The organism is Roseibium alexandrii DFL-11 (assembly GCF_000158095.2).
In the GTDB taxonomy this organism is placed as follows: Bacteria; Pseudomonadota; Alphaproteobacteria; order Rhizobiales; family Stappiaceae; genus Roseibium; species Roseibium alexandrii.
In genome coordinates this window covers 1294691-1407501 of sequence record NZ_CM011002.1, presented here as the reverse complement: position 1 = coordinate 1407501, position 112811 = coordinate 1294691, and the positions used below count along the sequence as shown (strand labels likewise).

121 protein-coding genes and 1 tRNA gene (1 of these 122 cut by a window edge) are annotated in these 112811 nt (G+C 56.1%); 104 read left to right on the top strand and 18 right to left on the bottom strand.

The window, feature by feature from the left end; genetic code table 11:
• Positions 1-1467 carry the 3' portion of an aldehyde dehydrogenase family protein gene (locus SADFL11_RS06620; protein WP_008192541.1) on the top strand. 27 nt of this gene lie to the left of the window's left edge, so the window shows 1467 of its 1494 coding nt (coding positions 28-1494); its start codon lies beyond the left edge, outside the window; the stop codon is at positions 1465-1467.
• A 78-nt stretch (positions 1468-1545) separates the two neighbouring features.
• Here SADFL11_RS06620 and SADFL11_RS06615 read toward each other — a convergent pair whose 3' ends face one another.
• Together SADFL11_RS06615 and SADFL11_RS06610 are read right to left on the bottom strand one after the other, a co-directional pair.
• Entirely contained in the window at positions 1546-2286 is a 741-nt protein-coding gene (locus tag SADFL11_RS06615; RefSeq protein ID WP_008196285.1) for a PPC domain-containing DNA-binding protein, read from the bottom strand.
• Positions 2287-2408: 122 nt separating this feature from the next.
• Positions 2409-3989, bottom strand: coding sequence for an acyl-CoA synthetase (locus SADFL11_RS06610; protein WP_040451981.1), 1581 nt, complete (start codon positions 3987-3989; stop codon positions 2409-2411).
• A 158-nt stretch (positions 3990-4147) separates the two neighbouring features.
• Between SADFL11_RS06610 and SADFL11_RS06605 the strand changes: the two genes are divergently transcribed.
• A complete protein-coding gene (locus SADFL11_RS06605) occupies positions 4148-4954 on the top strand; it encodes an alpha/beta hydrolase (RefSeq protein ID WP_040453372.1) in 807 nt (268 codons plus the stop codon).
• A gap of 6 nt (positions 4955-4960) precedes the next feature.
• On the opposite strand, the gene SADFL11_RS06600 is transcribed toward SADFL11_RS06605, so the two are convergent.
• Complete coding sequence (locus tag SADFL11_RS06600; RefSeq protein WP_008191365.1) at positions 4961-5311, bottom strand: PilZ domain-containing protein; 351 nt, start codon at positions 5309-5311, stop codon at positions 4961-4963.
• A gap of 26 nt (positions 5312-5337) precedes the next feature.
• On the bottom strand, positions 5338-5910 hold the full coding sequence (locus SADFL11_RS06595) for a hypothetical protein (protein WP_008194968.1): 573 nt from the start codon (positions 5908-5910) through the stop codon (positions 5338-5340).
• 179 nt (positions 5911-6089) lie between these two features.
• Here SADFL11_RS06595 and flgB point away from each other — a divergent pair, with 179 nt between their 5' ends.
• From flgB to SADFL11_RS06445, 30 genes are all read left to right on the top strand, one after another.
• A complete protein-coding gene (flgB, locus tag SADFL11_RS06590; protein ID WP_040451983.1) occupies positions 6090-6470 on the top strand; it encodes a flagellar basal body rod protein FlgB in 381 nt (126 codons plus the stop codon).
• Between the two features lie 19 nt (positions 6471-6489).
• Positions 6490-6906, top strand: a complete 417-nt coding sequence (gene flgC / locus SADFL11_RS06585) for a flagellar basal body rod protein FlgC (RefSeq protein WP_008196759.1) — start codon at positions 6490-6492, stop codon at positions 6904-6906.
• 2 nt (positions 6907-6908) lie between these two features.
• Positions 6909-7247, top strand: a complete 339-nt coding sequence (locus SADFL11_RS06580; protein ID WP_008190823.1) for a flagellar hook-basal body complex protein FliE — start codon at positions 6909-6911, stop codon at positions 7245-7247.
• A gap of 67 nt (positions 7248-7314) precedes the next feature.
• Positions 7315-8103, top strand: a complete 789-nt coding sequence (gene flgG, locus SADFL11_RS06575; protein WP_008197053.1) for a flagellar basal-body rod protein FlgG — start codon at positions 7315-7317, stop codon at positions 8101-8103.
• A gap of 18 nt (positions 8104-8121) precedes the next feature.
• The gene (flgA, locus tag SADFL11_RS06570; protein WP_008189923.1) at positions 8122-8580 is read left to right on the top strand and encodes a flagellar basal body P-ring formation chaperone FlgA; all 459 of its coding nucleotides are present in this window, start codon (positions 8122-8124) and stop codon (positions 8578-8580) included.
• Positions 8581-8592: 12 nt separating this feature from the next.
• Positions 8593-9681 (top strand): flagellar basal body P-ring protein FlgI, encoded by a 1089-nt coding sequence (gene flgI, locus SADFL11_RS06565; protein ID WP_008192019.1) that lies wholly within the window; start codon positions 8593-8595, stop codon positions 9679-9681.
• A 146-nt stretch (positions 9682-9827) separates the two neighbouring features.
• Positions 9828-10379, top strand: a complete 552-nt coding sequence (locus tag SADFL11_RS06560; protein WP_209002751.1) for a MotE family protein — start codon at positions 9828-9830, stop codon at positions 10377-10379.
• 8 nt (positions 10380-10387) lie between these two features.
• Positions 10388-11083, top strand: coding sequence for a flagellar basal body L-ring protein FlgH (gene flgH / locus SADFL11_RS06555; RefSeq protein ID WP_008192303.1), 696 nt, complete (start codon positions 10388-10390; stop codon positions 11081-11083).
• Positions 11084-11100: 17 nt separating this feature from the next.
• On the top strand, positions 11101-11598 hold the full coding sequence (locus SADFL11_RS06550; RefSeq protein ID WP_040451989.1) for a flagellar basal body-associated FliL family protein: 498 nt from the start codon (positions 11101-11103) through the stop codon (positions 11596-11598).
• On the top strand, positions 11598-12338 hold the full coding sequence (fliP, locus tag SADFL11_RS06545; RefSeq protein ID WP_008193182.1) for a flagellar type III secretion system pore protein FliP: 741 nt from the start codon (positions 11598-11600) through the stop codon (positions 12336-12338). Before SADFL11_RS06550 ends, fliP begins: the two co-directional genes overlap by 1 nt.
• 390 nt (positions 12339-12728) lie before the next feature.
• Positions 12729-13721, top strand: a complete 993-nt coding sequence (locus SADFL11_RS06540; protein WP_040451991.1) for a flagellin N-terminal helical domain-containing protein — start codon at positions 12729-12731, stop codon at positions 13719-13721.
• Positions 13722-13876: 155 nt separating this feature from the next.
• Positions 13877-15523, top strand: a complete 1647-nt coding sequence (fliF, locus tag SADFL11_RS06535) for a flagellar basal-body MS-ring/collar protein FliF (protein ID WP_008196907.1) — start codon at positions 13877-13879, stop codon at positions 15521-15523.
• Positions 15523-16164, top strand: coding sequence for a hypothetical protein (locus tag SADFL11_RS06530; protein WP_008192605.1), 642 nt, complete (start codon positions 15523-15525; stop codon positions 16162-16164). The genes fliF and SADFL11_RS06530 overlap by 1 nt, the downstream gene beginning before the upstream one ends.
• Positions 16164-17588 carry a MotB family protein gene (locus SADFL11_RS06525; RefSeq protein WP_134852928.1) on the top strand — a complete coding sequence of 475 codons (1425 nt, stop codon included), beginning with the start codon at positions 16164-16166 and terminating at the stop codon, positions 17586-17588. The genes SADFL11_RS06530 and SADFL11_RS06525 overlap by 1 nt, the downstream gene beginning before the upstream one ends.
• A complete protein-coding gene (locus SADFL11_RS06520) occupies positions 17585-18820 on the top strand; it encodes a chemotaxis protein (protein ID WP_081450599.1) in 1236 nt (411 codons plus the stop codon). Before SADFL11_RS06525 ends, SADFL11_RS06520 begins: the two co-directional genes overlap by 4 nt.
• Entirely contained in the window at positions 18817-20121 is a 1305-nt protein-coding gene (gene fliK, locus SADFL11_RS06515) for a flagellar hook-length control protein FliK (RefSeq protein WP_167578961.1), read from the top strand. The genes SADFL11_RS06520 and fliK overlap by 4 nt, the downstream gene beginning before the upstream one ends.
• The gene (locus SADFL11_RS06510) at positions 20087-20653 is read left to right on the top strand and encodes a transglycosylase SLT domain-containing protein (protein ID WP_081450646.1); all 567 of its coding nucleotides are present in this window, start codon (positions 20087-20089) and stop codon (positions 20651-20653) included. The genes fliK and SADFL11_RS06510 overlap by 35 nt, the downstream gene beginning before the upstream one ends.
• 171 nt (positions 20654-20824) lie before the next feature.
• Positions 20825-22108: a flagellar hook protein FlgE gene (locus SADFL11_RS06505; RefSeq protein WP_040451993.1), complete on the top strand. Its 1284-nt coding sequence runs from the start codon at positions 20825-20827 to the stop codon at positions 22106-22108.
• Between the two features lie 35 nt (positions 22109-22143).
• Positions 22144-23592 (top strand): flagellar hook-associated protein FlgK, encoded by a 1449-nt coding sequence (gene flgK, locus SADFL11_RS06500; RefSeq protein ID WP_008197027.1) that lies wholly within the window; start codon positions 22144-22146, stop codon positions 23590-23592.
• Positions 23593-23597: 5 nt separating this feature from the next.
• Complete coding sequence (locus SADFL11_RS06495) at positions 23598-24644, top strand: flagellar hook-associated family protein (protein ID WP_040451996.1); 1047 nt, start codon at positions 23598-23600, stop codon at positions 24642-24644.
• A gap of 49 nt (positions 24645-24693) precedes the next feature.
• Entirely contained in the window at positions 24694-25044 is a 351-nt protein-coding gene (flaF, locus tag SADFL11_RS06490) for a flagellar biosynthesis regulator FlaF (RefSeq protein ID WP_008197124.1), read from the top strand.
• 4 nt (positions 25045-25048) lie between these two features.
• Positions 25049-25516, top strand: a complete 468-nt coding sequence (flbT, locus tag SADFL11_RS06485; RefSeq protein WP_008191739.1) for a flagellar biosynthesis repressor FlbT — start codon at positions 25049-25051, stop codon at positions 25514-25516.
• A gap of 11 nt (positions 25517-25527) precedes the next feature.
• Complete coding sequence (gene flgD, locus SADFL11_RS06480) at positions 25528-25932, top strand: flagellar hook assembly protein FlgD (RefSeq protein WP_008195381.1); 405 nt, start codon at positions 25528-25530, stop codon at positions 25930-25932.
• Positions 25933-25947: 15 nt separating this feature from the next.
• On the top strand, positions 25948-26214 hold the full coding sequence (gene fliQ / locus SADFL11_RS06475) for a flagellar biosynthesis protein FliQ (protein WP_008188784.1): 267 nt from the start codon (positions 25948-25950) through the stop codon (positions 26212-26214).
• A gap of 190 nt (positions 26215-26404) precedes the next feature.
• Complete coding sequence (gene flhA, locus SADFL11_RS06470) at positions 26405-28495, top strand: flagellar biosynthesis protein FlhA (protein WP_008192641.1); 2091 nt, start codon at positions 26405-26407, stop codon at positions 28493-28495.
• The gene (fliR, locus tag SADFL11_RS06465; RefSeq protein ID WP_008194671.1) at positions 28492-29268 is read left to right on the top strand and encodes a flagellar biosynthesis protein FliR; all 777 of its coding nucleotides are present in this window, start codon (positions 28492-28494) and stop codon (positions 29266-29268) included. The genes flhA and fliR overlap by 4 nt, the downstream gene beginning before the upstream one ends.
• 5 nt (positions 29269-29273) lie before the next feature.
• Positions 29274-29654 (top strand): hypothetical protein, encoded by a 381-nt coding sequence (locus SADFL11_RS06460; RefSeq protein WP_008196338.1) that lies wholly within the window; start codon positions 29274-29276, stop codon positions 29652-29654.
• Between the two features lie 102 nt (positions 29655-29756).
• Entirely contained in the window at positions 29757-30188 is a 432-nt protein-coding gene (locus tag SADFL11_RS06455; RefSeq protein ID WP_008197026.1) for a rod-binding protein, read from the top strand.
• A complete protein-coding gene (locus SADFL11_RS06450) occupies positions 30188-30586 on the top strand; it encodes a hypothetical protein (RefSeq protein WP_209002749.1) in 399 nt (132 codons plus the stop codon). The genes SADFL11_RS06455 and SADFL11_RS06450 overlap by 1 nt, the downstream gene beginning before the upstream one ends.
• Entirely contained in the window at positions 30583-31041 is a 459-nt protein-coding gene (locus tag SADFL11_RS06445) for a hypothetical protein (protein ID WP_008193564.1), read from the top strand. Before SADFL11_RS06450 ends, SADFL11_RS06445 begins: the two co-directional genes overlap by 4 nt.
• Positions 31042-31146: 105 nt before the next feature.
• Here the strand turns inward: SADFL11_RS06445 and SADFL11_RS06440 are convergent, their stop codons facing one another.
• Positions 31147-32019: an ATP-binding protein gene (locus SADFL11_RS06440; RefSeq protein WP_040451998.1), complete on the bottom strand. Its 873-nt coding sequence runs from the start codon at positions 32017-32019 to the stop codon at positions 31147-31149.
• A 241-nt stretch (positions 32020-32260) separates the two neighbouring features.
• Between SADFL11_RS06440 and yajC the strand changes: the two genes are divergently transcribed.
• The 6 genes from yajC to SADFL11_RS06415 all read left to right on the top strand — a co-directional run bounded on the left by yajC (position 32261) and on the right by SADFL11_RS06415 (position 37064).
• Positions 32261-32593: a preprotein translocase subunit YajC gene (gene yajC / locus SADFL11_RS06435; RefSeq protein WP_008194273.1), complete on the top strand. Its 333-nt coding sequence runs from the start codon at positions 32261-32263 to the stop codon at positions 32591-32593.
• 70 nt (positions 32594-32663) lie between these two features.
• Positions 32664-34274, top strand: a complete 1611-nt coding sequence (gene secD / locus SADFL11_RS25560; protein WP_008188918.1) for a protein translocase subunit SecD — start codon at positions 32664-32666, stop codon at positions 34272-34274.
• 18 nt (positions 34275-34292) lie between these two features.
• On the top strand, positions 34293-35243 hold the full coding sequence (secF, locus tag SADFL11_RS25555) for a protein translocase subunit SecF (protein ID WP_040452003.1): 951 nt from the start codon (positions 34293-34295) through the stop codon (positions 35241-35243).
• Positions 35243-35632: an Mth938-like domain-containing protein gene (locus SADFL11_RS06425; protein ID WP_040452005.1), complete on the top strand. Its 390-nt coding sequence runs from the start codon at positions 35243-35245 to the stop codon at positions 35630-35632. Before secF ends, SADFL11_RS06425 begins: the two co-directional genes overlap by 1 nt.
• Positions 35633-35660: 28 nt before the next feature.
• On the top strand, positions 35661-36512 hold the full coding sequence (locus SADFL11_RS06420; protein WP_008196222.1) for a phytoene/squalene synthase family protein: 852 nt from the start codon (positions 35661-35663) through the stop codon (positions 36510-36512).
• 30 nt (positions 36513-36542) lie between these two features.
• Complete coding sequence (locus SADFL11_RS06415) at positions 36543-37064, top strand: GrpB family protein (protein ID WP_008194423.1); 522 nt, start codon at positions 36543-36545, stop codon at positions 37062-37064.
• Between the two features lie 79 nt (positions 37065-37143).
• On the opposite strand, the gene SADFL11_RS06410 is transcribed toward SADFL11_RS06415, so the two are convergent.
• Complete coding sequence (locus SADFL11_RS06410; protein ID WP_008194403.1) at positions 37144-37710, bottom strand: class I SAM-dependent methyltransferase; 567 nt, start codon at positions 37708-37710, stop codon at positions 37144-37146.
• A gap of 18 nt (positions 37711-37728) precedes the next feature.
• Entirely contained in the window at positions 37729-39147 is a 1419-nt protein-coding gene (gene trmFO, locus SADFL11_RS06405) for a methylenetetrahydrofolate--tRNA-(uracil(54)-C(5))-methyltransferase (FADH(2)-oxidizing) TrmFO (RefSeq protein ID WP_008197288.1), read from the bottom strand.
• 381 nt (positions 39148-39528) lie between these two features.
• Here trmFO and SADFL11_RS06400 point away from each other — a divergent pair, with 381 nt between their 5' ends.
• Both SADFL11_RS06400 and SADFL11_RS06395 read left to right on the top strand, forming a co-directional pair.
• Positions 39529-40236 (top strand): S49 family peptidase domain-containing protein, encoded by a 708-nt coding sequence (locus SADFL11_RS06400; protein ID WP_134852927.1) that lies wholly within the window; start codon positions 39529-39531, stop codon positions 40234-40236.
• Between the two features lie 87 nt (positions 40237-40323).
• A complete protein-coding gene (locus tag SADFL11_RS06395; protein WP_008195531.1) occupies positions 40324-40965 on the top strand; it encodes a hypothetical protein in 642 nt (213 codons plus the stop codon).
• Between the two features lie 115 nt (positions 40966-41080).
• Here the strand turns inward: SADFL11_RS06395 and SADFL11_RS06390 are convergent, their stop codons facing one another.
• The 3 genes from SADFL11_RS06390 to uvrA all read right to left on the bottom strand — a co-directional run bounded on the left by SADFL11_RS06390 (position 41081) and on the right by uvrA (position 45136).
• Positions 41081-41230 (bottom strand): DUF1127 domain-containing protein, encoded by a 150-nt coding sequence (locus SADFL11_RS06390; protein WP_008194643.1) that lies wholly within the window; start codon positions 41228-41230, stop codon positions 41081-41083.
• 586 nt (positions 41231-41816) lie between these two features.
• Positions 41817-41969, bottom strand: a complete 153-nt coding sequence (locus SADFL11_RS06385; protein ID WP_008192717.1) for a DUF1127 domain-containing protein — start codon at positions 41967-41969, stop codon at positions 41817-41819.
• Between the two features lie 239 nt (positions 41970-42208).
• On the bottom strand, positions 42209-45136 hold the full coding sequence (gene uvrA, locus SADFL11_RS06380; protein WP_008195457.1) for an excinuclease ABC subunit UvrA: 2928 nt from the start codon (positions 45134-45136) through the stop codon (positions 42209-42211).
• Between the two features lie 502 nt (positions 45137-45638).
• On the opposite strand from uvrA, the gene SADFL11_RS06375 reads away from it, so the two are divergent.
• Positions 45639-46196 (top strand): single-stranded DNA-binding protein, encoded by a 558-nt coding sequence (locus SADFL11_RS06375; RefSeq protein WP_040453384.1) that lies wholly within the window; start codon positions 45639-45641, stop codon positions 46194-46196.
• A gap of 328 nt (positions 46197-46524) precedes the next feature.
• A complete protein-coding gene (locus SADFL11_RS06370) occupies positions 46525-48501 on the top strand; it encodes a L,D-transpeptidase family protein (RefSeq protein ID WP_008189876.1) in 1977 nt (658 codons plus the stop codon).
• Between the two features lie 219 nt (positions 48502-48720).
• Here the strand turns inward: SADFL11_RS06370 and SADFL11_RS06365 are convergent, their stop codons facing one another.
• Positions 48721-49893 carry a zinc ABC transporter substrate-binding protein gene (locus SADFL11_RS06365; protein WP_008190467.1) on the bottom strand — a complete coding sequence of 391 codons (1173 nt, stop codon included), beginning with the start codon at positions 49891-49893 and terminating at the stop codon, positions 48721-48723.
• A 97-nt stretch (positions 49894-49990) separates the two neighbouring features.
• Here SADFL11_RS06365 and SADFL11_RS06360 point away from each other — a divergent pair, with 97 nt between their 5' ends.
• Positions 49991-50926: a PaaX family transcriptional regulator C-terminal domain-containing protein gene (locus tag SADFL11_RS06360; protein ID WP_050776108.1), complete on the top strand. Its 936-nt coding sequence runs from the start codon at positions 49991-49993 to the stop codon at positions 50924-50926.
• Between the two features lie 29 nt (positions 50927-50955).
• On the opposite strand, the gene SADFL11_RS06355 is transcribed toward SADFL11_RS06360, so the two are convergent.
• Positions 50956-51861, bottom strand: coding sequence for a GGDEF domain-containing protein (locus tag SADFL11_RS06355; protein WP_008194061.1), 906 nt, complete (start codon positions 51859-51861; stop codon positions 50956-50958).
• A 266-nt stretch (positions 51862-52127) separates the two neighbouring features.
• On the opposite strand from SADFL11_RS06355, the gene SADFL11_RS06350 reads away from it, so the two are divergent.
• The 52 genes from SADFL11_RS06350 (at position 52128) to SADFL11_RS06100 (ending at position 96546) form a co-directional block, all read left to right on the top strand.
• Entirely contained in the window at positions 52128-54179 is a 2052-nt protein-coding gene (locus SADFL11_RS06350) for a trypsin-like peptidase domain-containing protein (protein ID WP_050776109.1), read from the top strand.
• Positions 54180-54450: 271 nt separating this feature from the next.
• On the top strand, positions 54451-55299 hold the full coding sequence (locus tag SADFL11_RS06345; RefSeq protein ID WP_040452008.1) for a hypothetical protein: 849 nt from the start codon (positions 54451-54453) through the stop codon (positions 55297-55299).
• A gap of 105 nt (positions 55300-55404) precedes the next feature.
• Positions 55405-57126, top strand: a complete 1722-nt coding sequence (locus SADFL11_RS06340; RefSeq protein ID WP_008195805.1) for a DNA-directed RNA polymerase — start codon at positions 55405-55407, stop codon at positions 57124-57126.
• Between the two features lie 81 nt (positions 57127-57207).
• On the top strand, positions 57208-57423 hold the full coding sequence (locus SADFL11_RS06335; RefSeq protein ID WP_008194614.1) for a hypothetical protein: 216 nt from the start codon (positions 57208-57210) through the stop codon (positions 57421-57423).
• On the top strand, positions 57423-57611 hold the full coding sequence (locus tag SADFL11_RS06330; protein ID WP_008190050.1) for a hypothetical protein: 189 nt from the start codon (positions 57423-57425) through the stop codon (positions 57609-57611). Before SADFL11_RS06335 ends, SADFL11_RS06330 begins: the two co-directional genes overlap by 1 nt.
• The gene (locus SADFL11_RS25550; RefSeq protein ID WP_008195319.1) at positions 57604-58230 is read left to right on the top strand and encodes an ssDNA-binding protein; all 627 of its coding nucleotides are present in this window, start codon (positions 57604-57606) and stop codon (positions 58228-58230) included. Before SADFL11_RS06330 ends, SADFL11_RS25550 begins: the two co-directional genes overlap by 8 nt.
• Entirely contained in the window at positions 58181-58678 is a 498-nt protein-coding gene (locus tag SADFL11_RS25835; RefSeq protein ID WP_407690689.1) for a RusA family crossover junction endodeoxyribonuclease, read from the top strand. The genes SADFL11_RS25550 and SADFL11_RS25835 overlap by 50 nt, the downstream gene beginning before the upstream one ends.
• The gene (locus SADFL11_RS06315; RefSeq protein ID WP_008197467.1) at positions 58675-58881 is read left to right on the top strand and encodes a hypothetical protein; all 207 of its coding nucleotides are present in this window, start codon (positions 58675-58677) and stop codon (positions 58879-58881) included. Before SADFL11_RS25835 ends, SADFL11_RS06315 begins: the two co-directional genes overlap by 4 nt.
• Positions 58882-58926: 45 nt before the next feature.
• Complete coding sequence (locus SADFL11_RS06310) at positions 58927-59163, top strand: helix-turn-helix domain-containing protein (RefSeq protein WP_008193269.1); 237 nt, start codon at positions 58927-58929, stop codon at positions 59161-59163.
• Positions 59164-59297: 134 nt separating this feature from the next.
• The gene (locus SADFL11_RS06305) at positions 59298-60782 is read left to right on the top strand and encodes a DnaB-like helicase C-terminal domain-containing protein (RefSeq protein WP_008190411.1); all 1485 of its coding nucleotides are present in this window, start codon (positions 59298-59300) and stop codon (positions 60780-60782) included.
• Positions 60736-61131, top strand: a complete 396-nt coding sequence (locus SADFL11_RS25830; protein ID WP_081450603.1) for a GIY-YIG nuclease family protein — start codon at positions 60736-60738, stop codon at positions 61129-61131. Before SADFL11_RS06305 ends, SADFL11_RS25830 begins: the two co-directional genes overlap by 47 nt.
• Positions 61052-62842: a DNA polymerase gene (locus SADFL11_RS06295; RefSeq protein WP_050776110.1), complete on the top strand. Its 1791-nt coding sequence runs from the start codon at positions 61052-61054 to the stop codon at positions 62840-62842. Before SADFL11_RS25830 ends, SADFL11_RS06295 begins: the two co-directional genes overlap by 80 nt.
• Entirely contained in the window at positions 62842-63417 is a 576-nt protein-coding gene (locus SADFL11_RS06290) for an N-acetylmuramoyl-L-alanine amidase (RefSeq protein ID WP_008195923.1), read from the top strand. The genes SADFL11_RS06295 and SADFL11_RS06290 overlap by 1 nt, the downstream gene beginning before the upstream one ends.
• Positions 63398-64216: a hypothetical protein gene (locus tag SADFL11_RS06285; protein WP_008190219.1), complete on the top strand. Its 819-nt coding sequence runs from the start codon at positions 63398-63400 to the stop codon at positions 64214-64216. The genes SADFL11_RS06290 and SADFL11_RS06285 overlap by 20 nt, the downstream gene beginning before the upstream one ends.
• Positions 64171-64794, top strand: a complete 624-nt coding sequence (locus SADFL11_RS06280; protein WP_134852926.1) for a deoxynucleotide monophosphate kinase family protein — start codon at positions 64171-64173, stop codon at positions 64792-64794. Before SADFL11_RS06285 ends, SADFL11_RS06280 begins: the two co-directional genes overlap by 46 nt.
• Complete coding sequence (locus tag SADFL11_RS06275; protein WP_008189297.1) at positions 64794-65243, top strand: pyrophosphohydrolase domain-containing protein; 450 nt, start codon at positions 64794-64796, stop codon at positions 65241-65243. Before SADFL11_RS06280 ends, SADFL11_RS06275 begins: the two co-directional genes overlap by 1 nt.
• Positions 65244-65265: 22 nt before the next feature.
• Positions 65266-67380 (top strand): ribonucleoside-triphosphate reductase, adenosylcobalamin-dependent, encoded by a 2115-nt coding sequence (gene nrdJ, locus SADFL11_RS06270; RefSeq protein ID WP_040453523.1) that lies wholly within the window; start codon positions 65266-65268, stop codon positions 67378-67380.
• Between the two features lie 81 nt (positions 67381-67461).
• Positions 67462-67650: a hypothetical protein gene (locus SADFL11_RS06265; RefSeq protein WP_008197470.1), complete on the top strand. Its 189-nt coding sequence runs from the start codon at positions 67462-67464 to the stop codon at positions 67648-67650.
• Positions 67651-67680: 30 nt separating this feature from the next.
• The gene (locus SADFL11_RS06260; RefSeq protein WP_040452013.1) at positions 67681-68319 is read left to right on the top strand and encodes a PhoH family protein; all 639 of its coding nucleotides are present in this window, start codon (positions 67681-67683) and stop codon (positions 68317-68319) included.
• 1 nt (position 68320) lies between these two features.
• Entirely contained in the window at positions 68321-68563 is a 243-nt protein-coding gene (locus SADFL11_RS06255; protein WP_008197463.1) for a hypothetical protein, read from the top strand.
• Positions 68553-69227: an FAD-dependent thymidylate synthase gene (gene thyX / locus SADFL11_RS06250; RefSeq protein ID WP_008197461.1), complete on the top strand. Its 675-nt coding sequence runs from the start codon at positions 68553-68555 to the stop codon at positions 69225-69227. Before SADFL11_RS06255 ends, thyX begins: the two co-directional genes overlap by 11 nt.
• Before the next feature lie 33 nt (positions 69228-69260).
• Positions 69261-69446, top strand: a complete 186-nt coding sequence (locus SADFL11_RS06245; protein ID WP_008189342.1) for a hypothetical protein — start codon at positions 69261-69263, stop codon at positions 69444-69446.
• Entirely contained in the window at positions 69427-69819 is a 393-nt protein-coding gene (locus SADFL11_RS06240) for a hypothetical protein (RefSeq protein WP_008197472.1), read from the top strand. Before SADFL11_RS06245 ends, SADFL11_RS06240 begins: the two co-directional genes overlap by 20 nt.
• A gap of 2 nt (positions 69820-69821) precedes the next feature.
• Entirely contained in the window at positions 69822-70271 is a 450-nt protein-coding gene (locus SADFL11_RS06235) for a hypothetical protein (protein ID WP_008197468.1), read from the top strand.
• A gap of 8 nt (positions 70272-70279) precedes the next feature.
• Positions 70280-70645 carry a hypothetical protein gene (locus tag SADFL11_RS06230; RefSeq protein WP_134852925.1) on the top strand — a complete coding sequence of 122 codons (366 nt, stop codon included), beginning with the start codon at positions 70280-70282 and terminating at the stop codon, positions 70643-70645.
• Complete coding sequence (locus SADFL11_RS06225) at positions 70646-72118, top strand: portal protein (protein ID WP_008197458.1); 1473 nt, start codon at positions 70646-70648, stop codon at positions 72116-72118.
• A 6-nt stretch (positions 72119-72124) separates the two neighbouring features.
• The gene (locus SADFL11_RS06220) at positions 72125-72907 is read left to right on the top strand and encodes a capsid assembly protein (protein ID WP_008193692.1); all 783 of its coding nucleotides are present in this window, start codon (positions 72125-72127) and stop codon (positions 72905-72907) included.
• Between the two features lie 349 nt (positions 72908-73256).
• Positions 73257-74282, top strand: a complete 1026-nt coding sequence (locus SADFL11_RS06215; RefSeq protein WP_008196376.1) for a phage capsid protein — start codon at positions 73257-73259, stop codon at positions 74280-74282.
• Between the two features lie 80 nt (positions 74283-74362).
• The gene (locus tag SADFL11_RS06210; protein ID WP_008189256.1) at positions 74363-74947 is read left to right on the top strand and encodes a hypothetical protein; all 585 of its coding nucleotides are present in this window, start codon (positions 74363-74365) and stop codon (positions 74945-74947) included.
• Positions 74947-76998: a phage nozzle protein gene (locus SADFL11_RS06205; protein WP_008197464.1), complete on the top strand. Its 2052-nt coding sequence runs from the start codon at positions 74947-74949 to the stop codon at positions 76996-76998. Before SADFL11_RS06210 ends, SADFL11_RS06205 begins: the two co-directional genes overlap by 1 nt.
• A 3-nt stretch (positions 76999-77001) precedes the next feature.
• Positions 77002-77967: a hypothetical protein gene (locus tag SADFL11_RS06200; RefSeq protein ID WP_008193888.1), complete on the top strand. Its 966-nt coding sequence runs from the start codon at positions 77002-77004 to the stop codon at positions 77965-77967.
• Between the two features lie 84 nt (positions 77968-78051).
• Positions 78052-81456: a hypothetical protein gene (locus SADFL11_RS06195; protein WP_008190055.1), complete on the top strand. Its 3405-nt coding sequence runs from the start codon at positions 78052-78054 to the stop codon at positions 81454-81456.
• Complete coding sequence (locus SADFL11_RS06190; RefSeq protein WP_008197447.1) at positions 81457-85746, top strand: hypothetical protein; 4290 nt, start codon at positions 81457-81459, stop codon at positions 85744-85746.
• Between the two features lie 44 nt (positions 85747-85790).
• The gene (locus SADFL11_RS06185) at positions 85791-87062 is read left to right on the top strand and encodes a phage tail fiber domain-containing protein (protein ID WP_008190787.1); all 1272 of its coding nucleotides are present in this window, start codon (positions 85791-85793) and stop codon (positions 87060-87062) included.
• 9 nt (positions 87063-87071) lie between these two features.
• On the top strand, positions 87072-87488 hold the full coding sequence (locus SADFL11_RS06180; protein ID WP_008197456.1) for a DUF4376 domain-containing protein: 417 nt from the start codon (positions 87072-87074) through the stop codon (positions 87486-87488).
• A 225-nt stretch (positions 87489-87713) separates the two neighbouring features.
• Positions 87714-87893 carry a hypothetical protein gene (locus tag SADFL11_RS06175; protein WP_008192086.1) on the top strand — a complete coding sequence of 60 codons (180 nt, stop codon included), beginning with the start codon at positions 87714-87716 and terminating at the stop codon, positions 87891-87893.
• A gap of 346 nt (positions 87894-88239) precedes the next feature.
• The gene (locus tag SADFL11_RS06170; RefSeq protein ID WP_008190149.1) at positions 88240-88482 is read left to right on the top strand and encodes a hypothetical protein; all 243 of its coding nucleotides are present in this window, start codon (positions 88240-88242) and stop codon (positions 88480-88482) included.
• Positions 88475-90358 (top strand): phage terminase large subunit, encoded by a 1884-nt coding sequence (gene terL, locus SADFL11_RS06165; RefSeq protein ID WP_008188692.1) that lies wholly within the window; start codon positions 88475-88477, stop codon positions 90356-90358. Before SADFL11_RS06170 ends, terL begins: the two co-directional genes overlap by 8 nt.
• 31 nt (positions 90359-90389) lie before the next feature.
• Positions 90390-90716, top strand: a complete 327-nt coding sequence (locus SADFL11_RS06160; RefSeq protein ID WP_008197474.1) for a hypothetical protein — start codon at positions 90390-90392, stop codon at positions 90714-90716.
• A 520-nt stretch (positions 90717-91236) separates the two neighbouring features.
• Positions 91237-91440: a hypothetical protein gene (locus tag SADFL11_RS06155; protein ID WP_008189875.1), complete on the top strand. Its 204-nt coding sequence runs from the start codon at positions 91237-91239 to the stop codon at positions 91438-91440.
• Positions 91441-91522: 82 nt separating this feature from the next.
• On the top strand, positions 91523-92230 hold the full coding sequence (locus tag SADFL11_RS06150; RefSeq protein WP_008194479.1) for a GP88 family protein: 708 nt from the start codon (positions 91523-91525) through the stop codon (positions 92228-92230).
• A 37-nt stretch (positions 92231-92267) separates the two neighbouring features.
• Positions 92268-92480 (top strand): hypothetical protein, encoded by a 213-nt coding sequence (locus SADFL11_RS06145; protein WP_008190288.1) that lies wholly within the window; start codon positions 92268-92270, stop codon positions 92478-92480.
• Positions 92480-92695: a hypothetical protein gene (locus tag SADFL11_RS06140; RefSeq protein WP_008197478.1), complete on the top strand. Its 216-nt coding sequence runs from the start codon at positions 92480-92482 to the stop codon at positions 92693-92695. Before SADFL11_RS06145 ends, SADFL11_RS06140 begins: the two co-directional genes overlap by 1 nt.
• 2 nt (positions 92696-92697) lie before the next feature.
• Positions 92698-92994 (top strand): hypothetical protein, encoded by a 297-nt coding sequence (locus SADFL11_RS06135; RefSeq protein WP_008194807.1) that lies wholly within the window; start codon positions 92698-92700, stop codon positions 92992-92994.
• A gap of 10 nt (positions 92995-93004) precedes the next feature.
• A complete protein-coding gene (locus tag SADFL11_RS06130; RefSeq protein WP_008191010.1) occupies positions 93005-93184 on the top strand; it encodes a hypothetical protein in 180 nt (59 codons plus the stop codon).
• A gap of 11 nt (positions 93185-93195) precedes the next feature.
• On the top strand, positions 93196-93465 hold the full coding sequence (locus tag SADFL11_RS06125; RefSeq protein WP_134852924.1) for a hypothetical protein: 270 nt from the start codon (positions 93196-93198) through the stop codon (positions 93463-93465).
• 2 nt (positions 93466-93467) lie between these two features.
• On the top strand, positions 93468-93650 hold the full coding sequence (locus SADFL11_RS06120) for a hypothetical protein (RefSeq protein WP_008191352.1): 183 nt from the start codon (positions 93468-93470) through the stop codon (positions 93648-93650).
• A complete protein-coding gene (locus SADFL11_RS25220; RefSeq protein WP_167578959.1) occupies positions 93643-93807 on the top strand; it encodes a hypothetical protein in 165 nt (54 codons plus the stop codon). The genes SADFL11_RS06120 and SADFL11_RS25220 overlap by 8 nt, the downstream gene beginning before the upstream one ends.
• Before the next feature lie 16 nt (positions 93808-93823).
• The gene (locus SADFL11_RS06115) at positions 93824-94168 is read left to right on the top strand and encodes a hypothetical protein (RefSeq protein ID WP_008197445.1); all 345 of its coding nucleotides are present in this window, start codon (positions 93824-93826) and stop codon (positions 94166-94168) included.
• Between the two features lie 622 nt (positions 94169-94790).
• Positions 94791-95138, top strand: a complete 348-nt coding sequence (locus SADFL11_RS06110) for a helix-turn-helix domain-containing protein (RefSeq protein ID WP_008197436.1) — start codon at positions 94791-94793, stop codon at positions 95136-95138.
• Positions 95113-95415 carry a hypothetical protein gene (locus SADFL11_RS06105; protein WP_040450425.1) on the top strand — a complete coding sequence of 101 codons (303 nt, stop codon included), beginning with the start codon at positions 95113-95115 and terminating at the stop codon, positions 95413-95415. Before SADFL11_RS06110 ends, SADFL11_RS06105 begins: the two co-directional genes overlap by 26 nt.
• 84 nt (positions 95416-95499) lie before the next feature.
• Entirely contained in the window at positions 95500-96546 is a 1047-nt protein-coding gene (locus SADFL11_RS06100) for a tyrosine-type recombinase/integrase (protein WP_167578958.1), read from the top strand.
• Positions 96547-96790: 244 nt separating this feature from the next.
• On the opposite strand, the gene SADFL11_RS06095 is transcribed toward SADFL11_RS06100, so the two are convergent.
• Positions 96791-96864, bottom strand: a tRNA-Gln gene (locus SADFL11_RS06095).
• Between the two features lie 660 nt (positions 96865-97524).
• Between SADFL11_RS06095 and SADFL11_RS06090 the strand changes: the two genes are divergently transcribed.
• The 4 genes from SADFL11_RS06090 (at position 97525) to SADFL11_RS06075 (ending at position 102648) form a co-directional block, all read left to right on the top strand.
• Positions 97525-98901, top strand: coding sequence for a Ppx/GppA phosphatase family protein (locus tag SADFL11_RS06090; protein ID WP_081450450.1), 1377 nt, complete (start codon positions 97525-97527; stop codon positions 98899-98901).
• Complete coding sequence (locus SADFL11_RS06085) at positions 98898-99608, top strand: RlmE family RNA methyltransferase (protein WP_008192470.1); 711 nt, start codon at positions 98898-98900, stop codon at positions 99606-99608. Before SADFL11_RS06090 ends, SADFL11_RS06085 begins: the two co-directional genes overlap by 4 nt.
• Positions 99609-99796: 188 nt before the next feature.
• Positions 99797-101299, top strand: a complete 1503-nt coding sequence (guaB, locus tag SADFL11_RS06080; RefSeq protein WP_040450428.1) for an IMP dehydrogenase — start codon at positions 99797-99799, stop codon at positions 101297-101299.
• Positions 101300-101355: 56 nt separating this feature from the next.
• Positions 101356-102648 carry an RsmB/NOP family class I SAM-dependent RNA methyltransferase gene (locus SADFL11_RS06075; RefSeq protein ID WP_008192296.1) on the top strand — a complete coding sequence of 431 codons (1293 nt, stop codon included), beginning with the start codon at positions 101356-101358 and terminating at the stop codon, positions 102646-102648.
• Positions 102649-102654: 6 nt separating this feature from the next.
• Here SADFL11_RS06075 and SADFL11_RS06070 read toward each other — a convergent pair whose 3' ends face one another.
• The gene (locus SADFL11_RS06070; RefSeq protein WP_008188626.1) at positions 102655-103911 is read right to left on the bottom strand and encodes a tetratricopeptide repeat protein; all 1257 of its coding nucleotides are present in this window, start codon (positions 103909-103911) and stop codon (positions 102655-102657) included.
• 193 nt (positions 103912-104104) lie between these two features.
• Between SADFL11_RS06070 and guaA the strand changes: the two genes are divergently transcribed.
• Together guaA and SADFL11_RS06060 are read left to right on the top strand one after the other, a co-directional pair.
• On the top strand, positions 104105-105679 hold the full coding sequence (gene guaA, locus SADFL11_RS06065) for a glutamine-hydrolyzing GMP synthase (protein ID WP_008190825.1): 1575 nt from the start codon (positions 104105-104107) through the stop codon (positions 105677-105679).
• Between the two features lie 67 nt (positions 105680-105746).
• On the top strand, positions 105747-106262 hold the full coding sequence (locus tag SADFL11_RS06060; RefSeq protein WP_134852923.1) for a hypothetical protein: 516 nt from the start codon (positions 105747-105749) through the stop codon (positions 106260-106262).
• 4 nt (positions 106263-106266) lie between these two features.
• Here the strand turns inward: SADFL11_RS06060 and SADFL11_RS06055 are convergent, their stop codons facing one another.
• Together SADFL11_RS06055 and SADFL11_RS06050 are read right to left on the bottom strand one after the other, a co-directional pair.
• Positions 106267-106593 (bottom strand): TraR/DksA family transcriptional regulator, encoded by a 327-nt coding sequence (locus SADFL11_RS06055; protein ID WP_008195051.1) that lies wholly within the window; start codon positions 106591-106593, stop codon positions 106267-106269.
• 113 nt (positions 106594-106706) lie between these two features.
• Complete coding sequence (locus tag SADFL11_RS06050; RefSeq protein WP_008188618.1) at positions 106707-107426, bottom strand: class I SAM-dependent methyltransferase; 720 nt, start codon at positions 107424-107426, stop codon at positions 106707-106709.
• 307 nt (positions 107427-107733) lie between these two features.
• Here SADFL11_RS06050 and SADFL11_RS06045 point away from each other — a divergent pair, with 307 nt between their 5' ends.
• Positions 107734-108105, top strand: coding sequence for a hypothetical protein (locus SADFL11_RS06045; protein WP_008191851.1), 372 nt, complete (start codon positions 107734-107736; stop codon positions 108103-108105).
• Between the two features lie 18 nt (positions 108106-108123).
• Positions 108124-108657: a nuclear transport factor 2 family protein gene (locus tag SADFL11_RS06040; RefSeq protein WP_008193873.1), complete on the top strand. Its 534-nt coding sequence runs from the start codon at positions 108124-108126 to the stop codon at positions 108655-108657.
• Here the strand turns inward: SADFL11_RS06040 and SADFL11_RS06035 are convergent.
• Positions 108654-109289: a MarC family protein gene (locus SADFL11_RS06035; RefSeq protein ID WP_008189976.1), complete on the bottom strand. Its 636-nt coding sequence runs from the start codon at positions 109287-109289 to the stop codon at positions 108654-108656. The two genes, SADFL11_RS06040 and SADFL11_RS06035, sit on opposite strands and share 4 nt — an antisense overlap.
• 213 nt (positions 109290-109502) lie before the next feature.
• Here SADFL11_RS06035 and gyrA point away from each other — a divergent pair, with 213 nt between their 5' ends.
• Positions 109503-112325, top strand: coding sequence for a DNA gyrase subunit A (gyrA, locus tag SADFL11_RS06030; protein ID WP_008194874.1), 2823 nt, complete (start codon positions 109503-109505; stop codon positions 112323-112325).
• A 75-nt stretch (positions 112326-112400) separates the two neighbouring features.
• Here gyrA and SADFL11_RS06025 read toward each other — a convergent pair whose 3' ends face one another.
• Complete coding sequence (locus SADFL11_RS06025; RefSeq protein WP_134852922.1) at positions 112401-112613, bottom strand: hypothetical protein; 213 nt, start codon at positions 112611-112613, stop codon at positions 112401-112403.
• Between the last annotated feature and the right edge of the window lie 198 nt (positions 112614-112811).

Below are 112811 nucleotides of genomic sequence, written 5' to 3'. Positions count from 1 at the left end.
GAGTATGAAAAGACCGGCACCCTTTCCGCATTGCCGCTTGGCCATTTCATCGACGGCGCGTTCTCGCAGCCCTCGCACAACCGCACCATGGAAAGCTTCGATCCGGGCAAGGGCACAGCTTTTGCGCGGTTCACAGCTGGAACGTCTGAGGATGTAGACGCAGCTGTTCTTTCCTCCCGAAAAGCGTTCGAAACGGTCTGGCGCGATATGGCGCCCATCGAGCGGGCGCGTATTCTGCAAAAGACAGCAGAACTTATCCTCACAAACCTCGACCTGTTGGCGGTCGTGGAAAGCCTTGACAGTGGCAAGCCTTTGCAAGAAGCGATCGGCGATGTTCGGGGCGCCGCGCGGACCTTCGAATATTACGCAGGGGCCTGTGACAAACTTCAGGGCGACAGTTTCCCTCTGGCGGGGGATTACATCGGGTATTCAATTCATGAGCCGGTGGGTGTGACAGCACACATTATCCCGTGGAACTTCCCGATTTCAACCGCCGCCCGCGGTTTTGCACCGGCGCTGGCTGCCGGATGTACGGTTGTCGCAAAACCGGCCGAGCAGACGCCGTTCACGGCATTGCTGTTGGCAAAAATCCTGTCGGACGCCGGTTTGCCGGATGGCGTTTGCAATGTGGTGACCGGGACGGGTGCTGAGACCGGCGCACCGCTGACCCAGCATCAGGGTGTCGATCACATCACCTTCACCGGATCGGTTCAGACCGGCAAGTCCGTGATGAAGGCCGCAGCCGATGATGTCACCCGTGTCGTTCTGGAGCTGGGCGGCAAATCGCCTGTAGTTGTGCTTGCAGATTGCGACAAGGAACAGGCCTTGAACGGGGTCATGGGTGCGATCTTTGAAAATGCCGGTCAGATTTGCTCAGCGGGGTCGCGCCTTGTCATCGAAAAGTCGATCCATGAAGAGTTTGTCTCTGAACTGGTCAAGCGCACAAAGGCGCTGAAGATTGGTCATGGTCTCAGCCAGCCAGAGCTTGGACCGGTGAACTCCGCCGAACACCTTGAAAAGATCGCCGGCTTCATTGACCGGGCAAAGGACCGGGGTGCAAGGATCGCTTTTGGCGGTAACGTCACAACGGACCCGGCCACGGGCAAAGGCTGGTTCTTTGAGCCGACCATCGTCGATGCAGTTCCGGCCAAGGATGAGCTTGCCCAGGAAGAGATCTTCGGCCCCGTGCTGACCGTGCAGGTGGCAGACGATGCAGACCAAGCGCTGGAACTGGCCAACGACTGCCAATACGGCCTGGTTGCCGGCATCTACACATCGAACTTTGCCAAGGCGCATCAGCTCGCGCGCAAGATCGATGCAGGTCAAATCTACATCAACGAGTATTTCGCAGGCGGCATTGAAGTGCCGTTCGGCGGCAACAAGAAGTCCGGCTTCGGCAGGGAGAAGGGCATCGAAGGTTTGAAGAGCTACTGCAAGACCAAGAGCATTGCGGCAAAGATCAGCTAAACCTTAATTTTAGCTATCGCGGTTCCGCGAAGGCCGGTTTTCCGTTCCCCGGATCCGGCCTTTTCTTTTTTTAAGGTCTCAGTTTTGCGCAACCAGCAGCAGCTCGTTGGTCACCAGGGTCGGACATTTTCCCGGCGTCGCATGCCCCTGAAACAGGCCCTTGTTGAGATCGACCGTCCGCAAGGGCAGGGACAACTTCCCGTTCTGCGGCTTTGCGGCACCGTTCTGGAGCAGGATTTCTGAGATCAGGCCGGTCATCGGTGGGCCATCTTCGAAGTGTGAGCCTGCAAGGCTGCCGAGGCCATGAACCGAGTAGCCGTCTCCGGGAAGTTGATTGCCGAGTGCCGTGATGCCTTCATAAAGATCTGTAAACGGCGCGAGGGTTGTGATGAGCGCGTTGGCAGTCTTCCCGGACATCGCGTCCCGGTCCGACGTCACACGGAACAGCGTGAATTCTGTCTCCGGATCCAGCGACGCTTCGAAACGTGCTCCAACGAGCCCATGACCGGTGATGTTTGCATCATCGTTGAACCTAAGTGTCTCCGGCAGCAGATGCCCGAGGTGCCAGGTGTTATTTTCCCGCCAGTAGGCGTGAATGTGCGCAAACCAGGCGCCATCGCGCCAGCCGAGGATGGCAATAGCCTCCTCAAGTTCAGTACCTTTTGAGGAATGCGTATCGCTGTACCAGGCCGCGTGGCGGTCATCGTCGGCCCGGTCGGGCATGACATAATCAAAGGCAGCCAACTGAACGCCGGAAAGATCGAGAACGGCCGAGGAAAATCCGGTGTCATCCGCCCAGCGCCCCAGTGTGTCGAGCAAAGGCTCGCCAGCTGAAACCTGACACTCAATTTTGATGGCGTGGCACAGCGCATGGGGGAGACGATCCTGTGCTAGCGGGCCGGGATGCCGGATATCATCCAGTGTCTGCGGAGCCGGGCGCCTCACAGCAGGCCCTTTTCGGTCAGAAATTCGCGCACGAGTTTCTTTGTGATTTTGCCATAGGCGCTGGTCGGCATTTCCTCGATGAACAGATAACGTACCGGCATCTTGTAGCGGGTAATTTTGTCCTTGAGGAACGCGCTGAGCTCGGCGGCATCCGTTTGTTGGCCAGTCTCCTTTACACAGACGGCGAGGCCAACCTCTCCCCATTGCGGATCCGGGATGCCCAAAATCGCGACCTCGGAGATCGCCGGATGGGTCAGCAGGATCTCTTCGACCTCCTTGGGGTAAACATTCGAGCCGCCTGAGATGTACATGTCCGACGCCCGCCCGGTCAGATAGAGATAGCGCTGTTCGTCCAAATGGCCGATGTCGCCGGTGCGGAACCAGCCGTTGCGGAAGGATTTGGCGTTGGCGCCATCATCGTCCAGATACCCGGCGCAGACGGCTGATCCTACGACGCAGACCTCGCCGGTCTCATTCGGCCCGAGGATCTTGCCGGTCTCGTCCTGAATGCTGACTTCGATCCCAGTTCGCTCCACGCCGCAGGTTCCGACCTTTGCGTTGGGCCCATCATCAACGCTGTGTTCGTCCGGCCGCAGCACCGTGATGTTTCCCGTGACTTCTCCGAGACCGTAATATTGGACAAGAACCGGTCCAAGTGTCTCCAGCGCCCGCTTCTGGTCTTCGCGGTACATCGGCGCTCCGGCGTAAATCAGGTGGCGGAGGCTGGAGTGATCGAATTGGTCGACGGCTGGATCTTCCACCAGCCGCTTCACGATGGTTGGTACGGTGAACATGTTGGACACCTTGTGCCGTTCAATCAGCTGGAACGCGTCATGCGGCCGGAAGCCGCCCTTCGGCATCAGGATGTGCGCCGACCCACAAGAAAGCTGGGCAATCAACTGAAGGCCTGCCCCATGAGATAGAGGTGCAATCACCAGCGAAGCGTCGGACTCGCTGGTTCCGGGTAAAAGATCGGCCATGTAGTTGACAACGACGAACCCGATTTGCCCGTGTGTGAGAACGACCGCTTTTGGCCGCCCCGTCGAGCCGGATGTGAAGAAGAACCAGCACGGGTCATTGTGAACGACCTCCGCATTGGCGACGCGCGCGCCAGCGTGCTTTTCAAGCAAGGCCTCGTAAGATACGCCGAACGCGCTTTCACCAATTGTAACGATGCCTGAAAGATCCGGACGGGCGGCTGCAACAGCCTCAGCCTGGGCCGCATACTCCGCATCACAGAGCAAGATGGTCGCCCTGGATTTTTCAGCCGCATAAGCGGTTTCGCCTGGCGCCTGCCGGAAGTTGCACGGAACCCACACAGCGCCGAGCCGGAAGGCCGCCAGCATGATCTCTATCATCTGATGAGAGTTCTGCGCCTGGACCAACATCCTGTTGCCCTTGCCAATTCCGAATTCCGAGGAAAGGGCGCTGCAGAGGGCCGAAACACGGTGATCAAGGTTCTGCCAAGACCAGGTTTGGTCTTCCCAGACAATGGCGGGTTGATCCGGCCAACGCTTGGCGTTGCGTGTTAAAAAGTGCGCAAGGTTCGCCACGCGATTGGAACAGCGCTCAATCATCAGATGAGGTCCTCCCTGGAAATCTGTGATGACAACCTAGGGCGCAGGGGTCTGATTTGACAAGCAATATGAATGGTCTATCGGCCATTTCAATTCCCGCCCAAATCATGCAAGGATGCGTGCCGGTTTAATTTCGCATGCAGTTGCAGGACGGTTTTATGACGACTTCGCCCGACTTTGATTGGAATGATGCTTACGAAAATGGCGCCTATATTGAGAACGCCCAAAGCTATCCGGGGCGGTGGGCCGATGAAGCCCTCGATTTCCGCTCGGGCTGGATTAAAAAAGACATCGATATCATTTACGGTGACACGGACCGTCAGCGGCTTGATCTGTTTCACTCCGAGGACAAAAGCAAGGGGCTGTTGGTCTTTGTGCATGGCGGCTACTGGCGCCGCTTTGACAAATCCTACTGGTCGCATTTGGCGCGGGGGGCGCTTCGAAGCGGTTGGTCTGTCTGTTTGCCAAGCTATGAATTGGCGCCAAACGTCCGTATCCCCCAGATTACGGCACAGATCGGCAGGGCACTCAATAAAGCCGCGCGGCGGGTCGAAGGTCCAATCCATCTGTCAGGCCATTCGGCAGGGGGGCATCTTGTGAGCCGCATGATTTGTGAGGATACACCGCTTAATCCGGAAGTGCTTGAGCGCATCGAAAAGGTAGTCTCCATCAGTGGCCTGCATGATCTTCGGCCCTTGATGAAGACGTCGATGAATGATGACTTCTTGCTCACCGATGCTGACGCGGTGAAGGAAAGCGCTGCTTTGCAGGCACCTGCCAAAGACTGCCCTGTGACGGCGTGGGTTGGCGGTGATGAGCGGCCTGAATTTATTCGCCAGTCACAGCTGTTGGCGGAAGCCTGGGACAGCGCCAAAGTTTTTGTAGACGAAGGCAAACATCATTTCGATGTCATCGAGGGGCTGATTGACCCGGCAAGCCCCCTGACAAGTGAGCTGCTATCTTAACTGCATCTAATCTTCAACGGCATAAAACCGTTGTGCGAGGCGGCGGACACCGGTGTTTTCGTAGAAGCTGATCGAGGCTGGGGGAACCAGATAGGCAACCCCGGCCTCCAGTCCGTCCCGCCAACTCAGGCGGACTTCCGCGATCGTCCGCTCGTTCACATCAAAAACATAGAACTCCTTCGGCAGCGGTATGTCTTCATTCAGGAGAATACGAAGGCCACCCGCGGAGATGTCACGCGTGGTGCAGTCGCAAATGTATTCGTTGGTCAAGCTGGCGAGTTTTGCAGGGCGCAGGCGAGTCCGACGGCGCGGAAACAACCGCTTTTGAACGGCATCCATTGTTGCTTGCCGGTTCAAGCATAATCCTTTGAACATCTGAGACCTCAGCGGCGGGGAGATGCCGCAGGCGGCATAGGCGGGGGAGATGCCGCAGGCGGCATAGGCGGGGGCGGTGCAAGTTCAGGCCGTGGCTCCAAGGCCGCCGGTGGTTCCTGACCCCGAATGAGGGGCCGGCCATAATAGTTGGGATCACCGAGCGTGGTCGGCCGGTGGGTAACGCCCGACTGTTCGTTGGCGCAGCGTTGATAGGCGAGGTCATAAAGGCTTTGCCAGCCCGCCGGATAACTTCCCAGATAATCGAGAACGCTAAGCGCCCCGCCAATGGCCGCACCTCGCCTTGCACCGCTCGGACCATCCCAAATTCCTCCGGCCACAGCTCCGCGTGCGCCGTTTTCGTAGATGTTCAAATCAGCCGGATCGGGATTGACATGAGCATTCGCGTAAGAGCGGGCATAGGCATCACAGTTGACCGGTTGGGCGGTTGCGGACGACGCCACACCTGTGCCGGCAAGTGCTGCCAGCCCTACAATAGCTGGCTTCAGGACACGCTTATAAAGGCGATGACGAAAAGGGCTTGCTGTCAATGAGGTGCCGATCGGGCGCCAGCGCTGGGTCATAGGGATCTCCGGTCATTCCAATCCGGGTGCATGTAAATGTGCGGGTTTCAAATCTTGAAGCATCATCCGTCGCCCATGGAGGTTGTGCGGACCTTGCGGCGCGAATTGGCAAAGGGCCAGCCTCGGACAAGCTTGGACTTTTAGAACTGGCACCAATCCCGGCTGAATGGAGGTATTCGATGGAACCGGTGTTCCTGAACAAACTGGTCTCGCAAAACAACGAATGGCTGTCTGTCCGTCAGGCCGCGATTGCTGAGAACATCGCCAATGCCAACACCCCTGGTTTTGGTGCCAAAGATGTTGAGCCTTTCGTTTCGGTGATCAGCAAAACTCATCTTGCCATGACCGCGACCCATGGAAGCCATCTGGGCCAGACCATGGAGGCAGCCAAAGCCTCAGACATGGAGAAAGCCGACAGCTGGAACGTCACCCATTCCGGCAACTCCGTGAGCCTGGAGCAGGAGCTGATGAAAGCCGGCGAGGTCGCGCGCGACCATTCGTTGAACGCCAGCATCGCCAAGTCGTTTCACAAAATGTACCTCGCAGCCGTTCGTCCCTAAGCCAAAGTGATCTGAACTCATGTCCGACCCTCTTTCCGCCACACTGCAAATTGCCGCTTCTGGCCTGAAGGCTCAGTCCGACCGGATGCGGATTGTTTCCGAAAACCTCGCCAATGCCCGCTCCACTGGTGAGGCTTCTGGCGACGATCCCTATCGGCGCAAGACGATCACCTTTGAAAGCGAATTCAATCGCGTAACCCAGGCCAATCTGGTTGCAGTCAAGGGGATTGGCACTGACAAGGCGCCATTCACCGTTGAATACGATCCGGGCCACCCTGCGGCGGACGTTGATGGATATGTGAAAATGCCCAACGTCAACACGCTGATGGAACTCGCGGACATGCGCGAAACCAATCGGACCTACGAAGCCAATTTGAAAGTCATGACGCAGGCCCGCGAAATGGTCATGCGCCACATCGACCTGTTGAGGAACTGATCATGATCAACGAAATCTCCGCGCTGACATCTGCGGCATCGAGCGACGGTATTCTTAAATCCTCCTCGACCACCCGGTACATGAACTCTACGCCCGAGCTTGGTGGTACTGAAGCCGTCTCCGGTCCGTCTTTTTCGGACGCCATGGCCGAGGTCTCGCAGTCAGCCATCGACAAAGTGAAAAACGGTGAAGCAGCCGCAATCGCCGGCGTCGATGGGCAAGCCTCCGTTCAGCAGGTTGTTGAGGCTGTCATGCAGGCAGAATCCACTCTGCAAACCGCCATTGCCATTCGCGACAAGGTAGTGACCGCCTATCAGGAAATCAGCCGGATGACGATCTAAGCGAACACGCTTCTATCGAGCACGATTTAATCGCCAACCAGATTTGGCGAATTCAGGAGACGTAGAAATGAAAGCCCTTGCCATCGCTGCAACCGGCATGAGCGCCCAGCAGCTCAATGTTGAGGTTGTTGCCAACAACATCGCCAATATGAACACGACGTCGTTCAAACGGGCGCAGGCGGAATTCTCAGACCTTCTTTATCAAGCAGAGCGTCTTCAAGGCGTGCCCAACCGCGGTGGCGAAGATCCGGTTCCTGAAGGAGCGCAGCTGGGTCTTGGTGTAAAGACCGCCGGTATCCGGAAACTGCATATGCAGGGACCGCTGACCAACACGGGCAACCAGTTCGATATCGCGCTGGACGGCCGAGGCTGGTTTGAAATTACCGGCCCGGACGATGAAAGTCTTTACACCCGGGCCGGATCTTTCAACAAAAACGCGGATGGCCGCCTGGTGACCATCGATGGCTACACAGTTGAACCGGCAATTATCGTTCCTGAAGAAACCATCGAAGTGGTGATCAACGAAACCGGGCAGGTGTACTCCAAGATCGATGGCGAGATCCAGCCACGTGAAATCGGCCAGCTGTCTCTTGCCAACTTTGCAAATGATGTTGGTCTCGAACCCGTTGGTGGAAACCTCTTCCGGGAGACGCCGGCCTCAGGGGCTCCGGTAGCCGGAGTGCCGGGTGATCCTGGTTTTGGCGTGGTGCGGCAAGGGTATCTGGAATCTTCCAATGTCGATCCTGTGAAGGAAATCACGGCACTCATTTCCGCCCAGCGCGGGTATGAAATGAATTCGAAGGTCATGAAAGCGGCGGATGAAATGGCCAATACCGTGACCAATGGCATCCGCTAGAAAAAGGCGGTTCACGAAATGACCAAAGCCCTGAAACTCGTCGCCTTCTGTTTGGCTATGCTAACCGCAGCTCCTTCGGCATTCGCGGCGAGCATTGAATTGCCGGTCGCCCGCCAGACGATCCCGGCTGGTAGTGAAATCGGCCACCGGGACTTGGTGGAGCGCAAGTTCCCCAGCCGCACAGCAACACAGTTCGCGGTTGCATCACATCGGAGCCAGCTGGTCGGACAGGTGACCCGCCGAACGCTTTTGCCCGGACAACCAATTCCGATCAATTCGGTCGAACAACCGTTGCTGGTCAAGCGGGGCGAACCGGCCCGGCTTGTGTTTCAGGAACAAGGACTGGTCATCGTCATGCAGGTCGAGGCTCTGCAGAACGGCGGCGCGGGCAGTTTCGTGCGTGTTCGAAACGTCGACAGCGGTTTGGTCGTGTCCGGAAGAGTTCAGCAGGACGGCACGATCCGCGTGGAGAATTGATTTATGTTCCGTATGTTCATTTGCCTGTTGGCGGTTTTGACCGCTGTACCGGCGACCGCGATGGTGCGGATCAAGGATATCGCCACGTTGCAAGGTGTGCGTGACAACCAGTTGGTCGGTTACGGCCTGGTTATTGGTCTGAAGGGGTCTGGCGATACGTTGCGCAACTCTCCCTTCACCGAGCAGTCACTTCAATCCATGCTCGACAGTCTTGGTGTTAATGTTCGCGATACGCGGCTGCGAACGAGAAATGTCGCTGCAGTGGTCGTGACTGCCGAGATGCCGTCTTTCATCGGCAAGGGATCGTCCATCGATATCAGCGTCTCGTCGTTGGGCGATGCCACGTCATTGGCAGGCGGCACACTCGTTGCCACACCGTTGCTTGGTGCGGATGGTCAGATTTACGCTGTAGCTCAAGGACCGGTTGCAGTGTCGGGCTTCGCAGAACTTGGTGCTGCGGAAAGCTTGACCCAGGGAATTCCAACCGTCGGCCGTATCCCGAATGGCGGGCTTATCGAGCGGAACCTGCCGGCGAAGTTTTCGCAAATTCCCGATCTTGTGCTGGAACTGTCCAATCCGGATTTCAAAACGGCTGTCCGGATCACCGACGCAATCAACCGGTACACCCGGGAGCGCTATGGGGTGCGGGTGGCAAAGGAGCGCGATTACCGGTCCGTTGATCTGACGCCACCGCCGAAGGTGAGCTTGACCCGTTTTATCGCGGAAATAGAATCCATCCGCGTCCGGCCAGACCAGAGCGCCAAGGTCGTGATTGATGAGCGCACGGGAACGGTCGTGATTGGCAAGGACGTTCAGATTTCAACCGTTGCAATCACCCACGGCAACCTGACAGTCCGGATTTCGGAAGCGCCTGAAGTTTCCCAGCCAGCACCGTTCTCTCAGGGCGAAACTGTTGTAGTCCCGAGGACTTATGTGGATGCGCAGGAAACCGGCGGGCGTCTTGCGGTTGTCGGTGGAACGGACCTTCCGACATTGGTGCGGGGCCTCAACCGGATTGGCCTTCGCCCGACCGGGATCATCGCAATCCTGCAGGCGATCAAGACAGCCGGGGCTCTTCAGGCGGAATTGGTCGTTCAATAAACCAGCTAGCTCTGTAGGTACGCATCAACGAACAAAGGCGCCGCGGTTTCGCGGCGCTTTTTTGCATTCAAGACACCAACAGCCTCGCGCAAGCTCGATCGGCGATTGTCCAGTCAAACGGGTCACTCGCAAAGGACAATGTGTTCATGTCTAAATTCGTGGCTGAATGCCGAAAAGCCGGTGTTCTGACATGCCTGGCTGTTCAACTGATCTGCGCGGGGAGCGCGGCGCAGGCACAAATGCCGCCGGAAAAGCCGCGGGAAGCCACAGTCGCCCCGGCTCAGCCAGCCATTCCGTATCGCGACAGCCAGCTTTACTGCAAGAACATCGCTGAAGAGGCGAGCGACGCCCGAATCCAATGGCAGACTTGGAAGATGATTGCCCTGGAAGGGCGCCTCCAGGCACGGATTGCCGAGTTGCAACGCAAGGAACGCGAGTTCGAGGCCTGGGTGGAGCGCAGGGAACAGCTTCTCGAGCAGGTCGAGGACCAGGTCGTCAGCATCATAGGCCGGATGCGTCCGACCGCTGCGGCAGAACAGCTTTCCACCACCGAAGAAGAAGCTGCGGTCGGCGTTCTTTTGAAGCTGAAAGCACGTGTTGCCAGCGCGATCCTGGATGAAATGGAGCCCGCAAGAGCAGCGCAGCTGACGCAGACCATGATGGGCTTCACCGACCCCGAAATACAACGGAGATTTTGATGCGCCTTATGCTTGTTTCTTTAGGGGCCGTATTGCTCTCCGGCTGTGCCGGGCAACTGGAAGATATCGGCCGGGCTCCGGAAATGACCCCGGTCGGCTATGGGTTGGCCAACCGGCCCGCAACGGTTTACCCGCTTGGCACGTTCAGCAAGGGCGGGATCAAGGACTACAACTCGCTGTGGCGCAATGATCGCGAGAATTTCTTTGCTGATCCGAGGGCCAAGAAAATCGGAGACGTCCTGACGGTTGTGATCCAGATCGACGACCGCGCTGAACTCGACAACACGTCTGAGCGCGGCCGGTCCGCCGACATCGGCATTGGCGGTTCCTATTCAGCTGGCAGCAACAACAGCACATCTGGCGGTGAGGCGGAACTGAATGGTAACTCCGGGTCCTCGTCTGCTGGGTCCGGGTCCATAGATCGCTCAGAGGAAATTGAACTCTCTGTTGCGGCCATCGTGATCGACCGTCTTCCCAACGGGAACATGGTGATCTCCGGCTCACAGGAAGTTCGCGTGAACTACGAGATGCGAATCCTGAATGTCGGTGGGATCGTCAGACCGCGAGACATCGAGAGCAACAACACCATCCCGTACGACAAGATCGCGGAAGCCCGAATTTCCTACGGTGGCCGCGGCCGGATCTCCGAGGTCCAGCAGCCGGGCTGGGGCCAGCAGATCTATGACATCGTCACACCGTTCTAGGCTGGGAAAGGTTCTTAATGTCTAACAGTCTTGTGCCCTATGAAGGGCCGGAAACAGGGGATGCGAAGTCAAACTTCTTGGCTGCGCTTATCCTGATCAGTTTGATTGGCGCTGGGGCCGGTGCCGGACTTGCCAAAATCGTATCCGACATGACCGAGACTGCGGTTCATGGCCGGATCCGGGATGCGCAGACCTTCAGTCAGACCTTACCGTTTTCACCTTCGACCCGCTTGCAGCGGCTTGAGCCCTTGGTCACCAACCTTGCAACACCGCCCAGCACCTGGATCCGGGTTCAGGCAACGCTTTTGTTGGAAGATGAGCCAGACACGGATGTGTCTGTTCTGCGCAAACGGATCGAGGACGATTTTCTGAGTTTCTTGCGTACGTTGACCCTGGCGCATCTGGAAGGCGGGGTTGGCTTGCAGCACCTGAGGGAAGACCTGAACGAGCGCGCCAAGGTGCGCAGCAAAGGCATGGTCCGCGAAGTTATCCTGGAGTCTGTGGTTATCCAATGATGAGGCTGTTTTTAACCGTTGCCGCTTTGCTTGCTCTGACCGGAGCCGCCGCGGCGCAGGTGCCGGATTTGTCTGCTTTGTTGCCGGAAGGCGAGGGCAGTGCGTCTGGCCGCGTCATTCAGATGATCATTTTGCTCACGGTGCTGTCTTTGGCGCCGGGCATCTTGATCATGGTCACCAGTTTCATCCGGTTCGTGATTGCCTTTTCGTTTCTCCGGTCCGGCATTGGCCTGCAGACCACACCCGGCAATCTTATCCTTATTTCGCTTGCACTTTTCATGACGTTTTACGTCATGGCGCCGACATTCGACAGGGCATGGGAAGACGGTGTCCGGCCATTGATGAACAATGAGATCACCGAGGAAGAGGCCTATGTGAAGATCACCGAACCGTTCCGTGAATTCATGCTGAGCCAGGTGCGTGAAAAGGATCTGGTGCTGTTCGACGATCTGGCGGCCGGCCGGGTGACGGACGGATCGGCAGACTCGGCCGAGGAAGTGGAGCTGCGAGTGCTCATTCCGGCCTTCATGATCTCAGAATTGCGGCGAGGGTTTGAGATCGGATTTTTGATCGCGTTGCCGTTTCTCGTGATCGACATGATCGTGGCTACCATAACCATGTCGATGGGTATGATGATGCTCCCACCGACTGTGATTTCCCTGCCGTTCAAGGCCTTGTTCTTTATTCTGATCGACGGATGGAACCTGCTGGTTGGCAGTCTTGTGCGTTCGTTTTTCTAAGCGGGATTAACAGTCAGCAGTTTAAACGGGCGGGGCCATCGGCTCCGCCTTTGTCGTTTTGACGAGGGACTAAACCGCATAAGGAATTATCCTTGGCCGTTCAATCGACACTGCCGGTAAATCGTTGGTCCACAGGATGGAAGCAGGTTTATCGACTACAGAAACTCATGGAAAAATCCGCATCGTGTCATTTGCCGGTTTGAAATGCGGAATAGAATCAACTTGAAATGATCGACGTAAGCTTCGCACAAGGTTTGTGCTCTAGCTTGCAAATCACACGACGGGTTGAGCAAATCCTACCAACGCTCAAAAGCATGATGCTGCCCCGCCGTCCCGGTGTAACTCCGGAATGTCCCATCCTCAAAACTTATGATTTGAAAGGGACATATCATGTCTAGCTTGCTTACTAACAGCTCCGCAATGACTGCTCTGCAAACGCTGAGCATGACCAACAAAAACATGGCGACAACGCAGAACCGTATCTCTACCGGTCTGCGCGTGAACGATGCGGCTGACAACGCTGCATACTGGTCCATCGCAACGACCATGCGTTCTGACGTTGGTGCCTTGTCTGCGGTCCAGGACTCTCTCGGCCTCGGTGCTGCCACCCTTGACGTTACCTTCACCGCTATCAACTCCACAGTTGATACCCTGAACGAAATCAAGGAAAAGCTGGTTGCTGCCAAGGGTCAAACTGACTCTGGCCGTGAGAAAATTCAGGAAGACATCTCTAACCTGCAGAAGCAGCTTGAGACGTATGCGAACTCCGCGGTTACGTCTTCTGGCGACAACTGGTTGGTCCGTGATCCTGCGACCCAGGACATGCAGCCGGATGTGGTTGGATCGTTTACCCGTAATTCGGATGGTTCGACTCGTATTGAGCAGATCACTGTTGATCTGGCAAATGTGTTCCTGATCGATAGCGCAGCCGATACCGGCTTGCTCGACAGCGACATGGTTGCTGACCTTCAAGTGGCCGCTGATGCCGCCGCCACAGCAGATGGTGGTACGCCGCCGGTCGATATTTCTCGCCTGACAGGTGGTACCGCCAGCATCCTGACAATCGACATCTCCAACCTCGATGAGAGTGCAAACGACAAATATGTCGTTGACGGTCTTGTCGCAGTTGTTGACCAGAAGATTGCAGCACTGACTGATGCGGCAACGACAATCGGTTCTTCAAAGAAACGTGTCGACTCCCAGATGGACTTCGTGAAGGCCCTGTCTGACTCTTACACTCGTGGTATCGGTCAGCTGGTTGACGCAGACATGAATGCGGAATCCACCCGCCTTCAGGCTCTGCAGACCCAGCAGCAGCTCGGCATTCAGGCTCTGTCCATTGCTAACCAGGGCGCACAGAACATTCTGTCCCTGTTCCGTTAATCGTCACCGATTTCCGGTAGAGAGGCCGCGCCCTTTGGGGCGCGGTCTTTTTTTGTTTTGGAATCAGCCCCTTCGCCAAAACATGACAGGCTCGCACAAGCTCCGGCCGCGATAGTGCAGGGAACTTGAGACGAACGTGCATGAAGGGGTTATGCATGCCGGGCCGTGAACACGCCGAAAAACTTTGGGCCAATTTGATGGAATTGGGCATGCGCCGATTGATTGCGCTTGCCCTGATTGGCCTTGCAACTATTGCCACCGTTGGCGCTGGCGCATTTTATTTGAGCCGGCCGGAAACGACGCCGCTTTATACAGGCCTAACCGGCGAAGATGTGTCGCGCATCGGGTCCGCCTTGCGCGATGCAGGTATCCCGTTCGACGTCTCCTCTGAAGGTGATGCTGTCATGGTCAGTCATGGCCAAACGGCCAAGGCCAGGATGCTGCTTGCCGAAAAGGGGCTGCCTCGCGGCGCGAACTCCGGCTACGAGCTGTTTGATGATCTTGGATCCCTGGGCCTGACATCCTTCATGCAGGAAGTAACCCGGGTCCGCGCGCTGGAGGGTGAACTCGCCCGCACGATCCAGCTGATGAAGGGCATTCGCGCCGCGCGTGTCCATATCGTCTTGCCCGAAAAAGGCTCCTTCCGCCGCGACCAACAGCCGCCATCGGCGTCTGTCGTTATCCGGTCCGATATCCCCGATGATGTGCGCACCGCCGATGCCATCCGGCACCTTGTCGCGGCTGGCGTTCCGGGTATGGAAGCCGCAAAGGTCACGGTGCTGGATACGACCGGCGGCATACTTGCGGCCGGAAAGGACCCGACCAAAGCGTCTGCGGGCCAAATGGCAACCCTTGAAACCGCTGTAAGCAACCGGATCCAGGAAAACGTCCGCAAGACACTGACACCCTATCTTGGTCTCGACAACTTTCAGGTCAGCGTCGCGGCAAAGCTCAATACAGACCGGAAGATGATTGCCGAAACCATCTTTGACCCGGATTCGCGGATCGAACGGTCCGTGCGCACAATTCGTGAAAATGAAAATGCGGAAAATTCCAGCGCGGCAACGCCAGTGACTGCGGAACAAAACCTGCCAGATGAAAATGTCGAAGCAGATGGCGGAGAACGGTCTCTGGAGGAAACAGAACGGCGCGAAGAGACCGTCAACTACGAAATCTCGTCCAAACGGATCGAAACATCCCAGGACGGATACCGCGTTGACCGCTTGTCCATTGCCGTCCTTGTTGACCGTACGCGCCTCGCGGCTTCTCTTGGCGGATCACCGACACAATCCCAGATCGAAGAACAGGTCCGTGAGATCGAAGCGCTGGTGGCATCTTCTGCTGGCGTTACCGAAGAACGGGGCGATCTTGTCAAAATCTCCGTCGTTGACTTCGTCGATGGCGGCCGGGATCTGGAGCCGATCCCGCCGATCGGTGTCACCGAATATCTGCTCCGTCAATCCGGCAACATCATCAACGCACTGGCGATCCTGACGGTGTCCATGCTGGTGATCTGGTTCGGGTTGCGTCCGGCTGTTGCTGCCCTCGTGCCGCAAGTGAGCAGCGAGCAGGCCGAAATGGCAGAAATCGGTCTCTTGCCGGAAGGCTTAGAAGATGCCGCAGATGCCATGGATGGCGAAACCGGGTTCCTCATGCCGCCGGATCATTCCGATCTGCTTCATGACCTCAACAGCAAGCGGAACAAGTCCGCCCTGAAGAAGCTGGAATCCCTTCTGGAGTTCAACGAAGAGCAGTCTGCCGCGATCCTGCGCCAGTGGCTCTACGACACGGAGCGCACCTGATGACCGCATGTCCAGCCGCCCATATTCCGGTTTTTTCAGCCCCGACTTTCAAGTCTTTTGATCCTGAAGACGCCCTGATGGTTGACGTGATCATGCCGGATCACCGAGCTGAGCCTGTTCTGAGCGACGAGGAACTTCGGCGTGCAGAGTATGAGCGTGGATTGAGTGAGGGAGACGAGCGTACCCGTCATCACTACGAGGCCCTCCTACAACAAGAGCGCGAAAGACATGCGAGCGATCTGGAGGAAGAGCGGATCCGCTTTGAGATGCGGGAATCAGCAAATGTGGCCGCCGCGATCGACGGCTTTCTCGAGATCACGGAAAAACGTCTTTCGTACTCGGTTTCCAAGCTGCTGATGCCGTTCTTGAAGCAAAGCACAATCGACCAGCTGGTCAAGGCCTTCGCCAAACAGCTGACACAACTTGCAGAGGTACCTGGTGGAACATCTATCCGGATGCGTGGACCGGAAACGCTCGTCGCTCAGGTGCTCCAGCAGTTGCCCGACTTGAAAGACCATATTCAGGTTCAGCACGCCGACCAGGTCGAGTTGGAAGCATTTTTCGATGAGACCGTTATTGAAACCCGGCTGGGAGCCTGGTTGGGGCAGCTCGACGCGCTGCAGCTTGAGGAGACGGTCTAATGGACAATATGCCTAACGAAATTGTGATTGTCCGGCGCCGGCACAACTGGGACGATGACGAAAAGCCCCATGGTGTCTGGAAAATTGCATATGCGGACTTCATGACGGCATTGATGGCGTTTTTCCTCGTCATGTGGCTGATCAACGTGACCGACGAAAGCGTCCGACGCGGCGTCGCCCAATATTTCAATCCGGTCAAACTGGCCTCGACAGCTCCCAACCGGAAAGGCCTCAATGACCCGATCGTCAATGGCGACACGAACGAAAATGGCACCAAACTGTTCACCGGGAAGCTCGGTGGAACGGATGAGCAGGAAAGTACTCTGGAACGGTCCGGTGAAGCGGACGTGGAAACGGAAGGGGTGAATGCATCGGGTGCTGCAGAGATGAAAGCAGCGGCGGGCGCTCAGGCGGCCTCCGGAGAATTCACCCAATCTCATCCAGAGTCCATTCTGTTCACTGATCCATACGCGGTGCTCGATACGCTCGCCCAGAAAATCAATGTCGCCCGGACTATGGAATCCAATCCGGAGGGCATTGGTTCAGGCCTGGAGAAGGAACAAGGCGCCCTCGGCGGTGAGGCCTACCGGGATCCGTTCGACCCGCAGTTCTGGCAATTCCGGCCGGGCCGCGGTGTCGACGGCGCAGCTGCCGAGACAGCCGGGTTGCCTACGCGGCCGGGCTCCGGAAACGGAGCAGGGCAAAGCGCCGACCAAGCAGACGGTGACAAGTCCTGGAACGCCCCCTTTGAAACCGATGGCTCCACAGAACTGGCCCAAACTAAAAGCGGAACTGGACCCACTAGCGAAACCGGAACCACATCTGGCGATGGTCCTTCCGAATTCACCGGAACCTCAAAAAACCAGATCGTTGCTCATGTCAGCCGCAGAGATCAGGAAACCAGCCTTGCGGCCGAGGCCGAAGGTGGAGCAACTGAAGCCGAGACTGTGCCCGGAGCTCTTTTGGTAGCCGAACTCACGACGGTCCTTGATGCTGCGGAAGGTACATTGCTTGAAAACACCGCGGCGCAGATCACAGTCGTCCGGCAAGACGATGGCGCGCTTATCAGTCTGACGGACGATCAGAACTTCGGCATGTTTGCAATCGGGTCGGCTGAGCCGCGTCCGGAGCTGGTGAGCTTGCTTGAACGCCTCGGCAAGGTGATTTCCAAGACCGGGGCACAGATTGTCATAACCGGCCATACAGATGCCCGCCCGTTCAAAAGCAAGACCTATGACAATTGGCGGCTGTCTTCGGCGCGGGCCCATATGGCGCTGTATATGCTGTCGCGCGGCGGGGTTGGAGCGGACCGGTTTGTGCGCATTGAAGGCGCGGCCGATCGGCATTTGAAAAATGCGGAAGATCCGTTTGCGGCGAGCAATCGGCGGGTGGAAATCTACTTGCTGGAGGAGGCCGCAGAATGAACGGATGTATCTGGCCAAGTCAGGTAAGGCGCTTGACGCGTATTGCAAGTGCGGCTGCCGCGATCCTTGGAGCTGTGGTGTTCTTCGCAGACCAGGCTATGGCGAACCAAGCTACCAAAGAGCCATTTGAGATGGTGCGCGCGCTTCAAAGCGCACAGGAGCAGGTTGCCTCGGGTAACGATTCAGCTGCGGCCATGCAGCGGGCCTTGCTCGCAAAAATGGATGAGATTTTTTTGCAACTGCCGCTAGAAGCGTGGCAGGATCCGCGCAATGCCCGGGCATCGGTCATTCATCTGCTGAGCGGCGGTAATCCGGAGGTTGTCCGTCATTTGCTGACGTTGACCCCGGCGCCGGTCATCGACCTGAACTTGATGGAAGCGTCTTTGGCCTATGTTGAAGGCCGCGAAGAAGACATGCTCACCCGCCTTGCAGATGTCGATCCGTTGACCCTTCCGCCGAGCCTTGGTGGGCACATAGCGTTGGTGAAGGCGGTTCCTTACATCCAGACAGATCCGGTCAGAGCGATGGAGCTTCTGCAGATCGCGAGCCTGTTGATGCCCGGAACGCTTGTGGAGGAAGCTGCCCTCAGACGGGAAGTCTTGGTCGCCGGTCTGGTCGGGGACATTGAACGCTTCCGGACGCTTTCGATCCGCTATCTGCGCCGGTATCGGGCCTCGGTCTATTCAGGTGATTTCCGGCGCCGGTTCGCCATTGCCCTCGACACGCTTGGGTTCGTGGAAGACCAGGACAAGTTCGATCTACTCTACGGTGTGCTTGAAGAGTTTGAGGACGACAGCCGCCGCGGACTGTACATGCGGCTTGCGCGCTCGGCCTTGTTGGGTGGAAACCTTCAGATCGCTTCGAAGGCGACCGATCAGGCGCAAATGCTGGCCGTTGCTGGAACGGCGGAATACGAACTGTTAAAAATCTATCAGGTTGCAACCCGGTTGAACCGCGAGGCGGTCAAGCCCAACCGGGATCTGTTGTGGTCTGTGAACAAGGCAGCGCTAACGCCTGAAGATCTGGATTTTTTGTATGCGGTGAACACCGTTCTCAATTCGATCCGCCATTTCCCGGATCCTCCCGACAACTTCATCGGTGCCTTCAATTCCGGAGGAACACTGGAAACGCCGGCGGAACGCGAATGGCTCACGGCCGACATGGAACTTGCGGAATTGTTGTTGCGCCGCACCGAAACAATGCTGGCGCACGCGGGAGACGTAAAAAAATGACTGTAACAACCCACGCAATGATCCGCACACCCTCCAAGGCTCCGGTTGGCGGAGACGGGAACCAGGGAGAGGGCAGCAAGAACACCGGAAAAGATGTCGCGGATCAGTTTCGGGCCATGATGTCGGATTTGACAGCAGTTGATGGCAATGCAAAGGATGGCGACCGGCAATCGGCGACCACTCAGGGAGTGGAGCAGGCAGACACAGCGACAAGCGAAGAAACTGCAAACGCTGTCAAATCAGAAGCCGCTGGTAAGCCGGAACCGTCATCCTTCAGCGTGACCAATTTGACGGATGCCATACGCAAGGCGTCTCAGACAGTCCTGGGCACACAGGCTTCCGGAAAAGATGGCGTTCAAGGGCAAGACGACGCCGCAACCAAGTCTGCTCAACATTTCATGCCGGCCGCTGCCGCATTGCCTCTTGGAACCGTCCTTGCCGCGCATACCGGGCAGGGAGTGCCGCAAGCAGCCCAGGGCAATTCTCCAGGAACGGCATCGCAGAATACGGCTGGTCAGCAGACTTTGCTGGCTCAAAATGCAGCGAACAGCGCGCAGATTGCTGCTGGCGAAGCTGCAAAGACCGGGACATCATCTCTTTTCGCACAGTTCGGTATCGAACCCGAACGTGTTGGCGAGGGGGCAACAGGTTCGGCCGCAGCCCGCAATGCCTTCCCGGAAGAAGCCGCAGGAACGGTCAAGGTCCTGCGCCAGGAAACGCATTTTGCGCCAAACATGCGGCTTTCACCCGCACAACAGGTGGGTGAGCAGATCGCAACAGCCCTCAAGGACATGCCGGTCGATACCGGACGTACCCAAGGTGGGCTGACCCACAAAGCAGAAGGGCCGGTACTGAAAACATTGGAAATCCAACTGACCCCGCATGAGCTTGGCACAGTCAAAGTCTCTCTTCGTATGGTTGGCGAGAATGTTGAAGTGACACTGGCAACCAGCAAGGCACAGACAGCCGAGCTCTTGAAACAAGATAGGCAACTTCTGGATCAGATGCTGCGGACCACAGGGTTCAAAGCCGACGCGATCACGATCCACGCCGCCGATGATCGTCACACCGCCCCCACCAACATCTCCAACTCCAGCTCCACGCAAGGTCAGCAAGGCACAAACGGTGGCGCGTTTGGAGATCAGCAGAACCAGAACGCACCTGGGAATGGCACCGGCGGCCGCGGCGAACAGGCTGGTGGTAATGATGAAAACGGCGCCTTCCCCGGTTTTGAACCGGCACGGGAGCAAAGTGATGAAGACGGCCCTGGCAACCGCCTTTCTGACGGCATCTATATGTAGTGCAGTAATACTCCCCCCAATCCCGGCGTTTGCGGAAATTCAAAACGTCTGCGAACGCGAAATGGTGGCAGCATCACGCAAATATCAGGTCCCGCTCGGGATCCTTTACGCGGTGGGTCTGACCGAGACCGGCCGGCGCAACTCCCTTTATCCGCATGCCTTGAATATCGAGGGCAAATCAGTGTTTCCGCCGAGCCGGACAGCTGCGCGCCGGGATATTGAGGCTGCGCGCAAGAACGGCAAGAAGCTGATCGATATCGGCTGCATGCAGATCAATCATCATTACCATTCGGATCAGTTCCGGTCTGTTGATCATATGCTCGATCCGCGGGCGAACGTGCAATATGCTGCCCGTTTTTTGAAAGAACTGCGTGGCCGCCAGGGCTCATGGACAATGGCGGTTGCCCGCTATCATGCCGGTCCTAACAACGATCCCGCACAAAAACGCTATGTCTGCACGGTGATCCGCAACATGGTTGCATCGGGTTTCGGCAACTGGACCAGAAATTCCAAAGCATTCTGCGGCGCTTGAACGCAAAACCGTCGGCGCGAGCGCCGGTTAGTCCGGATTGTGATCCCAATATTTAAAGTTTAAGATAAATAAGTATCTGTAATAATTGATAAAACTGATCTTGGGCTACAGCTTCGCGCAAGCTGGATCGGTTTGACTGTCACCAGTTGAATTGGAAACTGGAGACATTCCATGGGTCTTTCTGGGATTATGCGCACCGGTGTGTCCGGCATGAACGCGCAATCGAGCAAGCTCGGCGCGGTCGCCGACAACATCGCGAATTCAAGCACCACCGGATACAAGCGGGCGGAAACCGAATTCGCGTCCCAGGTTCTCGCCCAGGGCGGTGGATCGTACAATTCCGGTGGCGTTCAGGCGCATACCAAATATGCCATCTCCGATCAGGGATCCATGAGCTTCACGACCTCGAAGCTTGATCTGGCAGTTGACGGAAATGGTTTTTTCATTGTGTCAGACAGCACCGGAGCAGGCGCATCTCAAGCCCTGACGCGTGCAGGGTCCTTCGTTCCGGACGGCCAAGGGTATCTCGTCAATACAGCTGGCATGTATCTGCAAGGCTATCCGATTACCAACGGCAATGCACCGTCCGTGGTCGCAAATGGTCTCGGCGGGCTGGAGCCGGTTAACATCACACAAAATCAGCTCGAAGCTACACCGACAAGCACAGCCACGTTGCATGCCAACGTTGACGAAGATTCCGCAATTGTCGCGGCTGCCAACTTGCCGTCCGCGAACGCTGCAACCGCTGAGTACTCCCATAAGACATCTATGGTCGTGTACGACAACCTCGGCAATGAAGTGACATTGGATGTTTATTACACCAAGACAACCGACACGCCGCCGACAACCGACTGGGAAGTGACCGTTTACAATGCGGCTGACCGGGATCCGGCCACGGGCGGTTTTCCATATGGTGCCGCCAACATCGGGACCAGCACCATTCAGTTTGATACAACGACCGGACAACGGACCGGTGCAGTGACTGCAGTCAACATTACGGTGCCGAATGGCGGCACCTATGACATTGACCTAGAAAACTCCACCTACACCGATGCAGGGTTCACGGTGACCAATGTGGATGCTGACGGGAACGCACCGAGCTCCGTTGAGAAGGTCGAATTCGGTGAAGACGGGACCTTGTACTCGATCTACACAAACGGTGACCGTCGGCCGATCTACAAGATCCCACTCGCCGATGTGCCGAGCCCGGACAAGCTCGATCCGGTGTCCGGAAACATTTACCGCCCGTCGATTGATTCTGGTGATGTCCGGGTGGGGTTCCCGGGTGACGGTGGTCTTGGCGAGTTGGCTGTTGGCGCGCTTGAGGGCTCAAATGTTGATCTCGCCAATGAACTCACATCGATGATCGAATCCCAGCGCACCTACACGGCCAATTCCCAGGTCTTCAAGGCCGGCTCCGACCTGATGCAAGAACTGGTGAATCTGGTCCGCTGATGCCGTTCAGCATTGAAACTTGAAAGTATTAAGTCATGAGTTTGTCCGTCGCCCTGCAGGTGGCCCAGTCAGCGCTGGCTGCCCGTCAGACAGAATCCTCGGTGATCGCCCGTAACATTACGGGCGCTCAGGAGCCGGGATTCTCGAAAAAATCCGTGCAATTGAGCACGATGTACACTTCGTCCGGTCAAGCAGGCGGCCTCCGTGTCAACGGCGTTGCCCGCATGGCCGATAGCGCCCTTTACGCGTCACTGTTGACCTCCACGTCCGTCGGGACATCCCAGCAGGCAAAGTTGGATGGCATTACCCGTATGGCGGAGACAATCGGGGATACCGAGCTCGAAACATCGCCAGCGGCCCTATTGGGAGAACTTCAGAAAACGCTCCAGAACTATGCGTCGGACCCCAACAATTCGGTGATGGCACAAGACACGCTGCAGTCGGCAAAGAACATGGCTGCTAGCCTTCGGTCTAGTTCGGATCTCGTTCAGGAAGTGCGCGCAAATGCCGATAGCGACATGGCGACTTCGGTCCGCGAGATCAGCTCGCTTCTTGGCGAGCTGGAAAATCTCAACTCAACGATCGTCAAAGGCACGCAGAACGGAGCGGATGTAACTGATGCATTGGATGACCGGGATCAGGTACTGCTCGCCTTGTCGGAAGAGATCGGCATCAAGACCATGGACCGGGCCAACGGAGATATCGTTGTCTATACGGACAGTGGTGTGACCCTTTTTGAGACTTCAGCGCGCGAAGTCTCCTTTGCTCCCACAACCACTTATTCGCCCGGGACTGTCGGAAGTGCAGTAATCGTAGATGGCGTTCCCGTGACTGGTCCGGGAGCAATCATGCCGATTTCATCCGGCCGCCTGCATGGGTTGGCCGAACTGCGTGACGATACCGCGGTTACGTATCAGAGCCAGCTGGATGAGATTGCCCGGGGCGTGATCGAAGCATTCGGGGAGTCCAACGGCGACGCAGGTTTGTTCACTTGGTCAGGAGCGCCAGCCATTCCTCCCGGTGCGACACATTCAGTCGGTCTGGCCGCTGACATCATTGTCAATCCGAACGCAGACCCTGACCAAGGCGGCAGCCTTGATCGTATCCGTGATGGTTTCTCGGTCGCTTACAATCCGGCCGGTGACGCCGGTTTCTCCGCCCGTCTTCAAGAACTGGTTGGAGCTTTTGATACCAGCCGGACATTCGCCGGCAGCGTCGAACTGGATCCAGACGCCAGTCTCAACTCATTTGCTGGTTCGTCCGTTAGCTGGTTGGAAAATGGCCGTAAAACGTTGACGAAAAACGTCGAAATACAATCCGTTATTGTTGGCCGAACCGCTGAAAACCTAAGCAACACAACTGGTGTGAATATCGACGAGGAACTGACGTTGCTTCTCGAAGTAGAGCGGGCCTATGCGGCCGCGTCCCGTCTGATCACTGCCGTCGACACCATGCTCGAAGAACTGATGATGGCCACGAGGTAACCGACATGAAAACGACATTTATCTCCACATTCATGCTGGCGGATTCGTCACGGCGGAACATCCTCAGCCAATCGACTTTGGTCAATAAATTGGGTGTCGAACTGTCTTCTGGACGAAAATTCGACATCGGACTGGATCTCGGCGCGCGGACCGGTGAGAGCGTTTCTGTGCGTTCGGAATTCAATTTTCTGAACGGGATCAAGGATACCAATGCGTTGGCAGAGTCACGCTTGGCGGTAAGCCAGGCTGCGATGGACGACATGTTGACCGATGCCCAGGCCTTTATGGCGACGCTGGTCGCATTGAAGGAAGATCCAACGACCGCCGACATTGTGAAGGCCGACGCTGAGGGCAATATGGGGCTGCTGGTCTCCCGCCTGAACAGCCAGCAAAATGGCTATTTCATTTTCGGCGGGATCAACTCCGCCAACATTCCGTTTGCGGACTATTCTGATCCGACGTCGCCGAACAAAGTGGCGGCAGATGCCGCATATCTTGCGGAGTTTGGGTTTGATCAATCCAATCCCGGAGTTCCCGGGATTACGGCTGCTGCGATGACTACATATCTGTCCGGCAACTTCGACGCGATGTTCCAGAGCCCAAACTGGGAAGCCAGCTGGTCAACAGCATCGGATACACCGCTGTCCAGCCGCATTTCAGCAAGTGAAACAGTTGCCACCTCTGCAAGCGCAAATGAAACAGCATTCCGCGAACTTGCCAAGGCCTACACCATGATGTCAGACCTTGGAAATGAGGCTCTGAGTGACGAGGCTTACAAGGTTGTCGTTGACACCGCGATCCAGACCCTTGGGTCCGCAATGAACAATCTTACGAGCGTGATGGGCAAAATGGGCACTGTTCAAGAACAGGTCAAACTCGCCGGTGAAAGACTGGATGTCCAAACAAACATCCTGAATACGCGGATCAACGATCTAGAGCTTGTCGACAAAGAGGAAACGTCCGTGCGTCTCACCACGGCCCTGACGCAGCTCGAAACCACCTATGCCGTGACTTCACGGATGCAGGGCTTGAGTCTGCTGAATTTCATCTGATCCGATAAGTGGCGCGCCACTTATTTCAACTGAGCACCAGAGAGGGGCCATGTACAATTTGTCTTACGCTGAGGTGATGGATAACCTTTGCATTGATGACAGGCTGAACGAACACAAGGCGATGTGCATCATCATCGCGAAGTTGACCGCAGCACATGAAAAAGGCGTCCGGTCACCAGAAGCCGTCGATGCCTTGTTTTACACGCGCAGGGTTTGGGGGTTCTTTATGGAGAATCTTGCGGACGACGCAAACCAGCTCCCAGACGAAACACGTGCCAATCTGATCTCGGTCGGTATCTGGGTGCTGAAAGAGGCTGAAGCGTTGCGGCAATGGGAGAGGGAAGACTTCTCCGACATCATCGAGATCAATTCCATTATCCGGGACAGTCTGGCGGGGTAAGCTCATGAAGATTGCGCTCAAATCAGGGGAACGCCTCTTTATCAATGGCGCGGTGATCCGCGCTGAACGCAAGACATCGATCGAGTTGATGAACGATGCCGTGTTCTTGCTGGAGTCCCATGTGCTCCAGCCCGAAGAGGCCACGACACCTCTCAAACAACTCTACTTCATTCTGCAGACAATGATTATGGACCCCGCGGCAGCGCCTGCGGCCAAGGACATGTTTCACGTCGTGCTGGCCTCAGTCTCAGGCGCTTTTTCAAGCTCTGAGGTTTTGGATAAACTGGAGGAGGTCGGTCAACTGGCCCGCAAGGACCGTTGGTTCGAAGCCATGAAAACAGTGCGGGCATTGTATCCCTTGGAGGCCCGTCTGATGGCCGCAGATCATCGTGCCAGGCAAGAAGAAGAGAAAGCCTCAGGGTTTTCTGCCAGGCAACCTGCGCACTCTGAACCCCACCTTGAACTGGTATAAGGACACCTGCCATGACAAGCGTAAACCCGGTCGCATCCGCGGCCGCAGCGAATGAAGCCGGCGGCGCTAGAGCTGCTCAGGAGCAGTTAACCGTAGACTACAATGCGTTTCTTCAATTGATGATGACGCAAATGAAGAACCAGGATCCAACCAAACCGATGGACGCGTCAGAGCAGCTGTCGCAATTGGCGACCTTCTCCCAAGTCGAGCAGGCGATCCAAACCAACTCCAAACTGGAGACAATGCTGACCAACATGTCCTTCGGCCAGGTTGATGACCTGATCGGCCGAACGGTGACGGACAGCAACGGCACAACCGGTGTGGTTGAGAAAGTCGAGATTTATTCTGACGGTACCATTCTCGGCCTTGATAACGGCAAAGGCGTTCTGCTTGGACCGGGTGTTTCCATCTCATAAAGGCTGTAGGTTGCCATGAATGAAGTAGATGCCCTGGATTTGGTCCGGACGGCGATCTGGACAATTCTCATCGGATCGGCACCTGCGATTATTCCTGCTATGATCGTTGGAATCGGAATTGCGCTCTTGCAAGCCCTTACACAAGTTCAGGAAATCACTCTGACCTTCATTCCCAAGATCGTGGCCATTTTGGTAATGATAGTGATTGCGGGGCCGTTTATTGGCGGCCAGATGTATGCCTTGACCACGGTGATCTATAGCCGGATTGAAAACGGTTTCTGATCCCTAGCAACTGCGGAAACTGTCAGCAGGCATCATCGCATCGAAACAAAAGGCGGTTGACTGGTCTTGTGACCGGTCGACCGTCTTTTTCTTTTTCCGGTGCCGAGTGGCTTGCTCGCCGGTTGAAAAAAGCCTCACGCAAGTTTGAGCAGCGATTTTGCCCTTAGCTGACACGCGCAAGAGAGCAGGCATGACAGACACATCCATCACTTCCAGCGTCAACGGGGCTCCGGAAAGCCGCCGCGATATTGGGTTCGCGTTTGGGATCGTGGTGATCCTCGCGGTTCTGTTTCTACCGATCCCGACCTTTTTGATCGACGTTGGGCTCGCCATGTCGATCGCATTGTCTGTTTTGATCCTCATGGTTGCCCTGTGGATCCAGAAGCCCCTCGATTTTTCGTCCTTCCCGACGATACTTCTGATCGCCACGATGCTGCGCCTGTCGCTGAACATTGCGACAACCCGGGTAATCCTGGCAAATGGGCATGAGGGGGTTAACGCTGCCGGTTATGTCATCAGTGGTTTTGCACAGTTTGTCATGAGCGGTGATTTTGTGATCGGTTTGATTGTCTTTGCGATCCTGATCACGGTGAACTTCATGGTGATCACCAAAGGCGCGACACGGATCGCGGAAGTGGGTGCTCGTTTCACCCTCGATGCGATCCCGGGCAAGCAGATGGCGATCGACGCGGATTTGTCGGCAGGTCTTATCGACGACAAGCAAGCCCAGGACCGCCGGAAGGAACTGGAAGACGAAAGCTCGTTCTTCGGTTCAATGGACGGGGCGTCGAAGTTCGTACGCGGCGATGCCATTGCCGGCTTGATCATCACTGCCGTCAATATTCTAGGCGGCATCGTTATAGGTGTAACCCGCTATGACATGTCGGTGTCTGATGCAGCGGATGTCTTTACCAAGCTGTCTGTCGGTGACGGTCTGGTTTCCCAGATCCCGGCTTTGATTGTCTCGCTGGCCGCCGGTCTACTGGTGTCCAAGGGCGGAACACGCGGTTCGGCAGAAAAGGCGGTCCTCGATCAGCTCAGCGGCTACCCGCGGGCATTGTTCGTTGCAGCCGTTTTGATGGGTGTATTCGCCTTGATGCCGGGTCTCCCGATGCTGCCGTTTTTCATGCTTGCCGCGATCCTTGGCTTTATCGGCTACTCGATCCCGAGGCGTCAGGCAGCGCGCCAAGCGACCGAGGATAAACAACGTGCGGATGCCGACCGTCAGGCGAAGGAAGAGGCCAAGGACTCCGTCAAGGAATCGCTCAAGACCGCCGAGATCGAGCTGGTGCTTGGCAAACAGCTTTCTGCCGAGCTGGTGGTCAATCATGGCGAGTTGTCCCGCCGGGTTGCCAAAATGCGCCGCAAGTTTGCCGAACAATATGGCTTCGTCGTCCCCGAAATCCGGGTATCTGACAGCCTGACGATCGATCCGAAAAGCTACCAGATCAAGATCCACGGGACGATTGTCGCTTCCCAGCAGATTAAGGTCGGTGAGTTGCTGGTCATCCCGAACGGAGATGAGCGGTTGCCTGTTCCTGCGGATGAGACCCGCGAACCCGCATTTGGCATGCCGGCCCTTTGGGTGCCGAATGCCTATCGGGATGAAGTCCGGCGGCACGGCCTGGAGCCAGCTGAAAACAACACGGTGGTCCTGACACACCTTAGCGAAGTTATCCGCAACAACCTGCCGCAACTCTTGTCCTACAAGGACATGCGCAACCTGTTCAACCGTCTGGACCCTGAGTACCAGAAACTGCTGGATGACATCTGCCCGGCGCACACGTCCTTCTCCGGTTTGCAGGCGGTCATGAAACTGCTCTTGGCTGAACGGATCTCCATCCGGAACCTCAACCTCATTCTGGAAGCGGTTGCCGAAATCGTGCCGCATGTCAGACGGTCTGAACAGGTTGTGGAGCACGTGCGTATGCGGATTGCCCAGCAGATCTGTGGCGATCTCGCTGAAGGCGGCCCACTACAAGTGTTGCGGCTCGGTAATCGTTGGGATCTTGCCTTCCACAACGCGCTCAAGCGCGATGCCAAGGGTGAAGTGGTCGAGTTCGATATCGAACCTCAACTGGTGGAAGACTTCGGCACGCAAATGTCCGAGGCCGTCAAGAAACACATGAAGAGCGGTCAGCGGTTTGCCATTGTGGCCGCGCCTGATGCCCGCCCATATGTCCGCATGATCGTGGAACGCATGTTCCCGACGCTTCCCGTGCTCTCGCATCTCGAAATTGCCCGCGGTGTTGATGTTAAAGCGCTTGGGACCGTGTCGTGATCGCCGGAGGTCTGCTGTTCAGCACTTACGGTTCATCGCTGGTCCTGGCAACTTTCCTCCTGTTTTGCCGGATCGGGGCCTGTCTGATGGTTATTCCCGGTTTCGGCAGCAACCGGATCCCGATGCGGGTTCGGCTCTTCGTTGCGTTTGGTATCTCGCTGGCTCTGTCGCCGCTGCTGGTGCCGGACATTCAGCAGGCGTTACCGGATGAAGCGCTTGGCACTGTCTCCTTCTTCATCGGGGCGGAGCTTCTGACCGGCTTGTTTATCGGTTTTCTAGGGCGGATCTTCATAGCAGCCCTTGAAACACTGACAACGTTGGTTTCCATGGCGATCGGCCTGTCTAACATGCCTGGCATGCCGATCGATGGTGTCGATGCACTTCCGCCGGTCGCAAACCTCTTCACGCTGACCGCAACAGCCATGATTTTCATTGCCGATCAGCATTGGGAAATCTTGCGCGGTCTGGTGCAGTCTTACGAAGTCATTCCGCCAGGGCGTCCCTTGGCGGCGATGGCGAGCCTGGAACAGTTTGCCGAGCAGTTGGCACGGACCTTTGTGCTGGCGCTCCGGGTGGTCAGCCCGTTTATCGTCTACACGATCGTCGTGAACCTCGCCGTCGGGCTGATCAACAAACTGACACCCCAGATCCCGGTCTACTTCATCTCACTGCCGTTCGTCATCGCGGGCGGCCTCTACTTCCTTTACCTCGTCGCAGCCGAAGCAATCATGATCTTCCTCGACGGGTATTTCACCTGGCTTCAATTGGGTTAGCGCACATGGCACGAAACAGTCGTGAAATCGAACGCATGTTCAAGATGCAAGAGCAGATCTTGAAACTGTCGTCCTGGATCCTTCAGGACCTTGATTCACAAGCCCACAAACTGAACGAAAAGGAACGCCGGATTCTACTGGCGCTCTCAAACGGTGATCTCGCGCAACATGACAGGTTCATCGCCAATGCCGCAGAGCGCTTGCGCCGCATCATTGAGGAAATGGCCCGCATCACTGCCGCCCGGGAAAAGGTGAACGCCGAATTCGAACGCCAGCGTCACATGCTCAAAACCATGTCGGAACGATTGGCCGTCATGCGCGGTGAAGAACAGCGCGCGAACGACGAACGGGAACTGCAGGAGTATCTGGACCGGCGGTATGGCTGACTGGGAGAAAACCGTACAGAGCGCAAGCCTGCCGCAAGCTCGGCCGACTAAACCTGATGACACGATTTATGGCGGTGTTGCCGCATAACAGGGAGATCGGCGATGGCCATTTCGCCTCCTTCAGATCTGATCCTAGACGTCGCCAAGGCGGCAGACCCGACGGAAATTCGAGAGGCGTCGAACCGTTTGAGGTCCATCGCGGCTTCCGGCGACGGCTCCGGCTTCAGTCTCGCCTTTGATAGCGCACGCTCTGGAGCCCCATCGGGGACAAGCTTCGACATGTTCCGCTCCGGCAGTGCCGACGCCGGTGCGTCGCAAAAATCACCGGCGGAAAAATTCGAGGCGATGATCCTCACCCAATTCGTCGAAACCATGTTGCCGAAGGATGCGGAGATGGTTTTCGGCAAAGGAACAACCGGCGAGATCTGGAAGTCGATGCTGGCTGAGCAGGTCGCCGGGCAGCTGGCGGCAAGCGGTGGCATTGGTGTCGCCGATCTGATCTCAGATACATTGAAACAAGGAGCTAAAGTCTGATGGATGCCGGACAGGAACTTGTCGTGCAAAGCCCGGTGGTGAACCCGGCTGTATCCGGACCTCTGGTCATTGCGATTGACCGCGCCATAGAGGTCGTGGAAGCGGAAACCCGGGCGCTGCGCGCCAATCCGACCACCGATCTCAAACCGTTCGAGTATCGCAAGAGCCAGGCGCTTCTGGATCTCACCCGCGCGCGGTCCCTTGTTCCGCCGTCCGCTTACACTGAAGACGTCAAGGACCGTCTGGTGGACTTCAAGGACGTGCTCCAGGAAAACGTTGACCTACTGACACTGCACATGAATGCCGTCTCCGAGGTCGTGAAAATGATGTCGCGCACCATGCTCGACCAGGAATCCGACGGGACTTATGCCGCGCCGTTTCCGGAGCCCGCGCGATGATCAAGATGCTCGTGGCCGGTGTATGGATGTCGATTGCGATGCTGATCTCGGGATACGGAACGGCCAAGTTCATCTCGGCCCAAAACCAGACAAACAATCAGGAAGAAACCGCTTATGTCGGCCTCGACTACGAGACGTTGAAACCGGTCAATGTGCCGATCCTTTTTGAAGGCGCTTTGCAGGGCTATGTGGTTGCCAAACTGGTGTTCACCGCAGACGGCGACACCTTGCGCAAGCTGCCTGTGCCGCCGCACCCGTTTTTGGTTGATGAGGCGTTCCGGGCTCTGTACGCGGATGAGACACTCGATTTCCGGAACCTGGAACGCTACGACCTCGACGGTCTCACAGAGCATCTGAAAACGGTGACCAATAAGCGCATTGGCCAAAAGGTCGTGCAGGATGTTCTCGTTGAGGAGTTCAATTATTTCGACAAGGCGGATGTCTTAAGCCACTGACAGCTGAGCGTCCGGCTAGCCGCCCCAACTCCTTGCCGCCTCCCTGGCAGTCTCACCGGTGCTTGCTTTCGAACAGGCGTCGGTTTTTTTGACAAGCAGATGTTCTCAATCCAATGACTTTCCAAGACGACCGGCGAGATCCTGAATGAACTGATACGCTACGCGGCCGGAGCGGCTGCCGCGGGTTGTGGACCATTCCAACGCTTCTGCGCGCAGGTTCTCTTCAATGACATTGAGGCCATAATAGGCTGCATAGCCGCGGACCATGTCCAGGTAATCATCCTGGCTGCATTTGTGGAAGCCAAGCCACAGGCCGAAACGGTCGGAGAGCGATACCTTTTCCTCAACCGCCTCGGACGGATTGATGGCGGTTGACCGTTCGTTTTCCATCATGTCGCGCGGCAGGAGATGCCGACGGTTCGAGGTCGCATAAAAGAGGACGTTCTCAGGCCGTCCTTCAATACCGCCTTCAAGGACCGCTTTCAGCGATTTGTAGGATGTATCGTCATGGTCAAAGCTGAGGTCATCGCAGAAAACGATGAACCGGTATGACGCCAGCCGGATCTGGGTCATCAGCTTGGGCAGCGATTCGATGTCTTCGCGGTGAATTTCGATCAGTTTGAGTGTGCTGGAACCAAGTTCCGTGTTCACGGCAGCTTGTGCAGCCTTTACCAGAGACGATTTTCCCATGCCGCGTGCGCCCCACAGCAAAGCATTGTTTGCCGGCAGGCCTTTGGCAAAGCGGCGGGTGTTGTCGAGCAGAAGATCGCGAACATGTGAAACCGCGCAAAGCAATGCGATATCCACCCGGTTGACCTTGGCAACCGGCATCAGTTCGCCGGGATTGGGCGACCAAACAAAGGCATCGGCTGCTTCAAAATCGGCCGGAACTGGGGCGGCCGGGACCGCCCGGGAAATCAAATCGATCAGGGAATCGAGCTTTTCATTCAATGCGGCAATGTCACTCGGCGCGCTCATGATGTCTTGCAACCCTTACAACAAAAGCCCACGTGGGGGCCGGAAACCATGCGGCGGAGCAGTATCATGACGGACCGGGAGCGCAAATGGCACTTATTCCCATTCCGGTACGCAGCTATTTGCCGGTTATGCTTGAAAAGAAGCGCGCCAACGTTATAGTCCGCGCCACCAGAATTGAGCGTTTTGCCGAGGGCCGGAAGACTGCCTGCGGCAAAGAAAAAACGCCCCTTAGGAGAGTTGAATGTTGATCACCCCAGCCTACGCACAAGGTGCCGGAGCCGCCGGACCTGATTTTCTTATGTCCATGCTGCCGTTCGTGGCAATCTTTGCGATCATGTACTTCCTGATCATCCGTCCGCAGCGTCAGCGCATGAAGCAGCATCAGGAATTGGTTTCCAACCTGCGCCGGGGGGACACGGTGGTGACTACAGGCGGATTGATCGGCAAAGTCTCCAAGGTCGTCGATGATGGGGAAATCCAGTTGGAGCTCTCCGAAGGCGTGAAGGTCCGCGTCGTCCGCTCCATGGTTCAGGAAGTCCGTTCCAAGACCGAACCGGTTAAAGAAGGCGCTTAAGCCTAACACTGCCAAGACCAGTATTGATGGGCCGAAGGTGTTTCGGCCCGTCCGCTTTTAAGGCTAGACCATGCTCTATTTCGCACGCTGGAAAATTGCGCTGATCGTTCTTGTCGTTGCCGCTGGCATCGTAACGACTCTGCCGAATTTCTTTTCTGCAAAAACTCTCGAAAGCTGGCCGGATTTCTTGCCGAAGAACCAGATGGTTCTGGGTCTCGATCTCCAGGGCGGCGCTTATCTTCTCTATGAAATCGATCAGCAGGATTACATCGAAAAGCGCATGAAGGCGCTTGTTGGCGATATCCGTGCTGCGCTCCGTGAAAACCCGCGCATTGGCTATACGGGCCTTGGTGTACAGGGCGATGCTGCTCAGGTTCGGATTCGCGACCTGACACGGCTGGCAGAAGCCGAAGAACGGCTGGAACCTTTGGTCAATCCGCTCGTGTCCAACGTTTTCAGCGGCCAGCAAGTCGACGAATTCGAATTGTCGGTCAGCGATGACGGCCTCGTACGCTTTACGTATTCAGATCAAGGTCTCACAGACCGGATGACCAACATCGTACAACAGTCGATCGAGGTTATTCGCCGCCGTGTTGACGAACTCGGCACGACAGAGCCGAACATCCAGCGTCAGGGGACAGACCGGATTCTTGTCGAAGCCCCAGGCGAAGACGATCCGGAGCGTTTGAAGGATCTTGTCGGCCAGACCGCACAGCTGACTTTCCACATGGTCGATACGTCCATGTCCGGCGATCAGGCCATGCAGAGCCGTCCGCCGGTTGGAACCGTGGTCATGATGTCGGTTGACGATCCGCCCCTGCCGTATCTTTTGGAAGAAACGCCGCTGCTGGCCGGTGAAGACCTCGTTGATGCGCAAGTCAGCTTCGATCAGCGGTCCAACGAACCGGTGGTCAACTTCCGCTTCAACACATCCGGCGCCCGTAAGTTCGCAACTGTGACCCAGCAAAACGTCGGCCGTCCGTTTGCCATCGTGCTCGATGAGGAAGTTATTTCCGCACCGGTTATCCGTGAGCCGATCACTGGTGGGTCCGGTCAGATTTCCGGAAACTTCACCGTTGAAGGCGCGAACGACCTTGCAGTGCTGCTGCGGGCGGGTGCGCTTCCGGCAAAGCTGACCGTGATCGAGGAACGGTCCATCGGTCCGGGCCTTGGCGCTGATTCCATTGAGGCGGGTAAAATGGCCTCGATCATCGCAGGCGCGCTTGTGATCATTTTCATGATCCTTGCCTATGGCCGGTTCGGGGTGATTGCCGATGTTGCGCTTGTTGGGAATATGTTCCTGATTTTCGGTGCGCTTACGGCCCTGCAGGCAACTCTTACGCTGCCGGGGATTGCGGGTATTGTGTTGACGATCGGTATGGCGGTTGATGCCAACGTGCTGATTTTTGAGCGCATCCGCGAAGAGGCCCGGGCAGGTCGCTCGGCGATTACGGCGATCGACGCCGGTTACAAGCGCGCGCTTGGAACCATTTTGGACGCCAACATCACGACGCTGATCGCAGCCGTCATCCTGTTCCAGCTTGGGTCTGGACCGGTGCGCGGCTTTGCGGTGACACTGGCGATCGGGATTTTCACCACGGTCTTCTCCGCCTTCACGTTCAGCCGGTTGATGGTGGCCCTCTGGGTCCGCTACCGCCGTCCGTCCGTCTTGCCGATTTGATCCGGGAGTAAACAAAAAATGTTGCTGAGACTCGTTCCGGACAACACGCATTTTAAATTCATGTGGCTGCGGAAGATCAGTTTTCCGCTGTCCATCGTCCTTGTCGTGGCATCGCTCGCCGGTTTCTTCACCGTCGGCATGAACTACGGCATCGACTTCAAGGGCGGCACGATCATCGAGATCAAAACCGATGGTCCTGCCGACATCGGCTTTATCCGGTCCGAATTGTCGAGCCTGCAGCTCGGCGATATTCAGGTCCAGGAGTTCGGCGCGCCGGATGACATCCTGATCCGGATCGAAGAACAACCGGGCGGAGAATTGGCGCAGCAGGCTGTAGTCGCTAAGGTGCGCACGATCTTTGCGGATGACAATGTCGACTTCCGCCGGGTGGAAGTGGTTGGACCAAGGGTCTCCAGTGAACTGGCGCGGGCAGGGGCGATTGCGGTGGCGGCGTCCCTTCTGGCCATCATGTTCTACATCTGGTTCCGCTTTGAGTGGCACTTTGCCGTCGGCGCGATCCTGACGACTGCCAATGACGTTGTCGTTACCATCGGCTTGTTTGTGCTGTTGCAGCTCGACTTCTCGCTATCCAGTATAGCGGCGGTCCTCACGATCATCGGCTATTCGCTGAACGACACCGTGGTGGTCTATGACCGGATCCGGGAGAACTTGCGCAAATACAAGAAACGGCCGCTCACCGAGATCCTCGACCAGTCGATCAACGAAACCTTGTCGCGGACAACCATGACCTCTGTCACGACGTTGTTGGCGCTCCTGGCGCTCTACATCTTCGGTGGGGAAGTGATCCAGTCGTTCACGCTCGCGATGATCTTCGGCATTGTGATCGGTACCTATTCGTCGATCTTCCTGGCCGCGCCGTTCCTGATCCTGCTGAACCTGCGTCCGGACGCCCTGTCGTCCAAGGATGACGATGGCGGGAAAGATGAGGGCACGGAGGCAACAGCCTGATCGTGAAAGGCCTCGAAATCCGCGATGCTCATTTCCCGGGCCGGGCCCCGCTGGACGCTTATGGCGACGGCGGGTTCCGGTTTGCTGAAATGTCTCATCGCGGCTCTCTCTTGTGCGTACCGAGCGGGATCTATGGCTGGAACCTGACAACGCCGGCTGAGTTCCGCCTCGAGGCTTTCGACCGGGTCATCGAAGAACAGCCCGACATCGAGGTTCTGCTGGTCGGGACCGGACCGGACTTGTCGCCGCTCAGCGCCGATCTCAAGGGGGCGTTCCGGGAGGCAGGCATTCTGGCTGATCCGATGTCGACTGGTGCAGCTGTTCGGACATACAACGTTCTCCTGTCTGAGGGACGCGCCGTTGCTGCTGCTCTTTTGGCAGTGGACTAAACCCTCTCACAATTCCATATGAGCCCTTATGGCCGAGGACTTTGAACACGCTGCGGATGTCGTGCGCCAATACGACAAGGATCGCTATCTGAGCGCATTGCTTGCACCGGAAGACCATCGCCCGGGGCTGATGGCGCTTTATGGCTTCAATGCAGAAATTTCCCGGATCCGGGAAATCGTCTCGGAGCCCTTGCCGGGGGAAGTCCGGCTGCAATGGTGGCGGGATTTTTTGGAGGGAACATCCCATGGCGCAGTTGACGGCAATCCGGTTGCCTCCGCGCTCGCTCAGACCATTGATCGCTACAAACTTCCAAAAAACGGCCTGATCGCCATGACGGAAGCGCGGATCTTCGATCTCTACAATGATCCGATGCCGAACCTCAACGATCTGGAGGGGTATACCGGTGAGACGGTGTCCGGGTTGATCCAGCTTGCCTGCTGGGTGCTCAACAACGGTGAAGATACTGGTACTGCAACAGCGGCGGGTCACGCGGGGGTGGCGTACGGCATGACCGGCCTCATGCGTGCGCTGCCCTGGCATGCCTCCCGCCACCAAATGTTCCTGCCGAAAGACGTTTTGGATCGCCACGGCGTTGACCTGCGGACCGTATTCAAAGGCGAGGCAACCCCGGAGCTTGCCGCTGCGCTTTCAGAGATGCGGGCGCATGTGCGCCATCACATGTCCCGGGTCAAACAAGCTGCGAGCGATGTTCCCGATACCTGTCGGGCGGCGTTCCTCCCGCTGTCGTTGGTTGAACCTTTCTTGAAAAAGATGGAAGCTGCCGACTTCAATCCATTGAAGGACGTTGCGGAACTCTCGCAACTGCGCCGTCAGTGGATCTTGTGGCGCGCAAGCGGCAAATCGGTCGCCAGCCTTTAGGCACCGAAACGAGCGAGCTTGGTGAGGGACATGGTCGAGCTGACGGAGCATGCGCCGGAATGGGCGGATCAGTTTGAGGACGAGGCGCTTCGGATCTCGCGTGTGCTGGGAGACAATCTCACCAGCATCCATCATATCGGCAGCACGGCTGTACCGGGATTGGTCGCAAAACCCATCATTGATCTGATGGCAGAAGTGGCAAGCCTTGAGGCCTGCGATCAGGCGCAGCCGGCCATGCAGTTGCTCGGCTATGAGGCGATGGGCGCTTACGGTATTCCGGGACGGCGCTATTTCCGCAAATTCAACGCGGACAGGCGCCGGACCCATCACCTTCATGTGTTTTTGAATGGGTCGGATCACGCGATCCGGCACCTGGCTTTCCGGGATTATCTGATCGCGCATCCCGAAACAGCTGGTGAATACGGCAATTTGAAGCGCAAACTTTCCAAAATCGACGGCGGAGACTGGGACAGCTACGTCTCCGGGAAAGAAAAGTTCATTAATAGCACAGAACGGCTGGCCCTAACGTGGGTTGCAGGTAGGGGTGAGTAAGGCTCTCTGTCACATCACAGCTGTACTATAGAAGCTGAGCCGGAACCGGACTGCCTAAAGACACTTGTCCGTACTGTCCTTATTTTTTCTTCGCCAATATGGCTAAGGAGTCATCAGCATCAAACTCACCGAAAGAATGAGTTTCCAGCACTTCGAATGCACTTCCCATCGCTTCTTCCAAAGCAACCTCATTTCTGGCTTCATAAATGAGTCCGGTTTCGTCTTCTGGTGCCTCCAGGCGGCTCCAGACAAGGTGAAACACCAATCCACCGGGTGTTAGTAGTTGGGCCTGACGGCTAAAGGAGGCTGCCAGCTCTTCATCACTGAGGTGGTGGAGTACCTTGTTTGAGTAAATCGCATCAAAGGGGCCGTCGGCTGCTATCGTCACAGCGTCCAAAGACATTACGGTCTGGTCAGGAAAGCGGGCTGTTAGCATATCAACAAAAGCCGGAGAATAGTCCGATCCCGTTACCTGATAGTGCGAATCCAGAAGTTGCATATCGTTGCCAGGCCCGGACCCCAGCTCAAGGACTTCGGCTCCGTCGGGCAATACGTTAAAGAGGATTTCAAGTTGCACAGCGGCGTCATAGCCAACGCACATTTCCGCATACGCGACCGCATTCTTTTTATCGTGATAATAGTGCATAGCAGCTCCGTTTAGAGATCATTCAGCTGCTTCGCGGACAGGGCCGATCTGCGCTTGCCAGGCGGCAAAGTCTGTCTTGGCACGCTGTGTCATCGCCAGCTTTTTGGCTTTCGACTTTTCCTTGCCCTTGATGCGCTTGCCGTCAGCGTCTTTTGTTGGCGCTTCGACCAACGGGAACAGGCCGAAATTGACGTTCATCGGCTGGAATGAGCGTGGTTTTCCAGCTCCGTCATCCCGGCTGATATGACCGCCTGTGATGTGACCAAGCAGTGCGCCCATGGCCGTCGTTTGCGGCGGTGTGATGATGTCCTGCCCTTTGGCTTCCATAACCGCGAACAGTCCGGCCATGCAGCCGACAGAGGCTGATTCGACATAGCCCTCACAGCCGGTGATCTGGCCTGCAAAACGCAGGCGCGGGTCCGCCTTCAAACGCAGGGTATCGTCCAAGACTTTCGGTGAGTTCAGGAAGGTGTTGCGGTGGAGACCGCCGAGACGGGCAAACTGCGCGTTTTCCAGCCCCGGGATCATCTTGAAGATGTCGCCCTGGGCACCGTATTTCAGCTTCGTTTGAAACCCTACCATGTTGTAGAGCGTGCCGAGCGCATTGTCCTGACGCAACTGGACGACAGCATAGGCTTTCACATCGGGATTGTGGGCGTTGGTGAGACCCATCGGCTTCATCGGCCCGTGCCGCAGTGTTTCCCTGCCGCGCGCCGCCATTACCTCGATCGGCAGGCAACCGTCGAAGTAGGGAGTATTCTCTTCCCATTCCTTGAAGTCGGCCGTGTCGCCTTCGATCAGGGCGTCGATGAACGCCTCGTACTGCTGCTTGTCCAACGGGCAGTTGAGATAGTCCTTGCCAGTACCGCCCGGGCCAACCTTGTCGTAACGCGACTGGAACCAGGCCTTGTCGAGATCGATGGAGTCAAAATGAACGATCGGGGCAATGGCATCGAAAAAGGCCAGCGCATCTTCACCGCTTTTGGCAAGCACGGCTTCCGACAGTGCAGGCGATGTCAGAGGGCCAGTTGCGATGATCACTTTTTCCCAGTCTTCCGGCGGCAAGCCGGCGACTTCATCTCGCGAGATCGTGATTCGGGGATGCTCTTCCAGCGCTTTGGTCACGGCATCAGAAAAGCCATGCCGGTCAACGGCCAGCGCACTGCCGGCTGGAACCTGATTGGCATCGGCACAGGCCATGATGAGCGAACCAAGCTGGCGCAGCTCATGGTGAATCAGGCCAACAGCGTTTTGTTCAGAATCATCTGAGCGGAAGGAGTTGGAACAGACCAGCTCGGCCAATCCGTCGGTCTGATGGGCTTCTGTTTTGCGAACCGGCCGCATTTCATGCAGCACAACGTCAAATCCGGCTTTGGCGATTTGCCAGGCAGCTTCAGACCCGGCAAGGCCGCCGCCAATCACATGGATGGGGGGCATGGCAGTTTCCTTTGGAATTTCGAGCCTTGGAACGGTTTGCGGGCCCGATTCGTATGCGCGGGTCTCCTGGCATCGACAAGGCCACTCTCTCTTGCGCCCTGATTACAGGGAAAACAAATTCATCGCAACGGTTCGGGCAAAGAGGTTCGCAAACCCCGATAAACCGACGAAAGAGCTGTTCGTGTCGGCAGGTCTTTGATGCGAAACCTCGATTTCCAATATCTAGCCGGCTGAGTTTTTGTGCAGTGTGACAAGACATTAATTGCTTGCCCGGCAAAAGAAAATTTTCGCAAGAATAACACTTGCAGCCTCCCGGCTAACAATGACAGTTTTATGAAAAGGCGCAAAAAGTGCGCCTAAACTGTGCGCGGAGGTATCCCTATGTGGAAGGAATCTCGAACCGGAATTGAATCAAATACACCGACAACGTATCACGCCGTAATCAGCGGCATTCGCATGGGAGAATGGTCTTTATTTGGGTTTGGACTGATGATGGCGTCGTTGGTCTTCTTTCTTATGCCCGGACGAGCGAATGCTGTCGAAATTGAACGGTTTGCCAACCACCTTGTGCTGAGTGGCGAGATTGCGGATTACAGCCCGGGCGCCTTGAACCGGAATTTGGTGGAAGCCCTGCTGGATTTGGCAATGGCCGGTGATCGCACATCGCCAGTGTATTTGCATCTCAATCTCCCCAAAGGCTGCGATGCTGCGGCATCTTTTCGCTTGGTGGACATCATAAGATCGGCGCAGGACCAAGGCACGCGCGTTGTCGCACAAGTGTCGGCAGGAGACACCTGCATGTCAGGCTGCACCTTCTTGTTCCTTGCCGCAGACGAACGCTGGATGGCCCCAGAGGGCCGGTTGGTATTCCATGGGTTTACCCGAAGGAACGCTGCGCGGCCAGGCCCGGTTCCAGAGCGGTATATTGAGACCTATTACAAGCTCCTTGCCGCCGCCAATCAGACATTCTTCGAGTTCTTCAAAGCCACCAGAATCATTGAGGATGATCGCAAGGTTGGGTTTACCGGACAGACTCTCTTTGAAGAACGAGCTTTTGCTGGTTTGGTCACTCGGCTGCTTATGCATTGATTGCTGCAGAAGAATCACCGCAACATCCAATCCCATCAAGTCGCCAGCGTATCCGGCAAGTGAATCATCCTCGCCAGAGGTATCCTGATGTTCTCTCCGCTGTCCCCTACAGCAATCATGGCGGTTGCCGCACTGTTGATTGTCACTGCGTGCGCCAGCCAGTCTACCAGCGAAGCGACCGGCTGGTTTGGTACACACGACGGTGTCCCCCCCAAAGCAAACAAAGTTTACATTTGTCATGGATTTGGTTGCGTCTACAAAACGCCTGTTGAGTATTCCCGGCAGGATCTTGCTCGTTTACGTGTGATTCTGGTGTCCGGCAGGGCATCGCCAAGTGCCGAGCGGCAGGCAATTGCGCATGCGGTCGCATGGCAAGAGCGCCGCGTTGCCGTAACGGTCGGATCTGAAGAAGATGTCGGTGGATTTGATATTGAAAACGCGGGTGTATCCGGTCAAATGGACTGTATCGATGAGAGCACGAACACTACGTCGCTTCTGCTAGTTACCCAAAAACACAAGATGCTGAGGCATCACGACGTGAGCGCTCCCGTTGCGCGCGGCTTTTTTCTTGATGGCCGTTATCCTCATGCGACTGCGACAGTCACCGAAAAGAAAACCGGTACGGTTTATGCCGTTGATTCCTGGGTCAATGCCAATGGCAAACGTCCGGATATCATGCCAATCGATCATTGGTTGGCCGAGGGTGACCGCTGGTTCCTGAGCACATAAAAAAACGCCTGCCGGTGGGAGGAGGATCCGGCAAGCGCTTTTTGAGGTCTGCGGAAACCCGCAGAGGATCACGGTCATTGGCTGGGAGGAGGATGCCTTTGACCGCGAAACTGAATTACTTGATGGCGGCGCGGGCGTAGCGCGCGATGTCCGCGCGGGCAATGCCCAGGTCGTCCAGCTCACGGTTGGACAGGTTGGACAGTTCGTCGTAGGTCCGGCGGTAGCTTTTCCAGTTGTTGAATTTGCGTACAACGTTATCGATCATGGCTCTGGCCTTTTTTATCTAATGGCCATGACACCGCGGATCGGCGACTGGCCCGTTCATCTCGTTACAGCGGGGAAATAGGTGTTTTGTGCGCTGCGAGGTAGAGGGGCAAACGCGAAGCTGATATGCAAAAAATGCAAGTTAATAAAGAGTTAACGCCTCAGTCTGACGTTCAGCGCATGGGAGTGCTGAACACTGCAGCACGGCTAGTTGCGGAGCAGGCTTGAGCGAGCGGCTATGGGCACCAGGAATGAGGTCCGAGCCGTACAGAAAAAAGCGAGATCTCAGGCGGCTCTCCCCAACAAGATAATCCCTAAAATGCGGAAGGCCACGTCTACTGAACGCAGAAGCCAGCGGATGCACAAACGCACACGACCAATCGGTGGCTGAGCTTCGGCGTCTGAAGTTTGGGGAGTTGAATGCGTTTGGGAAAACCGGACGCTAGACAAACAAACACCCGCCAGTGGGAGGAGGTACTGGCGGGCGTTGTTTCGACGTGACAGGGCTGGGAGGAGGATGCCCTGCGTGTCACACGTCCGTTGGCTGGGAGGAGGAGTGCCTCGGGACGCGATCTCTAAATTTTCAATCAGCCCTGAAGGCTGCGGCGGGCAACAAACTTTATGTCGCCCCGGCTGATGCCGAGATCCTGCAGCTCGCGGCTGGACAGGCTGGAAAGTTCGTCAACCGCACGGCGGTAGGATTTCCAGTTGTTGTATTTGCGTACAACGGTATCGAACATTTTGTTTTTCCTTATTGGCAGAGGTGTCGTTTCCAACCCGCTGCGTCGTTGTTGAAACCATATATATTTCACCAGCCAAATTTAAAGAAGTGCCGCATCTGCATGCCTGACATGCGTTTTGTGCATTGCAAAAAATATAATCAAACTAATCGATTTAATATATCGGAATAAAAAGTAAAAACAAATACTTGGAATTATATGTTGCGGAGCAATGCAGCTCCGCATTTCAGGTTGCCATTTTATTCAGCAGCATCAGTCGCCCGGTGTGGCCTGCGGTGTAATAATTCTGCAAGAAACTGGCCTGTGTAGCTCTCTTTGACAGACGCCACATCTTCCGGCCGGCCGGCCGCAACGATCGTACCGCCGCCATCGCCGCCTTCTGGTCCAAGGTCAATGATCCAGTCTGCTGTCTTGATGACTTCCAGATTGTGTTCGATCACCAGAACGGTGTTCCCCTGATCGACCAGTTCGTGAAGCACATCCAGGAGTTTGGCAACGTCATGGAAGTGCAGTCCGGTGGTCGGTTCATCAAGGATATAGAGTGTTCTGCCCGTGGATCGTTTCGACAATTCCTTGGCAAGCTTCACCCGCTGCGCTTCACCGCCTGAGAGCGTTGTGGCCTGTTGGCCCACCTTGATGTAGCCCAACCCGACGCGCGCCAGAGTTTCCATCTTGTCGCGCACGGCTGGGACGGCGGAGAAGAAGCTGGCGGCCTCTTCAACTGTCATATCGAGGACATCGGCAATGGATTTGCCCTTGAATTCCACTTCCAGTGTTTCCCGATTGTAGCGTTTCCCTTTGCAGACGTCACACGTGACGTAAACGTCCGGCAGGAAGTGCATTTCAATCTTGATGACACCATCGCCCTGACAGGCCTCGCATCGGCCGCCCTTGACGTTGAACGAGAAACGGCCAGGCTGATAACCACGGGCCTTGGCCTCCGGCATGCTGGCAAACCATTCACGGATCGGTGTGAAAGCGCCGGTGTAAGTTGCCGGGTTCGAGCGCGGTGTCCTGCCAATCGGCGACTGGTCGATATCGATTACCTTGTCCAGAACTTCAAGGCCCTCGATGCGGTCATGTGGTGCCGGATTGTCGCGCGCGCCATTCAAACGGCGGGCGGCTGACTTATAGAGTGTGTCAATCAGGAACGTGGATTTGCCGCCACCGGATACACCGGTGACACATGTAAACGTGCTGAGCGGCACGTCGACATCGACATCTTTCAAGTTGTTGCCACGCGCGCCTTTTACGGAAATCTTGCGTTTCTTGTTGATCTTGCGCCGTTCTGCAGGCAGCGGGATCATCTTTGCGCCGGACAGATACTGGCCAGTCAGCGAGTTGCCATTGGTCATGACTTCTTGCGGCGTGCCCTTCGCAACGACCTGGCCGCCATGAACCCCAGCGCCGGGGCCGACATCAACCACATAGTCGGCGGTCAACACGGCATCCTCGTCATGCTCGACTACAATGACCGTATTGCCAAGATCCCTGAGGTGGCGAAGCGTCTCCAGCAAACGAGCGTTGTCGCGCTGATGGAGCCCGATGGAGGGTTCATCGAGAACATAAAGAACACCGGTCAGGCCGGAGCCGATCTGCGAGGCGAGACGAATGCGCTGACTTTCGCCACCGGACAAAGTGCCGGAGGACCGGGCCATTGAGAGGTACTCAAGGCCGACATCGTTGAGGAATTTCAGCCGTTCGCGGATCTCTTTTAAGATACGCCCGGCGATCTCGGTCTGCTTGTCGTTGAGTTTTTCAGGGAGAGCATCGAACCAGAGTGCGGCGTCACGGATCGACAGCTCCGTGATGTGGCCGATGTGCCGGTCTGCGATCTTGACAGCCAGGGCTTCAGGTTTCAGACGGAAACCCTGACAGGACGGACAGGCGTGATCCGATTGAAAGCGGGCCAGTTCTTCGCGCACCCAGGCCGATTCGGTCTCGCGCCAGCGCCGTTCGATATTGCCGATGACGCCCTCGAACGGTTTTTCGGTGCGGTAGCTCCGCACGCCGTCGTCATAGACGAACTCGATTGCCGTTTTCCCAGTGCCGTGCAAGACGGCCTCTTGAACCTCGGCGGTCAGGTCTTTCCAAGGCGTTGCCATTGACACATTAAAGTGGCTGCAAAGGGCCTCGAGCGTCTGGGTGTAATACGGCGATGTTGTTCCGGTCTTCGCCCAGGGCAGAACCGCGCCTTCCCGCAAAGACAAGGTGTGATCCGGAACAACGAGATCTTCTTCAAAGGCAAGCGTTGTGCCAAGGCCGTCGCAGGTGGGGCAGGCACCAAACGGGTTGTTGAAAGAAAAAAGGCGCGGTTCAATTTCCGAAATCGTGAAGCCGGAAACCGGGCATGCGAATTTCTCGGAGAAGATCATCCGCTTCGGATCACCGTTTTCTACCGTTTCGCCCGCAAACTCGGCAATGGCAATGCCGTCGGCAAGTTTCAGCGCAGTTTCAAGGGAATCAGCCAAACGGCCCGCGATATCATCGCGCACGACAATCCGATCCACGACCACGTCGATGTCGTGCTTGAATTTCTTGTCGAGGGCCGGGGCTTCGGAAATCTCGTAGAAGGTTCCGTCAATCTTGACCCGCTGGAAACCTTTTTTCATCAGCTCCGCAAGTTCCTTGCGGTATTCCCCCTTGCGGCCGCGAACCATTGGCGCGAGCAGATAGAGGCGGCTGCCTTCGTCCAGATCCATGATCCGGTCCACCATCTGGCTGACGGTCTGGCTCTCGATCGGCAGCCCGGTCGCCGGTGAGTAGGGTATCCCGACGCGTGCGAACAGGAGGCGCATGTAGTCGTAGATCTCTGTGACCGTACCGACCGTGGAGCGCGGATTGCGGGAGGTTGTCTTCTGCTCAATGGAGATCGCAGGGGAAAGACCATCAATCTGGTCGACATCCGGCTTTTGCATCATTTCCAGGAACTGGCGGGCATAAGCGCTCAGGCTTTCCACATAACGCCTCTGGCCTTCCGCATAGATTGTATCGAAGGCAAGGGAAGACTTCCCCGAGCCCGACAATCCGGTCATCACGATCAACTTGTTTCGCGGCAGATCGAGATCGACGTTTTTCAGATTGTGTTCACGAGCACCGCGGACGCTGAGCACCTTGGTCGGGTCGTTCTTCCAGCTGTCGGTGTCAGGGGCCTTCGGCGTCGTCATATTACGTGTCTTTCTGGTCTTTTGCAGGCCGCCCAGTCTGGGCTCAAGAATGAATTCGGTCCGGCTAAACGGGCAGGGCGGGCCACTCGGACCCGATATAGCAGTTTCCAGTTGGGCTTCTAGATGGGCAGCGACGGAAAATGCTGTTCAAGGTCACCAGGAAGCCGAAAAGGTTCTGCGAAAATTGCGCCCAAGATACAAAGATGATAGGAACAAAACAAGTACATATATCCTAATCGCGCACCATTTTGAGGACTGAGACCTGTTGGAGATAGGTCGTGGGGTTTCGATGCTGCCTACGCAGGTGCAGTGATGCGGCGCATTCGAGACCCGGTAAGTGCTCAACATTGTGGAAAATGGGGGGCATGCGGAAAAAGTGGCGGCGATGATGCGAGGAGATCGTTAGGGTGTGGCCCAATAAAGCTGCGCCTCTTCAGGGCATCAGGCCGTGCTGCTGCCAAAAAAGCTGGGCCGGAAGCAAAAAGACAAACAGGAGCTGAGTATGGCGGGAAGTGTCAACAAAGTCATTTTGGTTGGGAACCTTGGAGCGGACCCGGAAATCCGGCGTACACAGGATGGCCGGCCGATTGCCAACCTGCGCATCGCCACGTCGGAATCTTGGCGTGACCGCAGTTCCGGAGAGCGCCGCGAGAAAACCGAATGGCACCGTGTGGTCATCTTCAATGAAGGCCTTTGCAAGGTGGCGGAGAACTACCTCCGCAAAGGCTCCAAGGTCTACCTGGAAGGCCAGCTGCAGACCCGTAAATGGCAGGACCAGTCCGGGCAGGACCGGTATTCGACCGAAGTCGTGCTGCAAGGGTTCAACTCCAATCTGACGATGCTTGACGGCCGCGGTGAAGGCGGCGGTCAGCCCGGCGGACTTCCGGATTACGGCAATGACCAGGGCGGCGGCGGATTTGGCGGCGGGTCCTCCGGTGGTGGTGGCGGTAGCTTCGGCGGCGGCGGCGGCGGTTACGGCGGCGGATCTTCGGGCGGCGGATTCGGTGGCCCGTCCGGCGGCGGTGGCTCCGGCCCGATGGATGATGAAATCCCGTTTTAAGTCTTTAAAATTCCCGTCTGGCGTGTGCCGGTGTGCTGGCACGCCAGGCGGAGACATGCAAATACGTCACACTGACGTGATTTGGAAACCTGCACCGTACCTACGCACTTAACCTTACGTACCGGCTTGGTGTAGTATTCTTTCACAAAATGACACGAATTGCGGTCCACGCCGGATGCCCGAGAGGGGCGGCTGAAAGACCGTGCGGGTGATCGAGGACTGCTCATATTCTAACAGCAGCCCCGGATGACCAACGAGGCAGGAACAATGACCAGGGTCTTGGGCGCTCCTGGTTTGTGTTGGACAATTTGAAATACAGGTTTTGACAATGCGAACGAGCATGATGGCACACGGCAAACCGGCCTCCGGCTACAAACTGTCTTTTGGACAAACAATTGGCGCCGGCCTCAAGGCAGGCTTGATGGCAAGCGTTCTGGCAACAGGTTTCACCGCGCTGCCGGTTGCTGATGCCGAAGCCCAGGGCTTTTTTCAGCGCCTTTTCAACCCTGAAGCCCAGCAACGCCAGCGTGAGCGGGAACTTCAGGAGCAGCGCCGCAAGAAAGCGACCAAGGTCCGTGTGTCGGCCCCGCGGTACCTGACCTACAAGCCAGACACCTTCAAAACCGTCTCGCTTGCGCCCCTGTCGGAAAAGAAAACCGCGGAAGTCACGCCGTCCACGGCCGACGGCAGCCCAGCGTCCATCAATGATGCAGATATCAGCACGTCCGCACCTGTTGTCTTGACACCCTTTGATGAAGCCCGCCCGGCATTGAAAGACATCAAGCTGACGGTGTTGCCGGAAGTTGGCGATGCGCTGATCGCGTTTTACCGGGAATATCCTGATTTTCTTTGGGTCAAAGATGGCAAGCCTACAGCCAAGGCTGCGCAAATGCGCCGTGCTCTGCGAAACGCTGCCGCTTATGGTTTGAACCCGGCCGATTATGTCGTGGCCTTGCCGGCAACCGCTTCGCTGGAAGGGGATGACCTTGATGCGGCGGTCATGCAGTTTGAAATGGAGCTGAGTGCAGCCGCGCTAACCTACGTCCTCGATGCGACCCGAGGCCGGATCGATCCGAACCGGATTTCGCAGTATCACGATCTGCCAAGGCATGATGTTGATCTTGTTGGCGCGCTGGAAGAGTTCACGGCATCTGACAATGTCGCGACCGCGCTGGAAGCCCATCAGCCGCAGAGTGATCACTTCAAGAAATTGTCGGCGGAGCTGGCTCGTCTCAAGGCCGAAGATGAAGAATCCGACCAGATCGTGATCGCGCCTGGCACGTTCCTCAAGGCGGGCAAGTCCAGCCCGGAAATGAAGAATATCGTTGCTGCAATTTCCAAACATGGCTCCGAGACGCTGAAAACGGACCATGAGGCGACGCTTGCAGCCTATGACGGCTCAGATCTTTACACGCCTGAACTCGTGGCTCTTGTGAAGGGCTTTCAGAAGGAAGCGAAGCTCACGGCAGATGGCATTGTCGGCAAGAACACGATTAAGGCCATGGTCGGCGAGACCAATGCGGCCAAGATCGCCAAGGTCGAGCTTGCAATGGAGCGGAGCCGCTGGCTTCCAGAAGAGCTGGGCGAGCGGAAGGTGTTCATCAACCAGCCGGCGTTCACCGCAACATACCATCAGCCGGGCACAGACCCGATGTCGATGCGCGTTGTTGTCGGCAAGAAGTCCAATCAGACCAACTTCTTCTACGACAAGATCGAGATTGTTGAATACAACCCCTATTGGGGCGTGCCGTATTCGATCATCGTCAATGAGATGATTCCGAAGCTTGCCGCCAATCCATCCTATCTGGATCAGGCCGGCTATGAAGTGACGACGCCGGGTGGCCGCAAAGTGTCCTCCGCATCTGTCGACTGGTATGCGGTTGCCAACAAGAAGAAGTCGATCAACGTACGCCAGTATCCGGGCCGCTCCAACGCGCTCGGCGAGGTGAAAATCCTGTTCCCGAACAGGCACCACATCTACATGCATGACACGCCGTCAAAGAGCCTGTTCAACAAGGACACGCGCGCATTCAGTCACGGCTGTATCCGTTTGCATGATCCAAAGGGCATGGCAGCAGCCGTCTTGGGCAAATCAACGGACTATGTGTCGTCCCGGATTGCCGCAGGTCAGAACGCCCAGGAAAAGGTGACCGGAGATATTCCGGTCTACGTGTCTTATTTCACGGCCTGGCCGGAAGCGGACGGCTCGATCGGCTTCTACACGGACGTTTATGACCGCGACCGGTACCTGTTGAAGGCACTGGAGAAAACTGAAGAGGTTCGTGCCAAAGCCCGCGCTTCTTGAGAACAGTTCCTTTGAAAATAGAAAAGCCCGCCGAATGTATCGGCGGGCTTTTTGCTGGACGAGTGCTGTTGGCTGGGGCCAACATTTAGGCTGTTATGACCGGGCTCTAATCGGGCAAGAAAAAGTGCCCAGTTTTCTCAGGTAAGAGGCTGCCGGCCTCATTGTCGATCCAGCTGTCTGAGCCCGCCTGGTGGGCAAAAGCGGGTCCAGAATTTTCAATTAGGACTTGAGGCAATCCGCCAGAGAATCTGCCAGGCCTGTCAGCAGAGCCGGGTAAAGGTCCGGGCCATTGGCAAGTTCAGTGCCAAGCGGATCCAAAACACCGACCTTTGCATTGCTGCCTTCGATCACGACGTTCACCAGCTTGGAATCGAACTGCGGTTCCCGGAAAACGCAGACAATGTTCTGGTCGCGCACCCGGGACTGAATTTCTGCAACTTGCTCCGCGCTTGCCAAAGCCTCCGGGGTTACAGTGATGGCACCGCTGGCTTCAATATCGTAGTGGTGTTCAAAGTGATGATAGGCGTCATGGAACACGACGAATTTCTGACCCTTCACCGGTTCCAGCTTGGCGGAAATCTCGGCCTCCAGGCCAGAAACCTTCTCAGCAAAAGCCTTGGCGTTTGCCTGGTAGGTATCGGCGTTGGTTGGATCAACTTCTGACAATGTGGTGGCCATTGCGTTGGCAATCGCAATGCCGTTTTCCGGGTTCAACCAGATATGTGGATCGTTGCCGCCGGCATGATCGTGCCCATGGTCATGCCCGTGATCATCGTGTTCGGCATGCTCTTCTTCATGCGCGTGTTCGTCATGATCATCGTGCGCAGCATGCTCTTCTTCATGTTCATGCGCGTCATCATCGTGTGCGTGGTCTTTGTCATGGTCATGATCATCGTGGCCATTGTCGTGCTTTTCAGCGGTCTTTTCATGGTCGTGAGCATGGTCGTCGTGCCCGTGATCCGCGTGATCGTCATGACCATGATCGTCCTGTTCGCCATGATCATGGCTGTCGAATTGGTCACCCTCACGCCATTTCAGCTGCTCTATACCCTCAACGTCTAGGAGTTCGACGTGTGCAGCTTTATCCGCCATCGACGAGATGGGCTTTTCCAGGGAAGAAGACAACTCAGGCCCGACCCAGAAAACGACATCGGCGCCTTGAAGGAGAAATGCCTGGGAAGGTTTCAGCGCAAACCCGTGGGGCGAAGCTGCACCGTCAATCAGAATATGCGGTGTACCGACACCTGCCATAACAGCAGCGGCGATAGAATGAACCGGCTTGATCGTGGTCACGACGTTTGGTCCATCCGCAAACGCAGGAGCCGTCAGGGCAGACCCGGCAAGCAAGGTCGAGGCAGCGAGAGCAAGGCGAAGTTTTCGGGCGTTTTGCATGGCGGTTAATTAGGTCATCCAGAGGAACAGGGAAATTGATCAAGTGTTACTTTGTAACATGTAACGGTATAACGTTCATGGAATTGGCGTGCAAGCTATGACTTTCGCTGTTTCGGGCAGATTGCTTGGAATGCTGCGCTGTCAGGTCTATGGTGGCGCCAATCAGACAAACGACCAATCAATGACTTCGCCAGCGCCAATTCTTCTCCCAAAACTTCTACCGTCTTATCCGCCCAAAGCGGGGCCTTTGATCGTCACCATATATGGTGACATCGTGGAACCGCGCGGTGGCACTTTGTGGATGGGCGATCTGATCACGCTGTGCGGACAGTTTGGCGTCAATGAGTCGTTGGTACGGACGGCTGTATCCCGCCTGGTCGCGAGGGGGCAGCTTGAAGGCGCGCGCAATGGGCGGCGCAGCTACTACCGGCTGACCGATGCAGCGGGAATAGAGTTCCAATCAGCATCGGAGCAGATATTCGGTCCGCCGGACAGTGACTGCGATTTGTTGTTCATCGTCCAACCGGATCGGACGGATCACCAAGGTCTCGCCGATCAAGGTTTTGGAGCCGTTTCCGAAACTCTGTTTGTTGGTGCAGACCGGCCTAGCAGGATAACATCAGGTGCCTGTTTCAAGGCGTGTCCTGATCAACGAAGCGAAAAAGAAGTCGCCGAAATGCTCAATAAGGTTTTCGGATTGGACCAATTGGCAGCCCGGTATCGGTCCTTTTACAAAAGAATTGAGGCGCTGGACTGTTTTGGTCTGTCCGGTTTGGAGACCGTCACCATAAGGCTCGCCATGGTTCATGAGTTCAGAGCTATCCGACTGAAAGATCCTCGGCTTCCGCCATCAGTTTTGCCGGTTGATTGGGATGGTCTTTCCGCGCGCCGGTTGTTCGCAGAAAAGTATCTTGAATTGTCGGAAACGGCCGATCCGTTTATTGGATCAAGCCTGACAGGGCAGGGCGGCGCTCTTGAGGATAAAACCGGGCCGATCCTCAAAAGGCTATCTTCTCTGAGGTCTAGAGGCTGAGTGTTTCTGATAAAAGTTTGATTACAGGGTCACGTTTGAATGACGAGGCGGTCACGCCCGGCCTGTTTGGCCTTGTAAAGAAGCCTATCCACACGTTCCAGCGCAGTGTCGAAATCGTCGTCCGGTTCGACAAGGGCGAGACCGGCGGAAAGCGTAACCGATCCGATCGTGTGACCTTGCTTCCGGTTGACCAGTTTGTGCTTGGTGACGCCCAAGCGGACCCGCTCAACAACATCCGCACATTCTGTTTCATCCGCACTGTCGAAGAGGATAGCGAATTCTTCTCCGCCATAGCGGCAAAGCACATCCTGGCTGCGGATTAAGCTTTTGATGGCTGTCGCAACCAGTTTCAGGACCTGATCGCCGATGATGTGTCCGTAGGTGTCGTTGACGTTCTTGAAGTGATCGATGTCCAGCAACGCCAAAAAGTATTTTGGGCTTGGCCGTGAGTGTCGTGCAGCAAACTCGGCCTCCAGGTAGCGGCGATTGTAAATGCCGGTGAGCGAGTCTGTGAAGATTTCGCTCTGGCTGGCGGCAAGTTCCTGCTCCAGCTTTGCCGTGCGCGCGATTATTTCAGCCATGTTGTCGGACAAGGCCTTGATGACATCGTCTTTTGCGCTTTTGCGTTTCGCATCCTTGCACAATTCAGCGGAGTTTTCGGCGGACGACCGGATCGCATCAAGGTGTCCATGTGAGCGTTTCATCGACTCGAATTGTTTTTCCGAGCTGACATTTGGCTGCACGAAGTTTTCGTAGACGAAAAGCAACGCTTTGGCCGTCAAACCCTCTTCGCTCGCGATGAGACGCTGAACTTCCCGTGCAACCGTAGAATCCGGTTCTGTCAGAAAGAGATGCAGGACATGAAAAATACGCGGGTCGCAATTCAGGTCGTGACGATCAATCTCCGACACAACCTGTTCGCACAAAAACGTCATGAGCACGCACACCAGGACAATGATTCTTTTTCTAAAGCAAGAGTAGTGAGAATAGGGCAGAATCTCTAGGCGAAATCGAATTAGTTGCGGAAATACGTGAATAAAATCGTTGTAAAAACAATTCAAAGACGTAGTGCCGCGGTCAGCGTAATTCAGGTTGTTGCGATTGGCTCAAAATTACGGGATCGTTGTTCAATCCCGGACGGGCTGATGTCCGTATGCAGTCCGCACTGACGACATCGACGGCTAATATATCGGAGGGGGAAGTGGCCCGTTTCATCTCGTGTCTCGTCGCAGCAATTGCAGCGGCCCTCTTGGCGGGGACGCCTGCAAAGGCCTCTCCCGCATCTGCGCTTGAACATGTGGTCTCCGTTCTGCCCGTTTGGCCTGGCCATCAGCAAGGTGGCGCGGGAGCCCGGCCGGGGCGGGCCCCGGAAGCCAGCGGAGTTGTCGTCCGCGAAGGCTTAATCGCAACTGCTTGGCACGTGATCGAACCGGCAACACGCATCGATGTCCGGCTCTCAGATGGTCGTATCCTGCCGGCGCGGTTGGTGGCGCAGGATGCGTCCACCGACATTGCTCTTCTAAGTATCGATGAACCGATCAAGCCCATCGAGATCGCTGAAACTCCAGCGATTGCTCAACCTGTGTGCGCGATCGCAAATGCCTTCGGCCTTGGCTTGTCCATAACATGCGGTGTGGTTTCGGCCCTGAATGTCAGCAATGCCGGCTTCAACACTGTTGAAGACTTTGTCCAAACGGATGCCGCCGCAAATCCGGGGTCATCAGGCGGGGCACTTGTTGACAAAGATGGCCAGTTGGTTGGCATGGTCTCTGCCATTTTTGCCTCTGATGCCGATGCCAACATAGGGGTCAATTTCGCGGTTTCGTCGCAACTCCTTCTGCGGGTTACCGACGCATTGATGGCAGATGGGAGTGTCACTTATCTGGAGTCCGGCTGGCGTCTCAACAGGGCGCGCCGGTCGCAACTTGCCGAAATCGCTGCGCCCGTAGTTGTGTCCGTTGATAGTGGCGGCCCGGCAGAAAGAGCTGGGATAATAGTTGGCGATCAAATTGTGACCATTGGCGCGCGGCGCGTCTTGAGCCCACGAGATGCAACGGCTGCCGTAGCGATATTGCCAGAGACAACAGATCAGGTAAGCCTGACGCTGCAAAGGTCCGGCGAGACAAAAACCGTTTCGTTGTCCTTTGCGGAAGAGACCGCGCAGGTCGCCTCTCAACGGGAAACGGCTAAAGATCCGGACTGCCCGTATCCTGAAGACGTCTGTCAAATGCGTCAGAGTGTTTTTCCGGTGTCCAGTTTTGATCCCGTGGGAAGCGCGACACGCATCGCAGACGATTTGTTGGTGACCAACCGGCATGTGGTCGGTAATTCGAAGACTGCGACCGTGCACACCCCATCCGGTCCAAAGACGGCGATTGTGGTTCCTTCGGCTTACAGCGGAGATCTTGCTTTATTGCAGGTGGACGGATTGCCCGACGGGAGCGTGATCCCGGCTCTGAATGCTTCGCCAGCGGTGTCGCCTGAACGTACTGGTGCCTTTTACGCGATTGGTGCAGACATTGCGCGCAAGCAAGTCCGGGTGTTTGATCCGGGCGAACTGCTGTCTCCTCCAGCAGGAGATGGTGTGTTTGCCCGTCTCCATGTCACGGCTCAAATGCAACCGGGTGTCAGCGGCGGGGGACTTGTCGATGCAGCCGGCCGCCTGGTCGGCATTGCCGTTGGTGGTGGTGACGGCCGGTTTGAAGCGATCCCCTTGGGTGATGTGAGCAAACTTCTCGATCTGCGCAGTGACCGGCAAGCGGATCGTGTGACCGAAGAACTTGGGAGCGGGTTTGAAGACTGCGCGGCATTGCTCGATGAGTCCGGAGGAGGGCAGTCCGGTGCGCCTGGAACAACCGATCTTACAACGATTTGTAGTAAAGCTGCGAACCATGGTCAGTTGCTCAAAGCAGGGCGCATTTTGGCCCAGGCCGGTCAGTTCGACGAAGCAATCAGGATGCATGGGCAAGCTGTGGCACAGGTTCCAAACTCCATCAATTCCCGCATGTCGTTGCTGGTATCGCTCCAGCTCGGCGGCCGGTTTGCGGAAATGACCGGACATGCGCGCAAACTCATGGAGCTTGCCCCAAACGACCCGCAAGCTCTTCGTTTCTCAATCCAGTCTGGTGTCTGGGGCGGGAATCCGGAACTCGCCGAAGACGGCTATGCCGCGCTCCTGAAAGCCGATCCACGCCAAGCACAAGCCGCAAGACGTTTCATCGACGCCGCCCCTCCGGCTCCACCACGCCGATAGCTGGGCGGGTATATACTGAGAGGTCAGCTGTCATCAGCTGCAACAGCACACTTTCACGCGATCAACAGTTCGGGCTCGATCGATGGGATTGGCTGGGGAACCTGGATTCGAACCAGGACTAACAGAGTCAGAGTGCGCGTTTGCACGAAAATGACCCATCTAACTAATTGAAACATCAGAAGAAATCGCAGACTTCTGTCGTTTCATATTGGGTCATAACAGTAAGTCTCTGATAAGTCACGACTATTAACTGGTTCCGAAAGGCACAAAAATGACCCAGCCCAATATGGCTACAAAGCCTACCGCCCAAGTTTCGGTGGCTGATATGGAGGCTCAGAAGCGCTTCGAGATCCATTGCATTGAGGAAGGCGTTCGCCGGTTCCGCTTCCAAGACCAAGGAGGGAAGCCGACCGAAGACGGACACACCACTCGCAAGGGTCTCGCGGACCAGACCGCCACCCGGATCATCTACGACGACATCCTGCCAGGACTGATCAAGCGTGTCACCCAGATGCGTGACGAGGCTGCTCTGTACTGCCTTGAACCGAAGGGCCAGTTCTCCCTGGGGATGCTTCCCCTGGCTCTCCTCGATCCTGAACAGACCGCTGTGATCTCCCTGCGTGGAATGATGGCCGATGAGTACAGCGAGAAGGCTCTCGCCAAGAAGCTCACCTCGGTCGAGCTGAAGATCGGCAACATGCTCTTCCAGCAGCTGGAGTTCGAGGAATGGAAGGCGGCTGAACAGGCTGCTGCCAAGGAGGACAAGGACTACATCAGTAAGTACAAGAAGCTCCTTGCGTTCCTCAAGGGCCAGCCGGTGAACCAGAAGCAGTGGTCCCGGTTCATGACCAAGTACGGTGAACGCCGCGCCAGGAAGCAGCGTAAGGACGCCATCATCCTCGGAGCGCGGATGGTCCAGGCTCTTATTGAGGAAGGGCAAGGCTGGTTCGAGATGTCCATGATCTTCGAACGCGGCCACGGGGCCAAGGTCGTCCGGTTCTCTCCGGAGGCTCTGGCTGCTCTCAAGGACCAGCGGGAGAACTGTGAGCTTCAGAAGCCGGTTCTCCGTCCAATGCTCTGCCCACCGAAGCCGTGGGTGCGGACAAAGCAGGCATCTTAGGGTAGCGCCCTAAGCCTGACCGGGGGTCAGCCGGTGACAAGCGGGGAGAGACCCGCACAAATTTTGCCCACGGATAACAGCGATTTTCTTATACGCGAGGACCACATGACACACGTTTCCAAAGACTTCGACGGCGGCTACTACATGATCCAAGAGGACATCATGCGCTGCGGGATCTTCAAGCACTCCGGGTCCAACCCGAACGCGATCTCTGACGACGCGCTGCGGACCCTCAACGCTCTCGGAGCGACACCCAAGCGGATCAACCAACGTGTGTTTGCGGTCCTGAACGAGGCATGGATGGCCGGTGACCAGATCGCCGGTCTCCCTTCCGCTCACGATCCGGTCGTCCCTGGACGTAAGGAGGACGAAGAGTGGGAGGATATGTCCAAGGACGAGCAGAGCGAACACAAGGCGTCTCGTGAAGAGGCTCATATGGAGATCGTTCGCCTCGGTTCGAGCCGTAAGCAGTTCCTCGACAAGCTCTCCGTGGCTCGTGAGATGGCTGACCATCCTGAGTTCTATGAGCCGTTCTTCCTCGACTTCCGGGGCCGGTTCTATCCGATGTGTGAGACCTTCCACTCCCAGGGTGATGACGTCTGTAAGGGCCTGATCGAGTTCGCTCGTGGAAAGCCTCTCGGATCTCGCGGCCTTTACTGGCTGGCCGTTCGTGCTGCCAACTGCTTCGGAGAGGACAAGCTGCCTCTTGATGAGCGGTACCAGTGGACCCTCGACCACCTCGACCAGATCATCGAGTGCGCTATGGATCCTCTCGACGGATCCCGTTGGTGGACCCAGGCGGATGAGCCTTGGGGCTTCCTGGCGACCTGTTTCGAACTGGATGAGGCGACTGCCCTGGGAGATCGATCGGTTGAGTATGTCTCACACCTTGCGATCCCGCTCGACGGCTCCTGCAACGGTCTGCAACATCTCTCAGCGATGTCCAAAGACCCGGTTGGAGCGAAGGCAACCAACCTCATGGCCCGCGCCCAGCGCGAAGACATTTACCTAGAGGTGGCCGCATCCGCTCGCCGGATCTTGGCGTCTGACATCACGAACGGTGTCGAGTGGTCTGCGCAGTGGCTGGCCGTCCTTGAAGACACAGCTAAAGGACGTAAGGTCGTGAAGCGGGCAGTTATGACCACGCCTTATGGAGTGACGGAACGTGGGATTGCCACCCAGCTGTACAAGGACGGCCACGTCAAGCTTCTAGCTGGTTACAAGGAAATGACAAAGCCTGAAAAGTGGGCAGCTGCAAGTTACCTTAAAGACGTTATTGTTAAGGCACTTAGCGAAACTATCGCTGCTGCTAAACAGGTCATGGCCTGGATCCAGACGTGTGCTGAAAAAATGGCCGATCAGAACGTTCCTTTGGTGTGGAAGACTCCAAACAACAACCTTATCACGCAGAGTTACTTCAACCTCGCCCGGTCCAAGGTGAAGACACTCTACGGTGAGCAGGTTCTCTGGTCAGAGGATCCGCTCTCCGGGCTGAACCCAAAGAAACAGGCCCTGGCATCGGCCCCGAACCTCATCCACTCATTCGACGCGGCTCACTTGAGCAGGACGGTCAATGCTCTTGCGGATGCGGGTAACAGTGACTTTCTTATGATCCACGACAGCTTCGGTGTCCACGCCTGTGACACTGACCAGCTGGCATTGACGCTTCGAAAGGAGTTCGTTGACATCTACTCAACCAACTGGCTGGACACTCTCCACGAGACCTGGGCAGAAGCCTGTCCGTCCATCCCTCACTGGAAAGAGTTCCTCGGCCAAGGCGACTTTGACGTTGCCGAAGTCCTCCGGTCTGACTTCTTTTTCTCATAAGCAACAGTAAGTTTCTGACGTTCGATCCACTAAGTCGGACCTATCGGCAGATAAACCACAACACCACACAAGGAATACCGAATGGCCCAGTTCCGTTCCGAAGATCTCGTCGATGCCGCTCTCCTGATTGGTCGGGGAGCCACCGTCGAAGACACCACCCTCGTCAACGAACCCGCGTTCGTTCTTCTCGGTCTCGTTAAGGAGTTCATGGAGAGCTGCGAACACTACAGCCTCGAACCCTTTGAGGCTTGGGACGAGCTGCTTGAGGCCATCGCCAACAACGGGGAGGTCAACTGATGCAGATCACCCTTCGAATGGGCGCTGCCCATGACGACCTGACGATCAACGGATCCACGTTCGACCGGTCAGGTCTGGATCGTCGCCAGCGGGGACACCTCGCTGGGATGGTTCGGGACACATGGTCCCAGTTCCACAACATCCCAACTCCAAAGAAACGGAAAAGGAAGAGCCGCAAGAATGGCTGAAAAACGTAAGTACGTCCGGACCACGACCGGCGCTGGTATTGCCGCTTATGCATATCTCGTGAAGGCCGACAGCGGTCGGAAATTCTCTGACGACAAGTTTAAGGTGACCCTGGTCGTCGATAAGGACGCACCGTGGGTCGAGGACTTCCGCGCAAAGTGTCTGGCAGAGGCCAAGACCGAATGGCCGAAAGCCAAGCCGGAGCGTGTCTCTCTACCGATCAAAGACGGGGACGAGATCGCCGACGACGCTGCTGATAAGGGCCAGGACAAGGAAGAGTTCCGTGGCAAGTACCTGATCACGGCGAAGTCCAAGAAGCGTCCGACGATGGTCGATGCGAAGCGTAAGACGTTGCCGAACAACGTCATCAAGTCCGCTGACGAGATCAAGCTCAATGTCGCTTTGAACCCCTGCACACCAAGCAACAACAAGACCATCGCTCTGTGGCTGAACGCCGTACAGCTGATCACCAAGAACAACAACGGCTTTGATGCCGCTGGCGAGTTCGAGGACGAGGACGGCTACGAATACGACGGCGACGGTTTCGACGAAGAAGACGAGGACGAAGAAGATACCGAGAACGAAGAAGACGACGCCGAAGACGACGACGACGACTTCTAAGCTCGGACAACTCATCCTAGCTACGATCAGGCAGGTTTGCCTTCCAGCCATCTTCTCTACATGGCTGGCGGGTAAGCCTGTTCCTGCGTCTCGTCCCCGCTTTTCGAAGTGGGGCGGTGTCTATTACGCAAAGACCTACGAGCAGTACAAGACCTACTGCTTCGACGAACTCCTGAAATCACCAGAGCCTGAGAAGGTCTTCGACGGACCTTGTGTCGTCTGGGCCGAAGTCGTCGCCGAACCTCCCAAAACCGTACAGCGTGAGATCCCCAAGGGGGACGTTGACAACTACGCCAAGGGTCCACTCGACAGCCTGACTAAGGCTCAACGGGCCTACTTGGACGACGAATTGGTTGTCGGTCTCTGGATCTCCAAACGGTACCCGGAAGAAGGCGAAACACCGGGCGCTCACCTCCATGTTTTCCCACTCCCTGAGGACATCACATGATCACTTTGCCTTCCATCATCTCCCGCATGAACTCCACCCTGGCCGACCTGGACAAGCTCCGGAACAAGAACGACGTCAAGGTCGAGAAGCATCAGAAGCGAATCGACGATCACCAGTCCGAGCGTGACCGGCTGCTCGATGAGAGCGCCCAGGCTGGTCGTGCAGCTATGAAGCTGAACTCCCTGCTCGAAGACCTTCAGTAAGTCGGACCTATCGCCAGATAACCAACCCATTCCGGAGAACACTCCATGAAACAGACCCGTATTCTCACCTCTCACTTTGCCCGCAAACGGACCATCACTGTCCGCGAGGCGATTGACGAACATCGCATTATGTCGCTGCCGCGCCGGATCTTGGATCTGGAAGATGAAGGGTTCCGCTTCGAGCGTCACCGCAAGACCAACAAGGTCACCGGACAGCGTTATGTCCAGTACGAACTGACGCACTGGCCGGGACCGGCTGAGACGGCTGCACGGGCCGCTTAATGGGTTGGATGGAGCAGCACATCGCATGTCCGTGCGGTGACTCCTCCGACGCTTATTCAATCAACGACGACGGGTGGGGCAAGTGCTTTTCATGTGACAAGCGCTTCCCTCCCGACGGTCAAGAAAGCAAAGGCGTGACGGAGAAGAAAAAGAACAAAGACCTCTTGCCGGTTGACGGTTTCCGCGACCTCCCGGCTCGTAAAATCAGGGAAGAAGTCTGTCAGAAATATGGGTACTTCGTAACCGAGGATCCGAAGACAGGCGACACCATCCAGGTGGCTCCCTACAAAGACGCAAACGGTCGTACCGTTGCTCAAAAAGTTCGCGGCAAGAGCAAGAAGTTCTACACCCTTGGCGACTTCTCAAAGGCCGGTCTGTTCGGTCAACACCTCGCTCGTAAAGGCGGTAAACGCCTCGTAGTGACTGAAGGTGAGATCGACGCCATGTCGGTTCATCAAGCTCTCAAGACATGGCCAGCTGTCTCCATTCCAAACGGTGCGCAGAGCGCTGCCGCAGCGGTCAAGGAGAACCTGGAGTTCCTTGAGAGCTACGAGAAGATCGTCTTCATGTTCGATGGCGATGAGCCTGGACAGAAGGCCGCTCAAGAGTGCGCTCGTGTTCTCTCACCGGGCAAGGCATGTATCGCCACGCTTCCGTTGAAAGACGCGAACGAGATGCTCAAGGAGGGACGGACACAGGAGCTTGTCCAGGCATTTTGGGAAGCGTCTGAGTACCGGCCTGACGGCATCGTGTCTGGCAAGGACGTCTGGGAACAGGCGGTCAAGCAGACAGAGCAGGGTATTTCCTACCCTTGGCCGTCCATGAACGGCATCACCTACGGCCAGCGGAAAGGTGAGCTTACGACGTGGACCGCTGGGTCCGGTATGGGCAAGTCAGCGTTTGTTCGAGAGATCGAATACGACCTCCTGAAGCAAGGCTACAAGGTCGCATCTATCCGGCTCGAAGAGAATGTCGGACGTACCGCTAAAGGGCTGATGGGGATCCACCTCAACAAGCCTATCCATCTCCCCGGCCAAGAGGTCTCGGAGGAGGACATGCGGATCGCCTTCGAAGCCACTGTCGGTTGCGGACGCTTCTGGTTGTTGGATCACTTCGGTTCTCTCGAAGACGACAACCTGATGTCCAAGATGCGGTATCTGGCCAAAGGCCTCGGCGTCGATTTCATCATACTGGACCACATCTCAATCGTGGTTTCCGGCATGGACACAGGATCAGACGAACGCCGGGTGATCGACAACCTCATGACACAACTCAGATCCCTCGTGGAAGAAAGCGGAGTAGGTATGCACCTGATCTCGCACCTTAAACGAGCGGACAAGAAGGGTCACGAGGATGGCGCTCAGATCTCGCTGTCACAACTTCGGGGCTCCGGAGCCATTGCACAGCTGTCTGACATGGTCATCGGCCTTGAGCGGAACCAACAAGCCAAGAGCGAAGACGCACGTAACCTGACCAAGGTGCGTGTCCTGAAGAACCGCTTTTCCGGTGAGACCGGGATCGCCGCATACGTCCGGTACGACAAGGACACCGGGCGTCTCAACGAAGTAGCATATGAAGAAGACTTCGAAGCCGAAGACGACGAAGACTCGGACTTCTAAAGGCTACGTCTACATCATCTGGAACCCCGCACAGTGGCCCTCGTGGATCACTGTCGGGCGTTCAGTAAATCCAAGAAATCGACTGGGCAACTACAACCGATCCGACCCCTATCGTGGGTTCGCGATCTTCTTTGCGTTGTTGTTCAGCGACTGCATCACAGCGGAGGCCGAGACACACAAACGTCTCTCCATGCTCGGCATCCCGACTGCGGGTGAATGGTTCGAGTGTCCTCCGGATTTAGCCAAAGAAATCCTCAAGGAGGTTCAGCTTGACAGTCTTGATCGCGGACTGCGAGACGAACGGCTTCCTACATGTCATGACCCGCCTCTGGACGATCCAGTTAGGTGACGCGAACACTGACGAAGCGACTGTCTACGCAGACCAGATCGGGTTCCCTCCGATCAAAGACGCCATTAAGCGTCTGAAAGAAGCCGACCGTGTGGTCTTCCACAACGGTCAGGGTTTCGACATCCATGCAATCAACCATTTCTACCCTGGGACGCTCACACCTCATCAAGTGTGGGACACGCTGGTCGCAGCGCGTCTTCTCAACCCGTCAGAACGAGCGAACAGCCTCGACGACTGGGGGAAGCGTCTCGGGGAATACAAGGGAGAGTTCAAGGACTTCTCCCGGTTCTCTAAAGAACTCGTCGAGTACGCACGACAAGACGTCGTCGTCACTCGAAAACTGTACCACAAGCTTGAACCGCAGCTCCGTAACTGGGGCCAGAGCTTCGAGCTTGAGAACCTCTTTGCCTACATCATCTCACTGCAGGTCCAGAACGGCTTTCATCTGAACACGGGTAAGGCTCGTGGTCTTGAAGCCGAGCTTCGCCAAGAAGCCTCTGACATCGAGCGTGAGCTGCAAGAGGTGTTCCCGCCGCGCCTGATCGCTGACAAGCGGAAAGGCACTGCAGAGGTTATGCCTAAGGCCAACCGTAAGGCGATCCGTAAGGGTCAGCCATACAGTCGTCTGAAGCTCGAAATCTTCAACCCCGGATCACGTCCACAAGCGGCTGACCGGCTCATTAAGAAATACAAGTGGAAGCCCAAGAAGTTCACCGACAAAGGTTCCCCCGCAATCGACGAGTCGGTCCTGGCGAAACTGAAGTATCCGGAGGCGAAAGTCCTCAACAGGTACCTCAGGATCACCAAGCTTCTTGGACAGGTCGTAGATGGTGAAAACGGCTGGCTGAAACTTGTTAATGAGGAAACCAGCCGGGTCCACGGCGCTGTCAACACCATTGGTGCAGCGACCGGACGATGCTCACACTTCAAACCGAACATGGCGCAGGTCGATAAGAAAGACTTGCGGATGCGGGAGTGTTGGGAAGCACGACCCGGCTGGGATCTGGTAGGGGTTGACGCTGAAGGTCTAGAGCTGCGGATGCTGGCTCACTACCTCGGCAAGTTCGACGGTGGCGCACTGACCAGGGCTCTCCTTGAGGGTAGTAAAGAAGCTGGTACAGACGCCCATACGATCAACCAGAAGGCTGTTGGCCTTCACAAGCGCGACAACGCCAAAAGGCTGCTCTACGCCCTGATGTATGGGGCAGGGGACGTCAAGCTCGGTCAGATCATTGTCGATGATGCCCGAGAAGCCGGGATCAACCTGAAAGGCAACAAGAAGGCGCTCGGCGCGAAGGCCCGTAAGGACTTGGCGAAGGGTATGAAAGGCCTCGACAAGCTCGTCGATAAGGTGAAGGACAAGGCCGGGAAGAAGAAGTACATCCAGGGCCTAGACGGTCGCCGGATCTATGTCCGGTCGGAACACTCTGCGTTCAACTTCCTGCTCCAGGGCGGTGGCGCAATCGTGATGAAACAGGCGCTGATCCTGTTCCACTTCAACCACTCTCACAAATTCGGACCCTATGGGGAACGTTGGGCTTACTGCGCCAATGTCCACGACGAGGTCCAATCAGAAACCCACCCAGACATCTCGAAGGCATACGCCGAGACCTTAGCGGACTGTATCCGTGAGGCCGGTGAACACTTCGACATGCGCTGTCCATTGGCTGGTGCTTACGACATCGGCAAGAACTGGAAAGACACCCACTAATGTACTTTGTGAAACCCAAGCGGCCCGTCCATACGGTCTGGCTGCACTGCTCAGCTGTGTCTCGAACGACGGTCACGGCATCGGAAGTCGATGACTGGCACCTCCAACGAGGCTGGAACGGGATCGGTTACCATTACTTCATCCAGACTGGTGGTCTGTGTGAACAGGGACGACCGCTCGAACGTACTGGCGCTCACGTCAAGGGCCACAACACCGGCTCCATCGGCATCTGTCTGAACGGTCTCCATGAAGGAGACTTCACTGAGGCTCAATTCGACACTCTCCGTGGCCTCTGTCACCAGATCAACGAAGCATACGGCGGTCAGATCCGCTTCCGTGGTCACCGCGAAGTCGCGGCCAGGCTCTGTCCGGTGTTCGACTATAAGTCCGTTCTCGAACTGGACGAACACGGTCGCATGGGCTGGGAACCGGAGATGAAGACTGAGCCGACCAACGAGCTGAACGTCTGGCCGGATCCGGAACAGGTGGAATGGTTCGAGCGTTCTTCGAACATTCTTGGCGATCTCGAACTGCTGTTTGACGACCTACACGAATATGTCAATCGCCCTTCTTGACGCTGACATCGTCGCCTATCGGGCGTCGGTAGCAGCTCAAAACGACATCGACTGGGGAGACGGACAGGAGGGTCTCACTGTCTCCCCCGAAAAAGCAGTCGAAGATGCCCTCCGCATCGCTGAAGATTGGATGAAAGCCGCTGGATGTAAGGAAGCGATCTGCTGCTTCTCCGGTGACGAGAACTTCCGCAAGACACTCCTGCCTACCTACAAGGCCAACCGAACCGGAGAGAAGCCTGAGGCTTACCTCGCTGCGGTCAACGCCCTGGAGGATGAGTACGAGGTTCTCCGTCAGCCCAAGCTGGAAGCTGACGACATCATCGGCATCATGATGGGATCGCCTAAGCGAACCTTCGTTGGTGTCACCATAGACAAGGATCTCCATTCCTGTCCTGGCTACCTCTTCAACCCCACGAAAGACAAGAAACCCCGGAAGATCAACACACGGTACGCTGATGAGTTTCACCTCAAGCAGACCATGTGCGGGGACACTGTCGATGGATACACCGGCATCCCAGGCGTCGGTCCAGCGAAGGCTCAAGAGATCCTCGCGAACCCTCATCGACTTCTCAAAGAAACCAAGACGATCTCTCGCGGAAAGAACAAGGGCAAGTCCAAGACCAACTGGGTCAAGGGAGGTCCGTGTTCCGTCTGGGAGTCGATGGTCGATTACGCAAACAAATCGGGCATGAGCGAGGCGGACTTATCGCTGCAATCACTCGTCGCTCGGATCCTCAGACATGGAGATTACGATTGGGACACGAAGCAGATCAAGCTGTGGAACGGAACGACAGCGTAGACCAGCCGGAGCTGTTCCAGACTGAACCTGATCTCATCGCTCTCTACAGCCCGGTCATGGGATCGGGCAAGAGCGAGGTCGCAAAGGTTCTTGTCGAGGAATACGGGTTCACCCTGGTGAAGTTCGCCGGGTGTCTCAAAGAGATGACCCGTGTGTTTCTTGGATACATTGGTTTCGACCCTGAAGAAATGGTCGAAGGGTCTCTTAAAGAGGAGCCGATCCCTGGCTGGGGAGAACTCACACCTCGTCGTCTCATGCAGACACTCGGGACTGAATGGGGCCGAAATCATATCCATCAGGATCTCTGGATTAAGGTCGCCCATGACCAGATCAAGTCTCTCCGATCACGCGGTCTGCCGGTCGTTGTTGATGACATGCGTTTCCCGAATGAGCTTGGGTTGATCAAGCAAATGGGTGGAGACGCCATCAAGGTTATCCGACCGGACATTACTCTCTTGGACTCACGTTCTCACGAGAGTGAAGCAGGTCTACACGCCTACGATTTCGACTTTCATCTCTTCAACGACGGCACCCTTGACCAACTCCGGTCCAAGGTCCGCGCATCTATGGGCTATTAATGAACCAGGAAAAAATCAACGCACTCCGCAACTTCATGACCACCTTCGAAGCCAGCCAGGATCCCGCACTGTGGGACAAGCTGATTGCTGAAGAACTGGCTGAAGTCCGTGAGGCTGTCGTCAACCTCGCCAAGGAACTCGCTGACGTCGAATACGTCATGACCGGGTACATCCTGGCGTCAGGTGAAGACTCCGTCCCGGTTAAGCGGATGGTCCAGCTTGAGGCGATTGCCTTCGTTCTGGAGAACCTCTGCGGCCACAACACCGAGATGCGTCAACAGGTCTTCCAGTTCGTGGATGAGAGCAACCTCTCCAAGCTCGATGACGATGGAAACCCGATCCGCCGCGATGACGGCAAGATCCTCAAAGGTCCGAACTACGTCCCGGCTGAACAGACGATCCGTGAGTTCCTCTTTGGTCCGATGGCGAAACCTGCAGCGACCAACTGACCTCCAACTTTTCTAGGAATACATGACACACCAACCTTCTTTCCGGGCGCAGCTCATTACGCGGCGCACGTACAACCGTCCTTTGAACGATGCAGGGACGGCCTTTGAAACCTGGGACATGACTGTTGACCGGGTGATGATGCACCAAGCGTGGCTCTGGGCTCGCGCCAAGGGCGGCGATGGTAATGACCCGTTCTCTGTCCTGACCCAAGACGAGCTTAACGAGCTGCTCGAACTGAAGCAGCTGATGCTCGACCGCAAGGTGAGTGTGTCTGGCCGAACCCTCTGGCTGGGTGGCACCGAAGTCGCCAAGAGCCGCGAAGCCTCGCAGTTCAACTGCTCGTTCACGCAAGTGAGGAACGTCTTTGATGTCGTGGACGCCTTCTGGCTGCTGCTGCAAGGCTGTGGTGTCGGCTTCGAGCCAATCGACGGGACATTGTCTGGCTTCACTGATCCGGTCGAGATCGAGATCCTCCGCTCACAGAAGGTGAAAGGTGATCCGAAGGGCGTCGAACACAACGTTGAACACTCCTACGTGGACAACGACGGCAAGGAGATCTGGTTTATCCAGATCGGTGACAGCGCTGAAGCCTGGGCGAAAGTCCCTGGCAAGATCCTGCGGATGAAGAAGAAGGTCGATAAGATCGTCCTAGACTTCACTCAGATCCGCTCAGCCGGTGAACGACTGAAGGGCTACGGCTGGATTTCCAGTGGTGACGAGACCTTCTCCAAGGCTCTTTTCGAGATCTGCAACATCCTCAACCGCCGCGCCGGTCAGCTCCTGACCAAGATCGACATCATGGACATCATGAACTGGCTCGGGACCACGTTGTCTTCGCGCCGGTCGGCAGAGATCTGCGTGATGCCGTCAAGCGATCCTGAGGCTCTCGACTTCGCTGTCGCGAAGAAGAACCACTACTCATGGAAATGGCCAGACGGATCTTTGGTTGAATTTCCAGAGGACTGCTTCGGTGAAGCGTACGAGGAGTTTATCCGAGAGATCACTGAGAAAGGTGCGTATTGGAACCCACAACGCGCTCAGTCCAACAACTCCCTGCTGTTCTGGGAGAAGCCCACCAAGCTGGAGATCAAAGGTCTCTTCCAGATGATGGTGGACGCTGGTGGATCCGAACCGGGCTTCATCAACGCAGCTGCTGCGAAGGCTCGTGGCGGTTGGTTCAAGGGCTGTAATCCGTGCGCTGAGATCCTCTTGGGGGACAAGTCATTCTGTAACCTCGTCGAGGTGGATATGGCGAAGTTCATCGGGGATGAAGGCGGTCTCTGGTACGCGATCTATCTGGCCGCTCGGGCGAACTATCGCCAGACCTGTGTCAACCTCCGTGACGGTGTCTTGTCGGACAGCTGGCATGAGCTGAACGAGTTCCTACGACTGACCGGTGTTGGTCTTACAGGGATCGTGAAGTGGATTGACGGAGGTAGCCACAAACGTCCGGACATCATTCTCGGACACTGTCGTTACTACGCCCAAGAGGGTGTGACCACAATGGCCGATGAACTCGGTCTACCGCTCTCCAAGGCCACCACAACGGTCAAGCCATCCGGCACCCTCGGCAAGATCATGGACACCTCTGAAGGAGTACACCGTCCCATTGCGAAATACATCATCAACAACGTCCGCTTCTCGAAGGAAGATCCCCTTGTTCCTCTCCTACGGGATGCTGGGTATCGCGTATTCGATGATCCTTATGCAAGCGACGGGGTTCTGGCTGCTCTCCCTGTTGTCAACGACGGGGTGAAGTTCGACGAGGTCAACGGTCTCCTGATCGACAACGAGTCCGCTGTGTCTCAGCTGGAGCGCTACAAGCTGCTCATGGACAACTACGTCGATCACAACTGTTCGATCACCGTCAGCTACCGGGTCGAAGAGATCCCTGAGATCGTCGATTGGCTCTTCGAGAACTGGGACACCTACGTTGGCGTCTCCTGGCTCTTGCGCCAGGACGTGACCAAGACAGCTGAAGACCTCGGTTATCCGTACCTGCCTCAAGAGGTGGTCTCGGAAGAAGAGTTCGTGAAGTACGTCGCGGGTCTCAAGGAAGTCGATATCGATCAGGCCAACAGTCTCCACGAGATGGACGCTGGTGGCTGTTCAACCGGGGCCTGTCCGGTCCGCTAACCCACTCACAATCTGCAGCCTTAACGGGTCGCGGCGCTTCGGTGCTGCGGCCTTTTTCTTTCGTTCAAGGAGGAATACCTCGTGAAATTGTTTCTATCCGTCGGCGCGTTCGTCACTTTCTGCGTCCTGATCATCCTCGGCCTCCTCGGCTACGTGTATAACCTGATCGCCCTGTTCAACGACTACGCTGAGATGGCGACGAACGAGTTCATCCTTCGATTGGCCGGTGTCCCGCTGATGGTCATTGGCGCGATCATGGGGTGGATCTGATTGGGAAAGCGCAGCAAGTATCGGGAGAAGGTGGGGCCTCAGGTTCCGCCGCTCCTCCCTAAGACCTCGAAGCAACAGATGTACTTGGATGCTTTGCGGTCCTCGCCTCAGGTCTTTGCGATTGGTCCTGCCGGTACTGGCAAGACATTCCTTCCCGCCGCTTATGCCGGTGATCTGCTGATGAACAACCAAGTCAGCAAGGTGGTCCTGACCAGACCGAACGTACCAGCTGGGCCGTCCTTAGGGTTCTTCCCTGGGACTCTTGAAGAGAAGATGGCCCCGTGGGTTATCCCGTTCCTTGAGACCATGTCCGTCCGTATGGGTGGTCAGGGAGCAATCGACACCAACATCAAACGAGGCAACATTGAGGTTGTCCCGTTCGAGACAATGCGCGGTCGCAGTTTCGATGATGCTTTCATCATCGTTGACGAGGCGCAGAACCTCACCCCTTCTGAGATGTACATGATCCTCACAAGGATCGGTGAAGAGAGCCAGATCGTCATTACAGGTGATCTTCGACAGAAGGATATCAAGTCCGACAGCGGCCTCCAGAAGGCTATCGAGACTGTCTACAAACACGCCATCCCTGCAGCCGTGATCAACTTCGACCATACGGACATCGTCCGGTCGGGGATCTGTGCGCAGTGGGTGAAGCATTGGGAGGACTGAGATGAAGGTCTCTATCGGATGGGTCGCACGATCCAAACCGCTCGGCGGTATTAAGGGAAACAGTAAGTGTGACATTGCTGTTTATCAATCCCACGCAACCGCGCTGCGTTACGCAAGGGGACGGACACTAATCGACCCCGAGAAACCGCCTCTCTGGACCAACTATCGTCGGGAGACTGACGAAGAGGTCTTGGCCAAGTATGACATCCTTGAAGCATTCGTAGAGGTTCCTGATGAAAGCTGAATACGTCGATCACATGGGTGACGACCTGAGTGTCGTGAACGCTGCTCGGGTCAGCTTCGACAAGACCAGTGAATGGGTCTACTCAGGTGTGGACACCAACGGTCCTGCAGAGAAGGCTCTAGCTTCTCGTGACCAGAAGCTCATCAACTACCTGGCGACACACAACCACTGGACACCCTTCGCCCACACAGCGATCACGATCCGGATGTCTGCGCCGGTTCCGATCCGGACACAATGCTTCAAGCACAAGGCCGGGTTCACTGAGAACGAAGAGAGCCGCCGCTACATCTCCAGCACTCCGGAGGTCTACCTCCCTGAGAAGTGGCGGAAGAAGGCTGACAACAAGAAGCAGGGGTCTGGCGGCACGTTCTACTCGAAGAACCAAGCGATCTTCAAGAAACTCTACTCGAAGACCGTTGAGGACGCGATTGACACCTATGATCACTTGATCAGCCAGGGTGTGTGTCCTGAACAGGCTCGCTTTGTTCTCCCGCAGGGCGCTGAAGTGCAGTGGATCTGGACAGGCAACCTTGCCAGCTACGCCCGCTTCTACAAGCAGCGGATGGATCCCCATTCTCAAGAGGAGATCCAAGAACTCGCTTTGATGGTCGGAGAGATCATCGAACCGTTGTTCCCGGTCAGCTGGAAAGCTCTCATCACCTGACAGTAAATCGGTCTTACCGACAAAGAGAGGAAAATGATTACACTTCCATTAGACAGTTCAACACTTATTGAGGAACTCGACAAGATGTTCCCAAACAAGTGTATCGGTAAGGGCGAGACAGCTGAAGAGGCTCATCGCTATGCCGGTCGGCGTGAACTGATCGATGAACTCAAAGAACTGAAAAGGCAAACTGAGGAAGATGATCAAACTACGTCTTGAAGACAATCCTCGGCGTATGCTGAGCTATCTTCATGAGTGGAAGTATCCGTTTCCTTGGACAGCTGAAGAGATCGCTGCCTCCATCGTATTACGAGGAGACAACGGCGACGATACTGTCGGTTTCATTTGGTTCGCGCCCCAGGACGTTGCTTCTGGGGTGTGGTCCTTCCACATAACCGTCAGCCCGCATTACCGGGGAAGATGGCTTTCACGAGCCGGGATAAAGAAGTTCCACGTCATGTGTGAGATCTTGAACATCAAGACCCTCATGATCGAACACTATCTCCCGGTGACAAAAGCAATAGCTCACATGCTCGGAGCTGAAGAGGTCTCGGAAAACCTGTCATTCTTGGATATAGAACGAGAAGGTTAACCGTGAGTATCTATGAACAATACGCGCAGCTCCAGAACCGATACGGGGCTGTGCTTGAACACAACCAAGCTATTCTAAATCAGTTCGGCCAGCTGCAGATCCAGTATGGTGATATGTCGAACACACTCTCAAGCCAGATCAACAGCAGGAACCAACAGATTGGTCAGCTGAATGGAGCTATCGGTCGATACCGGTTGTCTCTGAATGACGCTTTCAGTGTGATCCATAACAGAACCTCTGAGCTAAACAAGATCAAGAAGGCTCAGAAAGACGCCAAGATCAACCAAGCCGCATCTGCGGGGCGTCGTGATCGGGCAAACAACACCGCCGATCTCAGTCGAAACCGTTTAAGTTCAGGATCTGGTAAACTCAGGACTGATCGTTCGGTTGGTTCTGGTGGATCTACGCCGGTCAAAGCGTCCAGCGGTGCTGGCGTGTTCATTCCGAAATGAGGTGATTAATGGGTAGACCAAAAATCAACGTACAACGTCCACCAGACCCGCCTCCGGCTCCGGAGCTTCCGGAGTTGCCTCCGATGCCTGAACTCAAGGTTCCTGAACTGAACCTTCCGGACATCAACATCGCGGCTCCTGAGATCGATATGTCGGCTATTGGCGCTGTTCCAGAATACAAGGGCGTCGAGTACGACGAATCCGAGTTCGACATGGACGCCCCGATTATGGGAACTCGTGACCAAGATCGAATAGATGCTGGTGATCTTCGAGTGAAGAACGAGAACAAGACGAAGAAGACGACCAGCAAGAAGAAATCCAAAGCAGTTAACACTGCCATCAACCAGTCTTCAGGACTATTTATCGACTTCTAAATGAAATCGCTGAAGGAGCGTTATCAGAACCTCCAGATTAAGCGAGAACCATTTCTTAAACGGGCGCGGGATTGCGCTGCATTGACGATCCCAACCCTGCTTCCCCCAGAGGGTCATAACGCGACCTCCAAGCTCCCCCAGCCATATCAAGGACTGGGCGCTAGGTGTGTCGTGACCCTCGCTTCTCGAATGCTCGTGGCGTTTATCCCCACGGGCCAGCCATTCTTCGGTCTTGAGGTTCCTCCTGAACTCCTTCTTCAAGAAGGTCTAATGGAAGCCCCGCCTGACCTTGAGAAGGGCTTTGCCTTGGCGACGAACCTGATCACCAAGGAGATCGAGAAGAAAGCCTGGAGGAAGCCCACAAGCCTGACCCTTGAGCTGCTGGTATCAACCGGCAACGCTCTTGAACGGTACATGCCGGATAACTCTATCCGTGTGTATCGCCTGGATCAGTACGTTGTGGTGAGAGATCTCTCCGGTAATCTGGTCGAGCTGATTTTACGCGAGAAAGTCAACAAAGCCTCACTCCCTGAACAGACGCAGAGCTATCTCAAAGCTTCCCAAGAGGATGACGTTGAGATCTTTACCTGCGCTAAGAGGCATCCAGATGGATGGGAGATTAAACAGGAAGTCGAAGGACAGATCATTGAGGGGATGGGCGGCGTTACGCCTACGAACCCCTTCAACCCGCTGCGCTGGAGCGCGGTGCCGGGTGAGGATTACGGACGCGGCAAGGTCGAGGAACATTTCTCCGATCTGACCTATCTCGATCTGTTGTCCAAGTCGATGGTGGATGGTTCCGCAATGGCGACCCGACACATCACTATGGTCCGTCCGAACGCTGCTGGCAGCAACCTCCGGAAACGTTTCGCAGAGGCGAAGAACGGTGACGTGATTTCCGGTAATCCGGAAGACGTTGACCTCAAGCAGTTCGCGAACGTCACCGGGATGCAGATCGCTCAGCAAGAGATCGCAAGGATCACTCAAGAGCTTGCCCAAGCGTTCCTTCTGTCCTCGTCCATGATCCGTAACGCGGAGCGTGTGACGGCGCAGGAAGTCCGGATGATTGCAGAGGAGCTAGAAAGCGTCCTCGGCGGCGTCTACTCGTATCTCTCCCAGGACATGATGAGCGCTCGTATCGAGGCTCTTATGACGTCCATGATGGCTGCTGGTCAGCTGCCGCCTGTGCTTCAGATGACGCAACCGGTTCTTACGGTTGGTCTGGAGGCTCTTGAGCGGGACAAGGATGTGATGCGTGTCCAGACAGTGTTGCAGACACTCCAGGCACTTCCACCTGACTTCCTCGACTACCTTGACATACCTGACCTGCTGAAGACCTTCATGATTGGTCTCGGTCTGCCGGGTAAAGTGAAAACTGAACAAGAGGCGCAACAGACCCGTCAACAGCGGCTGATGGCTGAGCAACAGGCTCAAGCACAAGGCCAAGCTGGCGGTCCTCCAATGCCTCAATAGGAACACATGACAGACACCACTGACACTGGTGCAGAAGCGGGCGGGGCAGAAGCTCCCGCTCGTGGCACCCCTGAATACAACCAGATGATGGCGGAGAAATACGACAACCAAGGAGGTCGTGTGGATCCGAACAAACAGAATTTCGAGAACCTCCAGGAAGCTGCCAAGCCGGATTACGGCATGGACAAGTTCTGGAACTCGGAAACCGGCGACTACGATCACGCCAACCATATCAAGGAGCTGAACTACCGTCTCGACCAAGCTAAGGTTGGTCAAGGGGAGGGCAACTTCACACCGATCAATTTCGAAGAGGTGTGGACATCTGTTGCTGAGACTGGTGAGTTGAACGAACAATACAAGGAAGCCTTCACGAAGGTAGGCATTCCTCCTGAGATCGTAACGCAGTTCATGGAGCTGAACCAACAAGCCGCTCAGATGCAAGCCCAGATCTCCACCACTTACGCTGGCGGTCAGGAAGCTCTTGACGGGATGTTCGAGTGGGCGAAGAACAACCTCCCAGCGGAGGAGATCGACGCCTACAACGAGACACTAGCTGGTCCGAATTGGCGGATGGCTCTGGACTCGTTGAAAGAGCGTACCGGTATGGGCAAGGCAGCTCCGCAGCAGCCGGGTATGAAGCTCGTTGACGACACAGCTCCGGCTGGTCCGTCGTCTACTGCCTTCGCTTCCAAGAACGAAATGGTCAAGGCGATGTCCGATCCTCGTTATCGCGAAGATCCGGACTACCGGGACCAAGTGCGGAAGCGTGTCGCTCTCTCCAACTTCTAATTCGCGCTCCGGGTTTTCCTCCTTGACTTGTTGAGCGCAATGACCGGGACCACTGCACCCATTATGGCGGGTGTACGTCCCGGTCCTCCTATTGACTCCCCAGGCTTCATTTCAAGCTCAATACCGGGGCGTCCCTCTATCGTCTGTGGACCAGCCCTCCGCAGACAAACGGTGAGTCCTCCGTCCCCCGCACGTCGGGCTGGCGGCGTGGGATAAGACTTGTCGTGAGTAGTCTTCAAGTATTCCGGACCCGATACGTCGGACAATCCGCGTAAGAACGAAGCGATACTCGAATTATTTTCTCAAAAACTTTTTTCAATCAATACCTTTTTTCGGGGTTACTATTTCAATGACTACCAATAGCTTCGGTGAAACTTTCACCGGTTCGAGCTATGGCACAGACTCTAACCCGGCTCGTTTTGGTGCCGGTCAGTCTTCTGCCGACGCTCGCAATCTCTTTCTCAAAATCTTTGGCGGTGAAGTCCTCACTGCTTTCCAAGAGCGCGTTCTGACGCTCGACAAACACCGCGTCCAGACAATCGAACACGGCAAATCCGCCCAGTTCCCGAAGACCTGGAAGGCAAGCTCTGAGTACCACGTCGCTGGTAAAGAGCTGCTCGGTAACGATATCGACACTGGCGAGGTTACCATCACCGTTGACGGTCTCCTGGTCTCGCACACCGAGATCTACGACCTCGACCGTAAGATGGCGCACTTCGACGTGACGTCCGAGTTCTCCAACGAGCTTGGTCGCGCACTGGCCCGCGAGTTCGACAAGAACTCCATGCGGACCATTATCCGCTCTGCGCGTACCGCTTCTGACGGCCCGTTCCCAGGCGGCAACGTCATTGAAGACGCCAACCTGACCAACACCGGAACCATCTCCGGCGTGGATTGGATCGACGGTATCGTCCAAGCGAACCAGGAGCTGTTCGAGAAGGACGTTCCGGAAGATCACCCGCGCTTCATGCTGGTGAACAAGAAGGTCTTCGACGCGATCAAGTACGCGAAGGACGCTTCCGGCAACTACCTCGTTCTGAACCGTGACTTCGGTACTCAGGCTGGTGGTATCGCTGGTCGTGGTGAAGTCCTGATGGTTGACGGTGTCGCCATCATGGCACAGCGCACCATTCCGGGCACTGACGAGTCTGCGGACGCTGGCGTCTATCCGAAGTATCGCGGCAACTACAGCACCACAACTGGTGTTCTGTGGACCCCGTGGGCTCTCGGTACCGTCAAGTTGATGGATCTCGCGATGGAAACTGAGCGGGACGTTCGTCGTCAAACTGACTTCATGGTCGCGAAGATGGCTACCGGCTCTGACCCGCTCCGTCCGGAGTGCGCTGTCGAGTTCCGTACCGGCGCACCGGCCTAATCACGAGCTGAATCAGCTCCGAGCAACACATGGTGATCTCGCTTCGGCGGGGTCACCTTTTTTTTCGTCAAGGACAGGAAATGCTGAGCAAACTGGACGCTGTCAACCGGATGCTGGACGCGATTGGCGAGTCGCCAGTCAACTCGCTGGAGTCCGGTCTGGGCGATGCTGAGAACGCCGAACGGATCCTCGACAACACGAACATGGACGTCCAACAGAAGGGTTGGTACGCCAATACAGAACGTGGTGTCACTCTCTCCCGTTCCATCTCAGGGGAAATCTTTCTACCGAACAACACCCTCAAGGTGGACACAGTCGGTATCGACAAATCACGTCAGGTCGTGAAGCGGAAGAACCGCCTCTACGATCTCGACAACAAGACCTACATCTTCAACAAAAGCTTGAGCTGCGACATCGTCTATCAGCTCGCTTGGGATGAACTCACATACACGCTGCAGCGCTACATCACAGCGATGGCTGCGCGAACCTTTCAACGTGTCAGCCCGACCTCGACGAGCCTCGATCAGATGATCCGAGAGGAACTCACAGAAGCCTGGGCGGATCTCCTCGACGAGGAGTCTGAGACCGCTGACACGAACATCCTCAACAGTAACCCTTTCTCTTTCTACATGAGCCACCGCAACAGCCGTATGAGGGACGCTTAATGGGTGTCCTAACCGATCAATCAATCAAGACATTCTTCAACGGCATCTCCCGGCAACCCTCCAACGTCCGTCTCCCGTCTCAACACGAAGCAGCTGACAACGTCCTCTTCTCTGTCGTGAGCGGAGGCTTCGAGGGTCGTCCGTGTATGCAGATGATCGCTGCGCTTACAGACGTGGACAGCTCTCTCGACTGGACGATGCACATCATGGACCGGGATGAGAATGAGCGGTACGCTATTCTGATCTCTGAGAACGGTGACCTGAAGGTTTTCGATCTCATTGACGGCACAGAACAGACCGTCCAAGCGTATGATGCCGATGTCCAGACCTATCTCTCCCAGATCCCTGAGAACCTCTCATTCGTCACAGTAGCCGACTACACGTTCGTCGTGAACCGGACCACGGAAGTGGTGATGGATCCGAGTAAGACCGCACCGGGGACGTTCAGGGACAGCGTTCAGCTGTTCTCAGACCTACCGGGAAGCGCCACTGATGGTGACGTTTACCGGATCTCCAACGGTGCTTCACCACTAGACGACTATTACGTCAAGTACGTATCCGCTGATACGGAATGGGTGGAGTGTGCGAAACCCGGAGAGGTGATCGGCTTCGACGCCAAGACTATGCCTCACCAGATCGTTCGAGAAGAGGACGGTTCGTTCTCCGTCTCCCGAGTGGAATGGTCTGATCGTCAAGTGGGTGACGCTGAGTCCGTAAAGGATCCGTCATTCGTCGGTCGAGCGTTCAAGGACATCTTCTTCTTCAAGAACCGTCTAGGCTTCGTCTCTGACGAGAACACCTTCTTCTCCCAGGCTGCTGACTTCTTCAACCTCTGGCCGGATCAGGCCAACGTGGTTGGAGACTCGGATCCGGTAGATATCGCAGCGTCCACCACCAAGGTGACGATCCTGCAGTGGGTGGTCCCGTTCAGACGGGCGCTCTTCCTGTCTGCCGATCTGGCTCAGTTCGAGCTGGCATCGAGTGACTTCATGACACCGACGAGTGTCGCTGTGGATCTCGCAACGAGCTACGAGGCGACCAACCTGTGTCGTCCGACAACACTCGGTGACGAGCTGTACTTCGCTGCTGAGAAGCAAGGCAAGACGGTCATCTACGAATACTTCTACGATGACGACACGCTCTCCAACACCGCCATTGACGTGACCAAACACGCTGAAGGATACATCCCTGGCCGGGTCTACCTTATGGAAGGCTCAGCTATCGCGAACACGCTGCTGTGTGTGGCCGATGGCGACAGCGCCTCAATGTATACCTATCGTGTGTTCTGGAACGGTCAGGAGAAGATCCAGTCAGCTTGGAGCCGGTGGACCTTCGACAACTCCTACATCGACGGTGTCAAGGTGATCAACGACACGGCCTACGTGCTGGTGACACACAACGACACCCTGTGTCTGACGAAGATCCCCCTGGAGCAGGAAGCGATTGACGAGGGACTCGGCTTTGACGTCAAGCTGGACTGGCGTGAAGAGCTGTCTGGTGTCTATGACGCACAGACGGATCGGACCACGTTCACGGTCTCTCAACCACATGATGACGAGTACCAAGTGATCCTCGGCGGCGAGTGGGTGGAAGGTCTTAAAGGCCGTCTGCTTCAAGTGACCTATCCGACCTCAACAACGATTGAGGTGGTCGGGGACTTCAGCGCTCATCCTGTCTATGTCGGCAAGAACTACAAGCAGCGGGTCGAGCTGTCGCGCATCTTCATGCGGGACCAGTCAAACGCCGCGATGATTTCCGGCCGATTGCAGCTGAAGGATATCCAGTTCTCATTCACGAACAGCGGGTATTTCGAGGTCCATGTGACCCCTCAACAGCGCGACAAGAGGATCGTCAAGATGACCGGACGTCAGATCGGGACACCATCCAATGCGGTCGGTACCGTTCCTATCCTGACCGGGAAGATCTCCGCTCCTGTGAAGTCCCGTGGAGACACCACAAGGATCGAAATCATCAACGAAACTCACCTCCCTATGATCGTCAATTCAGCGGTCTGGCGGGGCTTCTACAACGAAATTTCCAAGCAAGGATAATCTATGGGTGCATTAGCCGCCGTTGGTGCCGTCGCCTCTGCAGGTGTCGGCATCGCGGGAGGTATGCAACAAGCGGCTTACGCCAAAGCCCAAGGACAGGCGAACGCCGAGTGGGCAGAGTATCGTCGCGTCATTAATGCTCAAGAACTCGACCTCAACCAGGAAATGCGTGAGTATGAGGCAGAGTTCACGAAGAAGCAGATGGAGATCGACCGGGTCAACCAGGATCTCCAGACGCAGGTCGCCAAGTGGCGTACCAACTTCGAATACGATGCGATGGCGCTTGAGCATAAGCATACCACGGAAGCAATCAACGAAAGCCTCGGCATCCGGTACGACGAGTACCGCCGTCAACAAGACGAGATCCTGAAGAACGCCAAGGCGAATATCGAAGAGGTCAACGAAGACGCTTCGAACAAGGTCTCAGCGCGGGTCATGATGTACCAGAAGGAGCTTTCCTCGGTACGAGCCTTCGCAGGGGTCTCGGGAACAAACACTTCAACAATGGGACGGAAGGTCCGTGAACTGGCGATGTTCAAAGGCATCGACGTCACGCAGATCGACCGGAACCGTGAACGGGCTGTCACGGCTCTTCGCGACAACGCTATCGGCAAGGTCGAAGCGATCAACGCTCAAGGCAAGGCGGATTACGCCAGCGCCAAGAACGAGACCGCCAAGATGTCTCTGTCGCTCGGTATGGCGAACGCTCGGAAGAACGTCGCTCTCCAGATCATAGACGCTGGCGGGAAGGTCAACGACGTCAACCGGACGCTCCAAGATATGCAGCTCGAACACAACAAGAAAGCCGGTAAGGTCTACACTGAGTGGGCCAAGGAAGCTGGTGTCGGTACTGCACAGTTTGAAGCTCAGAGTGCTCGATTGTCCGCTAACGCTCGCGCCTCTGGCGCTATGTGGGGCGCTATCGGGTCTGGCCTGAGCATTCTCACCTCTCCCATGAACTTCGGATAAGGAACATAAATGTCTCGTAATCGTCACGGACGGTCACGGGGAAGCTCTGTTGAGACCACGTCGCGGCCTACTGTCGGAACACAGATGGTAGACCGCACGGTCACTCCACGAGCCACTCCACAGGGCTACAACCCAAGTGCCGGCATCTCTCAGGAAGCTCAGAGAACCGGTCAAACTGTCGCTCGTGAAGCTGAGAGGCTCGGAGCGCAGTATGTTAACGACGTAAACCTCCAGGCAGAGATCGCCAAGGACACCTCACGACAGGTTCAGCAGATCTATCGCCAGAGCTTCGCGCAGCAGAAGGAGAGCGTCGGTGCTGGTGTTCGCCAGCAGATGAGCGGTCTTGAAGCGCTCTCGAACGGCATCGCTCAGTTCGTCGGTGGCGTCCAGAAGGGCTTCTCGAACCTCCAGGTTCTCAACAAGGCGAAGATGGATGAGGAGTACCGGAAGAAAGAGGTCGCTGAGCAGAACAACGCTGAGTTCGATTGGTATGCCCGTCGAGAGGCGGATCCGGACGGTGGCGACACCTATTTGGAGACGTATGCCACTCTGAAAGGCGGCGCTGACGGTGATCAACTGGCCGCTGAGTTTATTCAGATGGCCGAGACGCAGATCCCTCTCGATGCTGATATCGAGGCTGCAGCTGAAGAGTTCTGGAACCAAGAGGTTGCCGGAGCCTACGCCCAAGGACAGCACTCTACGGACGAGATGAAGCACTTTACCGAAGTCGGTAAGTCTTTCTTTGCCGGGATCGACTCGTTCGTCAACAGTCGCCAGAAGCAGAGTACCAGCTACCAGCTGACGCAAGGTAAGACCCTCGTCACTGAGAAGGCGTTCAAGCTGGGGGCCAAGGGTGACTTCACAATGGGCGACATCAACATGCTCTTGGAGAACGCCCAGGGTATGTACATCGACGACCCGGCCCAGGCCAAGACTGCTGTTCTGACTGCCCTCATTGACGGCGCTCGGACACAAGGCGGGGACGCTGTTGAGTACGTCCAGACCTTCATGGAGAAGGAGAAAGGCTACGGCCCGAACGGCGAGACGTTCGCTGAGTGGCGTCCACAGCAGTGGTCGAACCTCAACAAGCACCTCCACAAGATCTGGAACGAAGAGATCGACATCCGCGCTGCCCAGCACCGTGAGGTGACGGCGGCGATGATCCGGGGTATTTCTGACCCTGGACTGGCTCTTGAAGAGCGCGAAAGCCGGATCACTAACGCCTACGCTTCTCTGGTCCGTGGCGAAAGCCGTTGGGGAAGCCCAGCCAAGTACGCGGACATGAAGGAGAAGCTTCGTGTCGAGATGGACAAGTACAGCTTCGATCTCGCTGAGATGGAGCTTTACGATCAGTACCTGAAGACTGACAATGCGGCGTTCCCAGGTGAAGAGGTCATCAAGAAACAGCAAGACGGATACATCCGGAACAAGCTGGGTATCGATTACCGGACCACAACGGACATCGCTGAGATCAACTCAGTCGCTGGTCATGTGTTCTCTGCACAGGCGATCTCTCCAGACGTCAAGAAGTCCTTCAACCGTCGCCTACTGGATCTCCGGAACCGCGACAACGCTCTCGCTGGCTTCAACTTCTTCAACTCCCTGTACAATCAGGATCCGACACACAACAAGCGTTTCTTCAACCAAGCGATCTCGAAGGAAGCCAAGGCTTACTTCAGCGTCCTCCAACAGGCCACGAATAATGGTGCGATGGAGCCGGGGATGGCTCTCGAAGCGCTCGCTCAGAACCCGAACATCGCGGCAGACATGTCGAAGTTCAATCTGGCGACGTTCAGTGGTCATGAAGACGATGCTATCGGGAAGGCTAAGGCATCCGCCAGCCTGGAGCTGAAGATCCGTGACAACGTGGCGACGGGCTGGAGTAAATGGTTCAGTCGGGCAGGGGCGCTTGTCTCTGACGCTGAGACTGGCAACGCTCTCCTGGGCAACATCGATATCAGCGACGAGATCAAGCAACGGATCATCCAAGATATCGCATACCAGTCTGCAGTGGCTGAGAACGCAGGCTTCAAGCTGGATCATGACGAGATCATTGATCAAGCTGTTCAGCGTGGTCTGGCAAACGCAGATCAGGTACCGGCTCCTTACGGACGCACACGCCTGATCCCGAGAGCCACCGAGACTGTTCAAGACGCTGACGGTAAGGCGATCCCGGTCGTCCCGATGGGAACAGACGTTGTGAACCCGCACACGAAAGAGGCCGAGAATACGGTCGAGACGTTCCAAGAGGACGCTCAGCTGCTCGTTGACAGCCTCGAAAACGCGGAAACGGGTCTTGACCTGGGTGAGGGGGAGTTCTCCCTGATGCCGGGTGAGTTCACCTCCAATGGTCGTTACACGGTCATGGTGGACGGAAAGCCTGTTCATCTGAAGGTCGGGCAGGAGATGACTGTCACCGTTCCGGACTTCGATCAGCTACAGCCTATCGACTCTCCGTGGTCTGAGATGCAGTCCCGTGAGCGAATGACGGTCAAGTTTGGTCAGAACTGGAACGGCGATGCTGATCCTGAGTTCGCCAAGCAGCACCTCCTCGCAGCGATGGGTATCGACAGCTCTGAACAGACCGGCATCGAGTTCGTGATGAACGACGCCGGGTACGCCACGCTGGTCTACAAGGGCCGGTTCAAGGGCGTGACAGTGGATGAGAAGGAGGAGCAGTTTGTTCCTGCTGATGAGACCACTGAAGACCTGGACGGGGACACTCCTGTGGAGCCTACCTCGGCTGTGGTGTCCATGCTCCCTTCCGTCAGCTCGACCAACCAGACACAAGCTCGTGCTGGTAACAACGCCTTCCTCAAGGCTAGGGAGAAGATGACCACCGGGATGCTGACACGTCTGAAACGCGCTGGTCTGGTACCGCAAGGTGTCAACCTGTTGCAGCCAGATGTCGCGGACCCGTTCTTGGTGCTGGATGACGCAATCCAGAACCAGATCATCACCAAAGGCGGTACGGCTCTTGATGTCGCCACAGCGCCTGTCTCTGAGTCCTACGGCAACCGCCGTTATCAGATGATCAAGGCCAAGGAAGGCTTCAAGAACTTCTCCTATGACGACGTCGGCTACAGATCCATTGGTCTCGGGTTCAACATGACCGGACGGAACGACAGTAAGACCGCTTTCCGCGATCTCTTCGGGATCACCGGCCAGGACTACCAGGACGTCGTGAACGGCAAGAAGGGCCTCTCTGAGCGCCAAGTCCGTCAGCTGTTCGACTACACCGCGAACATCATCGAACGAGACATCGACCGGGACTTCCAGGGCATCGCTCTGAAGGAACACGAACGTCTCGCATTGTTCTCCATCGCTTACAACCGACCATCCCAGTACAAGGAACTCATTCCGCTGGTGAAGGCCGGGGATAGGCGCAAGGTGGCTGAACACATTCGAAAGCACACCAACCCCAAGAACCTGAAGGTGATCTGGGGAAGAGCCGCCAAAGAGGCTCGTTTATTCTACGGAGCATCGTAATTGGAATTTAAACCCAACCAAAGAGAGGGCGCGGTCAACCGCGTCCGATCTAACCTCCTCCATCGTCGTGGTCCTGAAGTAGGACAGCGGACCTCCGGAACCGGAGAGACAGTCGGCGCGTGGTACACCTCTGAAACCAACGTGGGTGAGGCGCTCGACAACGGTGCTATTAACGACTTCTCAGAGCGCAAGGAGGCGGGGTTCAACCCCTTCACCTATTACAAGAACAATCAGGAGCAGTACCAGGACATCGAGCCGCTGCTGCTGAACGGATATTTCGACGACGTCTACAGCCCTGAACGGTTCGAAGACAAGGTCAGCCGGGCGCGTCAGGATCTCGAAAAACAACGGATCATTCAGAACGGTAACACCCTCGGTACCGTCCTTGGTGTCGCGTCTACCCTGGCTGATGTCGATCTGCTGACCGTGATCCCTTTCCTCGGCCAGTTCAAGAAGGGCGAGAAGGCCCTCAAATCGGCCCTGAAGGCCGGTACAGCGGTCGCTGCATCATCCGCCCTAACTGAGGGCTATCTGTACTCACAGCAGGCTACAAGAACCCCTAGCGACGTCTTCATGGGCATTGCGACCGGTGGTCTCCTCGGTGGAGGCATCGGAGCCGGGTCGAATAAGCTCGCCCGTATGGGCACAGCTCTCTCCAAGGATCCGGAACGGGCCGAGAAGATGTTCTCCGGGGATCCGGAGCCGGTCATCGTTTCCCAGAACCTGGGCGAGACTGTTGAAGAGAGCGAGAAGATCATCGTCAAGGAAGACGGTGAAGTGGAGGTTGCGGAAGGTCGCCGTCCGACAGCAATCAAGGTGGAAGCCGGTCAGATCGAGGACATGGACAGTGACGACGTCGTGACCATCACAATCGATCCTGAAGACGCTCCTAACCAACCCCTCGGCCAGGGTCCACGACCCGCTGGACTGAGTGCTGACGCTCCTGTCGAAGATCTCGAAGACCAAGCGACAGCTGTTGGTGGTGTGAACTGGTTCGCCCGTGCGACACCCCTTGGCCGGATCTTCCGGATGTCCAATCCGAACGCTCGTGGTCTGTTCATGAAGATCGTCAACAAGGGCGGCACTATCACCAAGAACCACCTCCGTGGCGAGGCTGATGTGATGTCCGCTGAAGACGCTCTCGGGCAGTTCCTTGAGGACACTCAGATCGACGTCATGAACACTCTGGAAACAGAGTACCGCAAGACGCTCATCGACATCGGTCTGGTGGACGGCGACAACAAGACAAGCCAGTTCCTGGGCGATCTCAAAGCCGACTTCGGGTCCGCTGCAGAGAACATCACAGGCAGCTCCCGGTTCCAGCATGAAATGTCTCCTCAGGAGTTCCATCAGCTGACGGTTTACCAGATGCACGGGATGATCAACGACGCAGATCGGGCCGGTCTGGTAGAACGGTTTGGTGAGGAAAACGCTGACAAAATCCTGTCTCGTGTCGAGACGGTCTCCGGCAAGTTTGACGAGGTCAACCAAAAGATCGTGGACGATATGATCGCGACCGGTATGATCACTCCAGATCAGATCGAAGGCGAGTACGGTATGCCTCAGTTGTGGGTGTACGATAATATCGTGCGCGATCTTAACGAGTTCAAAGCGGACTTCATGGAGAGGCTCGAAGGGGAGATCCCTGACGAGTTCATCACGGACAACTATCCGGGGATGACAAGAGCTGAGTTCGACAGCGATCCAGCCTTCAAGGAACGGGTCACGACCGAATACACAGACCTGAAATACTTCGACCGCCTGGACGCTGCTGAAGAGCGTGTCAGACTGGCGGAAGACAGCGTGAAGACGACCAAGGACACTCTCAAGGGTGACATCGCGGATCTGGGAACAGACGTGAAGGGTCGGAAGATCGCCCGTCGCCAGGGTGGTATCGAGAAGCTCGCTCAGAAGGCCACGACCGCTCTGCGGAACTGGAACATGAAGAGCATCAACCAAGCTGCTCGACTGTCCGTCAACATGGCGGAACTCCAGCGGGCCGAAGTGTCTCTCATCAAGGCTGAGCAGAACGCTCTGACCACGGCTGCGGAAGCAGCTCGCACGATGACACTCGAACGCCTGTCTCTGGAGACTGACGCTCCGGTGACCATTCGGAAGGCAGAGGAAGGTGTGACAGAGGCTGAACAGCGTCTGTTCGCTCATATCTCGGGCCGGATGAATGAGGTCCGGAACGCAGACCGAGCGAAGGGTCGATGGGCTGACAGCGACTTCCAGTCGTCGTTCTCCTATGACGAGACCTACCAGAAGCTCGTGTCCGATCTGGCGACAGCTGAAGCGCGTCTTCATCGGTCTATGGCATCTCAGCCGAAGGTCAAAGAGACACCGCGACTGGCTCGTATCGAGGAACGCGCACGGCAGCGTGAACTGGAGCTGAAGACCGCCAACAAAGAGTTCGAGCGGCTTTCAATCCGGGTTGATCGGATCCAGACCAAACTGGACAACATCGAAGCCAACAGGGCAAAGGTGAAGGATCTCAAGGCCAACGCTGAGATCGCTCGTAAAGACCTCCGCGACCGGCTCAAAGAGCAGGGCAAGGAGCTGAAGTCGGCCAAGTCTGCCTACAAGAAGATGATCAAGGGTAAGACAGCTCGTGAACGTGTTGACGAGATGGTCAAGGCGCTCGCAAAGAGTCCTCGCACTCCCTGGGGCGGAATGCCTTCGGAGCTGATGGAGTCTGGTCGGCAGAAGTCACGGACGATCAAGCTGACAGCTGAAGAGAAGCGGCGGATGATGGAGAAGGGTTGGTTAGACACCGATCTGATGTCCATCTACGACCGGTACTTCAGGGACGTTGGTTCTCGTGTGGCTCTCCGGAAGACTGTCGGTACCGATAACGTCGAGGAGATGTGGGATCCGATCCGTGCGGATTACGAGAACCGTATCGCAACAGCGGAACAATCGGGTGACAAGAAGGAAGCTGGAAAGCTTAGGTCCGAGATGGATCAAGGCCGGAAGGATCTGGAAGCAATGGTCGGACGTCTGAGCGGGCACTACGACATGCCTGACAATCCAGACAGCGTCTGGGTATACGCCAGTCGGAACTTCCGTCGCTGGTCTCTTCTGCGGTTTGGTGGACTGTTCGTAACGAGTTCCTTCACGGATCTCGCGCAGATCTACTTCACCACTGGGAAGCGCCCGTTCTCCAAGGAGTTCACGAAGGCCGCAAAGGCTTGGCGAACCACCTTGAAGGACATGGACAAGGCTCAGCTGCGGACGATCATCACGGCCAGTGAGTTCATGCTGCTTCGGAGCCGTACACATGCTCTCTACGACATCCATGAGGGTGGTCGCGGCGGCATCGGTAAGCAAGGCTCCAAGACGCACAAGATCACCCAGGGTATCGACTCCACGACCCGGTACATGGCTGACAAACTGTCGGTCGTGAACCTCATGGCCGGGTGGAACGCAACCACCAAAGGTATTGCGTCCATCATGCAGCTCCAAGAGCTGAATAAAGCCGTGAAAAACTGGGACAAATCGCCCGGACAAGGCGGTCTTTCCGACATAGATAAGGCCCGCTTTACTGCACTTGGTCTTGGGGACTACGAAGCACAGCTTCTGCGTAAGTATTTCGACATTGACGGACAGCTTGAAGACGATGTCTTCCTGCCTGACTTCGAGCAATGGGGAAAGAACAGCGTAGACCTCCAGGCGCAGCAGGTTCTTCGCCGGATCATGCGGAACACTCAAGACCGCGCTGTGATCACTCCAGGTATCGCTGACCGTCCGTTGGTGATGTCCACGGAGCTTGGCCGGTTCCTTCTGCAGTTCCAGTCGTTTGGCTTTGCTGCAGCTAACCGGGTCATCCAGCCGATGTATCAAGCACGTCATGTCGATCCGTCTGACACTCGTTTCGCCTGGGCCGCAGCGCAGATGGTTGCCCTCGGGTTTGCCATCACCGTTCTGAGAGCGGCGTTGTACGGCAAGGATCCGTTCGAGCGTGATGCCAAGGATCTCATGTACGAAGCTATCGACCGGTCAGGTCTGGCCTCGTGGATGTCTCCTTACGCGGACATGGGCTTGAAGATGTTCGGCAGCAGCGTCAACGACGCACTGGGTATGGATGTCCTGCCTGGAGCCTCCAGCCGGTTCATCAGGAACCAGTGGTGGGAGTCGCTGCTAGGACCGAGCGTCTCGACCTTCGAAGACGCTGGCGGCATGGCAATGGCCTTCGCTGACGGAGACACGGAGAAGGGCTTCGAGAAGCTTCGATCCCTCTTACCTCTCCAGCAGCTGATCAGGGTCGGTGAAAACCTTCTTATCGAATAATCAATTGAGGGGGCCTTCGGGCCTCCTTTTTCATAGGAAAACAAATGGCAAACTCATTCGTTGAGCATCTTGGCGATGGCTCGACAACCAACTTTGCGGTCTCGTTCCCGTATCTAAAGCCGGAACACGTATCCGTACTTGTTGACGGTGTTGACACGTCATTCACTTGGACGAATGACGCGACCGTTCAGATCTCTCCCGCACCGGCTATCGATGCTGTTGTGCGGATCCAGCGCAGCTCGTCGCCTGACGCTCGTTTGGTGGATTACCAGACCCCAGCGATCCTTCCTGAAGAGGTTCTGAACCTCGACAGCAAACAAGCGTTCTATCTCGCTCAAGAAGCGGTTGATAAGACGACGGATATTATCGGCAGGTCTGGTCTGTCTTGGGACGCACTGGGTTACAAGCTGACCAACGTCGGTGATCCGGAAGCCGGTACTGACGTCATCACCTATTCGTTCCTCTACAACGTCTTTAGGCCGGAACTCACAGCGACTTATGATCAGGTTTTGGCGTTGTCGAGCGACATCATCACGGTGTCAGACAACATCTCCACAATCTCTGACGCTGTTTCTCTTCTTCAAGGTATTTCAGCAGAAGACATTGGAGCTGTGGTTGCTCCGTCTGGCGTGACTGTCAACCATGTCCCGCAATGGAGTACGACCGAAGGACAGCTCAAGGCTGGACTTCCTGTCGGGTCTGGACCAGAGCATCTGCTACAACTGGACGGCGACGGTAAGCTTCCAGCTATTTCTGGCGAGAACCTGACGAATGTCGCTGGTGCTGGTCTTTCGGTCGGTACAAGTGCAGACAACTTGGTCCAGTTGGATCAGGGTGGCAAGCTCCCGGCTGTAGACGGGTCAGAACTGCTCAATCTACCGGCTCCTGGTATGTCTCTGTTGTTCGAGACAGAGGTTACTACTGCAGTGCCTTTCGTGGCGTTTACGAACCTTCCGACCACGTATAGTCACCTGTTGATGGTGATAGAGGACGCCAGTCACGACAACGCGGCGGCGAACTTCACGGCTAGGATCGCGGTGAGTAACGACAACGGCGTGTCCTACGCTGATAACGCGATCAACTCGTCAGGCGCAAACGGAAGTTACGGATGGACAGGCGGTCTGATAGTTCCCGGTTACAATCAAAACTCCGGGACGATCCTTGGATCAGGTGATTTCAACCTCAACCCGCTCGCTATCGGCTATAGCCTAAACAACGCGATACAGTGGCGAGCTGTAGGTGGGATCAATGCAATTCGCTTTAAGTTTCAGGGCGGTAACGTAGATGCAGGTCGTATTCGACTGTACGGATATTAATAATTGACCATGAAAGCTTACATTAACGACAAACTGGTCGTGCTGTCCCCAGAGGTCGCCGCAGAATACACTGAAACGCCAGAAAAGACTCGACAACTCCAGAAGGAAGCTCTCGCTGCGAAGCGGTGGGAAGTCGAAACTGGTGGTCTCATCTTGAACGGCGTTCTTATTGACACCTCTCGTGAGAGTCAGGCGATGATCAACGGGGCCTACGCACAAGCTCAGCGTAAGAAAGATGCCCCCGGATATATGATCAACTTCAAAGGCCGAGACGGCTGGGTGTCGCTTACCGCTGATCAGATGATCAACATCGGTGAAGCTGTTGGTGACTTCGTCCAGGCTTGTTTTGATCACGAGAGGTCTCTGTCCGATCTGATTGATCAGTCTGACACGTCTGTCGATATCAATGCTGGGTGGCCGGTCTAGTGGCCGACAACACCGAAACCCTTCTCCTTCTTGGACGTATCGACGGGAAGCTCGACTCAGCTCTCCAAGAGATCCAAGACCTGAAGGCAACCCACTCAACCCATGACAAACGACTAGGCAGTCTCGAACGGTCCCGCGCTACGCTGACGGGCTGGGCTGCTGCAGTCGGAGCAGGGGCATCCTACGTGGTGTCCCATTTCCCTTTTCCAAAGTGAGGAATTTTTTATGACTTGGATCGTTTCCAATCTCGACAACATTTTCATCGCGGTCACTGCTGTGATCGCTGCTGCTTCCGCTATCGCTGCTCTCACGCCGACTCCCAAGGACGACGCTGTGGTCGCAAAGGTCCGGAAGGTCGTGGATGTGCTGGCGCTTAACGTCGGCAACGCCAAGACCGACAAGTGATCCTAGAAGGTCTCTGGGAGCCTCTTGTACAGCTTCTCGGCGTTATCCTGGCCAGTCTAGTCGTCTACATCAAAGGACGCGCTGACGGCTCTGTGAAGGCCGAGAACGCTGCTTTCAAGAAGGCTCTCAAGTTCCATCGTGAAGCGGATCTCATTGATAGTCGGAACATGCCTACTCGCGATGCTATTGCAGAGCTGCGTAGGCGTTCCCGTAACTGAATGTCCTGCCTTCCCCTGGCCCAGCGCAGAGGTCATCGACACGCTCGAAGACGTCTCGCAAACAGATCCTGACCTGGGCCGGTGGGTGGTGGACATCACCAAACATGGAATGAAGATAGACGCCTGTAATGGCTGACGTGAAGAAGCTCAAGGAAATCCTGATCGATGATCTGATCGACCGGATTGAGAATGGTGAGCAGAAGTTATCAGAGGACGGAGAAGTCATCCGTACCCCGGCCCCGGCACAGATCCTGTCGGTCGCTGCAAAAGTCGCCAAGGACTTCGCTGGACAAGAGGAAGACGAGAACGTCATCCCTATGGCGAAGAACCTTTCATCCAAGCTAGAGAAGTATCGCGCCGCGAATGCTTGAACCGCTTACCTACGAGATCGAAGGTGAGCGCTATCCCCATTGGGTGGTTACCCGACCGGAAGAGGATTGGCCTCTCTATGAGAGCTTTACAGCCTTCCTCGACCGCGTCTGGGAACACCTTGGGCTACCAGAACCAACACGCGCCCAGTACGAGATCGCTCACCGATTACAGTACGGCGCTGACTCCCTAGAATGGGAGAAGCTCTCAGAGGAAGAGAGACAGGTCCGACACAAGGGCCTTAGAGAAGACATCATCCGCGCCTTCCGTGGCCTGGGGAAGTCCTACATCACTGCAGCCTTCGTTATCTGGCTCTTGATGAGGAACCCCAAGGACGAGAAGGTCATGGTCGTATCGGCCTCGTCAGGCAAGGCGAAGCAGTTCGTTGACCAGACCAAGGGCATCATTCAGTCGATGCCTGAGATCCGTTGGCTGCTCGAAGGGGACCGCCAGGAGGGCGCGACACGACGAGACAAGGCTGACGAGTTCGACGTCGCCGGGGCATCGCTGTCCCAGTCCCACAGCGTCACTGCACGAGGCATCACCGGTCAGATTACCGGTTCCCGTGCCACGACACTCATTGCTGATGACATCGAGATCGAGAGCAACTCCAAGACGGAAGAGGCTCGTCAACGTATCTTGAACGTGGTCCTGTCGGACTTCGTTCCGGTCACCAAGACAGAACACGGCAAGGGCGACATCATCTTCCTGGGGACACCTCAGACAGAGGAGTCGGTCTACAACGTCCTCGTCATCGAAATGGGCTTCAGCTGCTTCTGCATCCCGGTGAGATACCCGACAGCAGACAAGCGGAAGAACTACGTCCTCATCACTGAGGGTCGTGAAGAGATCGACATCCTGGCTCCTTACCTGCGGTACATGAGAGACCGTAGTGAGGTTCGTGAGGGTCGCGCTATCGACACCCGGTTCTCTGATGAAGAGATGAACGCCATTGAGGCGAAGGGCCGGTCAACGTTCGCCCTGCAGTACATGCTCGACACGTCCCTATCGGACGCTGAGCGGTATCCGCTAAGGCAGCACGACCTCATCGTCTTTGAGTGTAACCCAACGAAGGCTCCTGTCACGATCCAGTGGGGACGTCACTCAGACAAGATAAACGTCATCAAGGACATTCCCAACCTGGGCTTCTCCGGGGACTACCTTCTGCGTCCTCTCTTCGTGGACCAGGAGTGGAGGGATTACGAGCAGTCAGTGCTGTTCGTTGACCCGTCCGGACGAGGCAAGGATGAGACCTCTTGGACCATCCTCAAGGCTCTTAACGGGATCCTGTACTGGGTCCACCAGGGAGCTGAGATTGCAGACCCTGAGAAGGCAATGGTAGCCATCGCCAAGGACGCCAAGCGGTTCAACGTCAACACCGTTGAGGTCGAGCCTAACTTCGGTCAGGGGATGTGGGTATCTGCCTTCAATCCGATCCTCGGTAAGATCTGGCCAGGAGGCTGTACAGTCGTCGAGAGTGAATGGGCGAAGGGTCAGAAAGAGACCCGGATCATCGACACTCTAGAGCCTGTCCTAGCCACTCACAGGCTGGTCGTGTCGGAGTCATTGCTTCGTCATGACGTCGATAAGGAGCGCGTCTACAGCGTTCTCTATCAGCTCACACACATCACCAGGGACCGTGGTTGCCTGTCTCATGACGACGGCGTAGACAGCCTCGCAGGAGCCATCGCTCACTACACCCGGAACATGATGATCGACGCTGACCAAGCGGTCGCTGCGATGAAGGAAGACGAGTTCATGGCTGAGCTTGAAGACTTCATTGAGGGCTGTCTGGAAGGTGGCGTCCGTGTGAGATCTAAGCGACGTGAAGGGGAGACTCTTGAAGAACGAGCCACAAGGGACGTATATCAGTCCTAACGAGTCTCGTTGTCGAATCAAGAGGATACCCATGCGACACTTCAAGATCCTTCTCACTGCCTCGGTCATGTTGGTCGGGGCAGGGACAGCCTCTGTAAGCGCCTCTGAGGGGGCGTGGTCACCTGTTCAATGCGAAGGGGCAGAGATACTCCTGAAGAGGTTCCTCGGGCTTCCTGACGGCCTCTCAGAGGGTTCTGGCGTACATGAGGGTGCGGAGGACTTGGAGTGGCGTATCGAGAGGTTAGAGGGGCTTCAGGAGGTTCGTGGGGAGACTCTTCACGAGCAGGAGCTACAGCGGCGTATGATCCGTGGGAATTATCTTCTCGGGGTCCAGGAGAGCTGTAAAGAGGCACTTTGAAAATTGCTTCGCGATTTGTGACCTCTTTTTCCCCCGAGCCGCAGCTCACGCGCCCCCCATGCCCCCCGCCAGGATATCGAGGTGAGGGGGTGGGGGTGCTGCCAGCGTGGCGCAAAGATGAAACACTCTGGAACCCAGTCAGGTGATCGCTTGGCTGGGTTTTCGTTTAGCTGTTGGCACAGATTAGACCCATTCTCTAACGGTACACGCTAGACCCGGCAGAAATGCTCGCGTCTGGTAGGTAGGCAAACAGACTAACAGAACCTTGGCACGGCATAACCGGGCAATGCATGGACGTGTTGGAAGGGTTGGTAATGGGCTGGTAACGAGTCCCAATCGGCCGGAAATAGGCTCTTATCAGCCTGTGGATAACATTATTTTATTTAATAAAAACAAACGCCTACCACTGTGGCACTATTTTTTTCGAAAAAACTGCTTGCCTACCGATTCGGAAGGACTCATAACTGTTTTCAACAACAGCAACACAACGACTACACAACGAACACGGAAAGACACTGTTATGCGCTTCTACTGGCTTATCGTCCAAGACGAATACAACGCTCCTTGGGAGATAACATTCGGTGACTATGACAAGGAGACAGTGAAAGAAGAGCTTCTGGACATCACATCAGGTTTTAACGGACCATACGACGCTCGTATCGTAACGGCTCCTGACTTCACTCAGGGCTGGATTGATAAAAAACTCATTGCGATGAACGGTTGACGTTATCAGGGGGCACAGTCTTTTTGTGCCTCTCAATAACAGCAACTCTCCGACTAGATTGACAAGTCTAAAGGACCACACTATGAAACACCTTACCAAGACCGAACTGGCCGTTATGGCTGGCCGTCCACTCTTCATGAATAAGGTCAAGAGCGTCTCTGACGGCATGGGAAAGACCGAACGTGTCATCAAGAAGAGCACAAATACAAAGCTCGGAAAGAAGGTCACAAAAGGTCATTGGGCGGGAATGCCTATCATGACTGTAACACTAGAAGAGCGGACTACTTGCCCAAGGTCATGTAAACACTGGGCTGACTGCTACGGCAACAACATGCGAAACGCTGTGAGGTACACTTATGACCAACATCTTGTTGAACAAATGGAACGTGATCTGGAACACTATCAAGCAAAACACCCTGACGGCTTTGTGGTGCGGTTGCATGTTCTTGGTGATTTTCCTGATGTGGCTTACGTTGCGCAATGGGCAAAATGGCTCGGTAAGTTTCCTGCGCTCCGTGTCTACGGATACACCGCACACCAGATTGGGACATCCATTGGCGATGCTATCCAATCGGTAAGGCTCTGTGCCGATGGACGGTTTCAGATCCGCATATCAGCCGGGACCGACGCCACCAACAGCGCTCTAAGTGAGCATGACGAACAGGCTCCAGACCTGCTGGAAAGCAAACAAGCATTCATCTGTCCTGAACAGACCGGAAAGACCGATACATGCGGCACCTGTGGTCTATGCTGGACAAGCACAAAAGCCGTGGTCTTTTTGACCCATTGATAACAGTAAGTCTCCGACTATATCGAAAGGACTAACCATGTCTTACGTTGCACAGATCCTCCTGAAAACACCTACCGGCACTGACTGGAAGGACATCAAGACCAGTCACGGGAAGCCGTACACGTTCAACACTGCGGAGGAGGCAAACGACTTCTTGCTGCGCTGGTATCCATCCGTCCACCGGTCCTATTTGGTCCGCTATCGGGCGCACCAGACAACGGCAACGACCACACTCGCGGAGGCTGCGTGATGCACACCTTAACGATTGTTTTCGGTACCGACGCACCAGTTGCGCACTCCTTGGGACATTCTGGCGAGGACATTGAACAGAACGGCGATGGGATTGTTAGAAACTTCGCCTTCAAGACAAAGGATGAGGCAGACGCTCTGTTACTGGGACTGGTAACCGCCAAAGAGTGGTTCGAGAACTTTGACTATGTCGTCCTTGATGAAGAGGAGCGCTAACCATGACGCTGACACCAGACATGTACAACTGCTGGCCGGGTGGTCAGGAGCCGACAGCTGAAGAGATCCAAAGCTGTGACGCACTGGAGATCCACCCGCTGCTCAACGCATCTGAAACAGACGATGAGACTTGGTACGAGCCGTGTGACCGTGACGATGCGGAGATCTGGGGCGTCTACCTCCACCTGAAGGAAGGCGGGATCGAGTCACTCACCGACTGCCAGACTGAGGCTGATGCTTTGCTGATTGGCAACGCTCTGGCCGGGATCTGGGATCTAGACTTGCACTGTTTTTATTGAGGGACTGGCCATGACCAATACATATCGCGTCACGAAAGACCATGACGGCTACATCATCACAGCTGAGTACCCTGACGGCTCCAAAGCACGTATCGGCGATCCGATGAAGAGCCTCTCAATGACCATGCAGAAGGCCCGCTTCATCTCCGGAGTTGGTGACCGTGTGGTGAAAGGGCATCCGGAAAAGTAGGAAGACGAACAATGACCATAACACACACTCTACCGCACCTCGACAACACACCCAGCGACCTCCCAATGCATCCTATGCTCAAGCGTGTGGTCGCTTATCACCAGATCGACGAGAAACGCTGGATTGCCGTTCTGGAGCTTCACAACGAGGACCATCCGTACTCGACGCACCTTGTCTACGACAACGGGGAGTGTCTCTCCGGCACCTACCACAAGGACGTTGTGGCTGCTCACGAGACCGCTTTCCAGCGTTGGGACGACTACATCGAGCAGGGACTATAACCATGATCAAGATACTCGCTCACGACATCACAAACGACGTCACAATCATCGACACAGGGTTTGGCTTATGGGTCCGGTACGGGCTGAACCAAGAGCCTGTAGACGACATCAACGAGGCAGTTGAGGTCTACAACAAGAACGTAGCACACGCCCTCGGAGCTAAAGGATGGTTTGTCCATGACTGACATTGTCCACCAATACCACGGATACAAAGCCGTTCGTCGAGACTCTTGGCACGATCTCCGGGCAGTGTCCGGAGAGTTCCTTGAGATGTCAGACGGCTCTGTCTGGTTCCACCCTTACAACGGCTGGCATCCTGTCCAGCACAAGTCCGCAAACTAAACAAGGAGACCACCCAATGAACCACAAATTCCTCCCTACCATCACCCTCGATCTTGCCACCCTCGAAGCGATCAAGTCAGGAGAGCTTGAGATCCGCCCAGGACAATGGTGTGAGATGCCGCTGACACGTCGCAAGGGTCAGTTCATCTCCGTCCGCGACGGCATCGCCTACTTCAGCTGGACCGATCAGAAGCAGTCCTTCGAAGACCGCACCCAGCGCTTCTGCAGAGCCATCTGGCACCAACGCCGGAAGGCAGCTGGACCTGTCACTGCGGTTCAGAAGGCTCCAGCCTCGCTCCAGTTCGACACAGTACGGGATTGGTTCAAGAACTTCGACACCTTCAACGAGCTTAGCGCCTAGAAGACTCACAGGGACTCGTGGAGAGGCGTTCTCGACCTCTCCGCACCTACCCTAGCCGACAACGCCAACCGACTCTCAGAGAGCTTCTATGGCCTTTTTTCAAGACGGCGTTAGACTGTCTAACAATTCACAACGAATTGTCCCTGTCATTATTGACATGCACCCTGAAGTGACTCAAAAACAGGAGCACAACCAATACAACCTCGACTACAACCAACACGCAAAGGAGGCCGAACGCATCTGCTGACTAAGTCGGACCTATCGGCAGAGAGACTGTTATACATATTCTCCTAGAGACAGTATTACGTATCATAAAGATAAGTTTACGACTCCATTAAGATACTCTATGGGGCATATTGCAGATCAGGTGAACAGTCAGTGTGGGATGCGTTCTCGACCGTAACGAGCCTTAGAGATCCTCTTGGATAGAGGGGAGGGGGGAAGCCCCCAAACAACATAATGCTTAAGGGATCTCAGAGACTTGTTATTGCTAGTAAGAACAACTGTTTACCATCATCTACCCTATTCAGAAAGTGACGCTACGTTCATGCTTTACAGCAGTTGCATTGGCAACTATACGGACGCTTCACTTCCCTAGGGGGGCTTTTGAAGGAAGTGACCAATGGCTAGTAGTCCACAGCATAAACGGGATGCTGACTACACTAAACGTAAGAGACAGGAGGCGGGGCGGTATGTCAGACGGCTGCGGATCGAGAACGATCTGACGCAGGTCAAGCTGGCCGAGGCTGTGGGGATCAAGTATTACACATTCATCACACAGATTGAGAGTGGGAAGGGACGAGTACCACCCGAAGGATTGAGAGACTGGGCCATTGCGTTGAAGGTGGACCCTGTGGAGTTTGCATGGAACATGCTGAGCTTCTACGATCCGGAAACTTACGACGTCCTGAAGATAGACAGGTTGAGTAAGAAAGAGCGCGTAAATGCTACCGGCAGGAAAGAAGAATAACGACGTATGTGGATGTGCTGAATTAGTTGGTCTGGATCAGGACCAAACAAACGAGCTGGTCAAGCATCTCTGCACCATCGCAGAGGTTGACTGGGAATACACGGACACCGGGGAGTGTGTCCTGTTGGTGACGACGTGTGAGACCGGTTTCTCAGTTTCACACCTAGATGACGGTAGGGCTGTCTTGCAGTCCTTCAGCGGACGGGCCAAGGAGTTCGAGAGCTTCGAGGTCGCTGTCCTCAATCTAATCGATACGATTGACCATTTCTGCTTCTAGGAGGTTCACATGGCTGACGTGTTCAAGAAAGACGGTAGTCCATACTGGTACTACGACATCCCGGCATCCATCGCTGGGAAGCGGATGAGAGCATCGACCAAGCGCAAGAACAAGCGTGAGGCTCAACAGGTCGCTGACGAGATCGAGCGGCAGATGCTCGACCGTAAGCAGCTCGGCCACCGGGAGGAGATCACCCTGGAGAAGGCTGTGTCTTTTTTTCTCAAGAGACACCAGCATGTTTCTGACTTCAAGAATGTGAGATGGCGATTGCATAAAACCCTCGGTTGGATCACGCCGCGACACAGCGAGGAGCCGCACAAGGGTCTCGATCCGAAGATGCTGGTCAGTGACCTGCGCAAGGGACACTTCGCTGAGCTGCAGTCCTGGCGTCTCGCTGCCGGGAACTCCAAGCGGACCATCAACGGTGAGCTGGCCGCGTTCCGGAAGCTCCTGAACTACCTGGAGGAGACGGAAGAGTTCGTCATGCCTCCGCAGCCGGTCAAGTTCAAGCTGCTCAAGGTGAAGAACCGGGCGAAGCCTCTAAACGAGACAGAGCTGAACTCTCTCCTGAAGGAACTGGATCCGCGTGGCTACAACGGACCCATGAGCGAGAAGGCTACGATCTCCAAGCGGGACAACTACGACTTCGTTGTGATCCTCGCTGACACCGGTATGCGGTACTCTGAGCTGTCCAAGCTGCCGTGGTCGATGGTCGATAGGGAGAACTGGTCGTTCATCGACGTCTACCGTCCGAAGGTGGACAACGATGGCCGGATCGTCTGCACCAAGCGTGTGCAGGATATCCTCAAGCGCCGCTGGCATGAACGGCAGGGATCTCTCTACGTGTTCGCTGACAGCACCGGCCAGGGGCCGCGTAAGTATGCTCCCAAGGGGATCATCAAGGCGTTCGAGAGGGCCGGGATCAACACCCCGGAGAAGGTCGCCATCTTCGGCAACCGGTCGATCCACTCTCTGCGTGACACCTTCGCCACCCGCGTACGTCGCAAGGGGATGGGCCTGGACGGGATCCAGAAGCTCCTCGGTCACTCCGACTCGGCCATGTCGGCCAAGTACGCTGACATCGACACCTTCGACGTTTCCAAACGGGCTGTAAGCCTCCTCGACGACTAAGTCGGACCTATCGGCAGAGATACCTCACCATGATCAGTTTTCTCATCCTCACCGGCTTCCTCATCTGCTGCATCGCCATCGGGCTGTACGTCAGCGGGTTGATGGGCATCGTCTAGTAGGCTCACAGAGTCATTTCTCGATCTGAAAGCAAGAGACCCAAAGCCGCCCCACAGAGTAACTTTCTTACATCCGCAGACGACGCTTTTGAGAGCGATTAAGTCAGTGTTTTCAGGGAGTTAAGGGGTGGCTGGGGAAGAAGGATTCGAACCTTCACTAACAGAGTCAGAGTCTGCGGGTCTACCGTTAACCTATTCCCCAATCCGGTACACGCGAAGTCTCGCGGGCGGAGCACGATGATCGTGCCACGATTGGTGAGGGGCGTATACATCCAACCGGCCACCGAATGCAAGAGCAAGTTTTAGCTTTTTTGATCACAAAAGTCCGCGGGCCTGGCACTTGTGCAGAACACCCTGCCTTCTCTTTCAGAAATTGCCAAGCGGGGTTCTTTTCGAGCGGCGGTCAACCTGATACAGTTTTCCCAACTAAAGGACTTGCTCCGGGTGATTGTTGTGCTGAAACGCCCACAGATCCGGGGCATCGAAAGGTAAAAACGTGACTAATTCAGGTCAGGAACCGCCCGACTCCGGGCGACGTGCCCCTGATGTGTCCGGACAAAAAGCAGCGCTCAACGAGCGCAAGGGACGAAACCGACGGCGCCGGAAAAACCGGTCCGGTCAGGGTTCAGGAGTACAGGGTCGGGAGGGCAACAGCCCCGATGACCAAGCTCCTTCAAGTGGATCTGACGCCACAAGTGTCTCTCAAGCGGCCGGGCAGACCAGAAAAGCTGACGCCAAGACGGCGAACGGCGCGCCAGATTCTGTGGCTGCGAACTCTTCCCCTCGGAAGAAAAAGCGGCGTGGGCGCCGGCGTTCGGCGCAGAGCGGGACCGCAAATCCGGAATTACAATCAAAAGCACAGATGGAAGCAGCCATCGCCGGGACAGATGCGCCGCAGTTCGACGGTTCTCCCTCTGCAAAGGGCAAAAAAGCTGCCAGCAGGCGCGGCCGCAAACGTTGGCAGGCCAAAAAGAATCGTGGGCAAGCTGCGCACACCGATCAGGAAACACCTGCTGTTGAAATTGAGACCGGCGCGGATCCGCAGGTATCCAGACCTTTGAATGGCTTACCTACACCGGACGGCGGACCGCGTCCGCCGGAGCCGTCCAAACGTGACCCGCAACCTATTCGGCGTCCGCGTACACGGGGTCCGGAAGGCGCTCGGAACGGACATCGCCGTCATCCAGTGCAGACATCCGGCAATGCGCCTCTTTATGCTGCGCTCGACCTTGGAACGAACAATTGCCGGTTGCTGATCGCGCGTCCTGAAGAACGCGGTTTTCGGGTCGTCGATGCCTATTCCCGGATCGTCCGGCTCGGGGAAGGGGTCGGCGCGCACCGGCGGCTTGGCGACGCCGCCATGGACAGGGCAATCGATGCGTTGGGGCAGTGTCATCGCAAGTTGGCGGAACGGGGCGTCGAACGGTCCCGACTGATTGCAACAGAAGCCTGCCGGGCGGCCGAGAACGGGGCAGACTTCATTTCGCGTGTTCAGGCAGAAACTGGCCTCGCGCTGGAAATCGTTAATCGGGAAACCGAAGCACGGCTCGCTGTGGCAGGATGCGCTTCGCTGGTTGATCATGATGCCGACGGTGTCATTTTGTTTGACATCGGCGGCGGCTCTTCTGAAATCGTCTGGCTTGATCTGCGCAACAGATGCGGCGCGCGCGGATACGCGCTGACGCGGTTCATCCGGTCCTGGATCTCTTTGCCGGTTGGCGTTGTCAACCTGGCCGAGCGGCATGGCGGCGTTCATGTCACGCCGGACATCTTCGAGGCCATGGTGGACGATGCTGCCGATCATCTGGCCGAATTCAATCTCGCAGATGATCTGTCCGAAGCAATCTCCAGTGGCAAGGTTCATATGCTTGGAACTTCGGGCACGGTGACAACTCTGGCCGGGGTTCATCTTGGGCTGAGGCGCTACGACCGCCGGCGCGTCGATGGCGCGTGGCTGGAAGACACGCAAGTCGGCGGGATGATTGATCAGCTGCGCGACATGCCGTATGAGGCGCGCGTCAGCAATCCTTGCATCGGCGAAGACCGGGCAGACCTTGTTCTCGCAGGGTGCGCGATCTTGGAAGCAATCCGGCGGCGTTGGAGCTGCCCGAGATTGCGTGTTGCAGACCGGGGGTTGCGTGAAGGCATCTTGACCGAGTTGATGTCTGCCGATGGTGTATGGTCGCGTAGAAAAATGGGACCTCGGCAGGGCCGGGGCCGTCCAAGGAACAGACAATGAGTGGATCGAAAAAAAGAGGGTCTGGCGACCGTGGCATGCACGTCAAGGTCAAGTCGGCGGCCGGGCGGCGGGAATCATCGACCCGCTGGCTCTCCCGGCAGTTGAACGATCCTTATGTCCGGCGCGCCAAAATTGACGGCTACCGGTCCCGAGCCGCTTACAAGCTGATCGAGATCGACGACAAGCACAAGCTCTTGAAACCCGGGTACAGGGTTGTGGACTTGGGTTGTGCACCGGGCGGCTGGTGTCAGATCGCGGTCGACCGGGTCAAGTCGACGATCGACTCCCCAAAGGTTGTCGGGATCGACTATCTGGACATGGATCACGTGCGCGGAGCGGTATTCCTAAAAAAGGACTTTCTGGATGACGATGCGCCGGCAGCATTGATGGAAGCGCTCGGAGGGCATAAACCGGATGTTGTCCTGTCGGATATGGCGGCACCGACAACGGGTCATAAACAAACTGACCATTTGCGCACCACGCATCTCTTTGAGATCGCGATCGACTTTGCACGCCGGAATCTCGTTCCCGGCGGGTCTTTCCTTGCAAAGGTGTTTCGTGGCGGGACCGAGAACGCCATGCTTCAGGAGTTGAAGCGGGAGTTCAAATCCGTTGCGCACCTGAAACCTCCGGCAAGCCGGAAAGAAAGCCCGGAGCTCTATGTGATTGCCAAGGGTTTTCGCGGCAGCGACCTGCCTGAAGACTGAACTCAAAGGCAGAAGTTGAAAACAACGGAGATCGAAAGTGCGGGGCCTGTTCGAACAGGCCCTTTTCATTCTGTCACCTGCATGTTATTCACCCGCGCCAACTTCTCCGGCACAGCCGAAGCGACTCGACAAGATGCAGGCCCCCCAATGGCCGTGCGTCTCAATTGGTATTTATAGGGGAATTGGCAATGGCATCCTTCTTTGTCCCATCGACCGGGCAGCAAGCCCTGACCTTCGACGATGTTCTGCTGATCCCCGGCCACTCGGAAGTCATGCCGGGTGACGTTGATCTGCGCACGAAAGTTACCCGCGAACTTGAGCTGAACATTCCGATCCTGTCGTCGGCCATGGATACGGTCACCGAAGGCCGCTTGGCGATTGCCATGGCGCAGGCCGGTGGCATCGGGGTCATTCACCGGAACCTCTCCCTTGATCAACAGGCCGAAGAGGTCCGCATGGTCAAGAAGTTCGAATCCGGCATGGTTGTGAACCCGCTGGTGATCGGACCGGATGCAAGCCTGCAAGACGCGCTTGATCTGATGAAACGGTTCGGGATTTCCGGCGTCCCAGTCGTTGAGAATGGCGGAGCCGGCGGCCAGGTGACCGGAAAGCTCGTTGGCATTTTGACGAACCGCGATGTACGCTTTGCATCCAATCCGGACCAGAAAATCCGCGAGCTAATGACCAGCTCCAATCTGGTGACGGTCAATGAAAACGTCAAACAAGACGAAGCCAAACGGTTGCTCCACCAAAACCGGATTGAAAAATTGCTGGTGGTTGATGATGCCGGCAACTGTACCGGCCTGATCACGGTCAAGGACATGGAGAAGGCCCAGCTCAACCCGAATGCGTCCAAGGATGCCCAAGGGCGTTTGCGCGTTGCTGCAGCGACCAGCGTTGGTGAAGAGGGATTTGCCCGCGCCGAGCGGCTGATCGATGCCGGGGTCGACATGGTGGTGGTAGATACGGCCCACGGCCATTCCCAGAAGGTTCTTGATCAGGTTAACCGCGTCAAAAAACTCTCTAATTCGGTGCAGGTTCTGGCCGGTAACGTGGCCACTGCTGAAGCGACGAAAGCGCTGATCGATGCCGGGGCTGATGCCGTGAAGGTCGGAATTGGTCCAGGCTCCATCTGCACAACGCGGATTGTGGCTGGTGTCGGCGTTCCGCAGCTGACAGCGATTATTGAGTCGGTCAACGAAGCCAACAAGCAAGGCGTTCCGGTCGTCGCCGATGGCGGTATCAAGTTTTCCGGCGACCTTGCCAAGGCGATTGCAGCCGGAGCGGCCTCTGTCATGGTCGGCTCGTTGCTTGCTGGTACGGAAGAAAGCCCGGGCGAGGTCTACCTGCATCAGGGCCGGTCTTACAAATCCTATCGCGGCATGGGGTCTGTTGGCGCGATGGCGCGCGGATCGGCTGACCGCTACTTCCAGGCAGAAGTCCGCGACAGCCTGAAACTGGTTCCGGAAGGCATTGAAGGGCAGGTCCCGTACAAGGGAATGCTTGGCAGTGTTCTACACCAGTTGGCAGGTGGCCTGCGCGCAGCCATGGGCTATGTCGGTGGCAAAACCATCGAGGATTTCCAGGAAAAAGCGCGCTTCGTTCAGATCTCCGGAGCCGGTTTGCGGGAAAGCCATGCGCATGATGTGACCATCACGCGCGAAAGTCCGAACTATCCAACAAACGTTTGATATAAAGCATAATCGAAGGAGCCGGTCACATACCGGCTCTTTTCAAAGGGTAAGCGATGAAAGATGGCGGACGCCTCGCGGCGGCAATTGAAGTCCTGGACGAAGTGGAACGCCGTCATCGGCCGGTCCAGGTGGTCCTTAAGGAATGGGGGTCATCCCACCGGTTTGCCGGATCAGGCGATCGCACCGTCATTGGCAATCTCGTGTTTGATGCCCTTCGAAACCGGGCCTCCCTTGCAGCTCATATGCAGGACGAGTGCCCGCGGGCGTTGGCGCTCGCAACCTATGTGCTGACATGGGACAAGGGTCTTGAGGCGCTGACCACTGTTTTGAATGAAGACCGGCATGCGCCCGAGGCATTGACCGAAGCCGAGGCAGACCGTCTTGCCGCTGCAGTACCGGACGATTTGCAGCCGTGGCAGGCGGCTGATGTGCCGGAATGGTTGTGGCCGAAATTTACTGCCGTTTTCGGTGGAGACGCGGTTACGGAAGGCCGGGCTCTGGCGCAGCGTGCACCGGTCGACATGCGGGTTAACACCCTGAAATCGGATCGCGAAAAACTTCTGAAGAAGCTTGGCCACACAGGCGCTCAAGGCACCGGACTTTCGCCGCATGGAATGCGCATTGAAGCAAAGCCCGGTCTTGGCCGGATGCCGCATGTTCAAGCAGAAGAAGGCTACCGCAAAGGCTGGTTCGATCTTCAGGATGAGGCCAGTCAGCTGGCAGCCTTGCTGGCGGGGGCGCAGCCGGGACAACAGGTACTGGATTATTGTGCCGGCGGTGGCGGAAAGACGCTGGCGCTGGCAGCTGCCATGCAGAACAAGGGTCAGCTCTACGCCTATGATGCAGATCGTTTGCGTTTGGCTCCGATCCATGAACGGCTGCAGCGCGCAGGTGTCCGCAATATTCAGGTCCGTGATCCGGCGAGTTCCACGCTTGACGATCTTAAAGGGCAGATGGATCTTGTCTTCATTGATGCTCCATGCACGGGCACCGGCGTCTGGCGCCGCCGTCCGGATTCAAAATGGAAACTGACTGAAAAAGCGCTCAACGATCGCATGAACGATCAAGTACATGTCCTTGATAATGCAAAAGAGTATGTAAAGGTTGGTGGGCGTTTAGTGTATGCAACATGTTCGTTGCTGCCAGAAGAAAATGCCGACCAAATCAGCCGGTTTCTCTCCGCAAATGCGGACTTTGCCCCTGTCTCCGCGCTGGATTCATGGACCGCGATGCTGCCGGGCAAACCGGTTCCAGCCTATGTCACTGAGCGCGGTGACCTGACCTTGACGCCTGCATCCACCAAGACCGATGGCTTCTTCATCGCGATCCTGGAACGAACGGCGTAAGGCCTTTCAGGACATATCTCTCCGGCTGAGCCCGAGTACATTCGGCAAAGGTTCATCCGGACCTGCACCGAATTTTGGTTTTTCACCGTCTACGGAAGCCTGAATTGCTTCGGTCTTGTCTCCGGCTTCCGTTCGTCTTGCTTCGGTACCATCGGCGGAAACGCTTTCCGCCGCCGTCTCAGTTGCGTTGTCGATTTCAGCTGTTTCTTGATCTGATGCAGAGCTCTGAGCCGCTTTGCTGTCGGCATTGCCGACACTGGTCGAAGTGCTCTTGGTTGATTTTATGGCACCCTCCGAAGCCTTGATCAGCTTTTCAACCAGCGTCCGGATTTCTGGATCCAGGTCTTTGCCGCTGCCCGAGGTCAAAACCACGCGGGCTTGGTTCGGGAACTTCATCGCGGCCAGAGCAGCGCCAAGGGCATTTGCCGGGCCGCGGTTTTCCGGATTTGCATCAACCGCCTGCAGAGCGTAACGAAGCGCCGCGCCGAATTTGCCGAGCTTGCGGCAAATGACGCTTAAACGGGTCAGCAGTCCTGTTTTGTTTGGTGCAAGGCGAAGTGCTTCCGAGGCGGCCTCAAGAGAATCTTCAAGATCGCCGCGGCCTTCCAAGGCCTGGCTCAGCATGTCAAACGCATAGTAATTGTCTGCATCTTGTTCGGCAGCCCTGACAGCCAAGGATATGACGTCATCGTAGCGCTTCGATTTCAGCAAGGTGCGGGCAAGGCCAAGTAGCGCTGGAATATGGTTTGGTGCGCTCTTGAGGAGCATCCGGTACGCGGCCACGGCCTGAGGTGCTTGTCCGCCCTTTTCCAAAACCTCAGCTACTACTGTCTGCGCTGCGGGGCTGTTCGGCAACAGAGCTGACAACCGCTGCGCATAGGGTGCTGCAAGCCGCGCCTGTTCACGTTTTAATAGAAGATTGGACAGTCCGAACAACGCATTCTTGTGGTCCGGATCCCGATCCAGAACCTCCCGGAAATTGCTTTCGGCCAACTCCAAATCGTTCATAAGCAACTGGCAGTTCGCTAGGCTGGACCGGGCATTGATATGGCTTGGATCGGCAAAGATGAGCCGCCGCAAGCGGGATTGCGCTTCTTCAAGCTCGCCGGTCCGCAGCAATGCCGAGGCCGCCCGATAGGCGATCTCGGTGTCATGCGGAAGCATGTCACTGGCGCGCATATATCCGGTCTTGGCTCTAAGGAGGTCGCCATTTGCTTCATAGCCAAGGGCCTGATCGTAAATTTCGCGGGCAGCTGCGGTCATGATGCTCGGTTGGGCTTGTTATTGATTCATTAACCTAGGGCAGGCGGGGAGTCCTGCGCAAACGCCAAATCCAACCGTACACAGCTTCTCCCGGACCGATGTGCAGAACAGCGAAAGGCAAAATCTTGTGCGAGAGCGTTTGCGGCGTAAGAATCGGGTTCAATTTCGGCGAAAAGGCAGGTAGAAGCGCGCCATGACACATCATCACGACCGCCTCCTTATCATCGACTTCGGTTCGCAGGTGACCCAGCTGATCGCCCGCCGTTTGCGTGAGCTGAATGTCTACTGCGAAATCCACCCGTATCAGAATGTCACCGACACGTTTTTGGCCGAGTTCGCGCCAAAGGCCGTGATCTTCTCGGGCGGACCGGATTCTGTTACGCGGGAAGGCTCACCGCGGCCACCGGAGAGCGTTTATAACATCGGTGTACCGATCCTCGGCATCTGTTATGGCCAGCAAGTGATGATGCAGCAACTGGGCGGTGAAGTGCATGGCGGCAAGATATCCGGCGGTGGCGGCACCGCGGAATTCGGCCGGGCCTTCGTGACGCCTGCCGGATCAGATCTGTCGATCCTGAACGGCTGGTTTGCGGGCGGCAAGGAACAGGTCTGGATGAGCCACGGGGATCACGTCGCCAAGCTTGCTCCCGGTTTTGAGGTATTCGGCACCTCGCCAAACGCGCCTTACGCTATCACCGCGGACACACGCAGAAACTTTTACGCCGTTCAGTTTCACCCGGAAGTGCACCACACACCAAACGGCAAGACGCTTTATGAGAATTTCGTCAAGCTGGCCGGCTTTAGCGGCGATTGGACGATGGGCGCTTACAAAGACGACGCGATCGAGAAGATCCGTCAGCAGGTCGGGGACAAGAAAGTCATCTGCGGTCTGTCCGGCGGCGTTGACAGCTCAGTTGCCGCTGTTTTGATCCACGAGGCAATCGGCGATCAGCTGACATGTGTCTTTGTTGACCACGGTTTGTTGCGTCTCAACGAAGCGGAAGAAGTCGTCTCGATGTTCCGGGACAACTACAATATTCCGCTGATCCACGCCGACGAAACCGATCTGTTCCTCGGCGAACTGGACGGCCAGTCTGATCCGGAAACCAAGCGCAAGATTATCGGCAAGCTGTTCATCGACGTGTTCCAGAAACACGCCAATGAGATCGAGGGCGCTGAATTCCTGGCTCAGGGCACACTCTATCCGGACGTGATCGAGAGCGTCAGCTTCTCCGGTGGGCCGTCGGTGACGATCAAGTCGCACCATAATGTGGGCGGCCTACCGGAAAAAATGGGCCTGAAACTTGTGGAGCCGTTGCGCGAACTCTTCAAGGACGAGGTGAGGGCGCTTGGCCGGGAGCTTGGTCTGCCCGAGAGCTTTATCGGTCGTCACCCGTTCCCGGGACCAGGCCTTGCCATTCGCTGCCCGGGTGAAATCACCCGCGACAAACTGGAAATCCTTCGCAAGGCGGACGCCGTCTACATCGATCAGATCCGCAAGCACGGTCTATACGACGAGATCTGGCAGGCTTTCGTTGCGATCCTGCCGGTGCGTACGGTCGGCGTGATGGGCGATGGCCGGACTTACGATTACGCCTGTGCCTTGCGCGCTGTAACCTCCGTCGACGGCATGACTGCGGACTATTATCCGTTCACGCATGAGTTCCTCGGCGAAACCGCGACCCGGATCATAAACGAGGTCGAAGGCATCAACCGCGTAACCTACGACATCACGTCGAAACCTCCGGGCACGATTGAGTGGGAATAATTTTTGCAGGCCGCGGTTTGGAAACAAGCTGCGGTCTATTTGCTTCTAGCTGAAATAAAAGGCTTTTGTGACGGTGGCGCCCATCGACCTTGAACCGGATTGCACGAATTGCGCTGCGCTGTGTTGCGTGGTGTTTGCGTTCGACAAGTCCGAGTCATTTGGTCTGGATAAGGCGGCCGGTGAGGAATGCCCGAACCTCAAAGCCGACAACGCTTGCAAAATTTTTGAAGAGCGGGTTGAGCGTGGATTTCCGGGCTGCGTCAGCTACACGTGTTTCGGGGCCGGCCAACGGGTTACTCAAGAGGTGTTTGGCGGCGGGAGTTGGCGGGAAGAACCGGCGCTAAAAGCCCAGATGGGCGCGGCGCTCTCTGTACTGCGGCGGATCCATGAACAACTGGTTCTGTTGAAAGCGGCTCGAGAATTGCCGCTGACATCGGAACACAGCACGCAGATACAATCCTACGAGGCTATGTTGTGTTCAAATGACACGTGGACCGAAGAGACACTCTCCCGGTTCCCGATCGATAAAGTCGCCGGTGACATCAGGAACTGGATGAAACAACTGCGCGGACTGGTATCCTGATGCTCTACTTCGCGCAGCGGATACAAAATGCCGCTGCCGGGTCGACTTTAAGGCGTTTTGCAGCAATGTCTTCACCGCATTGGGCGCAATAGCCGTATTCCCCCTCATCCAAGCGTTTGAGCGCAGCTTCAATCCGCTGAATATCCGCGCGACGCTGGCGCTCGGAAGCTTGTGCCATGGCTTGTCCCTGGAGAGCATCCATCCGGGAGAGGCGGCCAACGGCCTGTTGGTCCAGCATGACGGTGGCGCGCGCGTCCTCGGAAATCTCGCTGAAGCTCTCGAGTTCTGCCTTCAGCCTGACCAGCGTTTCTCGAACCGCCGTGTCGTTCATAGGGGCAACCTCCTGTCCTGACGGTCAGTTTGACAGATCAGGACACGACATCACAAGTCAGAGTGAAATTAGGGTCTGTTGCCGAGCGGACTATGAATGACCGGATCAGCGAATTAGGCCGCGTGCGGTTTTTGCGCAACGACAAAAATGTTTTTGCCCAGCAAGTGGCGCGCTCCAACAGCGTCGATTTTCTTGCTGAGAGGAAAGACGTACTTGTTGTAAAACTCATAGGAAGACGCTGAGCCGAGACCACCCTCGACATCATATCCGACAAGCTTCACCACCAGGCTGGCAAAGAACCCCAAGCTTTCGACATAGTGGCAGTCTTTTATATTGAAGCCGGACGTTTGGAGTTTGTGAATGAGGTCCCGCTTCGAATACCGGCGATAATGCCCGACAGACCTGTCCAATCCAGAGAACAGCAACTGAAACGCAGGAAGGTAGAGGACCAAGGTTCCGCCTGGCTGCAAAGCCTCAAAACAGTCTCTGATAGCTCCACGGTCATCTTCGATATGTTCGAGAACGTTGGAACTGTAAATGCCGCCAACCTGGACGGGCAGATCGAGAAGACTGTTAGAGACCTGATACCCTCGATGGCGAAGAATTGACTGTGCGGATTCGTCGATTTCGATGCATCTCGGCCGCACAGCTGTTTGCTTGTGTACAACGTCCGCCAATGTCCCGATCCCGGCGCCAAAATCTACGATAGCCTCGCAATCACGAAGCGCTCCGGAAATGAGTTTCACGATATGCTCATTGTATTCCGGCATGGATTCTTCGACAAATGCGAGTTCTTGAAGACCAGAATATGTCGTGTTGGCAACGGACTGCATGGCATGCTCGCAAAAATAAATCAGCTGGATTTTAGTAGAGCCCGAGAGTTCTAAATAAATACTAAAGTCTGGGCTGTTTGGCGGGATCCAAAGTGAAGCCGAATGGTTAGGTTGCGTAGTCCCTACACTAGGATTGCGCTTTCGCAACGTGCTGAAGAGCCGGACGTGGTTCGTAAACCCTGGAATTTAGCCATTCCGCAACACGCGCCTGTCCGCAAGTTACCCGGCATTGACGCAAGTTTGACTTTTTGTGCTCTCGATTTACCGGCAAGTTGGCCGCGTTGAAAAAAGTCATTGGAGCATTCGAATGCTGGGAATAAGAGCCATCTGCGCCGCCGGGATCATCAGCGTGCTCGTCTCTGGCGCAAGCGTCGCTGGTGACGTGGAGATAGTTGATGCAAAGGCGAAAGAGGGGGCCGGCGGGTGGACGTTTTCTGTCACGCTCAAGCACGGGGATACCGGCTGGGATCACTATGCGGATCTTTGGGAGGTCTACACACCGGATGGAGATCTTCTCGGCAGAAGGGTCTTGGCCCACCCGCATGTCAACGAGCAACCGTTTACCCGGTCCTTGTCGGGCGTTCAAATCCCAGATGGTGTTACGACGGTGATCATCCGCGGGCGGGACAGCGTGCACGGTGTTTCGCCGCAGGAATTCGAAATTGATTTGAATCGATGAAATATCGGGGAGCCAGTGATGGAAACATTTTCCAAGGCGCAACAGAAGCTCATTGATGTCTGGGATGCGCACACGGCGAGCGAATTTGCCCACAAGAATGCCGACGAAGCCATTGCGACCATGACCGATCATCCGGTTCTGATCCATGTACCGGTCAACACCGGAGCAACCGGCAAAGAGCCGCTCAGGAAATTCTATGCAGAGATATTCATCCCGCAGATGCCGGAGGATGCGGAACTGGAACTCTTGACCCGCACTGTTGGCGGCAATCGGATTGTTGATGAATTCATCCTGCATTTGACCCATACAGTGCGCATGGATTGGTTCGCGCCCGGCATCGAGCCAACCGGCAAAAGACTTGCTGTGCCACATGTTGGCATCATCGCCTTTGAAGGCGGACTGATCGCCTCCGAACACATCTATTGGGATCAGGCGACCGTGCTCAAGCAAATGGGGTTGCTGGACGAGGATTTGCCGGTTCTTGGCAGTGAGCAAGGTGCCCGGTTGTTGGATCCAGCAGCGCCGGCCAATCAGCTGATTGATCGTCTCTAGGCCAGGAACGCCAGGATCCCATCGGCGACGAATTGCACTGAAAGGGCTGCGAGCAGGACCCCGAGCAGACGGGTGATGACCAGTTGAGCCGTGTCCCCAAGGGCGCGTTCAATGCGTTCTGCCAGCAGAAAGGCCCCAAGGCAACTGACGAGGATGATCAGGATCACACCGCCGAGGCCGGCATAGGTCAGGGTGTCCGGTGCCTGGCTGGACAGGAGAATGATTGCAGAAATGGCAGCCGGGCCGGAAATCAGCGGAATGGCCAGGGGAAAGATGGCGAGTTCGTTGATGGTCGCATGATGCGCTTCAGCGGACTCCATCGCCTTCTCGGCAGTTTCGCTTTTGCGTTCCTGGCGTTTGCCGAAAATCATCTCGATGGCGATCAGGAACAATAAAATGCCGCCCGCGACCCGGAAGGCGGAAACCGAAATGCCAAGGACATTCAGGACTGTCTGACCAGTGAAATAAAACAGGCCCAAAATGCCGGTGGCGGTGATGGTGGCCCGGACGGCGACCCGGCGCCGGTCGGCGGAACTCATACCGGCCGTAATCGCTAGAAACATTGGGGCCAAACCAACGGGATCAATGGTCACGAACAACGTGGCGAAGGCATTGATGTAAAAATCGATCATCGCGTGTCTCCGACAGGCAGTGCGTGGCGTTTGACGTGCGTTTTACAGTGCTTTTGAACCCGGCGCGACCAAGCCTTGTGAATTGTTTCTGTATGCCTGTGCATAGGATTTATAAGTGATTGAAATTAAATGATTATTAGCAAGCTTAAAAACAGCTTGAAATTTGGTTCCCCGACTTGAATCGGATATAAAGACACCAGCAATAACAAACAAATGAGTGTCTCTTTGGCTGACCAGGACAACAGCACCCCTTCAGGCGGGCTTCCGTCGGACATAAAGCCGGTCTCCATCGTCGATGAAATGAAGCGCAGCTACCTCGATTACGCCATGAGCGTGATTGTATCCCGTGCGCTGCCGGATGTCCGGGACGGCTTGAAGCCGGTGCACCGGCGCATCCTCTATTCGATGCATGAAAACGGCTACGAGTGGAACAAGCCCTACCGCAAGTCGGCCCGTGTGGTCGGTGATGTTATGGGTAAGTATCACCCGCATGGGGACAGCGCGATCTATGACGCCCTTGTGCGTATGGCGCAAAATTTCTCCCTTCGGCTGCCGCTCATCGACGGTCAGGGCAACTTCGGGTCCGTTGATGGCGATCCTGCCGCAGCGATGCGCTACACCGAGTGCCGTCTGGAAAAGGTCGCGCACCGGCTTTTGGATGACATCGACAAGGATACGGTCGATTTCCAGGAGAACTACGACAACTCCGAATCCGAACCGGTCGTCCTTCCCGCAAAATTTCCAAACCTTCTGGTCAATGGTGCCGGTGGTATTGCGGTCGGTATGGCCACAAACATCCCGCCGCATAATCTGGGCGAAGTGATCGATGCCTCCATCGCGATCATGGAAAACCCGGCGATGACGCTGGAAGAGCTCATGCAAATCGTTCCGGGTCCGGACTTCCCGACCGGCGGCATGATCCTTGGCCGATCCGGCATCCGCAGCGCTTATGAGACCGGCCGCGGCTCCGTTCCGATGCGGGCCAAGGTGGACACCGAAGAAATCCGCAAGGACCGCTGGGCTCTGATCGTTACGGAGATCCCCTATCAGGTCAACAAGTCCACGATGATCGAAAAGATCGCCGAGATGGTGCGTGACAAGCGCGTTGAAGGCATCTCCGACATTCGCGATGAAAGTGACCGCTCCGGTATGCGGGTCGTGATCGAACTCAAGCGCGATGCCGTCCCGGATGTCGTCTTGAACCAGCTCTACCGGTTTAGTCAGCTGCAGACGTCCTTTGGGGCGAACATGGTGGCGCTGAACGGTGGCAAGCCGGAGCAGATGAACCTTTCCGACATGCTGAAGGCTTTCGTCGCCTTCCGCGAAGAAGTCATCCAGCGCCGTACCCGATACCTTTTGAAAAAGTGCCGCGACCGGGCGCATATCTTGGTTGGTCTTGGCATCGCTGTCGCCAACATTGATGAGGTGATCAAGCTCATCCGGGCCGCGCCGGATCCGGCAACCGCCCGTGCCCAGTTGATGGAACGCAATTGGCCGGCCAGGGACGTTGAAGACCTTATCCGGCTTATCGACGATCCGCGCCACATGGTTCAGGAAGACGGCACCTACAAGCTGTCGGAAGAACAGGCCCGCGCCATCCTTGATCTGCGGCTGCAGCGTCTGACGGCCATGGGCCGCGACGAGATTGAGGAAGAACTCAACAAGATCGGCGCTGAAATCAGCGACTATCTCGATATTCTTCGCTCCCGTGCCCGCATCCAGGAAATCGTCCGTAACGAGATGCTGGAGATCAGGGAAGAATTCGCAACACCGCGCCGGACCGAAATCATCGAAGGCGGTGCGGACTTTGACGAAGAAGATCTGATCCAGCGCGAAGACATGGTCGTGACCGTGTCTCATGGCGGCTACATCAAGCGGGTTCCGCTCGCGACGTACCGGGCGCAGCGCCGCGGCGGCAAGGGCCGGTCGGGCATGGCGACCAAGGATGAGGATTTCGTCACCCGTCTGTTTGTTGCAAACACCCATACGCCGGTTCTGTTCTTCTCCTCCCGTGGCATTTGCTACAAGATGAAGGTCTGGCGTCTGCCTCTTGGCGGCCCGACCTCACGCGGCAAAGCCTTGGTCAACATGCTGCCGCTGGAGCAAGGCGAACAGATCACCTCAATTCTGCCGTTGCCGGAAGACGAGGACACCTGGGCAAACCTCGATGTGATGTTTGCAACAGTGCGCGGCACCGTGCGCCGGAACAAGCTCTCCGATTTCGTCAACATCAACCGGAATGGCAAAATTGCCATGAAGCTCGAAGAGGGCGACGGCATTGTTGGTGTTGACACCTGTTCGGAGCATTCCGACATCATGCTGACCACCAATTCGGGTCAGTGTATCCGGTTCCCTGCCACGGATGTGCGTGTTTTCGCTGGACGGAATTCGGTCGGCGTGCGTGGCATTCGCCTGGCAGACGGCGATCGCATCATCTCCATGCAGATCCTGCACCACATCGACGTGGATGCCGAGGAGCGCGCCGCATATCTGAAGCTTTCCCGGGCCATGCGCGGTGAAGCGGATGAAAATGGCGCGGCTGCCGACGAGGACGGCGTTGTTGCAGGCGAGTTGTCTCAGGAACGCTATGCGGAAATGAGCGCTGCGGAACAGATTATCCTGACCATTTCCGAAAACGGTTATGGCAAACGGACGTCGTCCTTCGAATACCGTGTCACCGGCCGCGGCGGCAAGGGCATCACGGCGATGGCTGTGAACCACCGGAATGGCGGCTTGATTGCCTCGTTCCCGGTCGAAGACAGTGATCAGATCATGCTGGTGACGGATGGCGGTCAGTTGATCCGCTGCCCGGTCGAAGGCATCCGCATCGCCGGACGCGCGACCCAAGGGGTGATCATCTTCAAGACGGCCGAGGACGAGAAGGTCGTCGCCGTTGAGGGGATCTCCGAGGTTGATGAGGATGAAGAGCTCGTCGAAGGCGAACTGCCAGAAGGTGGCGGGGCGGATGGCGACGCTGGATCGGGAGAGGGGGGCGATGGTGAAGCACCGGACAGCTCCTCAGGCTCAGATGAATAAGGCTTAGAATTCGGGCGGTATTTCAGGAATTGATATGCCGCCCTTTTTTTCTGGGTTCTGTTTTTCGCTGCAAGCTTAACTCTCTGCAACACCTGCAAGAATGCCGGACATGTTCGGAGCGCCGTGCCAGTTTGAGACTTGTTGGGTGGTTTGCGCCGTTGAACAAAAGTTCTGGCATACCAGCGCCGCGTGCAGTGCGGCAATGCCGAGATCCTCATAGTTCTTGATAAGTGTGGTCCGGGCCCAAGTTGCGGGGCGGGGACGGCGTGTTGCGTGGGTCTTCGTCATCATTCTGCTCCCTGTGATGCTGCGCTAAAGCGCTGATGATCCTGGAGGAGCAAACTCTTTGCCAAAGCGTTTTGAACGAAAATAAGTCAATTAAAACAATCGTTAAGTTGAACTTGTTGCTGATCCTATTTGGTTCGGATTTGCCGGATATAGGGAGTTTCTTCGCAATTTGGAAAACCGAAAACGACAACAGCGGCC

What these genes read in the sequence shown, in the direction of transcription:
- flaF (WP_008197124.1), top strand. Translation starts at nt 24,694, where the DNA reads ATGTACAATTTGTCTTACGCTGAGGTGATGGATAACCTTTGCATTGAT.
- flgA (WP_008189923.1), top strand. Translation starts at nt 8,122, where the DNA reads ATGACCAAAGCCCTGAAACTCGTCGCCTTCTGTTTGGCTATGCTAACC.
- SADFL11_RS06055 (WP_008195051.1), bottom strand. Translation starts at nt 106,593, where the DNA reads ATGAACGACACGGCGGTTCGAGAAACGCTGGTCAGGCTGAAGGCAGAA.
- thyX (WP_008197461.1), top strand. Translation starts at nt 68,553, where the DNA reads ATGAAAGCTGAATACGTCGATCACATGGGTGACGACCTGAGTGTCGTG.
- SADFL11_RS06045 (WP_008191851.1), top strand. Translation starts at nt 107,734, where the DNA reads ATGCTGGGAATAAGAGCCATCTGCGCCGCCGGGATCATCAGCGTGCTC.
- SADFL11_RS06345 (WP_040452008.1), top strand. Translation starts at nt 54,451, where the DNA reads ATGACCCAGCCCAATATGGCTACAAAGCCTACCGCCCAAGTTTCGGTG.
- SADFL11_RS06360 (WP_050776108.1), top strand. Translation starts at nt 49,991, where the DNA reads ATGACTTTCGCTGTTTCGGGCAGATTGCTTGGAATGCTGCGCTGTCAG.
- SADFL11_RS06085 (WP_008192470.1), top strand. Translation starts at nt 98,898, where the DNA reads ATGAGTGGATCGAAAAAAAGAGGGTCTGGCGACCGTGGCATGCACGTC.
- SADFL11_RS06230 (WP_134852925.1), top strand. Translation starts at nt 70,280, where the DNA reads ATGGGTAGACCAAAAATCAACGTACAACGTCCACCAGACCCGCCTCCG.
- SADFL11_RS06355 (WP_008194061.1), bottom strand. Translation starts at nt 51,861, where the DNA reads ATGACGTTTTTGTGCGAACAGGTTGTGTCGGAGATTGATCGTCACGAC.
- SADFL11_RS06550 (WP_040451989.1), top strand. Translation starts at nt 11,101, where the DNA reads ATGTCTAACAGTCTTGTGCCCTATGAAGGGCCGGAAACAGGGGATGCG.
- SADFL11_RS06390 (WP_008194643.1), bottom strand. Translation starts at nt 41,230, where the DNA reads ATGATCGATAACGTTGTACGCAAATTCAACAACTGGAAAAGCTACCGC.
- SADFL11_RS06245 (WP_008189342.1), top strand. Translation starts at nt 69,261, where the DNA reads ATGATTACACTTCCATTAGACAGTTCAACACTTATTGAGGAACTCGAC.
- gyrA (WP_008194874.1), top strand. Translation starts at nt 109,503, where the DNA reads ATGAGTGTCTCTTTGGCTGACCAGGACAACAGCACCCCTTCAGGCGGG.
- fliP (WP_008193182.1), top strand. Translation starts at nt 11,598, where the DNA reads ATGAGGCTGTTTTTAACCGTTGCCGCTTTGCTTGCTCTGACCGGAGCC.
- fliF (WP_008196907.1), top strand. Translation starts at nt 13,877, where the DNA reads ATGCCGGGCCGTGAACACGCCGAAAAACTTTGGGCCAATTTGATGGAA.
- SADFL11_RS06530 (WP_008192605.1), top strand. Translation starts at nt 15,523, where the DNA reads ATGACCGCATGTCCAGCCGCCCATATTCCGGTTTTTTCAGCCCCGACT.
- SADFL11_RS06420 (WP_008196222.1), top strand. Translation starts at nt 35,661, where the DNA reads ATGGCCGAGGACTTTGAACACGCTGCGGATGTCGTGCGCCAATACGAC.
- SADFL11_RS06595 (WP_008194968.1), bottom strand. Translation starts at nt 5,910, where the DNA reads ATGACCCAGCGCTGGCGCCCGATCGGCACCTCATTGACAGCAAGCCCT.
- SADFL11_RS06330 (WP_008190050.1), top strand. Translation starts at nt 57,423, where the DNA reads ATGCAGATCACCCTTCGAATGGGCGCTGCCCATGACGACCTGACGATC.
- SADFL11_RS06105 (WP_040450425.1), top strand. Translation starts at nt 95,113, where the DNA reads ATGCTACCGGCAGGAAAGAAGAATAACGACGTATGTGGATGTGCTGAA.
- flgH (WP_008192303.1), top strand. Translation starts at nt 10,388, where the DNA reads ATGCTTGTTTCTTTAGGGGCCGTATTGCTCTCCGGCTGTGCCGGGCAA.
- SADFL11_RS06335 (WP_008194614.1), top strand. Translation starts at nt 57,208, where the DNA reads ATGGCCCAGTTCCGTTCCGAAGATCTCGTCGATGCCGCTCTCCTGATT.
- SADFL11_RS25830 (WP_081450603.1), top strand. Translation starts at nt 60,736, where the DNA reads ATGAAGAAGACTTCGAAGCCGAAGACGACGAAGACTCGGACTTCTAAA.
- SADFL11_RS06075 (WP_008192296.1), top strand. Translation starts at nt 101,356, where the DNA reads ATGAAAGATGGCGGACGCCTCGCGGCGGCAATTGAAGTCCTGGACGAA.
- trmFO (WP_008197288.1), bottom strand. Translation starts at nt 39,147, where the DNA reads ATGCCCCCCATCCATGTGATTGGCGGCGGCCTTGCCGGGTCTGAAGCT.
- SADFL11_RS06310 (WP_008193269.1), top strand. Translation starts at nt 58,927, where the DNA reads ATGAAACAGACCCGTATTCTCACCTCTCACTTTGCCCGCAAACGGACC.
- SADFL11_RS06090 (WP_081450450.1), top strand. Translation starts at nt 97,525, where the DNA reads ATGGAAGCAGCCATCGCCGGGACAGATGCGCCGCAGTTCGACGGTTCT.
- nrdJ (WP_040453523.1), top strand. Translation starts at nt 65,266, where the DNA reads ATGACACACCAACCTTCTTTCCGGGCGCAGCTCATTACGCGGCGCACG.
- SADFL11_RS06145 (WP_008190288.1), top strand. Translation starts at nt 92,268, where the DNA reads ATGTCTTACGTTGCACAGATCCTCCTGAAAACACCTACCGGCACTGAC.
- SADFL11_RS06580 (WP_008190823.1), top strand. Translation starts at nt 6,909, where the DNA reads ATGATCAACGAAATCTCCGCGCTGACATCTGCGGCATCGAGCGACGGT.
- SADFL11_RS06400 (WP_134852927.1), top strand. Translation starts at nt 39,529, where the DNA reads ATGTGGAAGGAATCTCGAACCGGAATTGAATCAAATACACCGACAACG.
- SADFL11_RS06205 (WP_008197464.1), top strand. Translation starts at nt 74,947, where the DNA reads ATGGGTGTCCTAACCGATCAATCAATCAAGACATTCTTCAACGGCATC.
- flgI (WP_008192019.1), top strand. Translation starts at nt 8,593, where the DNA reads ATGTTCATTTGCCTGTTGGCGGTTTTGACCGCTGTACCGGCGACCGCG.
- SADFL11_RS06100 (WP_167578958.1), top strand. Translation starts at nt 95,500, where the DNA reads ATGAGAGCATCGACCAAGCGCAAGAACAAGCGTGAGGCTCAACAGGTC.
- SADFL11_RS06445 (WP_008193564.1), top strand. Translation starts at nt 30,583, where the DNA reads ATGATCAAGATGCTCGTGGCCGGTGTATGGATGTCGATTGCGATGCTG.
- SADFL11_RS06415 (WP_008194423.1), top strand. Translation starts at nt 36,543, where the DNA reads ATGGTCGAGCTGACGGAGCATGCGCCGGAATGGGCGGATCAGTTTGAG.
- SADFL11_RS06160 (WP_008197474.1), top strand. Translation starts at nt 90,390, where the DNA reads ATGCGACACTTCAAGATCCTTCTCACTGCCTCGGTCATGTTGGTCGGG.
- fliQ (WP_008188784.1), top strand. Translation starts at nt 25,948, where the DNA reads ATGAATGAAGTAGATGCCCTGGATTTGGTCCGGACGGCGATCTGGACA.
- SADFL11_RS06495 (WP_040451996.1), top strand. Translation starts at nt 23,598, where the DNA reads ATGAAAACGACATTTATCTCCACATTCATGCTGGCGGATTCGTCACGG.
- SADFL11_RS06025 (WP_134852922.1), bottom strand. Translation starts at nt 112,613, where the DNA reads ATGACGAAGACCCACGCAACACGCCGTCCCCGCCCCGCAACTTGGGCC.
- SADFL11_RS06215 (WP_008196376.1), top strand. Translation starts at nt 73,257, where the DNA reads ATGACTACCAATAGCTTCGGTGAAACTTTCACCGGTTCGAGCTATGGC.
- SADFL11_RS06410 (WP_008194403.1), bottom strand. Translation starts at nt 37,710, where the DNA reads ATGCACTATTATCACGATAAAAAGAATGCGGTCGCGTATGCGGAAATG.
- SADFL11_RS06460 (WP_008196338.1), top strand. Translation starts at nt 29,274, where the DNA reads ATGGCACGAAACAGTCGTGAAATCGAACGCATGTTCAAGATGCAAGAG.
- SADFL11_RS06175 (WP_008192086.1), top strand. Translation starts at nt 87,714, where the DNA reads ATGACTTGGATCGTTTCCAATCTCGACAACATTTTCATCGCGGTCACT.
- SADFL11_RS06170 (WP_008190149.1), top strand. Translation starts at nt 88,240, where the DNA reads ATGGCTGACGTGAAGAAGCTCAAGGAAATCCTGATCGATGATCTGATC.
- SADFL11_RS06050 (WP_008188618.1), bottom strand. Translation starts at nt 107,426, where the DNA reads ATGCAGTCCGTTGCCAACACGACATATTCTGGTCTTCAAGAACTCGCA.
- SADFL11_RS06520 (WP_081450599.1), top strand. Translation starts at nt 17,585, where the DNA reads ATGAACGGATGTATCTGGCCAAGTCAGGTAAGGCGCTTGACGCGTATT.
- SADFL11_RS06200 (WP_008193888.1), top strand. Translation starts at nt 77,002, where the DNA reads ATGGGTGCATTAGCCGCCGTTGGTGCCGTCGCCTCTGCAGGTGTCGGC.
- yajC (WP_008194273.1), top strand. Translation starts at nt 32,261, where the DNA reads ATGTTGATCACCCCAGCCTACGCACAAGGTGCCGGAGCCGCCGGACCT.
- SADFL11_RS06375 (WP_040453384.1), top strand. Translation starts at nt 45,639, where the DNA reads ATGGCGGGAAGTGTCAACAAAGTCATTTTGGTTGGGAACCTTGGAGCG.
- SADFL11_RS06035 (WP_008189976.1), bottom strand. Translation starts at nt 109,289, where the DNA reads ATGATCGATTTTTACATCAATGCCTTCGCCACGTTGTTCGTGACCATT.
- SADFL11_RS06365 (WP_008190467.1), bottom strand. Translation starts at nt 49,893, where the DNA reads ATGCAAAACGCCCGAAAACTTCGCCTTGCTCTCGCTGCCTCGACCTTG.
- SADFL11_RS06255 (WP_008197463.1), top strand. Translation starts at nt 68,321, where the DNA reads ATGAAGGTCTCTATCGGATGGGTCGCACGATCCAAACCGCTCGGCGGT.
- SADFL11_RS06195 (WP_008190055.1), top strand. Translation starts at nt 78,052, where the DNA reads ATGGTAGACCGCACGGTCACTCCACGAGCCACTCCACAGGGCTACAAC.
- SADFL11_RS06125 (WP_134852924.1), top strand. Translation starts at nt 93,196, where the DNA reads ATGACCATAACACACACTCTACCGCACCTCGACAACACACCCAGCGAC.
- SADFL11_RS06140 (WP_008197478.1), top strand. Translation starts at nt 92,480, where the DNA reads ATGCACACCTTAACGATTGTTTTCGGTACCGACGCACCAGTTGCGCAC.
- flgG (WP_008197053.1), top strand. Translation starts at nt 7,315, where the DNA reads ATGAAAGCCCTTGCCATCGCTGCAACCGGCATGAGCGCCCAGCAGCTC.
- guaA (WP_008190825.1), top strand. Translation starts at nt 104,105, where the DNA reads ATGACACATCATCACGACCGCCTCCTTATCATCGACTTCGGTTCGCAG.
- SADFL11_RS06240 (WP_008197472.1), top strand. Translation starts at nt 69,427, where the DNA reads ATGATCAAACTACGTCTTGAAGACAATCCTCGGCGTATGCTGAGCTAT.
- flhA (WP_008192641.1), top strand. Translation starts at nt 26,405, where the DNA reads ATGACAGACACATCCATCACTTCCAGCGTCAACGGGGCTCCGGAAAGC.
- SADFL11_RS06610 (WP_040451981.1), bottom strand. Translation starts at nt 3,989, where the DNA reads ATGATTGAGCGCTGTTCCAATCGCGTGGCGAACCTTGCGCACTTTTTA.
- SADFL11_RS25220 (WP_167578959.1), top strand. Translation starts at nt 93,643, where the DNA reads ATGACTGACATTGTCCACCAATACCACGGATACAAAGCCGTTCGTCGA.
- uvrA (WP_008195457.1), bottom strand. Translation starts at nt 45,136, where the DNA reads ATGACGACGCCGAAGGCCCCTGACACCGACAGCTGGAAGAACGACCCG.
- SADFL11_RS06395 (WP_008195531.1), top strand. Translation starts at nt 40,324, where the DNA reads ATGTTCTCTCCGCTGTCCCCTACAGCAATCATGGCGGTTGCCGCACTG.
- SADFL11_RS25550 (WP_008195319.1), top strand. Translation starts at nt 57,604, where the DNA reads ATGGCTGAAAAACGTAAGTACGTCCGGACCACGACCGGCGCTGGTATT.
- SADFL11_RS06180 (WP_008197456.1), top strand. Translation starts at nt 87,072, where the DNA reads ATGAAAGCTTACATTAACGACAAACTGGTCGTGCTGTCCCCAGAGGTC.
- SADFL11_RS06220 (WP_008193692.1), top strand. Translation starts at nt 72,125, where the DNA reads ATGACAGACACCACTGACACTGGTGCAGAAGCGGGCGGGGCAGAAGCT.
- SADFL11_RS06135 (WP_008194807.1), top strand. Translation starts at nt 92,698, where the DNA reads ATGACGCTGACACCAGACATGTACAACTGCTGGCCGGGTGGTCAGGAG.
- SADFL11_RS06290 (WP_008195923.1), top strand. Translation starts at nt 62,842, where the DNA reads ATGTACTTTGTGAAACCCAAGCGGCCCGTCCATACGGTCTGGCTGCAC.
- flgB (WP_040451983.1), top strand. Translation starts at nt 6,090, where the DNA reads ATGGAACCGGTGTTCCTGAACAAACTGGTCTCGCAAAACAACGAATGG.
- SADFL11_RS06040 (WP_008193873.1), top strand. Translation starts at nt 108,124, where the DNA reads ATGGAAACATTTTCCAAGGCGCAACAGAAGCTCATTGATGTCTGGGAT.
- SADFL11_RS06455 (WP_008197026.1), top strand. Translation starts at nt 29,757, where the DNA reads ATGGCCATTTCGCCTCCTTCAGATCTGATCCTAGACGTCGCCAAGGCG.
- flgD (WP_008195381.1), top strand. Translation starts at nt 25,528, where the DNA reads ATGACAAGCGTAAACCCGGTCGCATCCGCGGCCGCAGCGAATGAAGCC.
- SADFL11_RS06110 (WP_008197436.1), top strand. Translation starts at nt 94,791, where the DNA reads ATGGCTAGTAGTCCACAGCATAAACGGGATGCTGACTACACTAAACGT.
- SADFL11_RS06150 (WP_008194479.1), top strand. Translation starts at nt 91,523, where the DNA reads ATGAAACACCTTACCAAGACCGAACTGGCCGTTATGGCTGGCCGTCCA.
- SADFL11_RS06120 (WP_008191352.1), top strand. Translation starts at nt 93,468, where the DNA reads ATGATCAAGATACTCGCTCACGACATCACAAACGACGTCACAATCATC.
- SADFL11_RS06560 (WP_209002751.1), top strand. Translation starts at nt 9,828, where the DNA reads ATGTCTAAATTCGTGGCTGAATGCCGAAAAGCCGGTGTTCTGACATGC.
- SADFL11_RS06185 (WP_008190787.1), top strand. Translation starts at nt 85,791, where the DNA reads ATGGCAAACTCATTCGTTGAGCATCTTGGCGATGGCTCGACAACCAAC.
- SADFL11_RS06440 (WP_040451998.1), bottom strand. Translation starts at nt 32,019, where the DNA reads ATGAGCGCGCCGAGTGACATTGCCGCATTGAATGAAAAGCTCGATTCC.
- SADFL11_RS06370 (WP_008189876.1), top strand. Translation starts at nt 46,525, where the DNA reads ATGCGAACGAGCATGATGGCACACGGCAAACCGGCCTCCGGCTACAAA.
- fliK (WP_167578961.1), top strand. Translation starts at nt 18,817, where the DNA reads ATGACTGTAACAACCCACGCAATGATCCGCACACCCTCCAAGGCTCCG.
- secF (WP_040452003.1), top strand. Translation starts at nt 34,293, where the DNA reads ATGTTGCTGAGACTCGTTCCGGACAACACGCATTTTAAATTCATGTGG.
- flgC (WP_008196759.1), top strand. Translation starts at nt 6,490, where the DNA reads ATGTCCGACCCTCTTTCCGCCACACTGCAAATTGCCGCTTCTGGCCTG.
- SADFL11_RS06525 (WP_134852928.1), top strand. Translation starts at nt 16,164, where the DNA reads ATGGACAATATGCCTAACGAAATTGTGATTGTCCGGCGCCGGCACAAC.
- SADFL11_RS06540 (WP_040451991.1), top strand. Translation starts at nt 12,729, where the DNA reads ATGTCTAGCTTGCTTACTAACAGCTCCGCAATGACTGCTCTGCAAACG.
- SADFL11_RS06605 (WP_040453372.1), top strand. Translation starts at nt 4,148, where the DNA reads ATGACGACTTCGCCCGACTTTGATTGGAATGATGCTTACGAAAATGGC.
- SADFL11_RS06450 (WP_209002749.1), top strand. Translation starts at nt 30,188, where the DNA reads ATGGATGCCGGACAGGAACTTGTCGTGCAAAGCCCGGTGGTGAACCCG.
- SADFL11_RS06340 (WP_008195805.1), top strand. Translation starts at nt 55,405, where the DNA reads ATGACACACGTTTCCAAAGACTTCGACGGCGGCTACTACATGATCCAA.
- flgK (WP_008197027.1), top strand. Translation starts at nt 22,144, where the DNA reads ATGAGTTTGTCCGTCGCCCTGCAGGTGGCCCAGTCAGCGCTGGCTGCC.
- SADFL11_RS06505 (WP_040451993.1), top strand. Translation starts at nt 20,825, where the DNA reads ATGGGTCTTTCTGGGATTATGCGCACCGGTGTGTCCGGCATGAACGCG.
- SADFL11_RS06210 (WP_008189256.1), top strand. Translation starts at nt 74,363, where the DNA reads ATGCTGAGCAAACTGGACGCTGTCAACCGGATGCTGGACGCGATTGGC.
- SADFL11_RS06130 (WP_008191010.1), top strand. Translation starts at nt 93,005, where the DNA reads ATGACCAATACATATCGCGTCACGAAAGACCATGACGGCTACATCATC.
- SADFL11_RS06225 (WP_008197458.1), top strand. Translation starts at nt 70,646, where the DNA reads ATGAAATCGCTGAAGGAGCGTTATCAGAACCTCCAGATTAAGCGAGAA.
- terL (WP_008188692.1), top strand. Translation starts at nt 88,475, where the DNA reads ATGCTTGAACCGCTTACCTACGAGATCGAAGGTGAGCGCTATCCCCAT.
- SADFL11_RS06070 (WP_008188626.1), bottom strand. Translation starts at nt 103,911, where the DNA reads ATGACCGCAGCTGCCCGCGAAATTTACGATCAGGCCCTTGGCTATGAA.
- SADFL11_RS06285 (WP_008190219.1), top strand. Translation starts at nt 63,398, where the DNA reads ATGTCAATCGCCCTTCTTGACGCTGACATCGTCGCCTATCGGGCGTCG.
- SADFL11_RS06315 (WP_008197467.1), top strand. Translation starts at nt 58,675, where the DNA reads ATGATCACTTTGCCTTCCATCATCTCCCGCATGAACTCCACCCTGGCC.
- secD (WP_008188918.1), top strand. Translation starts at nt 32,664, where the DNA reads ATGCTCTATTTCGCACGCTGGAAAATTGCGCTGATCGTTCTTGTCGTT.
- SADFL11_RS06385 (WP_008192717.1), bottom strand. Translation starts at nt 41,969, where the DNA reads ATGTTCGATACCGTTGTACGCAAATACAACAACTGGAAATCCTACCGC.
- SADFL11_RS06155 (WP_008189875.1), top strand. Translation starts at nt 91,237, where the DNA reads ATGCGCTTCTACTGGCTTATCGTCCAAGACGAATACAACGCTCCTTGG.
- guaB (WP_040450428.1), top strand. Translation starts at nt 99,797, where the DNA reads ATGGCATCCTTCTTTGTCCCATCGACCGGGCAGCAAGCCCTGACCTTC.
- flbT (WP_008191739.1), top strand. Translation starts at nt 25,049, where the DNA reads ATGAAGATTGCGCTCAAATCAGGGGAACGCCTCTTTATCAATGGCGCG.
- SADFL11_RS06115 (WP_008197445.1), top strand. Translation starts at nt 93,824, where the DNA reads ATGAACCACAAATTCCTCCCTACCATCACCCTCGATCTTGCCACCCTC.
- SADFL11_RS06275 (WP_008189297.1), top strand. Translation starts at nt 64,794, where the DNA reads ATGAACCAGGAAAAAATCAACGCACTCCGCAACTTCATGACCACCTTC.